Genomic DNA, 104,585 nt, shown 5'->3' with positions numbered 1-104,585 from the left:
CCCACCACCCCCTCGGTTTAGTTGTTGTCGTGGGGGGTCGGGTTTTTGTCATTCCCCACCGGGCGCGGGGCCGGCAGGTGCGCGAGGTGCGCGCCGGCGGACCGCTTTCCCGTTGCCGGGCGGTGCCGATGGACCGGCCACCGTCAGTGGTGGTTCCGGCCCCGGCCGCCGCCGTGTCCGTTGCCTCCGTTGGCGTTGCCGCCGATGAGGTCCGGCGGGATGGAGATGCGGGGGGTCGGCCGGCCGTGGTGGCCGCCGTCGTCGCCCTTGTCCTTGTCTCCGCCCTTGCCCTTGCCCTTGTCCTTCTCGCCGGTGTCGCCGCGGGGCACGTCGATGGGGACGAAGGCCGGCTTCTCGGTGCCGAGGGCGCCGACCATGGCCGTCCGCCAGATGGGACCGGGCAGGCAGCCACCACAGACCTTGTCGTAGAACTGGCCGCCGATGGTGATATTGGACATCGGGATCTTGGTGGAGTCGGAGCCGACCCAGACGGCGGTGGACAGGTTCGGGGTGTAACCGACGAACCAGGCGTCCTTGCGTTCGTCGGTGGTACCGGTCTTGCCCGCGTTGTCGCGGTCGCTGAGCCCGGCCTTGGTACCGGTGCCGTCCTCGACGACGCCCTTCAGCATCTGGTTGACGGTGTCCGCGGTGTTCTGCGACATCGCGGCGCCGCACTTCGCCTTCGGCGCCTGGTACTTGGTGCCGTCGGCGGAGGTCACCGCGTCGATGGCGACGGGGGTGCAGTAGTTGCCGCGGTTGGCGAAGGTGGCGTAGACGGAGGCCATGGCGAGCGGGGTGCTCTCCTGGGATCCGAGGGTGGTGGAGGCCTCTTCGCTGAGCGGCTTGTTGTTGCCGCGGATGTACCCCATCTTCTGCGCCATCCTGATGGTGTCGCAGAGGCCGGCCTGCTGCTCCAGCTTGCCGAAGTAGGTGTTGATGGACTTGCCGAGGGCGCTCGTCATGTCGAACGCGCCCTTCTCCGAGGCGAGTTCGTTCTGCACGCTCCAGGGCGAGCCGGGCGTCGACTTGCCGCCGCAGGTGGAGAAGGAGCCCGGCGGGAAGGTGATCTTCCGGGGGGTCTTGTAGACCTGGTCGGGCTTGATGCCCTTCTCCAGGGCGGCCGCCGCGGTGATCGGCTTGAAGGTGGAGCCGACCTGGAAGCCGGCGTAGGTGCCGCCCATCGCGTTGTCGACGGCGAGGTTGAGCGTGGTCTCGTTGTTCTTCTGGTTGAGGCCGTAGGGGCGGGACTGCGCCATGGAGAGGATGCGGCCGGTGCCGGGCTCGACCTGGACCACCGAGGCGGCGATCTTGTCGGTCTTGTACACCTTGGAGGTGGCCGCCTGGCTCGCCGCGGTCTGCGCCCTCGGGGAGAGCGTGGTGCGGACGGTGAGGCCGCCACGGTTCCAGCGCTTGCCGCGCTCCTTCTTGGTCTTGCCGAAGGCCGGGTCGGAGAGCAGGACCCGCTCCACGTAGTCGCAGAAGAAGCCGGCGTTCTGGGTGGCGGAGATGCAGCCGTGCCGCGGGGTCCTGACCTTGAGGGTGATGGGGCGCTGCTTCGCCTTCTCGGCCTCGTCCCGGGAGACGTCGCCCTTGTCGGCCATCCGCTGGAGGACCGTGTTGCGCCGCTTGGTGGCCTCTTCCTCGTCGTTGACCGGGTCGTACCGGCTGGGTGACTGGACGATGCCGGCCAGCAGGGCGGCCTCGTCCAGGGTGAGGTCCTTGGCGCGCTTGGAGAAGTAGCGCTGGGAGGCGGCCTCGATGCCGTACGCCTGCTCACCGAAGAAGGTGATGTTCAGGTAGTTCTCCAGGATGCGCTTCTTGCCCAGCTCCTTCTCGACCTGGATCGCGTACTTGAGTTCCTTGACCTTGCGGCCGATGGTCTGCTGGGTGGCCTCGGCGACCTTCACCGGGTCGTCGCCGGCCTCCTCCACGAAGACGTTCTTCACATACTGCTGGGTGAGGGTGGAGGCGCCCTGGGAGACGCCGCCGCTCTGCGCGTTCTGGTTGACCGCGCGCAGGATGCCCTTCATGTCGACGGCGCCGTGCTGGTAGAAGCGGGCGTCCTCGATGGCGACGATCGCCTTCTGCATGAACGGCGAGATGTCCTTGAGGGGGACGACGGTGCGGTCGCGCGAGTAGACGGTGGCGATCTGGCCGCCCTCGGAGTCCAGGATGGTGGTGCGCTGGCTGAGCGGGGGCTGCTTCAGATTGGCGGGGATCTCGTCGAATCCCTCGACCGATCCCTTGGCCGCCAGGCCGAGTGCGCCCGCCGCGGGCAGCGCGATTCCCGCCATCACCGCCCCGGCCAGCACGCTGACGCCGAGGAACTTGGCCGCCTGCTGGGCCGGCGACAGCCCACCGCCCGAGCGCTTTTTTCCCATGGGGGGCAGCCTAATCCGTCCCGGCCGGGGTTCCGAGGCGTGGTCCGGCCCGAGCTGGGAGGGCTCCGCGGGGGCGGCTCTGTCCTGGGGCTTCATCGGTTGCCGGCCAAGGGAGTTGCCGCGGTGGGGCTCGGGGAGCGGAGGGCTCGGCGGGGTGGGGGCGCGCGGCCGGGCAGAGCGGGGGCGCGGTAGTCGGCGCGAAGGTTGGCATTCGCCGGACAGGCGTATATGCCTTGGCCTAAGCTGTATCCAACTGTCACAGCAGTGCGGCCGTAGTTCAAGTCCTCGTACCCTTCGCCGTCCCCGAATCCGGTGAGGGCAGCGGGAGTTGGGTCGTCCGAAGGTGACGGTGGGGCGTGGTGGTTATCGCCCTGGATGTCGTGAGTTGTCTGCAATGCGCTAACTGAAGTGCCCTGCTTTGCCAGGGTTGTCTGTGATGTCCGTGGCTCACTCCCTCGGGTGATCTGCCGTGTGCGCATAGTCCGTTCGGGCCATTCAAGATTGGGCCCGTCGGGGGTGTTGCGCTGTGCCCTCCTTCCGTAACGTCCTCAACTGGCGGCGGTGAATATGCCGCTGCCGCCGTGGGGGAGCCTCGATTCGGGAGAGGACGGCGCCGGTATGGGCTGGGTTACCGATTGGAGTGCGCAGGCGGCCTGCCGCACTACTGATCCGGATGAACTGTTCGTACAAGGAGCAGCGCAGAACAGGGCCAAGGCGGTGTGCACCGGGTGTCCGGTGCGGACCGAGTGCCTGGCCGACGCGCTGGACAACCGCGTCGAGTTCGGCGTGTGGGGAGGCATGACCGAGCGGGAGCGCCGTGCGCTGCTGCGACGCCGCCCCACCGTGACCTCGTGGCGCAGACTGCTGGAGACCGCACGGACCGAGTACGAGCGCGGCGCGGGTCTGCTGCCGCTCGACGGGGATGAAGACGCCTTCGAGGAGTACGGCAACTACGCCGCGGTCGGCTGAGGTTGGCCGAGGCCGGCCGAGCGGCCACCGGTGGCGACGCCTGTGGTGTGAACGCCGGCCGGGTCGTGTTCGGGTGCAACTGCCCGCTGGACGCGGTCAGTTGGCGTCGCCCGGCTAGTCGGTGACGTCTGCGGCGTCTGCGGCGTGGGCTGCGGCGGCGAGGCGGGTGCCGATGTCGCGCAGGCCTGCCAGGTCGTGCACATCGCCCGGCAGTGCCGGCACTTCGGCCACCGCCACCTCCGGGTGGCGGGCGGTGAAGCGGTCCCGGGTGCGCTGCTCGCGGGCGAGCAGCCGCATCCGTTCGGCATGGAGCCTCAGCAGGCCGGCGGCCAGCCGGTCGATCGGTGCCGCGGCACCGTCCTGTTCCGGAGCGGTCGGATCCGGTGAAGACGGTGAGGGAACTTCGGGAGATTCCGGGGATTCGGGAGAAACTTCGCCATCGGGGGTTTCGGGAGCGGTACGAGAATCAGCTTTCCCGGCCGTCTGATCGATAATGCCCGGCGCGGCAAGATTTTCCGCCGCGTCCAGGGCGCGCTCCGCGGACAGTTGGGCGGCCCCGCTGCCGTGCACCCGGTTCAGCACCAGCCCGGCCAGCGGCATCGAGTCCGCCGCGAGCCGCTCCACGAAGTACGCCGCCTCCCGCAGCGCGTCCTGCTCCGGCGCCGCCACCACCAGAAACGCCGTACCGGGCGCCTGAAGCAGCCGGTAGGTGGCGTCCGCGCGGGTGCGGAAACCGCCGAAGGTGGTGTCCATGGCGGCGACGAACGTCTGCACATCGCGCAGGAGTTGGGTGCCGATGACCTTGTCCAGGGCGCCCGTCATCATCGACATACCGGCGTTGAGGAACTTCATCCCGGCCCGGCCGCCGACCTTCGCCGGGGCCATCAGCACCCGGATCAGCTTCCCGTCGAGGAAGGAGCCGAGGCGGCTCGGCGCGTCCAGGAAGTCCAGCGCGGAGCGGGACGGCGGGGTGTCCACGACGATCAGGTCCCACTCGTCGCGGGAGCGCAACTGCCCCAGCTTCTCCATCGCCATGTACTCCTGGGTGCCGGCGAAGCCCGCGGAGAGCGACTGGTAGAAGGGGTTCGCCAGGATGGCCCGGGCCCGCTCCGGGTCCGCGTGCCCCTCGACGATCTCGTCGAAGGTGCGCTTCATGTCCAGCATCATGGCGTGCAGTTCGCCGCCGCCGTCCCCCGAACCGCCCCCGCCCTCAAGGCCCTTGACCCGGCGCGGGGTGTTGTCCAGGGAGTCGATGCCCATGGACTGGGCCAGCCGCCTGGCCGGGTCGATGGTGAGGACCACCACCCGCCGGCCCCGCTCGGCCGCCCGCAGTCCGAGTGCCGCGGCCGTGGTCGTCTTGCCGACGCCGCCCGAGCCGCAGCACACCACGATGCGGGTGACCGGGTCGTCGAGCAGCGCGTCGACGTCGAGGGCGGGCACCGCCTCCAGGGCGCCGCCGTTCGCACCAGCTTTCATGAGACCCCTTGTCCGCGCAGTTCCCGGGCCAGTCGGTACAGTCCGGCCACGTCCAACCCCTCCGCGAGCAGCGGCAGTTCATGGGTCGGCAGGCCCAACTCGGCGAGGGCGGCCCGCTGTTCGCGCTCCAGCGTCCCGCGTTCCGCGTACTCCTCGGCCTGTTCGAGCAGGGGGGCGACCAGTTTGTCGGCGCCGCCGCCCCGGCGGGCGGCGCCCAGGCCCGCCCCGGCCAGCGACCTGGCCAGCGCGCCGCGCGCCACCCCGCCGCGCACCAGGGTCAGCGAGTCCTCGTCCAGCAGCCCCGGGCGCACCATGTTCACGATGACGCGGCCGGTGTGCAGACCGGCCGCGCGCAGTTCCGCGATGCCGTCCGCGGTCTCCTGGACGGGCATCTCCTCCAGCAGCGTCACCAGATGCACCGCGGTCTCCGCGGACTTGAGCACCCGCATCACCGCCTGCGCCTGATTGTGTATCGGGCCGATCTTCGCCAGGCCCACCACCTCGTCGTGGACGTTGAGGAAGCGGGTGATGCGGCCGGTGGGCGGGGCGTCCATCACCACGTGGTCGTAGACGTACCGGCCCTGCTTGTCCTTGCGGCGGACGGCCTCGCAGGCCTTGCCGGTGAGGAGGACGTCGCGCAGGCCGGGGGCGATGGTGGTGGCGAAGTCGATGGCGCCGAGCTTCTTCAGGGCGCGGCCCGCGCTGCCCAGCTTGTAGAACATCTGGAGGTAGTCCAGCAGCGCCAGTTCAGGATCGATGGCCAGCGCGAACACCTCCCCGCCCCCGGGCGCCACGGCGATCTTCCGTTCCTCGTACGGAAGCGCCTGCGTCTCGAAGAGCTGCGCGATGCCCTGGCGGCCCTCGACCTCGACCAGCAGGGCACGGCGGCCCTCGGTGGCGAGGGCGAGGGCCAGTGCTGCGGCGACCGTGGTCTTGCCGGTCCCGCCCTTGCCGCTGACGACCTGGAGCCTGCTCACAACTGCGAGCCTAACCAGTGCGACCCGCGGCTACGCACCAGCCCGTCCCCCGCTGTCCCCGCCTCCGCCCACCCGGTGCCGGGCCATGACCCGAGTCCCCGGGGCACGGGCTACAGTCGGCCCATGACCAAGTGGGAATACTCGACTGTGCCGCTGCTCGTCCACGCCACGAAGCAGATCCTGGACACCTGGGGCGAAGACGGCTGGGAGCTCGTACAGGTGGTGCCCGGGCCGAATCCGGAGCAGTTGGTGGCCTACCTCAAGCGGGAGAGGCAGTCATGAGCGGTGCCGTGGAGGCCAGGCTCGCCGAACTCGGCCTGCTGCTGCCCGAGGTGGTCCCGCCGCTCGCCGCCTACCAGCCCGCCGTACACAGCGGCGCCTATGTCTACACCTCGGGCCAACTGCCCATGGTGGACGGCAGGTTGCCGGTCACCGGGAAGGTCGGCGCGGAGGTCACCGCGGAGGAGGCCAAGGAACTGGCGCGGGTCTGCGCGCTGAACGCCCTGGCCGCGGTGAAGTCCGTCACCGGTGACCTGGACCGGATCGCGCGGGTGGTGAAGGTTCTCGGATTCGTCGCCTCCGCCACCGACTTCACCGGGCAGCCCGGCGTCCTCAACGGCGCCAGCGAACTCCTCGGCGAGGTCCTCGGCGAGCGCGGGGTGCACGCCCGCAGCGCCGTCGGTGTGGCCGTACTGCCGCTGGACGCGCCGGTCGAGGTCGAGATCCAGGTCGAGCTGACGAGCTGAGCCGGGCGCGGCCGCCGACGCCGGGTGCCTCTCGAACATCCGGCCGGATGCGGTTAGCCTCCGATCATGGCAAACGGTCAGTGGTACCCCGAGGAGTGGCCGGCCCGGATCCGCGCCCTCGCGTCCGGCGAGCTGACGCCGGTCGAGCCGCGGCGCGCCGCGACGGTCATGCTGCTGCGGGACACCGGCTCCGCCCCGGCCGTGCACCTGCTGCGCCGCCGCGCTGGCATGGCCTTCGCCTCCGGCGCCTACGCCTACCCCGGCGGCGGTGTCGACCCCCGCGACGACGACGCGCGCATCGCCTGGGCCGGACCGGACCGCGCCGCCTGGGCGGACCGACTGGGCCTCCCGGAACCGGCCGCCCAGGCCGTGGTCTGCGCCGCCGTCCGGGAGACGTTCGAGGAGGCCGGAGTGCTGCTCGCCGGGACCGGGCCCGGCGATGTGGTGTCCGACCTCACCGGTGCGGACTGGGAGGCGGACCGGCAGGCGCTCATCGGGCACGAGTTGTCCTTCGCGGAGTTCCTCGCCCGGCGCGGCCTGGTGCTCCGCTCCGACCTGCTGGGCGCCTGGGCCCGCTGGATCACACCCGAGTTCGAGCCCCGCCGCTATGACACCTTCTTCTTCGCGGCGGCCCTCCCCGACGGGCAGCGCACCCGCCGCACCTCCCGCGAGGCCGACCGGACCGTATGGCTCCAGCCCGCCGAGGCCGCCGCCGGATACGACCGCGGCGAGCTGCTGATGATGCCGCCGACCATCGCCACCCTGCGCCAACTCGCCCCCCACCGCACCGTCGCCGACGTCCTCGCCGCGGCCCCGGAGCAGGACCTCGCCCCGGTACTGGCCCGCGCCTCGCTCCGCGACGGCGAGGTGGTGCTGAGCTGGCCGGGGCACGAGGAGTTCACCAAGCGAGTCTCCGCGGAGGGCACCGTATGACCGAGGCGACCTACCCACCCGGCCGCCCGCGGGGCACGGTGCACAGCGGCCCGGCCACCGCCCGCGCCGTCAACGTACTGGCGCCCAACCCGTCCCCGATGACCCTGGACGGCACCAACACCTGGATCGTCTCCGAACCGGGCTCGGGCCTTGCTGTCGTCATCGAACCGGGCCCGCTCGACGAGGGCCATCTGCGCAACGTCGTACGGACCGCGGAGGAGGCCGGGCAGCGCATCGCCCTCACCCTCCTCACCCACGGCCACCCCGACCACGCGGAGGGCGCCGGACGCTTCGCAGAACTCACCGGTACCGAGGTCCGCGCCCTCGATCCGGCGCTGCGGCTCGGCTCGGAGGGCCTGGCCACCGGCGATGTGATCACCGTCGGCGGCCTGGAGATGCGTGTGGTGCCCACCCCCGGGCACACCGCGGACTCCCTCTCCTTCCACCTCCCGGCCGACCGGGCCGTCCTCACCGGTGACACCGTGCTCGGCCGCGGCACCACCATGGTCGCCCACCCCGACGGGCGGCTCGGCGACTACCTGGACTCACTGCGCCGGCTGCGCTCGCTGACCGTGGACGACGGCGTGCGGACGGTGCTGCCGGGACACGGGCCGGTACTGGAGGACGCCCAGGGAGCCGTGGAGTTCTACCTCGCGCACCGCGCCGGCCGGCTCGCCCAGATCGAGACCGCCGTGGAGGCCGGCCACCGCACCGCCCAGGAGGTCGTCGCCCATGTCTACGCGGACGTCGACCGGTCCCTGTGGCCCGCGGCGGAACTCTCGGTCCGCGCCCAGCTCGACTACCTGGACGAACACGGGCTGATCTGACGGGAGTCGGCCCGCGGCGTGCGGACCCGGGCATGGCTGAGGCCCCGCCGCCGGCGGGGCCTCAACGAGCCTTCAGGGGGCCGCGGTCAGCGGGACCGCTTGGCCAGGCGCTCCACGTCGAGCAGGATCACGGCCCGCGCCTCCAGGCGCAGCCAGCCGCGGCCCGCGAAGTCCGCCAGCGCCTTGTTGACCGTCTCCCGGGAGGCGCCGACCAGTTGGGCCAGCTCCTCCTGCGTCAGGTCGTGCACCACATGGATGCCCTCCTCGGACTGCACCCCGAAACGGCGCGACAGATCGAGCAGCGCCCGCGCCACCCGGCCCGGTACGTCCGAGAAGACCAGGTCCGACATCTGGTCGTTGGTCTTGCGCAGCCGCCGGGCCACCGCACGCAGCAGCGCGGAGGCGACCTCGGGGCGGGCGTTCAGCCAGGGCAGCAGGTCACCGTGGCCGAGACCGAGGAGCTTCACCTCGGTGAGCGCGCTGGCGGTCGCCGTACGCGGGCCCGGGTCGAAGAGCGACAGCTCGCCGATCAGCTCGCCGGGGCCGAGCACCGCCAGCATGTTCTCCCGGCCGTCGGGGGAGGTGCGGTGCAGCTTGACCTTGCCCTCGGTGACCACGTAGAGGCGGTCACCCGGGTCGCCCTCGTGGAAGAGCGCGTCGCCGCGCGCGAGGGTCGTCTCGCTCATGGAGGCGCGGAGCTCCGCGGCCTGCTCGTCATCGAGCGCCGCGAAGAGCGGGGCGCGCCGCAGAACGTCGTCCACGAGTTCTCTCCTTGTCGACCAGTCAGAGGTGCAGTGGGACTGCCGTTCCCCATTGTGCTGGACGTGTGCTGGACGGTTTCCAACAGTGTGATCAGTCACAAGTCTGCCGCACCCGCGTGGCGTGCTGTGCGGGAGGGGCCCATTTGGGGGCCGATCCCGGGGGTCCGGGGCGTATGTCGGTGTCGCGCTCTAGGCTGGCCGGGTGTTCGGGGCGCCGATGAGAGCAGGCCAAGGGGGCCGGGCAGGTGGCAGTACGTCGCAATTCCGCTGTGGGCGAACACGGTGGCACATCGCCCCGTAAAGCGACAAATCGAACTAAAGGCGATTCGGTGCGGGGGGTGACCGAGGCGGATTCCCACCCGGCCCCCGCGGAGAACCTCTCGGCCGGGACCCCGGCCGGCACGACTTCGGCGGGGAAGGCGGCGAGCGAGAAGATGGCGGCGAGGAAGACGGCAGCGGTGGGAGCGGCAGCGGCTGGAGCGGCGGAGGCCGCGGAGGCGTCACCCGCGAGAAAGGCTCCGGCGAAGAAGGCTTCGGCGAAGAAGGCACCCGCCAAGAAAGTTTCGGCGAAGAAGGCTTCGGCAGGAAAGGCCTCTGCCAAGAAGACGACGGCAGCCAAGAAAGCCTCCGCCAAGAAAGCCACTCCCGCGAAGGCCACTGCGGCGCAGGCCCCCGCGGCCGCGCCCGGCGGGGAGTCGCGGACCGCGCTGGTGCGGCGGGCGCGGCGGATCAACCGGGAGCTGGCCGAGGTCTACCCGTACGCCCACCCCGAGCTGGACTTCGAGAATCCGTACCAACTGCTGCTGGCCACCGTGCTCTCCGCGCAGACCACCGACCTGCGGGTGAACCAGACGACCCCGCGCCTCTTCGCCCGCTTCCCCACCCCGGAGGACCTGGCCGTGGCGAATCCGGAGGAGGTCGAGGAGCTGATCCGGCCGACCGGCTTCTTCCGCGCCAAGACCAGGTCGATCATGGGGATCGCGGCCGCGCTGCGGGACCGGTTCGACGGCGAGGTGCCCGGCACCCTGGACGAGCTGGTGAAGCTGCCGGGCGTGGGCCGCAAGACCGCCTTCGTCGTCCTCGGCAATGCCTTCGGTGTCCCCGGCATAACTGTGGACACGCACTTCGGGCGGCTGGTGCGCCGCTGGAAGTGGACCGAGGAGACCGACCCGGACAAGGTGGAGCGCGCCGTCGGCGAGTTGTTCCCCAAGAGCGACTGGACGATGCTGTCGCACCGCGTCATCTTCCACGGCCGCCGTATCTGCCACGCCCGCAGACCGGCCTGCGGCGCCTGCCCCATCGCCCCCCTCTGCCCGGCGTACGGCGAGGGCGAGACGGATCCGGTCAAGGCGCGGAAGCTGCTCAAGTACGAGAAGGGCGGGCTGCCGGGGCAGCGGCTGAGCCCGCCGCCCGAGTACCTGGCCGCGGGCGGCATCCCGGCCCCGCCGCTGGGCGCCGCATGACGGGCCCGTGGCCGGTGCGGAACGAATCGGCGCACCACGGGCGTTGTGCGGTCACGGCACCACCGGCGGACGCCGGCCCGCATCCGGCGGCGGTGGCCGCGAGGGACGGGGACGGACCGAGGACGGGGGTGCGATGACCCGCACGCACCAGAGCGGCAACAACACCTGGCACGCCGACGGCCCGGCGCCCCGCACCGAGGGCCTGCCGGGCTGGCTGGAGCCGGTGGTCGAGGCGGTACGGACGGTCCGGCCCGAGCAGTTGAGCCGTTTCCTGCCGCCCGAGGACGGCGCCGGCCGCCAGTCCGCGGTACTGGTCCTCTTCGGCGAGGGCGAGCAGGGGCCCGAGCTGCTGCTGACCGAGCGGGCCGGTTCGCTGCGCTCGCACGCCGGCCAGCCGTCCTTCCCCGGTGGCGCCCTCGACCCGCCGGACGGCGATCCGCACGGCGCCGGTCCGCTGCGGGCCGCACTGCGCGAGGCGGAGGAGGAGACCGGCCTCGACCCCGGCGGCGTACAGCTCTTCGGGGTGCTGCCGAAGCTGTACATCCCGGTGAGCGGCTTCGTCGTCACACCGGTACTGGGCTGGTGGCGCACCCCGACCCCGGTGCGGCCGGTCGATCCGGGGGAGACGGCGCGGGTGTTCACCGTGCCCGTGGCCGATCTCACCGACCCGGGGAACCGCGCCATGGCGGTCCACCCCAGCGGCTACACCGGTCCGGCCTTCCTGGTCGACTCGGCGCTGGTGTGGGGCTTCACCGCGGGCGTGATCGACCGCATCCTGCACCACGCCGGCTGGGAGCGGCCCTGGGACCGGGACCGGCGGGTCCCGCTCGACCGGCGCGCATGACAGGGTGGCGCAGGACCTCCCGCGCCACCGGGCCGGGGGACAGCGGCGGATGGGGCGGCGACTGATGCGAGGCTTCGAACGGTGAACGCACTGGACTACTGCCTGCTGGCGGCCGCCGCGTGGTTCGCGTGGATCGGGTACCGGCAGGGGTTCGTGGTCGGCATCCTGTCGGTCATCGGCTTCCTCGGCGGCGGTCTGGTCGCTGTCTATCTGCTGCCGGTCCTCTGGGACGCCGTCACCAGCGGTGCCGAGGTGACCACGACGATCGCGGTGCTCGCGGTGGTCGTCGTCATCGTCTGCGCCTCCGTGGGCCAGGCCTTCACCACCCACCTCGGCAACAAGCTGCGCCGCCACATCACCTGGTCACCGGCGAGAGCCCTGGACGCCACCGGCGGCGCCCTGGTCAATACGGTGGCGATGCTGCTGGTCGCCTGGCTGATCGGCTCCGCCCTGGCCGGCACCACCCTGCCGGGCCTCGGCAAGGAGGTGCGGGGCTCGCAGGTGCTGCTGGGCGTCTCGCGGGCGCTGCCCACCCAGGCCGACACCTGGTTCGCGGACTTCTCCTCGGTACTGGCGCAGAACGGCTTCCCGCAGGTCTTCAGCCCGTTCGCCAACGAGCCCATCCACGAGGTGCAGCCGCCGGACCCGGCGCTCGCCGGGAGCCCGGTCGCGGCCCGTGCCCGCAAGTCCATCGTGAAGGTGGTCGGCACCGCGCAGAGCTGCGGCAAGGTCCTGGAGGGCACCGGCTTCGTCTTCGGCAACCGCCGGGTCATGACCAACGCCCATGTCGTCGGCGGCGTCGACGAGCCCACCGTGCAGATAGGCGGCCAGGGCCGGCTCTACGACGCCAAGGTCGTCCTCTACGACTGGCGGCGCGACATCGCCGTCCTCGATGTGCCCGAACTGCGGGCGCCCGCCCTCCAGTTCGCGTCCAGGGACGCGGGCAGCGGCAGCAGCGCCATCGTGGCCGGCTTCCCGGAGAACGGCGGCTACGACGTGCGCCCGGCCCGGGTCCGCGGCCGGATCACCGCCAACGGCCCCGACATCTACCACCGCGGCACCGTCCGCCGCGATGTGTACTCGCTCTACGCGATGGTCCGCCAGGGCAACTCCGGCGGCCCGCTCCTCACCCCCGACGGCAAGGTCTACGGCGTGGTCTTCGCCAAGTCCCTGGACGACGCCGACACCGGTTACGCACTGACCGCCGACGAGGTACGCCCGGACGTCACCGCGGGACGCCGTGCCAACCAGCAGGTCGGCAGCGACAACTGCGCCCTGTGACGAGAAGGACCCGCCGGAGCTGGCCCGTCACGGGGCCGCGCTCGGCGGGTCGGGTGTGCAGGGGGAAATGCGGTGTCGGGTACGCCTCAGCCGCCGCCCGGGCACATGTCAGGTGCGGCTCAGGCCCGCGGTGCGGATGAGGTTCAGGTGCGGGGATGCCGTAGTCGTGCGGAGACCCAGCGGGCCCGGCGGCGCAGTATCCGGGGAATGCCCACCGCCTCCGCGGAGGCCGTCTGCCCCTCGTCCTGCCGGGCGCCTCCCGCGAGCGTGTTCATCGCGGTGGCCGAGCGGCGATTTCGTGCTACGTCACTGTAGTCGTGCGTCCAGCCCATACTCGGACCACTGCCCGTCGCCCATGGTCGATAACCGCGGCCCGGACCCTCAATCGGCCCATAGACCAGGCATTCGGCATCTTGACCGAAAGTCACACCGCACCGACCCGGAGACTCCGCCGAGCCTGTGAACACCCGGCCACGGAGTGTGCGGACATCCAGGGCGGGAGGCCCTACGGCAGCTTCTAGCGGTCCGGCTCCGGGTCCTTCAGCCAGTTCACCAGTTCGGCGGAGAAGGCCAGCGGGTCCTCCTCGTGCGGGAAGTGCCCCAGACCGTCGAAGAGCCGCCAGCGGTACGGCGCCTCCACATACTGGCCGGAACCGGCCGCGCTGCGGGTCCGCAGCACCGGGTCGAGGGAGCCGTGCAGATGCAGCGTCGGCACCCGCACTGGCCGCTTCATCCGCCGGTTGAACTGGATCCCGTCCGGCCGCGCCAGCGACCGCACCAGCCACCGGTACGGCTCCACCGAGCAGTGCGCGGTGGACGGGATGCACATGGCGCGCCGGTACACCTCCACCGCGGCGTCCTCCGGCTGTCGGGGACCGGACCACTCGTGCAGCAGCCGGCCCACCAACGCCCCGTCGTCCGCGGTGAGTTGACGCTCCGGCACCCAGGGCCGCTGGAAGCCCCAGATATGCGAACCGGCCGCGCTCTGCCGAGGGTCCGCCAGCATCGCGGAGCGCCAGCGGCGCGGGTGCGGCATGGACGTGACGGCGAGCCGGCGTACCAGCTTGGGCCGCATCACCGCCGCCGTCCACGCCAGATAGCCGCCGAGGTCATGGCCGACGAGGGCGGCGTCCGGCTCGCCGAGGGAGCGCACCACGCCGGTGATGTCGAGCGCCAGATTCGCCGGGTCGTAGCCGCGGGGGGTGCGGTCGCTGCCGCCGACACCGCGCAGGTCCATCGCCACCGCCCGGAAACCGGCCTCGGCGAGAGCCGTCATCTGATGCCGCCAGGCCCACCAGAACTGCGGGAAGCCGTGCAGCAGCATCACCAGCGGCCCGTCACCCGCCTCGGCGATATGGAAGCGGGCGCCGTTCGCCGCGACATCCCGGTGCGTCCAGGGGCCGTCGGGGCGGATCACGGCGGCCGACTGGGCCGAGGGGGTGGCGGGGTCCGTCATGAGGTCGAGCGTGCCACAGTCGCGCCGGGGCCGCCGATCTGCTCCAGGGCCGCGTCCTCCGCCGGGGGGACCGGCCGCGGGTGGGGCTTGGCGTGGCCGAGGACCTCAGCGGTCTCCTTCGCCGCGGCCACCGCCTTCTGCGGGCCCTGCCCCTGCTTCGCCTTCTTCACGAAGTACAGGCCGATCAGCGCCAGCAGCAGGGCCAGCAGCACATTGGCCGCGAACGACAGCAGGAAGCAGACCGACAGATGCCAGTGGCTCCAGGCGCGGATGCCGTAGGCGAGGGCGAAGCTCAGCATCGGCAGCGAGAAGATCAGCACCAGCAGGGCCGCGACGAAGGCGCCGCCGCCGACCGTGCCGCGCTTGACGTCCTGCCGGAGCTGGGCCTTGACCAGCGCGATCTCGTCGTGCACCAGGGCGGACAGCTCGCTGGTCGCCGCGGCGACCAGCTCACCGAGGCTGCGCTCGGCGCCGACGGGCCCGTCGGGTGCGCTCATCGCGTTCTCCTCTTCGTTCTCTGCCGCGGGCTCGCCACGGACACTTGTGCGGATCTGACACCGCGTGGGGACTCGTACCCGGACTCAGATCATGCCGGACGGTCGTCCTCGCCGCTTGCCCCGCCCCGGGCTTCGCCACGCCTGCGGTGCGCAGCGGCCTTGCGCTCCAGGATCTCCGCCATCCTCAAGTGGTAGTCAGGACCGTCCTGTTCGTACACGTCAGGCACCCCGTCACGGTCTTCGTCGCGTTCCTCCTCCTCCCACAGCAGGCGGTAGTGCTTGTTGCGGAACTTCAGCAGCAGGGTGGCGAGTACGGCCGCGATGAGGGAGCCGATCAGTACGGAGGCCTTCACCTCGTCGGTGAGGTGCGGGTCGCCGGTGAAGGCGAGTTCACCGATGAGCAGGGAGACGGTGAAGCCGATGCCGGCGAGGGTGGCGACGGCGAACAGGTCGGGCCAGGTGAGGTCGTCGCCGAGCCGGGCGCGGGTGAAACGCGCCGTCAGCCAGGTGCCGCCGAAGATGCCGAGGGTCTTGCCGACGACCAGGCCGAGCACCACACCGAGGGTCTGGGGCCGGGTGAAGACATCGGTGAGCGCGCTGCCGGAGACCGCAACTCCCGCGCTGAACAAGGCGAAGAGCGGCACCGCGAGCCCCGCGGAGACCGGCCGCACCAGATGCTCCACCCGCTCGCCGGGGGACCGCTCCTCGCCCTCGCGCCGGTGGCAGCGCAGCATCAGCCCCATGGCGACACCCGCGATGGTGGCGTGGACGCCGCTGTTGTACATCAGCCCCCAGATCACCAGCGCCAGCGGAACGTACACATACCAGCCGTGGACGCCGCGGCGCAGCAGCAGCCAGAAGACGAGCAGGCCGAGCAGGGCGCCGCCGAGGGCGAGGAAGTCGAGCCGGTTGGTGAAGAAGACGGCGATGATCAGGATGGCGCCGAGGTCGTCGACGACGGCGAGGGTCAGCAGGAAGGCGCGGAGCGCGGACGGCAGCGAGGTGCCGATGACCGCGAGTACGGCGAGGGCGAACGCGATATCGGTGGCGGTCGGCACCGCCCACCCGGCGAGCGAGCCGCCTCCCACGGAGTTGACCAGGGCGTAGACCAGGGCGGGGGCGGCCATTCCGCATACCGCGGCGATCACCGGGAGTGCGGCGGCCCGCGGGTCGCGCAGGTCCCCGGCGACGAGTTCCCGTTTCAGCTCGACCCCGGCCGCGAAGAAGAACACGGCCAGCAGTCCGTCCGCGGCCCAGTGCTGTACGGACAGGTGCAGGCCGAGGGAGGAGGGCCCGAAGTGGAAGTCGCTCAGTGAGTGATAGGCGTCCCGCAGTGGGGAGTTGGCCCAGATCAGTGCGGCGACCGCGGCCGCCAGCAGGATGATCCCGCCGACCGTCTCGGTGCGCAGGGCGTCGGCCAGATACCGCCGCTCGGGGAGGGAGAGACGGCCGAGGGCACTGCGGCGGTTGGGCGCGGTCACGGGGGAGGCCTCCGGGTCCTGTGCGGCGTCTGGGGTCGCTGACTGCGTTGCCGACCAGACTTCCCGGCGCACCTATGAACTTCCGCGCCTGCGACGGGGACCGCACCAGCGGCCCTGTCCTGTGTGTGGCGCATGAACCAGCGTACCGGCTGAACGGGGTCCGCCGCAGCCGCCGGTACCACCCCGGCGGGAGGGCCCGGGGCGGGGCTTCCTGCACAGGCGAAGGGCACCCGGCAGCGCGCCGGGTGCCCTTCGCCTGTCGTGACGGCCGCCTCGCGGGGGAGGGGCCGTGCGGTCTCAGTCCTCGCTGGCCGCGGCCGGGAGCTTGGACTGGATGAGGTCCATCACCGAGGAGTCGGTGAGGGTGGTGACATCGCCCAGCTCGCGGTTCTCCGCGACGTCCCGGAGCAGCCGGCGCATGATCTTGCCGGAGCGGGTCTTGGGCAGCTCGGCCACCGGCAGGACCCGCTTGGGCTTGGCGATCGGGCCGAGGGTGGCGCCGACGTGGTTGCGCAGCTCGGCGACGAGGTCCTCGTGCTCGCTGGCGCCGCCGCGCAGTATGACGAAGGCCACGATGGCCTGGCCGGTGGTCTCGTCGGCGGCGCCCACCACGGCGGCCTCGGCGACCGAGGGGTGCGAGACCAGGGCGGACTCCACCTCGGTGGTGGAGATGTTGTGCCCCGAGACCAGCATCACGTCGTCGACCCGGCCCAGCAGCCACAGGTCGCCGTCGTCGTCCTTCTTGGCGCCGTCGCCCGCGAAGTAGGTGCCCTCGAAGCGGGCCCAGTAGGTGTCGCGGAAGCGCTGGTCGTCGCCCCAGATGGTGCGCAGCATCGACGGCCACGGCTCGGTCAGGACCAGATAGCCGCCCCCGCCGTTCGGCACCTCGCGTGCCTCGTCGTCGACCACCGTGGCGGAGATGCCGGGCAGCGGGGTCATCGCGGAGCCGGGCTTGGTCTCGGTGACCCCGGGCAGTGGGGAGATCATCATGGCGCCGGTCTCGGTCTGCCACCAGGTGTCCACGACGGGGCAGCGGTCGCCGCCGATGGTCTTCCGGTACCACATCCAGGCCTCGGGGTTGATCGGCTCACCCACCGAACCCAGCAGCCGCAGGCTGCTCAGGTCGAACTTGGCGGGGATGTCGTCACCCCACTTCATGAAGGTGCGGATCGCCGTCGGCGCCGTGTAGAGGATGGTGACGCCGTACTTCTGCACGATCTCCCAGAAGCGGCCCTGGTGCGGGCTGTCCGGAGTGCCCTCGTAGATCACCTGGGTCGCGCCGTTGGAGAGCGGCCCGTAGGTGATGTACGAGTGGCCGGTGACCCAGCCGATGTCGGCGGTGCACCAGTAGACGTCGCTCTCCGGCTTGAGGTCGAAGACGGCGTGGCTGGTGTAGGAGACCTGGGTGAGGTAGCCGCCGGAGGTGTGCAGGATGCCCTTCGGCTTCCCGGTGGTGCCGGAGGTGTAGAGGATGAAGAGCGGGTGCTCCGCCTCGAAGGCCTCCGGGGTGTGCTCGGCGGACTGCCGGCCGGTGATCTCGTGCCACCAGATGTCGCGGCCCTCGTTCCAGGCGATGTCCTGCCCGGTGCGGCGGACGACCAGGACCTTCTGCACCGTGTCGGCCCGGCTCACCGCGTCGTCCACCGCGGGCTTCAGCGCGGAGGCCTTGCCGCGCCGGTAGCCGCCGTCGGCGGTGATGACGACCTTGGCGTCGGCGTCGTCGATGCGGGCGGCGATGGCGTCCGCGGAGAAGCCGCCGAAGACCACCGAGTGCGCGGCGCCGATACGGGCGCAGGCCAGCATCGCCACGACCGCCTCGGGGATCATCGGCAGATAGACGGCGACCCGGTCGCCCTTGGTGACGCCCAGCTCGGTGAGGGCGTTGGCCGCGCGGCAGACCTCGTCCTTCAACTCGGCGTAGGTGATGGCCCGTCCGTCACCGGGCTCCCCCTCGAAGTGGATGGCCACCCGGTCGCCGTTGCCCGCCTCGACATGCCGGTCCACGCAGTTGTACGCCACATTGAGTCGGCCGTCGGCGAACCACTTGGCGAAAGGCGGGTTCGACCAGTCGAGAGTCTCGGTCGGTTCGGTGGCCCAGGTCAGCCGGCGGGCCTGCTCGGCCCAGAAGCCGAGCCTGTCAGCCTTGGCCTGTTCGTACGCCTCAGCCGTGACGTTGGCGTTTGCGGCCAGGTCAGCGGGCGGCGCGAAGCGTCGCTCCTCCTTCAGGAGGTTGGCCAGGCTTTCGTTGCTCACGACATCTCCCTTACCGTGCTGTGCCGGGGCGGCCGTTGTGTCCCAGGCCACAGCTCATCAGACGCATCCCCCCGGTGACAAGAGCCGCCGGGGAATTGGTTTAGACCTGTGTGCGGGCATTGGTGCTGGTGTGCGCTGTGTGGTCTCCCGCTGGGGCCAAACGTTCTCACGTACGGGGCGGGCGTGCGGTTCAGTCGCGACAACGGGGCCGGGGCGGGGTGCCCTGCGATCAGGCCGGTTGGGCCGCCGCCGGGTGGGGCGAATCCCCGTACTGGTTCTCGTGCAGGGCGAAGTCCGGGTCGATCTGGGCTGCGAGATCGGTGCCGGTTCTGGCGTTGCCCCAGCTTTCGGCGTTGCGTAGATGGAAGTGGATCATCTGGCGCAGATTGCGGTCCCAGTCCCGTCGCGCATAAGAGGCGTCCGCCGCGGTGTGCAGTACGGACAGGGCCTCGCGGTCGGCTGGGGCCAGCTCGGCGAAGGGGCGGGGGTGGCCCTTCTCCGTCGCCCGCACCCAGTCGGAGTGCCCGACCGTCACCAGCAGGTCGTCGCCCACCTCGGCCCGCAGGAACTCGATGTCGTCGGGGGCCTGCACCTTGTTCCCGATCACTTTGAGTCCGACGTCAAACTCCCGTGCGTAGTCGCGGTATTGGCGGTAGACGGAGACGCCCTTGCGGGTCGGCTCGGCCACCAGGAACGTCAGGTCGAAGCGGGTGAACATCCCGGAGGCGAAGGAGTCCGCACCGGCGGTCATGTCCACCACCACATACTCCTCGCGCCCGTCCACGAGATGGTTGAGCAGCAACTCCACCGCGCCCGTCTTGGAGTGGTAGCAGGCGACCCCGAGATCGGACTCGGTGAACGGCCCCGTCACCATCAACTGCGCGGTCCCGCCGTCGAGTTCGACCGGCTGGGCACACGCCTGGTACACCGCGTTGTCCTCGCGCACTCTGAGCAGCCGCGAACCCCTGCCCGGCGGGGTCGTCTTGATCATCGCGTCGGCGGAGGCGATCCGCGGATTGCTGCCGCGCAGATACTCCTTGATGAGCGGCAGCCGCGCCCCGAGCGCCGGCAGCCCGGCCGCGGTCTCCTCGGGCAGCCCGAGGGCGGTGCCGAGGTGCTGGTTGATGTCGGCGTCCACGGCGATGACCGGGGCCTGCCGTGCGACGAGATGGCGGATGAAAAGCGAGGACAGCGTGGTCTTCCCACTGCCGCCCTTCCCTACGAATGCAATCTTCATAGTCACTTAGAGTAGTCGAACCATGGCCGTCTGTGGCTACCCTCAGTGAGGAAGACCACTCCTTCGTGGAGTGCCGGGGACGGGTGCGTAGGGTCTTACCCATGAGTACGACAGGTGGCTCCGTCGAGGCCGACCCCTTCCTCCCGCTGGCCTCGCTGCCGGGCGTCGGTGAGTCCGTGGACTCCGTGCGCAAGGCGGTGGACCGGGTCTACGGCCACCGCATCATGCGGCGCCGCAGCACCGAGATCACCGCGGAGGCGGCACTGCGCGGAGCCCGCGGTTCCGCCGCGCTCTCCGGCGCCGACTGGGCGCTCGAAGAGGTCCGCCGCCGCACCGACTTCAGCGGCGACCCGGAAGCCCGCATCCTCGGTGCGGCGCTGCGGCTGACGGCGGAGGCGGGTCAACTCCTGTCCATCTGGCGCCAGTCACCGCTGCGCGTCCTGGCCCGGCTGCATATGGTGGCGGCGGCCGAGCAGGGGGAGCGGGTGGGGCGGCCCCGGCAGGCGGGCGAGGCGGTCGAGGAGCCGCTCATCGAGTTGCCGCTGCCCGGTGCCGAGGAGGTCGCCGGGCGGCTCGACGGGCTGGCCCGGCTGGTCATCGCCGGGAGTTCCGCGCCCGCGCTGGTGACCGCCGCCGTGGTGCACGGCGAGCTGCTGGCGCTGCGCCCCTTCGCCTCGCACAACGGCCTGGTCGCCCGTGCCGCGGCGCGCATCGTGCTGGTCGGCAGCGGCCTCGACCCGAAGTCGATCTGCCCGGCCGAGGCGGGGCACGCGGAGCAGGGCGCGGCGGACTACGCGGCGGCGCTCGGCGGGTACGCGTCCGGGACGCCGGAGGGGATGGCGGCCTGGATCGGCCACTGCGGGCGGGCCGTGGAGCTGGGGGCCCGCGAGTCCACCGCGGTCTGCGAGGCCCTTCAGCGCGGCGCCGCCTGAAGGCCCGCGCGCAGAAAAGTGCGGCGGTACGACTGGGCGTACCGCCGCTGGCATGTTCACCGCGTTACCAAGCGTCCTCGGATATTTGCCCATCAGGTCGGGACTTTGCCCGTCGCCTGGTGCGGCTGGCCCGTAATCGACGGGTCGACGTCGCGTGGGTGCCCGGTGTTCATGCTTCGGTCCGTGGGGCCACTCGTTGCGTTAGGTGTTCCTCTCGGATGTCCCTGGTCTCGCGGGCCGTTGATTCCTTTGTACTCCTGCCCTCCCGGGGGCGAAAGACCTGGGAGCACTTCTTTACTTTCAGGTTCAAAGACGAGTAAAGCGGGCACTCGAAAGGGTTTTCCTGTGCTGATTCGCCAGGGGCTCGAAACGGCCGCCGGCGAATACGGCGGGCCGGGCCGGCGCGATCAGACCGCTTGCGTGCGCCGCCGGCCCGCCAGCCAGACCAGGCCCGCGGTGGCGGCCGCCGCACCCACCGCGGCCGCCGCGACCAGAGCCGGCCGCGGCGGTACCGAGAACGTGGGCAGCCGCTGCTTGAGCCGGACCGGACGGTGGAAGTCCAGTACCGGCCAGCCGCGGGCCTGCGCCTCCCTGCGCAGCGCCCGGTCCGGATTGACCGCGTGTGGATGCCCCACCGCCTCCAGCATCGGCACATCCGTCGCCGAGTCGCTGTAGGCGTGGCAACGGGCCAGGTCGTAGCCCTCCGAGGCGGCCAGCTCCCGGATCGCCTCCGCCTTCGTCGGGCCGTAGGCGTAGTACCCGACCTCGCCGGTGAAGCAGCCGTCCTCGCCGACGACCATGCGGGTGGCGATGACGCGGTCCGCGCCGAGCAGTTCGCCGATCGGCTCCACCACCTCGGCGCCCGAGGTGGAGACGATCACCACGTCGCGCCCGGCCGCGTGGTGCTCCTCGATGAGCGAGGCCGCCTCGTCGTAGATGATCGGGTCGATCAGATCGTGCAGGGTCTCCGCGACGATCTCCTTCACCTGGCTGACGTTCCAGCCGCGGCACAGGGCCGACAGGTAGGCGCGCATCCGTTCTATCTGCTCGTGGTCGGCGCCGCCGGCCATGAAGACGAACTGCGCATAGGCGGTGCGAAGGACCGCCCTGCGGTTGATGAGTCCGCCTTGGTAGAAGGACTTGCTGAAGGTGAGCGTGCTCGACTTCGCAATGACCGTCTTGTCCAGGTCAAAGAAGGCCGCGGTACGGGGCAGTGAGTGGTTTTCCACGAAGTCGAGCATAGGCGCCCGCCATTCGGCGTAAGGTGGGGCGCGTGGGTTTGCCTGAGAAGGCTCTCGGGTACACCATGGAAGTCACGGATCGTTCGCGCGACCGTGCTAACCCCGGTCCGGCTCCTCCCCCCCCCCGAGTCGGCCCGTGGGGACGACCCCCGCTCTCCCCCCCGGCGGGGGTCGTCGCATGTCCGGACGGGTTTCGTCCGTCCTCTCGCCCCCGGATGCACCCCTTGAGCCCCCGTGCCGCGCGGGCGTATCGGCTCTGCCTGTCTGGTCACCCAGTGTGACGATCATGCCGCAGCGGGACGGCTCGATCCGGCCCGGCGGAAGAGGAACGCTCCCCGCCGCTTTTGTCATGGCATCGACTCACCACTTCGAGTGAGCGAGTTATTCACAACCGCAGGGTTGTCCACAGTAATCGACCAAGATCCACATCTTTTCCGCGGCCCCGGCACGGTGATTCCGCGCGCTCTGCTCGTGGAGTTCACCCGCCGTTCCGAGTACCGGTCCCCATGGCCGGTTCCTTTCGGGCGTCAGCGGAAGACGACCGGCCGGTCGGCACTTCGCGCGCGGGCGTTTCGCAGGCCCACACGGGGCCCGCGACCCGAGCGCACCGAAGGGACGGCACACCATGGCCGGAACCACCACCGACCCCACGCCCGGCGCGACCGACCGGCGGCACCCGGGCCCGCTCCTCGTCACCGAGGACCCGGAGCTGCTGGACGACCTGCTGCGGCTCTGCGCCGCGGCCGGGGCCCGCCCCGAGGTCCACCACGGGGTGCCCGCGCGGCGCGGCGGCTGGGAGTCCGCCCCGCTCGTCATCGTCGGCACCGACGCGGCACCCAGACTGCGGGGTGCGCCGCGGCGCCGCGGGGTGGTCCTGGCCGGCCGGGATCCCGACGACCATGCCGTGTGGCGGCGGGCCGTGGAGATCGGTGCCGAGCATGTCCTGGTGCTGCCCGACGGCGAGCAGTGGCTGGTGGACCGTATCGCCGACGTCGCGGAGGGAGCCGGGCGGCCCGCGTTCACCATCGGTGTCCTCGGCGGCTGCGGTGGTGCCGGTGCGTCCACTCTGGCTTGCGCGCTCGCGGTCACCGCCGCCCGCTCCGGCCGCCGCACCCTCCTGGTCGACGCCGATCCACTCGGTGGCGGGCTCGATGTGCTGCTCGGCGGGGAGAGCGTCCGGGGCCTGCGCTGGCCCGATCTCGCGGGCGCCCGCGGCCGGGTCGCCAGCGGAGCCCTGGAGGAGTCGCTGCCCCGAATGCACTCGCTGCGGCTGCTCAGTTGGCATCGCGGCGAGCGCCTCACCGTCGCACCCGAGGCGATGCGTGCCGTCCTGTCCGCGGCCCGCCGCGGCGGCGGAGCCGTCGTACTCGATCTGCCGCGCAGCATGGACGAGGGCACCGCCGAGGCACTCACCCAGATTGACCTCGGACTGGTGGTGGTCCCCGCTCGGCTGCGCGCCGCGGCCGCCGCCCGGCAGGTCGCCTCCGCCGCCGGACTACTTCTGCGCGATCTACGAGTGGTGGTCGCCGCCCCGCACGGGCGGGGCGCCCGCCCCGAGTTGCCCGCCGCCGACGTGGCACGGCTGCTGTCACTGCCACCGGTCGGTGAGGTGCCGACCGATCCCGGTCTCGCCGCCGCCCCGGAGAACGGCCCGCCGCCCGGCGGCGAACCCAAGAGCCCCCTGGCCCGCTTCTGCGGCACCCTCTGGGACCGCCTGCCCGCCGACGGAGACCCCCGATGAACACCAGTCACCCGATGAGCACCGGCCACCCGATGAGCACGCCGCCCGAGACGGGCCTGCTGGACGGGGTGCGGCGCTGGCTCGCCGAGCGGGGAGCCGAGCCGACCCCGGCCCGCGTCGCCGAGGCCCTGCGCGCCCAGGGCCGCGTCCTGGGCGACGCGGAGGTGCTCGCCACCGCGGCCCGGCTCCGCTCCGAACTGGTCGGCACCGGACCGCTGGAGCCCCTCCTCGCCGATCCGACCGTCACCGATGTCCTGGTCTCCGCGCCGGACCGGGTGTGGGTCGACCGGGGCGCCGGACTCGAACTCACCGGCGTCACCTTCCCCGACGCCCGCGCGGTACGCCGCCTCGCCCAGCGCCTGGCCAATATCGCGGGCCGGCGCCTCGACGACGCCCGCCCCTGGGTGGACGCCCGCCTACCTGACGGAACCCGACTCCACGCCGTGCTGTCACCGGTGGCCGTCGGCTCCACCTGCCTCGCACTGCGCGTCGTACGGCCCCGTGCGTTCACCCTCGATGAGCTGGTCACCGCGGGCACCGTGCCACCCGGCGGCGACCGCATCCTGCGCGCCCTGCTCGGCGCCAACCTGTCCTTCCTCATCAGCGGCGGCACCGGCACCGGGAAGACCACCCTGCTCAGCGCCCTGCTCGGGCTCACCCGGCCGAACGAACGCATCGTCCTCGCCGAGGACTCCGCCGAACTGCGCCCCGACCACCCGCATGTGGTGCGCCTGGAGACCCGCCCGGCCAACCAGGAGGGCGCCGGCCAGGTCACCCTGGAGGACCTGGTACGGCAGGCGTTGCGGATGCGCCCGGACCGGCTGGTGGTCGGTGAGGTCCGCGGCCCCGAGGTGGTCCACCTGCTGGCCGCGCTCAACACCGGCCACGAAGGCGCCGGCACTGTCCATGCCAACGCCGCCGCGGACGTCCCCGCCCGCCTGGAAGCCCTGGGCACCGCGGCGGGCCTGGACCGAGCAGCCCTGCACAGCCAACTCGCCGCGGCCCTCTCGGTCGTACTCCACCTGGTACGCGACCGGGACGGGCGGCGGCGTATCGCGGAGGTGCATGTGCTGGAGCGGGACGCGGCAGGTCTGGTGGTCGCCGTGCCCGCACTTCGCTGGGAGCCCGGCGCCTTCGCCTGCGAGACGGGCTGGCCCCGCCTCGCCACCCTCCTGGCCAAAGGCGGTGCCGTATGAACGCGCTGCTCCTGGCGGCCGCCCTGGCCTGCCTCGCCCTCGCGGTACGCCCGGCGGGCGCGCGGCACCGGACCCTGGGCCGCGCCCGACACCTCCTGGCGCCGGCGGCGAGCCACCCCGAAGCGGTGGGGAGTCGACCGGTTCGCCTCTGGGGCTCCGCAGTGCCCGAGTGGCAGCCGGCGCCGTCCATGCTGCGGGGCCGCGTAACTCGGTTGCTGCGGCGGGCAGTTCGGCCGGAGGTGGGCTGTGTGCTGGTGGGGGCCGCTGTCGCTGTCCTCGGTGGTTCGCCACTGCCGCTGCTGCTCGGCGCCGCGGGCTGGCCCCTGGTACGGCGGACGGCCAGGGCCGGTGCCGCCCGCCGTGCACAGGATCGGCGTACGGAGGCGGTGATCGGCCTGTGCGGGGTGCTCGCCGGGGAGGTGCGGGCCGGGCGGCAGCCGGGGCAGGCACTGCTCGCCGCGGGACGTGAGCGGGCGGACGGGCTCGCCGGAGCGCGGGCCGAGGTGCTCGCCGCCGCCCGGTTCGGCGGTGATGTACCGGCCGTGCTGGGGCGGGCCGCCGGTGAGCCGGGCGCGGAGGGACTGGCGGGGATCGGTGCCTGCTGGCGGGTCGCGGTCGACCGGGGCGCCGGTCTCGCCGCCGGCCTGGACCGGCTGGAGGCGGCCCTGCGGGCGGAACGCGATCAACGGGCAGAGCTGCGGGCCCAGTTGGCGGGAGCCCGGTCCACCGCGCTGCTGCTGGCCGCGCTGCCCGTCCTCGGTCTCGCCCTGGGCTCCGCCCTTGGCGCCGACCCGCTGCGGGTCCTGCTGCACAGCGCCGCCGGTCTGGGCTGCCTGGCGGTGGGCGGCGCGCTCGAAGCGCTCGGCCTCTGGTGGGCGCTGCGCATCGTACGGAAGGGGGAGACGGGATGACCGGGGAGATTGTCCACAGGCTGGGGACGGCGGGGTGTGCGGCGGCCGCGGTGTTGTGGCTCGCCTGTGCCTTCGGGGGCTGGCGGTACCGGCGCAGGCACGGCGCCCGGCTCACCGCGGTCCTCGGCACCGTCCCGCCACCATCGCGGCCCGAGGTTCCGGGTGCGTTGCGCGGCCCTGTCGGGCGGGAACGGCTGCGGCGGTGGCTGACCGTGGCGGGGGCTGCCTGCGCCGGATTTCTGGCGGTGGGAGGGGTGCCGGGGCTGGTGGTGGGGGTGCTCGCCGGCGAGCTGGTCCGGCGCCTGCGTCCCCGCCAAGTACCGGCCGACGCTTGCGACTTGGTGCGCGCGGCACGCGAACTCCCGCTCGCCGCCGACCTCCTGGCCGCCTGCATCGCGGCCGGCGCCGATCCGGTGGCGGCGAGCAGAGCGGTAGGGGAGTCGCTCGGCGGGCCGGTGGGTGAACGGCTGGCACGCGGCGCCGCCGAGGTGCGGCTCGGCGGCGAACCGGCTGAAGCCTGGCGGGACTTGGCCGCCCTTCCCGGGGCCGAGCCACTCGCCCGGCTGCTGGCGCGAGCCGGTGATTCCGGTGCTCCGGCCGCAGCTCCGGTGGCCCGGATCGCCACGGCCGCCCGGGAGTCCTGGGGGCGCGCCGCGACCGCCCGCGCCCGGCGGGCCGGGGTGCTGATCACGGTGCCCGTCGGCATCTGCTTCCTCCCGGCCTTCCTCGCCATCGGAGTGCTCCCGGTGGTGATCGGCCTCGCCGGCCGACTCCTCGGCGGAGGCAGCCCCTGACCCCTTTCCCAGGAAACGCAGAGACGACGAGAAGCCGGGGCGAGCGACAGGGACGGCCCCCCGTCCCCGTACCCAACCAAGCGCGCACAGGCGCACATTCGGAACGGAGAACGACATGAGCGACGCGACGAAGACTCAGGCGAAGACCGAGACCAAGACCCAGACGAAGACCGACGTGAGGGACGGTACGGAGACCGATGGGAAGTGTGGATCGGGGACCGGTGTGAGGCGTCGGGAGACCACGGCGCCCGGTCGTGGGCGGGGTGACGTCAGGCCCGGTACGGGTGTCGTGGCGAGGCCCCGTGCGTCGACGGTCCCGGTGATGAGGGCGGCGAAAGCGCCGGCCCGGGAACGTACGCCGAGTAAATGGCTGCGGGACAAGATCGCGTTGGAGGTGGCGAGGGCCGGGGCGGCCGAGGCGGCGGCAGTGGTAGCGGCGTCCGGCCCGGCGGAGGCGCGGACCTGGAGGCGACCCAGGCCGGCGAGGCCCCCGGGTCGGTCCAGGGGTGACGCGGGCATGGTGACCTCGGAGTACGCGATGGGTCTGATCGCCGCGGTCGGATTCGCCGGGCTGCTCTACAAGGTGCTGACCAGCGCCCAGGTACGGCAACTCCTCCAGGGCATCGTGGAGAAGGCCCTCGATGTCCACTTCTGAAAGGGCTGTTGCTCGGCCCACCGCCGGGAACCGGGGCGGCCGATGGCGGCTCCCCATGTGCGTACGGGTGGGGAGGCCGGGGCGGTGTGATGCCGGGTTTGCCACGGCGGAGGCGGCGGTCGTGCTGCCGGTTCTGGTGCTGTTCACGATGGGTCTGGTGTGGATGCTGCTGGCCGCGGCCGCGCAGGTGCAGTGTGTGGACGCGGCCCGCGCCGGGGCCAGGTCCGCGGCGCGGCAGGACCCGGAGGGGGTCGCCGTGGCCGCCGCCCGCCAGGCCGCCCCACCGGGTGCGCAGGTCACCGTACGACGGGCTGGCGACTTGGTTCGGGTACGGGTGGAGGCACCTGCTCCGGGGCCCGGCTTCGCGCTGCGGCTGCGTCAGGAGGCGGTCGCCCTCGCGGAGGAGACGGTGTCCGGAGTCCCGGGTACCGGACCCCGCCCCAGCCCGTATGACCTCAACAGGCCGCCGGGGGAGGGGACATGAGGTGGGCGGGGCGGTGTGGTGAGCGGGGGTCGGCGACGGTGGTCACCGTGGTGGGGGTCGCGGTCCTCTGCCTCGTTTTCGGTGTGCTGCTGGCGATGGCACAGGCCGTGGTCCTCCGGCACCGGGCGGGTGGCGCCGCCGACCTGGCCGCGCTGGCCGCCGCCGGGCACTGGCAGGAGGGCCCCGGCCCGGCCTGCGACCGCGCCCGTACGGTGGCCGCCGCGCAGGGCACCCGCGTCGTGCGATGCCGGTTGAGCGGCCGGGAGTCCGACGTGGTCGCCGCGGCTGGACGCGGGCCGCTGACCTCCGAGGTCAGATCCCGGGCCGGGGCTCCGGAACCACTCCCGTCTCTCCCGAGTCCCCCGACGGAGCCGACGCCGACCGACCAGACACCGCCCCGCCCGCCTCCGCACCCACCCCCGAGGAGCGGCCCGTCCCCTCCTTCGCCTCCGGAGGAGTCGGGGCTCCGCGGAGAAGGGTGGTGAGCAGGCGTACCGCGCCCCGTTTGTGCAGGGGGTCGTTGCCGTTGCCGCACTTGGGGGACTGGATACAGGACGGGCAGCCGGCTTCGCACTCGCAGGACGCGATGGCCTCCCGGGTCGCCGCGAGCCAGGTCCGCGCCGTGTGGAAGGCACGCTCGGCGAATCCGGCGCCCCCCGGGTGGCCGTCGTACACGAAGACGGTCGGGAGCAGGGTGTCCGGGTGCAGGGGGATGGAGACGCCGCCGATGTCCCAGCGGTCGCAGGTGGCGAAGAGCGGCAACATGCCGATGGCGGCGTGCTCCGCGGCGTGCAGGGCGCCGCCCAACTGCTCGGGGCCGATCCGGGCGGCGTCCAACTGGTCCTCGGTGACGGTCCACCAGACGGCCCGGGTGCGCAGGGTGCGGGGCGGCAGGTCGAGTTTGGTCTCGCCCAGCACCTCGCCGGTGATGAGGCGGCGGCGGAGGAAGGAGACGACCTGGTTGGTCACCTCGACCGACCCGTAGCAGAGGCGGCCCTCGCCCCAGGGCACCTCGATATCGGTGTCCAGTACGGAGATGGAGGTGGTGTCGCGGGCGACGGTCGAGTACGGCGGGGTGGCTTCCTCCACCAGCGCCACCGGGTTCCCGGACCCGCCGGACGGGCCTCCGCCCGCCCCGGCGCCGTCCGCCGCCCCGTCCTGCCCGGACCCGTCCTCCGACGCGGCTTCGCCGAGGTCCAGGTGCCGGACGAGATAGGTGCGGCCCTGGTGCAGGTGGACGGCGCCCTCGTGGACGGTGGTGTGCGCGGCTGCGGCGTCCACGGTGCCGAGGAGGCGGCCGGTACCGGCCTCCACCACCTGCACGGGACGGCCGCCGGAACCGCGGATATCGGTGAGGTCGGCGGCCCGTTCGCGGCGCGTCCAGTGCCAGGCGCGGGTGCGGCGGCGCAGCAGCCGGGCCGCCTCCAGTTGCGGCAGCAGCCCGGCGGCGGCAGGTCCGAAGAGTGCCAAGTCGGCTTCGGTGAGCGGGAGTTCGGCGGCCGCGGCGCACAGGTGGGGCGCCAGGACGTACGGGTTGTCCGGGTCGAGGACGGTGCTCTCCACTGGCTGGTCGAAGAGGGCCTCGGGGTGGTGGACGAGATAGGTGTCCAGCGGGTCGTCGCGGGCGACCAGTACCGCCAGGGCGCCCTGTCCGGCCCGTCCCGCGCGCCCGGCCTGCTGCCACAGGGAGGCCCGGGTGCCCGGGTAGCCGGCGATGACGACCGAGTCGAGCCCGGCCACGTCGACACCGAGTTCCAGGGCGGACGTGGCGGCGAGACCGAGCAACTCGCCGGTGTGCAGGGCGCGTTCCAGGGCACGGCGTTCCTCCGGGAGGTAGCCGCCACGGTAGGCGGCGACCCGCTGCGGCAGGGAGCGGTCGACGTCCGCGAGCCGCTCCTTGGCGATCACCGAGACGAGTTCGGCGCCCCGCCGGGAGCGGACGAAGGCGATGCTGCGGCGGCCCTGCACCACCAGGTCGGTCAGCAGATCGGCGGTCTCCGCGATGGCGGTGCGGCGTACGGGGGCGCCCCTCTCGCCGTGCAGTTCGGTCAGGGGCGGCTCCCACAGGGCGAAGACGAGTTCGCCGCGCGGTGAGGCGTCGTCGGCGACCTCCACCACGGGCAGCCCGGTGAGCCGGCCGGCCGACTGCGCGGGGTCGGCGGCGGTGGCGGAGGCCAGCAGGAAGACCGGGTCGGAGCCGTAGCGGGCGCAGAGGCGGCGCAGCCGGCGCAGCACCTGTGCGACATGCGAGCCGAAGACCCCGCGGTAGGTGTGGCACTCGTCGACGACCACGAAGCGCAGCGCACGCAGAAAGGACGACCAGCGGGGGTGGGAGGGGAGTATTCCGCGGTGCAGCATGTCGGGGTTGGTCAGTACGAGGTTGGCGTACTGGCGTACCCATTCGCGTTCCTCGACGGGGGTGTCCCCGTCGTAGACGGCGGGCCGTACGGCGGTGCCGAGGGGGGCCGCCAGGTCCTTGACCGCACGGCGCTGGTCGGCGGCGAGGGCCTTGGTGGGGGCGAGGTACAGCGCGGTGGCGCCGCGGCCGTTCGGTGCCTCGGAGCCGTCGAGGAGGGTGCTCAGCACCGGCACCAGATAGGCGAGCGATTTGCCGGACGCGGTGCCCGTGGCGACCACCACCGAGTCGCCGTCCAGGGCGTGCTCGGCGGCTCGCGCCTGGTGTTCCCACGGATGTGCGATCCCGGCGGTCTGGACGGCCGCGATGATCTCTGGTCGGATACGGTCGGGCCACACGGCATAGCGCCCCTCACGTGGGGGCATGTGCTCCGTATGGGTGATGCGCGTAGCCCGGCCCTGCCCCGGGGCGAGCCGGTCCAGGACCGACTGCGGGGAGGGACGAGCTGCGGTGCCCGCCGGGGAACGATCGGGACGATGATTCTTGGCCATCGGCACCGAGTGTGTCACCGGAGTGACGGACAATGGTCCCAAGGCGTCGTGCGCGACTGCCGGTAAGTGATTGAATGCCAACGCGGCTGGCGATCCGTCCCGGGGTTCAAGCCGAGGTGTCCCCAAGGGGCGCGACCGCTCGATAGCAAGGTGCTGGAGGATCCGTGGACCTGTCCCTGTCGACTCGTACCGTCGGCGATCGTACGGTCGTCGAGGTCGGTGGCGAAATTGATGTGTATACCGCGCCCAAGCTGCGCGAGCAGTTGGTCGAGCTGGTGAACGACGGCAGCTTCCATCTTGTCGTCGACATGGAGGGAGTCGACTTCCTCGACTCCACCGGGCTCGGCGTGCTGGTGGGCGGGCTCAAGCGGGTGCGTGCCCATGAGGGCTCGCTCCGGCTGGTCTGCAACCAGGAGCGCATTCTCAAGATCTTCCGTATCACCGGCCTGACCAAGGTGTTCCCCATCCACACGTCTGTGGACGAAGCGGTCGCCGCCACCGACTGACCGCAGCCCCGGGCCCCGCGGCCCGGACCGTCAGAGCACACGGGGGCCGGGCCGAGGCCCGGCCCCCGACAGCACGCCCGTATGTAGAGGGGGATGCATGGCCACCGTCGAGCTCCGCTTCAGTGCGCAGCCCGAGCATGTCAGGACGGCCCGCCTGGTGGCGGCCGCCGTGGCGCGCCGGGCCGGCGTGGACGAGGCGGTGCTCGACGAGGTGCGGCTCGCCGTGGGCGAGGCGTGCTCCCGCGCGGTGGGGCTCCACCAGAGCAACGGGGTGGCCGCGCCGGTGCAGGTGCTGCTGATCGAGGAGGAGAAGCAGTTCTCCATCGAGGTCGGTGACGAGGCGCCGCACGCGGTCGCCACCGGCGGGGAGCCCGCTCCCGGAGCCGACGAGGACGCGGAGAGCGAGGACGAGATGGGCCTCGCCGTGATCAGCGGTCTGGTCGACGATGTCGAGGTCCGGGCGGACGAGAACGGCGGCCGGATCAGGATGAGTTGGCCCACCGCGCCCGAGCCCGTCCTCGACTGACCGCGCCCCGGGCGGGTCCGGACCGGCCCCCGCCCACACCGCTCCCCCCGCGGCCGTCGCCGCCGACTTCCCGAGCCCCGCCCTCCGAGGCGGGGCCTTTCTGTTTTCGGCCACTCCGCCGCCGCGCGTCCCTCGCCGACCTGCGATCGCCCTCCGGTCGCCGTTCCCCGTTCGGCCTAATCGCTTCGGGCACTGTGCAGATGATCCGGATCATTTCCCCGGCGTCAATGCTTTTGGGCCATTACCTCTTTCGGTGATCGTCCAAGAGCGCGATCATTTGCTGAGGAGCAACGGCGGGTCAATGCGGGCCAATTCCGATCGGGGCCCACTGTTTTGATCGGCTGCCGCTCCCTACAATCCGTCCACATCTTGAGCTCAGCCCAAGCGTCAAGGAGGACGAATGGCGGGGCTTTCTTCCCCTCAGCAGTTCGATCAGCCCACAACCCTCGCAGCCGCGGTACTCACCGACAGCAATAGGATCATCGTCGTCGTCATCGCGGTGGTCGCGCTCGCAGCCCTTGCGGTGGCGGGCGTTCTGGTGCGCCAGGTGCTCGCGGCGGACGAGGGCACCGAGAGTATGAAGAAGATCGCGGCGGCGGTCCAGGAAGGCGCGAAAGCCTATCTGGCCCGGCAGTTGCGCACCCTGGGCGTTTTCGCCGTCGTGGTGTTCTTCCTGCTCATGTTGCTTCCCGCGGACAGTTGGAATCAGCGCGCCGGAAGATCTCTCTTCTTCTTGATCGGTGCCGGGTTCTCCGCGGCCACCGGTTATATCGGCATGTGGCTCGCGGTCCGCAGTAATGTGCGCGTCGCCGCCGCCGCACGCGAGGCGACTCCGGCGCCGGGAGAACCGGAAAAGGATCTCACCACCGTTTCCCACAAAGCCATGAAGATCGCATTCCGTACCGGCGGTGTGGTCGGGATGTTCACCGTGGGACTCGGCCTGCTGGGTGCCTCCTGCGTGGTCCTCGTATACGCGGCGGACGCGCCGAAGGTGCTGGAGGGCTTCGGCCTGGGCGCCGCGCTGATCGCCATGTTCATGCGGGTCGGCGGCGGCATCTTCACCAAGGCCGCCGACGTCGGCGCGGACCTGGTCGGCAAGGTCGAGCAGGGCATCCCGGAGGACGACCCGCGCAACGCCGCCACCATCGCGGACAACGTGGGCGACAACGTCGGCGACTGCGCCGGTATGGCCGCCGACCTCTTCGAGTCCTACGCGGTGACGCTGGTCGCCGCGCTCATCCTGGGCAAGGTCGCCTTCGGTGACGCGGGTCTCGCCTTCCCGCTGCTGGTGCCCGCGATCGGTGTGGTCACCGCCATGATCGGCATCTTCGCGGTGGCGCCCCGGCGGGCCGACCGCAGCGGTATGTCGGCCATCAACCGCGGCTTCTTCATCTCCGCGGTCATCTCCCTGGTCCTGGTGGCGGTCGCCGTCTTCACCTATCTGCCGTCCACCTACGCCGAGTTGAACGGCGTCACCGATGCGGCGATCCAGGGCAAGAGCGGTGATCCGCGGGTGCTCGCGCTGGTCGCGGTGGCCATCGGCATCGTGCTGGCCGCGCTGATCCAGCAGTTGACCGGGTACTTCACGGAGACCACCCGGCGCCCGGTGCGCGACGTCGGCCGGACCTCGCTCACCGGACCGGCGACCGTGATCCTCTCCGGTATCTCTCTCGGCCTCGAATCCGCCGTCTACACCGCGCTGTTGATCGGCCTCGGTGTGTACGGCGCGTTCCTGCTGGGCGGTACCTCGATCATGCTGGCGCTGTTCGCGGTGGCGCTGGCCGGTACCGGTCTGCTCACCACGGTCGGTGTGATCGTCGCCATGGACACCTTCGGTCCGGTCTCCGACAACGCGCAGGGCATCGCCGAGATGTCCGGTGATGTGGAGGGCGCCGGCGCCCAGGTCCTCACCGACCTGGACGCGGTGGGCAACACCACCAAGGCCATCACCAAGGGCATCGCCATCGCCACCGCGGTGCTCGCCGCCTCGGCCCTCTTCGGCTCGTACCGGGACGCGATCACCAGCGCCGCCCATGACGTAGGGGAGACGGTCGGCCAGGGCGGTCCGATGAATCTGGTCATGGACATCTCCCAGCCCAACAACCTGGTGGGCCTGGTCGCGGGTGCCGCCGTCGTCTTCCTCTTCTCCGGGCTGGCCATCAACGCCGTCTCCCGGTCCGCGGGCGCCGTGGTGTACGAGGTGCGGCGCCAGTTCCGCGAGAAGCCGGGGATCATGGACTACACGGAGACCCCGGAGTACGGGCGGGTCGTGGACATCTGCACCAAGGACGCGCTGCGGGAGCTGGCCACACCGGGTCTGCTCGCGGTGATGGCGCCGATCGCCATCGGCTTCACGCTGGGCGTCGGCGCACTCGGCGCCTATCTGGCCGGCGCCATCGGGACCGGCACGCTGATGGCGGTCTTCCTCGCCAACTCGGGCGGCGCCTGGGACAACGCGAAGAAGCTCGTGGAGGACGGCCACCACGGCGGAAAGGGCAGTGAGGCGCACGAGGCCACCGTCATCGGCGACACCGTCGGCGACCCCTTCAAGGACACCGCGGGCCCCGCGATCAACCCGCTGCTGAAGGTGATGAACCTGGTCGCCCTGCTCATCGCGCCCGCCGTCATCAAGTTCAGCTACGGCGGCAACGCCAGCGTCGGAGTGCGGGTGGTGGTCGCGGTGCTCGCCCTCGCGGTGATCATCGGCGCGGTGTACACGTCGAAGCGCCGCGGGATCGTGGTGGGCGACGACGAGGACACCGAGGGCGGCACCGGCGGCGGCGCCAAAGGAGCCGGGAAGGGGGCGGGCAAAGGGGACCAGGTGAGCAGCGACTCCGCGGACGCGACGGTTCCGTCCTAGTCCGCGTCCGCCGCACATCCCCGCGTCCGCGGCGGCTCCCGGCGTCCGGACGTATTCCCGCGTCCGGTACGGGAGTTCACCGGACGGGTTGTCAATCCGCGGGCGGGTGGCGCCACTTGGGCGCCGCCCGCCCGCGCTGTCGTGCGGAGGGCCCAGTACCTGGTCGCATGGCCGCGGTTCCGCACCAGGGGATCTTCGACCGTGACCCTTCTCTCGCCTGGTGCAAACACCCTTAATTGCTTGCATAACGGACTTTGTGTGTGCGGGTGTCGTCCGGATGCCGTGTATGTTCCGGGGCCGAGAGCCATGGAAGGGACCGATCCGGTGAACAAGAAGCTAGCTGCCGCACTGTCCGGCGGTGCGGTACTGGTACTTGCGCTGTCGGGGTGCGCGGACGACAAGAACGAGAAGCTGGACGCCTGGGCCAAGACGGTGTGCGACTCCGTGCAGCCGCAGGCGAAGAAGATCGGTGCGGCCAACGCGGCGATCCAGAAGGAGACCTCCGACAACAGCAAGCCCGAGGACGTCCAGGCGACGGACTCCAAGGCCTTCCAGGACATGTCCGACGCGTACGCCGCCATCGCCAGTTCGGTCGACAAGGCGGGCGCCCCGCCGGTCGACAAGGGCGAGAAGAAGCAGCAGGACGCGGTGAAGGAGCTGAAGAGCATCTCCTCGTCCTACGCGGACCTGCGCAAGCAGGTGGACAAGATCGACACCAAGGACCAGTCGAAGTTCGCCGACGGCCTGAAGGACGTCGCCACCCAGCTCGACAAGCTGGGCAGGAGCGGCAACAACGCCCTCAAGAACCTGGAGCAGGGCGACGTCGGCAAGGCCATGCAGAAGCAGGAGAGCTGCAAGAGCGCCGGCGCGGCCCCCTCCGCCCCCGCGAGCTGACCCACCGCGCCACCCCGGCCGCCCGGCCCCGCCCCCGTCCCACCCCCCCCGTCCCGCTTCCGGAGCCCCGGACGCGGGGCGGGTGGCGAGGGATCACAATGGCGGGGTGAGTACCGAACTGCCCGCCGCCGACCGCCCCGACGTCGCCGCCCGCCTCCGCGGCGGCCTGCTGAAAGCCGCCTTCACCGCCGACGGCCTGCTGGACCTGCTCGGCGCCCCCGCCTACGCGGCCCTGGCCCGCAGCGAGACCGTCCCCGCGCTGCGGGCCACCCGCGGCGACACCCCGCTGGAGACCCTGGTCCGGCTCTTCCTGTTGCAGCAGCCGGTGCCCGGCGCCCGCGCCGCCGCCGTGCTGCCCGTGGAGGAGTGCCTGGACAGCGGCTGGCTGGCCGAGGCCGGCGGCGACGAGGTGACCGCCGCCGTCGACATCCGCCCCTACGGCGGCCCCGCGGGCGAGGACTGGTTCATCGTCTCCGACCTGGGCTGCGCCGTCGGCGGCGCGGCCGGTGCCGGGGGCCGTGGAGGGGAGGCCGAGACCGATGTGGTGCTCGGCGTCGGCGGCGCCTCCACCACGCTCGCCGGACTGACCGTACGCACCCCGGCGGCCGCCGCCCTCGATCTCGGTACCGGCTCCGGCATCCAGGCGCTGCACCTCGCCCAGCACGCCACCCGGGTCACCGCCACCGACCTCAACCCCCGTGCCCTGCACTGCACTCGGCTCACCCTCGCCCTGTCCGGCGCGCCCGAGGCCGAGCTGCTCCAGGGCTCTCTCTTCGAACCGGTCGGCGACACCCGGTACGACCTGATCGTGTCCAACCCGCCGTTCGTCATCTCCCCGGGCGCCCGCCTCACCTACCGGGACGGCGGGATGGGCGGCGACGACCTGTGCCGCACCCTCGTCCAGCAGGCGGGGGCACGGCTCAGCGAGGGCGGGTACGCGCAGTTTCTCGCCAACTGGCAGCACCTGGAAGGAGAGGAGTGGACGGACCGCCTCCGCTCCTGGGTGCCGCGCGGCTGCGACGCCTGGATCGTCCAGCGCGAGGTCCAGGACATCAACCAGTACGCCGAGCTGTGGCTGCGGGACGCCGGTGACCACCAGGGCGACCCGGCCGGATACGCGGCCCGCTACGACGCCTGGCTCGACGAGTTCGAGCGCCGCGGCACCAGGGCCGTCGGGTTTGGCTGGATCACGCTGCGCAGGACCGGCGCCGAGCGGCCCTCGATCGTGGTGGAGGAGTGGCCGCACCCGGTGGAGCAGCCCCTCGGCGAGACCGTGCGGCGGCACTTCGAGCGGGTGGCGTATCTGCGGGCGCACGACGACGCGGCGCTGCTGGCCGGGCGGTTCAAGCTCGCCCCCGAGGTGGTGCAGGAGCAGGTCGGGCTGCCCGGCGCGGAGGACCCGGAGCATGTGGTGCTGCGCCAGAACCGCGGGATGCGGCGCGCCACCCGGGTGGACACCGTCGGCGCCGGTTTCGCCGGAGTCTGCGACGGCACCCTCACCGCCGGCACCATCCTGGACGCCATCGCCCAACTCGTCGGCGAGGACCCGGTGTTGCTCCGGGACCGCACCCCCGCCCAGATCCGGCTGCTGGTCGAGCAGGGCTTCCTGGAGCCGGTCGCCGAGGGGTAGCCGTGCGGCGGACGGCCTCCGTTCACCGCGCATCGGCCCCCGGGTCGGGGCCGAAAGGCTGCGGCACGGCGCACCCGTCGCACAAGGTGTGAACCCGGTCGCATCGGCCGCCTTGGCGGTGCTCGGCGGGGTGGTCGCACTTCTGCCGGGCTGCTGGTGCCTCACCCTGAGCTGACCTGGGCTCCGAGGGCGGTCCCGCTCACCGGACCGAGTGGTACCGGGCAACTAAGAGGAGGGCTTCCGCTTACTCTCCGTTCGCTGGAAGAGGGCAGGTCCCGACTCCGGGCGGCAGGAACCGCGGGACTCGGGTTACCGTTCGAGTGGCCGTTGCGCACTTTTCCCGTTTGACACGGGGGCGGGATGTACCGTCACACTCCGCAGCGTCAGCAGATGTCCACCGAGCGTCCACCGGAGAGAAGAGCGAAGTTGTCCCCGACCAGCGAGACCGCGCAGGGCGGCCGCCGACTCGTCATCGTGGAGTCGCCTGCCAAGGCGAAGACGATCAAGGGTTACCTCGGCCCGGGCTACACCGTCGAGGCGAGCGTCGGGCACATCCGAGATCTTCCCAGCGGCGCCGCGGAGGTCCCCGAGAAGTACACCGGCGAGGTGCGCCGCCTCGGCGTCGACGTCGACCATGACTTCCAGCCCGTCTATGTCGTCAACGCGGACAAGAAGGCCCAGGTCAAAAAGCTCAAGGACCTGCTGCGGGATTCCGACGAGCTCTTCCTCGCCACCGATGAGGACCGCGAGGGCGAGGCCATCGCCTGGCACCTCCAGGAAGTCCTCAAGCCGAAGATCCCCGTCCACCGGATGGTCTTCCACGAGATCACCAAGGACGCCATCCGGGACGCCGTCGCCCACCCGCGCGAGCTGAACAAGAAGCTGGTCGACGCCCAGGAGACCCGCCGCATCCTCGACCGCCTCTACGGCTACGAGGTCTCGCCGGTGCTGTGGAAGAAGGTCATGCCGCGGCTGTCGGCGGGCCGCGTACAGTCCGTGGCCACCCGCCTCGTCGTCGAGCGGGAGCGCGAGCGCATCGCCTTCCGCTCCGCCGAGTACTGGGACCTCACCGGCACCTTCGGCACCGGTCGCCCCGGTGACACTTCGGACCCGTCCGTGCTGACGGCCCGGCTGAGCACGGTCGACGGCAAGCGGGTCGCCCAGGGCCGGGACTTCGACGCCCGCGGGCAGCTCAAGTCCGACGCCCTGCACCTGGACGAGGCCGCCGCGCGCACCCTCGCCGCCGCCCTGGAGCAGACCGACTTCGCGGTCCGCTCCGTCGAGTCCAAGCCCTACCGCCGCTCGCCGTACGCCCCGTTCCGTACGACGACGCTGCAGCAGGAGGCGAGCCGGAAGCTCGGCTACGGCGCCAAGTCCACGATGCAGATCGCGCAGAAGCTGTACGAGAACGGCTTCATCACGTATATGCGTACGGACTCCACGACGCTCAGCGACACCGCCGTGGCCGCCGCCCGCGCCCAGGTCACCCAGCTCTACGGCGCCGGCTACCTGCCCGACAAGCCCCGCACCTACGCGGGCAAGGTGAAGAACGCGCAGGAGGCGCACGAGGCGATCCGCCCCTCCGGCGACCGCTTCCGCACCCCCGCCGAAACCGGCCTGACCGGCGACCAGTTCAGGCTCTACGAACTCATCTGGAAGCGGACCGTCGCCTCCCAGATGAAGGACGCCACGGGCAACTCGGTCACCGTCAGGATCGGCGGCCGGGCGGGCGACGGCCGCGACGCCGAGTTCAGCGCCTCCGGCAAGACCATCACCTTCCACGGCTTCCTCAAGGCCTATGTCGAAGGAGCCGACGACCCCAACGCCGAGCTGGACGACCGCGAGCGGCGCCTGCCGCAGGTCGCCGAGGGCGACGCGCTGACCGCCGAGGAGATCTCCGTCGACGGCCACGCCACCAAGCCCCCGGCCCGCTACACCGAGGCCTCCCTGGTCAAGGAGCTCGAAGAGCGCGAGATCGGCCGCCCCTCGACGTACGCCTCGATCATCGGGACGATCCTCGACCGCGGCTATGTCTTCAAGAAGGGCACCGCGCTCGTCCCCTCCTTCCTGTCCTTCGCCGTGGTCAACCTGCTGGAGAAGCACTTCGGCCGGCTGGTCGACTACGACTTCACCGCCCGGATGGAGGACGACCTCGACCGGATCGCCCGCGGTGAGGCCCAGGCCGTGCCGTGGCTGCGGCGCTTCTACTTCGGCGAGGGCGACAGCGCCGGAGCCGCCGAAGCGGGCAACGGCGACGGCGACCACCTCGGCGGTCTCAAGGAACTCGTCACCGACCTCGGCGCCATCGACGCCCGCGAGGTGTCGTCCTTCCCCGTCGGCGACGGCATCGTGCTCCGCGTCGGCCGCTACGGCCCCTACATCGAGCGCGGCGAACGCGACTCCGACGGCCACCAGCGCGCCGACGTCCCCGAGGACCTCGCCCCCGACGAGCTGAGCATCGAGTACGCCGAGGAGCTGCTCGCCAAGCCCAGCGGCGACTTCGAGCTGGGCACCGACCCGGGCACCGGCCGCCCCGTCATCGCCAAGGACGGCCGCTACGGCCCCTATGTCACCGAGGTGCTGCCCGAGGGCACGCCCAAGACCGGCAAGAACGCGGTCAAGCCGCGCACCGCCTCGCTCTTCAAGTCGATGTCCCTGGACACCGTCACCCTGGCGGACGCGCTGAAGCTGATGTCGCTGCCCCGTGTCGTCGGGACCGACGCCGAGGGTGTGGAGATCACCGCGCAGAACGGCCGCTACGGCCCGTACCTCAAGAAGGGGACGGACTCGCGCTCGCTCCAGAGCGAGGACCAGATCTTCGGCATCACCCTCGAAGAGGCGCTCGCCATCTACGCGCAGCCCAAGCAGCGCGGCCGGGCCGCCGCCAAGCCCCCGCTCAAGGAACTGGGCGAGGACCCGGTCAGCGGCAAGCCCGTCGTCGTCAAGGACGGCCGCTTCGGCCCGTATGTGACCGATGGCGAGACCAACGCCACCCTGCGGTCCGCGGACAGTGTCGAGGAGATCACCGCCGAGCGCGGCTACGAACTGCTCGCCGAGAAGCGTGCCAAGGGCCCCGCCAAGAAGACCGCGAAGAAGGCGGCCAAGAAGGCGCCCGCGAAGAAGACCGCCGCCAAGAAGACGACGGCCAAGAAGACCGCGGCGAAGAAGACCACCGCCACGAAGACCACCACCGCGAAGAAGACCGCGGCGAAGAAGACGGCCGCCAAGTCCGCCACCGCGCCCGCCGCCGAGGACTGACCACCCGTCGGGCCCGCCCCGGCACACCACCGACGCGCCCCGCAGGCCATCCGCCCGCGGGGCGCCGTCCTGCGCACCGGCCGCGGCCTGCTGTTTCGGAACCCTGTTCGGCGAGCTGAGGGGAGGGCGCCCGCCGTGTCAGTGGCTCCCGATAGGCTGGACGGATGACGCCAGCCGAGCAGCCACCAGTCGTCTCCACGGCATCCGACGACGCCCTGGTAGCAGATTCCCGGGAGCGCGCCGTCCGGGCGCTGCTGCGTGTACCACCGCTGAAGCGGCTCTGGAGCGCGCAGTTGACCAGCGGAGTCGGCGACATCCTGGCTCTGCTCGTCCTGGTGGTGCTCACCCTCCAGGCCGCCGTCGCGAAGGACGCCTTCGGCGGGGACTACCGCGGAGTGGCCCTCGCCGTGGCGGCCGTCTTCGGCGCCCGCCTGCTCGCCACCTTCCTCTTCGGCGCCGTCCTGCTGGGCCCGATCGCCTCGCTCACCGCACCCGACGGGCCCCTGGACCGCCGCTGGACGATGCTCGTCACGGACGGTCTGCGCGCCGCCCTCCTGATCGTCGCCCCCCTCTGGATCACCTGGACACCGGACGACGCCTTCCCCATCCTGCTGGTCACCGCCTTCGTCACCGGCGTCGGCGAGCGCTTCTGGACGGTGTGCCGGGCGAGCGGCGCCCCCGCGTTGCTGCCGCCGCCCCCGCCCGAGGGCGCCGCCGTCCGCCCGCTGCCCGACCACCTCGACGCACTGCGCCGCCTCAGCCTGCGCACCTCCTTCCTCGCGCTGCCGCTGGCCGCCGCCGGTCTCGTCGCCGCCACCCTGGTCAGCCGACTGATCGCCTCCTTCGGCATCGAATGGTTCGACCTGCACCAGGCCGCCCTCGCCTCCTATGTGGCGGCGGGGATGTTCGCCGCCTCCGCCTCCATCCTCGGCGCGCTGGAGTTTCCGGGCGGCCGCACCCCGCGCGCCCGCTCTCCGCTCGAAGGCCTGCGCCGCCCCAAGAACGGCACCGCCACCGGCACCGACAAGGGCCGCACCGGCGCCGTCCCGCTGATCGTCCTCGGCTGTGCCGCGGTCGCCGCCGCTATCTCCGCCGCGGTCGCCGTCGCCGTGCTGCACGCGGTCGACCTCGGCGGCGGCCCCGTCACCTTCGGCCTGCTGGTACTCGGCCTCGCCGGCGGCACCGCCCTCGGCGTCCGCGGCGCCCCCGCCGTCCTGCCGTCCCTGTCCCGCCGCCGGCTCCTGTCCTACGCGGTCGCCGTCACCGGAATCGCCCTGCTCGTCGCCGGACTGGTGCCCGACACCACGACGGTCGTACTGCTCGCCCTGATCGCCGGTGTCTTCGCCGGTATCGCCGCCAACACCGGGCACACCGTGCTCGACCAGGAGACCGAGGACGGCCGCCGTTCCCGGCTCACCGACCATCTGCACGCCGTGGTGCGGGTCGCCGTCGGCTTCTCCGCCGTCGCGGCCCCGGTGCTCGCCGCCTTCATCGGCCGGCACCGGCTGGAGAGCGGCGCCTTCGTCTTCGCCCACGGCGGCGCCGCCTTCACCCTGATGCTGGCGGGTGCGCTGCTGCTGCCCGTCGCCGCGCTCCTCCTCGCCAAGGTCGACGACCGCTCCGGCGTCCCCCTGCGGCACGATCTGCGGGACGCGATGCGCGGCGGCGACCCGGACCAGGCCCCGTCCGCCACCGGCTTCTTCATCGCCCTCGAAGGCGGCGACGGCTCGGGCAAGTCCACCCAGGCCGAGGCCCTCGCCGAGTGGATCCGCGAGAAGGGCCACGAAGTGGTCCTCACCCGCGAGCCCGGCGCCACCCCCGTCGGCAAGCGACTGCGCTCCATCCTGCTGGACGTCTCCTCCGCCGGCCTCTCCCACCGCTCCGAGGCCCTCCTCTACGCGGCGGACCGCGCCGAGCACGTCGACACCGTGGTACGCCCCGCCCTGGAGCGCGGCGCCGTCGTCATCTCCGACCGCTACATCGACTCCTCCGTCGCCTACCAGGGCGCCGGCCGCGACCTCTCCCCGACCGAGGTCGCCCGTATCTCCCGCTGGGCCACCGGCGGCCTCGTCCCGCATCTCACCGTGCTGCTCGACGTGTCCCCGGAGTCCGTCCGGGAGCGCTTCACCGAGGCGCCCGACCGGCTGGAGTCCGAGCCCGCCGAGTTCCACGACCGGGTCCGCAGCGGCTTCCTCACCCTGGCCGCCGCCGACCCCGGCCGGTATCTGGTGGTGGACGGCGGCCAGGAGCCCGAAGCCGTCAGCACCGTCATCCGGCACCGCCTCGACACCCTGCTGCCGCTCTCCGAAGCCGAGGTCAGGGCCCAGGAGGAGGCGCGCAGGGCAGCCGAGGAGGAGGCCCGCCGCCGCGCCGAGGAAGAGGCCGCCCGCAAGGCCGAAGAGGAACGTCTCGAACGCGAACGCCAGGAGGAGCTGGCCCGGCTCCGCGCCGAGGAAGAGGAGCGCAAGCAGCGGGAGTTGGAGGAGGCCCAGCGCCGCGAAGCGGAACGGCAGGCCGAGGAGGCCAGGCAGCGCGCCGAGGAGGCCAGGCGCCGTGCCGAGGAGGATCGCGTCCGGCTGCTCGCCGAGGAGGAGGCCCGCGCCGCGGAGGCGGAGCGGCTGCGCGTCCTCCGCGAGGAGCAGGCCCGGCAGCGTGAGGAGGCCGAGGCCCGCCGCCGGGAGGAACAGCGCAAGGCGGAGGAGGCACTGCTGCGCGCGGAGAAGGCCCGCCGGGCCGCCGCCGCGGAGCAGGCCGAGCGCGCGGAGGAGGCGGAGCGCGCCGCCGAAGCCGAGCGGGCGGCCGAGGCGGAGCGTGCGGCCGAGGCGGAGCGGGCGGCCGCCGCCCGCGCGGCCGAGCGGCCCGAGACCCGGGGCACCCCCGGTGATCACCACACCCCCGGCACCGCGGACAACGAGATCACCCAGCCCACCCCGTTCTTCCGCCCGGACACCTCCGGCGAGGACGGCTCCTCCGCGGAGGACACCGCCCAACTGCCCCGGCTCTCCGAATCCGGACTGCCCGTGACGGACGGGTCGGCAGGGTCCGACGGATCGGCCGGACGGTCCGGCGGCAGGCCCGGCGTATCGGGCGTGTCCGAGGCGGAGGAGACCGCGGTACTGCCGCAGCCCCCCGTGCCCGGCCGCGGCGAGCGCCCGTCCGCCGCCGAGGAGACGGCGGTCCTGCCCCCGATCCGGAACGAGGCCCCCGCGGACCGGGTTCCGCCCGGCTTCTTCCGCGACGAGCCCGCCACCCCGGTGGACGGGCCGGACGGAAGCGACAGCACCCGTGAGATGCCCCGGATCGACCCGGCCGCCGAGCCGGACGCCGCCCGCACCTCCCGCCCCCGCCCCGACTGGGCGGAGGAGACCCCCCTGGATGATCTGCCCTCCCTCGCCGACGAGCTCCTCGGCACCCACGACAACGAGCGCCGCCGCGGGAGGAGTTGAGCCCCGAGCCCGGCCGGGACAGGCACCGCTTCGCACGGCCCGGGGGCCGGTGCCTGTCCCGCGTTCGTTGCCGGCACAAGGTGGGTGCGCTCCCGGTTCGGTGCCCGACTCACGCTCGCCGTACGGCACTTGGGCACCGACGCGGCCTCGCTCCCCGCCCCGGACCGCGTTGTCAGTGCCGTGCTCCACAATGGACGGGCACAGCAAGCACATGGGCAGATGCAGGGCGACCCGGCCTGGGCCCAGGCCGGATCCCGGTCCGGCATCCCCGATCGACCGGAGCGGAGGCAGCGGATGCCGGTATGGGACGACGTCGTCGGCCAGGAACGGGTCAGCGCGCAGCTCGCCGCCGCCGCGGCGGACGCGGACGCCCTGGTTACCGCCGCCGCCCAGGACACCCCGCCACCCGGCGCGTCCAAGATGACGCACGCCTGGCTGTTCACCGGCCCCCCCGGCTCCGGCCGCTCCACCGCCGCCCGCGCCTTCGCCGCCGCCCTCCAGTGCGTCAGCCCGGACCGGGCCCTCGGCGGCGCCCCCGGCTGCGGCTTCTGCGACGGCTGCCACACGGCCCTCGTCGGCACCCACGCCGACGTCGAGGTCGTCCGTACCGACCTGCTCTCCATCGGTGTCAAGGAGACCCGGGAGCTGGTGCGCCGCGCCCAGTTGTCCCCGGCCGGCGGCCGCTGGCAGGTCATCGTCCTCGAAGACGCCGACCGCCTCACCGAAGGCGCCGGGAACGTCCTGCTGAAAGCCGTGGAAGAGCCCGCTCCGCGCACCGTCTGGCTGCTCTGCGCCCCCTCCGTGGAGGATGTGCTGCCCACCATCCGCTCCCGCTGCCGCCACCTCAGCCTCCGCACCCCACCGGTGGACGCCGTCGCCGATGTCCTGGTCCGCCGCGACGGCATCGCACCGGAGACCGCCGCGGCCGCCGCCCGCGCCACCCAGGGCCACATCGGCCGCGCCCGCCGCCTCGCCACCGACGAGCGCGCCCGCGAGCGCCGGGCCGCGGTGCTCCGGATGCCGCTGCGGATCGAGGAGGTCGGCGGCTGCCTGCGTGCCGCGCAGGAGCTGATCGACGCGGCCGCCGAGGACGCCAAGCAGGTCGCGGAGGAGACCGACGCCCGGGAGACCGAGGAGCTGCGCGCCGCACTCGGCGCCGTCCAGGGCAGCCGGCTGCCGCGCGGTACGGCCGGTGCGATGAAGGAGCTGGAGGACAAGCAGAAGCGCCGCCGCACCCGCACCCAGCGCGACAGCCTCGACCTGGCGCTGACCGACCTCACCGCCTTCTACCGCGACATCCTCGCCCTCCAGCTCGGCTCCCGGATCGCCCTGGCCAACACCGACCAGCAGGACACCCTGGAACGCCTCGCCCGGTCCGCCGCCCCCGAGTCCACTCTGCGCCGCATAGAGGCCATCGCCGCCTGCCGGGACGCCCTCGACCGCAATGTGGCCCCCCTCCTCGCCGTGGAAGCCATGGCCCTCACCCTCCGCACCGGCTGACCACCGACCGCCGCGGCCCTCACATCCCCCCCGTTATCCACCCGTTCGAGATCACCTCTCCGTGTGTACGCTGCGCGACGGCGGAAATCCGCAGCGTTAGGGTCGTCCGATGGACACACCTCGCCGCAGTGGCAGCCCCCGTCCCGGCCGTTCGACCCGCCCGGGACGCCGGGGTTCCAGTCCCCGACGCGGCCCGGTCCTCGCCGCAGCCCTGCTCGCCGCAGCGGGACTTTTCGCCTCCGCCTGCTCCGCCCCGGCCGCCACCACCCAGGCCGGAATGGCCGCCCTCCCCGCCGAGACCCCCAAAGCCCTGTCCCCTTACTACGGGCAGAAGTTGAAGTGGCACGGGTGCGGTACCGGCGGCTTCCAGTGCGCCACCATGAAGGCCCCGCTCGACTACGACCACCCCGCCGAGGGCGACGTCGACCTGGCCATCGCCCGCAAGAAGGCCACCGGCCACGGCAAGCGCCTCGGCTCCCTCCTGGTGAACCCGGGCGGACCCGGCGGCTCCGCCATCGACTACCTCCAGTCCTACGCGGCGGTCGGCTACCCCGCCGCCGTCCGCGCCCGCTACGACATGGTCGCCGTCGACCCGCGCGGCGTGGCCCGCAGCGAGCCCGTCACCTGTCTCAGCGGCAAGCAGATGGACGCCTTCACCCGGACCGACACCACCCCCGACGACGCCCGCGAGCGACAGGCCCTGGAGACCGCCTACCAGCGCTTCGCCCGCGGCTGCCAGCAGCGGTCGGCGAAGATCCTCCCGCATGTGTCGACGGTGGAATCGGCCCGCGACATGGACGTACTGCGCGCCGCCCTCGGCGACGACCGCCTCCACTACGTCGGCGCCTCCTACGGCACCTTCCTCGGTGCCACCTACGCGGGGCTCTACCCGCAGCGCGTCGGCCGCCTCGTACTCGACGGGGCCATGGACCCCTCGCTCTCCGCCCGGGAGATGAACCTCGGCCAGACCGCCGGCTTCGACACCGCCTTCCAGGCCTTCGCCAAGGACTGCGTCAAGGCCCGCGACTGCCCCCTCGGCGGACGCGGCGCCCGCCCCGCTGCCGTCGGCGACCACCTGAAGTCCTTCTTCCGCCGACTCGACGCGAAGCCGCTGCCCACCCGCGACCACGGCCGCACCCTCGACGAGGCACTCGCCACCACCGGCGTCATCGCTGCCCTCTACGACGAGGGCGCCTGGCCGCAACTCCGCACCGCCCTCACCTCCGCCGTCCAAGAACGCGACGGCACCCAACTCCTGTCCCTGTCCGACAGTTACTACGAACGCGGCCCCAACGGCCGTTACACCAACCTGATGTTCGCCAACGCAGCCGTCAACTGCCTTGATCTGCCACCGGCGTTCACCTCCACCGACGAGGTCCGCAAAGCCGTCCCCGACTTCGAGAAGGCGTCCCCCGTCTTCGGCGAGGGCCTCGCCTGGGCCTCCCTCTCCTGCGCCCACTGGCCCGTCCACCCCACCGGCGAAGCCACCCGCATCACCGCCGAGGGCGCCGCCCCCATCGTCGTCGTCGGCACCACCCGCGACCCGGCCACCCCCTACACCTGGGCCCGCTCCCTCGCCGCCCAACTCGACTCCGGCACCCTCCTCACCTACCAGGGCGACGGCCACACCGCCTACGGCCGCGGCAGCACCTGCATCGACTCCGCCATCAACCGCTACCTCCTCACCGGCACACCCCCCACCCACGGCAAACGCTGCTCCTGACCCCACCCACCCCCGTACGGAGCACCCCCCGAAACTGTGTAGACTTGGCGAGGCCGCCGACCCACCATGGTCCCACCGGCCAAGCCGCCTTAGCTCAGATGGCCAGAGCAACGCACTCGTAATGCGTAGGTCTCGGGTTCGAATCCCGAAGGCGGCTCAGACATAGACCCCCAGGTCGGAAGCGTTCCGGCCTGGGGTTTTTGTTGTTCTGTGGGCGTGGTTCAAGGGTGGGTGGCGAGTACGTCGGTCCGTACTGGTGGTGGGACCATGGGTTGGTGGAGTCAGGGCTTCCCGGTGGGTGGACGGTTGAAGGGGTGCGTGCGGTTTCGGGGGATCCCGGGGCCGTCGTGCTGTCGTGTGATCGGCTTGTGGTTGTCGAGGTGGTCGGTCAGGACGACTACGAGGGGTTGCGGCCCGATGTGGTTCTCGGGTTTCACGAGTTGTGTCTTGTGCGGGATGGCGGCGAGTGGTTCATGGGGCGGCTCGATGATGACGGGTCTGTGATCTGCTGGGGTTGCTACGGATCCGAGCTGGCCGAGGCCATCCGCGGTCTCTGAACGCCGCCCCGCATCGGTTACTGCGGGGGCATCGGGTCGGAGTGCATGGGGTGGATGCGGGCGGTGGCGTTGGACATGCCCTTGATGGCGCCGGAGGGCCAGTGCAGGGTCACGTGGCGGGTGTCGTTCGGGGGCGTCACCTGGATCTCGACCGGGTTGGACTCACCCGGCTCGCCGCCCTTGGAGATCTTGTACGAGATGTTGAAGACGCCGTTCTGACCGGGTTTCAGGTCGGCGATGCGGGGCTGGTTGTCGTCGCGGGTGAGGGGGCTCGTGGTGTGGTCGGCGTCCGTCAGATCGACGCCCGGGAAGCCGGTGACCGAGCAGGTGCGGGAGCTCGTGTTGGTCATGGTGACGATGACGTTGCCGTTCTCCAGGTCGGGCTTGGCGTCCCTGGCGTTCATGTCCAGGTCCTGCACCTTGCAGAACCTGGTCCGCCGCGTCCCCGTGTCCGAGCCGGTCTTCGAGCCGGAGAGGGGCTCGGTGCGGTCTTCGGTACCCGTCTTCGCGCCGCCGGCCTTCCCGCCGCCCGACGACGAGCCGCCACCCGAGTCGGAGCCGCCCGAGTTGGAGCCACCCGTCGTGTCGCCCTTGGCTGTGTCCGAGGTGTCCGAGGAGCCCCCGGACGAGGAGGACGAGGAGGACGCGGAGTCGTTCTTGGCCGAGGTGCCCGTTCCGGAGTCGCTGGTGCCGCAGGCGGTGAGCGAGAGGGCGGTGGCGACGCCGAGGGCGGCGAGTGCGGCGGTGCGGGTGTACTTCACTGGTCCCCCTGGAAAGCGTTTGTGCTCGTGGTCGAAAACCTTTCTACTCAGCGGTAGTTACGGGAACTCGATCACCAGGTCTTGGTTCTGTCACGTGCGGCTGAGGAGGGCCGCCGTGCCTGCCTGATCGTCAACTCGCCCTGTGCGGGCTGCCGTTCGGGCCTGGGGCGCAGCTTCCGGAGGAGTCCGCCACGGCCTACGGTCCCTGGCCGCCGCGGAGTTGGGCGCTGAGTGAACGTCGGGCGAACACCGCGAGGCATCTTGCCCGTGTCAAGTGCCCGCCGTTGCACCGCTTCCTGTCGGGAACGAATGTGTGTGTGATACTGATCGGCACGGAGGGCCATGTATCAGAACGGTTCTCGGTGAGATCGTTCCTACCGAGTGGCTTGTGCCTGCGGGCGCTTGGGGGTGTGAGTCGCCACTCCAGCAACGACCACTGGAGAGCGACGGAGGCTCGCTGAGAAGGCTCGTTGGCGCCTTGCATTTTCCACATGCCAGGGGGGACACATGGGGGACTTTGCTTTCGATCCACCGCCTGTCGAAGTCCCCGGACGGTGCGTGTGCGGGCGGGAGCCCGGCGTCTCCGGCGAGGGGAGCACGGAGGACGGTGGCGGGGTCGTTCGCAGACTGCACGGGGGTGTCGGCGCATCGGGTTCCGGCAAGGCGGACGCGGCAGGGGCCAGCGGTGCCGGGGGCGTGGAGATTCCGGACGCGGCCGAGGTGTCCCTGAGTTCCGAGGACGAAGTCGATGAGGCCCTCCTCGAAATGCGGAAACTGATCGAAACCGTGGTCGCCAAACGGCGGGACCGCAACTCCGAAGGGCAGTTGCTCATGGAGACCGCCAGCGACGTCGGCGTGGCCGAGCAGGCCCTGCGCTCCCTGCTCGGCGACGCGAAGCAGGTCAAGGTGGTCTTTCCGTCCGACGCGGCTTCGGTGGAACTGCTCTGCCGGACTCTGCGGTCCATGAGACCGGAGACGCTCGGCAGTGTCCAGGTGCAGGCGCTCTGCTCGCGGCAGTTCGCGATGTGCCACCAGATGGCGGAGCGCCCCGCGGAGGCCGCCGAGTTCGGCCCTGAGGTCGATGTGCGCATCACCAAGGCGGTCCTGCACGGGGCGGTCCTCATCGACGAGGAGATAGCGCTGACGCAGTCCGACCGAAGCACCGGCGCCCATGCGACGCTCGTGCGGGACCCGGCCGTGGTCAAGACGCTCAACTCGCTCTTCGTCAGCGCCTGGAGGCATGCCGCGACGCCAGCCGGAAGCAGGGTCAGGCAGGAGTTCCCGCAGGAGATACTGCGCTGCCTTCGCCAGGGCTACACCGACGAGGCCGCCGCCCGCGAACTCGGCGTCTCGGTACGGACCTACCGCAGGCACGTGGCCGAGATCATGCGTGAGCTGGGTGCCAACTCCCGCTTCCAGGCGGGGGTTTACGCCTCGGAGCTGGGTCTGCTGCCGGCGGACGGCCGCCCCGGTCCGCAACGAGTCCCGTGACCGCGGCGCGCGGCGGTCCGTGGGACGCCGGTGCGCCCGGTGCGGGCGCCGATGTGGCGGAGCCCGCCCCGGTCGGCACATGGCTGGTGCGCGTGGGCGCGTCCGCGGCGGCGGCGACCGACCTCGCCGGTGTGCTCGACGAGCAGGAGTCCCGGCGGCTGGCCGCGACCCGGCACGAGGCGGGGCGGCTGCGTTATCTCGTCGCACATGTCGGGCTGCGGGTGCTGCTGGGCGCCCGCCTCGGCGAGTCGCCCGGCCGCATCCGGTTCCGCCGAGAGGCCTGTCCGATGTGCGGCGGACCGCACGGCCGTCCCGCGATCGACGGTGAGCCGGGACTGCACTTCTCCCTGTCCCACTCCGGTGACACGGTGCTGTACGGCCTGGCGGCGAGACCGGTGGGCGTGGACATCGAGGCCCCGTCCCGCCGGCACGCCCGCTTCGACCTGTCCTCCCATCTGCACCCGGACGAGCAGCGGGACATCGCCGCGCTGCCGGCGGGCCGGCGCACCGCCGCGATGCTCAACTGCTGGGTGCGCAAGGAGGCTTACCTCAAGGGCACCGGGGCCGGTATCGCCGCGGGCGTGGGCGGTGTGTACACCGGGTTGGGGCCCGAGTTCTCCGGTCCCGGCCCGGCCGTGGCGCCGCCGGGCTGGGCTCTGCTGGACGTGCAGGCGCCCGCCGGCCATCCGGCTGCCGCCGCCGTCGAGAAGGGCTCCGCGGCGGTCGTTCCGGACCCCGGGCCGCTGCGTCCGTGGCCGCTGCATCTGCATGAAGTGGACGGTTGACGGCGGCCGTTCGCGTTCTGGCGTCCCGCCGGGGCATTCCGGCCGGGGCATTCCGGCACCGTCAGTGAGGCTCGAATTACAAGACGTGTCCGGTTTCGCTTTTTCGATGCAGCATCCTGACACTTTGGTGGGGTCCGGGTCCCGGTCCGACGGCTCCCCTGTCCATAAGTGGCCTGTGCGTTGCACGTGCCTCGACGGCGGCTATAGCTTGATTGGGCTAGGGGGAGCTGGACCGGGGGCCTCGTATCTGCCTCCGATGCATTTCGGTGGCAGGTCCGAATTGCGCCTGTGTCGGCCGCGATGATGCGGCTCACGCTGAATTGGCGTTCGGGAGGAAGAACACCTTATTCGTGGATGAGCACCGTGACTTGTGCGTCATCTTCCTGCCCACTCGTTCGCGCGGGGGAAACGAACTATTTGTGATGTGTATCAAAGTGGTCCATCAGCACGGTGAAAAGCGGGCTTCTCAGGTCTTTCAGGGGGCGGTATGTCACAGGTGGTGATCACCGGCGTCGGCGCGGTCAGTTGCCTGGGCGATTCGGCCGCGCAGCTGTGGGAGGGCCTTCTGAAGGCCGATGCCCGGCCCTCCCCGGCGCCCGAGGACTGCGCTCTCGATCCACGCCCGTCCGTCTACCAGGTCCGCGGCGCCGCCCAGGAACGCACCGAACGCGCCGGGCGTCTCCACGGCCGGACCAGCGGCATGGCCTGCCATGCGGTCGGCGAGGCCCTGGCCGACGCGGGTCTCGGACCGGAGCAGCTCGCCGACGCAGGACTGACCGTCGGCACCACACTCGGCGACATCGACCTGGCCGAGTCCGGCGCCGCCGACGACGCGCCCGCCACCGCCTCCTTCCAGGTGGCCTCGGCCGTCGCGGGCACCTACGGCCTGGGCGGGCCCAACCAGACCCTGAGCACAGCCTGTTCCGCCGGCGTCTACGCGGTCAGCTCGGCGGCCGAGCTGATCAGCAGCGGTCAGGCCGATGTCGTGATCGCCTGCGGGGCCGACGGGTACTCCCGGGTCGCACTCGCCTCGCTGGAGCGGTTCGGCCTGCTGGACCGGGTGCTCTGCCGCCCGTTCGACGCCGACCGGCAGGGCATGGTGACCGGTGACGGCGCCGCCGCGGTGGTGCTGGAGTCCGCCGAACACGCGCGCCGCCGGGGGGCCACGCCCTACGCGGTGCTGGAGGGCGACGGCTGGAGCTGCGACGGCCACCATCCGACCGCGCCCGAGCCGGGTGGGGAGCAGTTGAGCCGCGCCGTGGCGGGTGCGCTGGCCGGGGCGTCCGGCCCGCTCGGGGCCGTGGTCCTGCACCGTGCCGGTATCGCGGTCAACGACGTCGTGGAGAGCGACGTGATCGCGGCGGCCCTCGGTGACCGGGTGGACCGTACGCCCGCCTTCGGTATCAAGGCGGTCATCGGCCATACGGCGGGAGCGGCCGGGGCGTTCGGCTGTGTCGCGGCGGCGCTGATGCTGCGTCACCGGACGGTGCCGCCGAACGCGCATGTGGACACGCTCGACCCGGAGTGCTCGCTGGAGGTCCCGCTGGACGGGCCGGTGCCGCTCACGGAGCCGCGGGTCATGGTCAGCGCTACCGGATTCGGCGGCAACAACGCCGCCCTGGTGCTGGGGGCAGCGTCATGAACATCTCCGTCACAGGCATCGGGCTGGTCGCACCGGGCGTGCGGGAGCCGGCCGATCTCACCCGCACCGGGCCTACGGCCGCCGAGACCGCCGAGGACTGGTTCGACCCGATTCCGTATCTGGGCCGGCGCGGCTGGAAGTACCTGACTCCGGCCACCCGTTACCTCCTCGCCGCCGCGAACGAGGCCGCGGGCCGGCGCCACGGCGACGAGCCGCCGGCCGGGCACGACGCGGCCCGCTCCGGCATCGCCACGGGCACCCACCACTCCATCTCCGCGATGCACCAGCGGCTGGACCGCAGCATCCGGGAGGAGGGCTCCGCCGGGCTCAGCCCGGCCGAACTGCCCGGCTTCTCGGTGAACATGCCCGCCAGCCAGCTCGCCATCTCCATGGAGTGCCGGGCCTTCTCCGTCACCCTGATCAATCCCGTCGTGGCGGGCCTGGACGCCGTGCTGTTCGCGGTGGCCGCGCTGCGCCGCGGCCGGGCCGACCGGGTACTCGCCACCGCCACCGAGCACGCCGCCCCGGGCACCGGGGTCCTCGGCGGAGCGGCGGCGCTCCGGCTGGACCGCACGGACGGCCCGGCGGCCGGAGAGGTCACGGGCGGTCTGTCGCGGTTCGTCCCGCGGACCGGCGGCGGCGCCTGGTCGGAAGCGGCGCTGGAGTCCACCGCGCGCAAGACGGCCGCCCTCGCCGCCGGTGAGCCGGTGCTGCGCTACACGTTCTGCGGCCCGGCCGCCGCGGCGCCGATCGACAGTGCCGTGCGCGAGGCGTGCGCCGCTGCCGGAACGGTCCTGAAGGACACCGTGTTCGTCGGCGCCGACGCGCGGTACGGCACCGTCAGCCCGCTGCTGCACCTGGCCGGGCTGGTCCAGGAGTCCGGTCCCGGTCTCGTCGTCGCCGCGTCGGACGACGGACACCTCACCGCGGTGACCGTCCGGGGGGCGGTATAGCGAGCCGCACGAATGTCATCACACACACGGGGGAGCACAGGAATGCATCACGAAACGCTCAGTCCGCGCACGGCCCGGGGCCGTGTCATCCACCACGAGGACACCGCAGAGGCCAGAACCGTCATACCGGGGCAGTGGGCCCCCCGTACGCACGCACGGGCGGCCGCGGGTTCCCGTCTCCGGGGACGCCCGCCGTACGGAAGCCGGATCGCCACCGTCCTCGTCGACGGTGAGCCGCAGCGCCAACTCGTCCCGGACGAGAGCACCGCGCCCGTGGTGTCGCGCATCTTCCGCGAGTACCTGGCGGACAAGGGGCTGCAGGGCATAGCCGAGGGCCTGACGGCCGACGGCATCCTCAGCCCCGGAGCGGCCGGGCGCGCCCCCCGGCACTCCACCGTCGCCTGGTCCAAGAGCGCGGTGCGGGCGATCCTCGTCAACGGCCGTTACGCCGGGCACTCCGAGTGCAGCGACACGAGCGGTGCGGCGCTGGTGTCCCCGCCGATCGTGGCGCCCGAACTCTTCCACGCGGTGCAGGAGATGTTCGACCAGCGCCGGCCCCAGCGGGCCGCGGCCCCCGTCGCGCGGCCCTACAGCCTGCGCGGCCTGGTGCGCTGCGCCCGCTGCAACCGCCTGATGCAGGGCACCTGGAACAACGAGGAGCCCTACTACCGCTGCCGGTTCCCCGCCGAGTACTCCACCGCCAACCGCATCGACCACCCGCGCAATGTGTATCTGCGGGAGCAGACGGTGCTCGGCCCGCTCATCTCCTGGCTGCGCGCGTCCTGTTCGCCGCGTCTCCTGATGAAGCAGCTCAACGCCGAGCGCGCCGGCACCCAGCACGAGCGGACCATCATGGCGACCGCCCGCCACCTGTGGACCCTGCGCGAGGCCGAGGGGGAGGCGCAGGCGGCCGCGTTCCAGGGGCTCGGACTGCGGCTGACCTACTCCGACCGCAACCGGATGCTGCGGGTCAAGGCGGTGCTCGGGCCCACCGAACTCGTCGTCTCGGGCTCGCTCGCCTTGTGAGCGTCCGGTGGCCGTGACGTGTGCCTCGTCCGGTGATCCCAACACCCATCTGTGTGCATGACACGCGGCGTGGTTCGCGTAGCGTCCGAGCCGGGCAGGGCCGCCGTCGAAGACTTCCGGCGGCCGTGTCCTCCCTTCTGTTCTCCGTCGACCGACCTGACCCACCAAGGAGATGTGATGACCACTGACGCCACCCTGAACAAGGACGAGTTGAGGGAGCTCGTCGCCGACGCACTCGACGTCGAACCGGAGTCGCTCACCGACGAGGCCCTGTTCATCGAGGACCTGGACGTCGACTCGCTGGTGGCTCTGGAGCTGGCCGTCACCCTGGAGCGCCGGTACCAGGTGAAGATCGAGGAGGCGGAGATCGTGCAGATCCGCCGGCTGCCGGACGTCCACGACCTGCTGGTCCGGAAGCTGGCCGGCTAGATGAGCGCGGTCACGCTGCTCACCGGGGCGCAGGTGCTGCGCCTGGACGAGGCCGGTGTCGAGGTGCGCGCCGTGGTGGACCCCGCCGCACCGGTCTTCGACGGCCACTACCCGGCGTTCCCGATCTTGCCCGGCGTCTTCACGCTGGACACAGTGCACCAGGCGGTGCTGCGGCACGCGGACGAGCAGCAGGGTGTGGTGCCCGTGCTGGAGGAGGTCCGCTCGATGCGCTTCTTCTCGCCGGTCTTCCCCGGCGACGTGCTGTCCGTCGACTGCGTGATCACCTGCGCCGACGGCGTCCGCGATGTGCGGGCGCGGTGTGGGACCGACCGGGACAAGACCGCGACCCTCCGGTTGCGGTACCGGGACCCGGCCTAGGAGATCCGATGTACGACGCACGGTCCTGGGGGGCCACCGAGCAGGAGTGCACGGCGAGTTACCCGTGTGACGAGTACCCGCCGCAGCCATACGTCAGCTTCCACCGGGCCGTCGACGTCGAGGCGCCGGTCCCGCTGGCGTTCCGCTGGCTGTGCCAGTTGCGGACCGGGGCCTACACCTACGGGCGGCTGCGCAGCAGCAGCACGACGCTCACCCCCGGCGCGGAGGACCTGGCGCCCGGGCAGCGCTTTCTCGCGTTCGAGGTGGTCGACTTTGAGGCCGACCGGCACCTGACCGGCGTGACGCACGCCGCGGCCCGCCGCGCCTACGGCGCGATGGCGGTCACCTACCAGGTCGTCCCCCGGGAGCCCGGGGCGAGCCGGCTGGTGGTCCGGCTCAACGCGGCCCCCTCGACGGGCGTCGCACGGGTCCGGGCAGGGCTGCTCGCGGCCGGCGACACCCTCATGATGCGCAAACAACTACTGACCCTGAAGGCGCTGGCCGAACGCGATGCGGCGGCGCAGCCTTGACCATGAGGGAGATGGACGGTCTGTGGACAATCCGTCACGCTACTTGCTGATCGAAAGTCAGGGGACCTGGGCAGGGCCGAACGCCGCTCGGTTCCTGGGCGACGCCCGGGTCCTCGCCGAGGCGGGGCACCAGGTCTGCGTGTTCCTGGTGCAGGACGGCGTCTTCGCCGCCGCCCCCGGGATACCCGAGTTGGAGAGCCTGACCAAGGCGGGCGCCGAGGTGTGGGTGGACGACTTCTCCGCCGCCCAGCGCGCGCTCGGCGAGCGCGCGCTGTCCCCGCACGTGACCGTGGCGGGCATGGACCGGGCGTCGGAGATGCTGATGTCCGAGGGCTGCAGGACGGTGTGGCACTGATGGCCGCCAAGATCGCCCAGCGCCGCTGGGACCTGCTGCTGGTCGTCACCGCGGCCCCGCACTCCAACGATGTCGTCACCTCCGCGCTGCGGATGGCCCAGGCCGTTCTGGACCAGGGCAAGACGGTGCGGCTGTGGGCCTGCGGCTACGCGAACATGCTCACGCAGACCACGCACGGCGAGACCAAGCTCATCAACACCCGTGATCCGGAAGGGGTCTACCCCTCTCCCTCGCGCATCGTGCGGGACATGCTGGCGGCCAATCCCGGCAAGTTCGCGTGGATCGCCTGCACCGCGTGCAGCGCCGAGCGAGGTGCCACCAGCCATATCGACGAGGTGCGTTTCCGCTCGCCGATGCGATTCGTCTCCACCATCCAGGGTGCCGACAAGACCGTCTTCATCGGAGGTGCCTGATGGCCGGCTACCGAGTGCTCGGCGTGATCGACCGGGCCTACCGGGGCTCCGTCGAGGCGCAGTTCTTCGACGCGCTGTACGGCATCCTCGACTTCAACGCCCAGTTGGACGGGGTCGCACTCGCGCTGCGCGGCGCGGCGGTCACCGTCGCGGTGAACGAGGACGTCTACCAGCCGGCCCTCGACTTCGGGCCGGTGCGGGTGGACACGCTGCCGGACTACCGCAATTCGGTACGGCAGCTCATCGCCGAGGGCATCCCGGTCATGGTCGACGAGCCGGATCTGCGCGCTCTCGGCTTCGGACCGGAGGACGTGGTTCCGGGGGTCGAGTGCCTGGACACCAACGAACTGGCCGCCCGCTGGCCCGAGTACGACGGAGTGTGGTTCGTGTGACCGGCGTCGCGACTCTCAAGACGCTCATCCCGCACCGCTTCCCGATGCTGCTGGTGGACCGGGTGCTGGAGGTGGAGCCGGGCGACCGGATCGTCTGCGTCAAGGCCGTCACCTGCAACGAGCCGTGGTACAGCGAACTGCCCGACACCACACCCGACGACGGCTACGCCTACCCGACCGCGCTGCTGGTCGAGTCGTGGTGCCAGAGCGCCGCGCTGCTCGCCGCGTGGGACCAGCCCCGGGACGTGGTGGCCGACCAGGTCGCCCTGTTCGGCGGGATCTCGGGCCTGAAGGTGTGTGGTCCGGTGCTGCCCGGTGAGCTGCTGCGGCACGAGGTGCGGATCAGCCGGGCGCTGGAGGGCACCTGGTTCTTCGAGGGCGTCACCACCACGCCGGACGGACGTGAAGTGCTGGTGGTGGACAGCGTGATGACCGCGCTGCGTCCCGCCGAGGTACTGAAGCCCCCGGCGCAGGCGGACGGGGCCGAGGCCTCCGCCACGGCGGAGCCGGCCTCCGAATCGGCCGATCCGAAGGCGCTGGCATGAGCGCGGCAACCGTCACCGCGGTGGGGCAGCCACCGTTCGCAGCGCCGCTCCGGGCCGTGGACACCGCCGAACTGAGGGAAGTGGACGGCGGGTTGAGGCTGCGCGCCACCAAGCTCGTCACCGTCGACGACCCCTATATGGCGGGCCACTTCCCTGGTCTGACCATGCTGCCCGCGGTGTTCCTCCTGGAGGGGGTGCGCCAGGCGGTCGCCCATGTCTTTGACCTCTCCGAGCCGCCCGAGCTGCTCGAAGTGCGCTCCGCCCGGCTCCTCGCCCCGATGCTCGGCGGTGACCTGATCACCCTCGACGCGGGGCTGGAGCCGCAGCCGGAGGGCAACCGCTGGGTCGTCGACGCCCGCTGCACCAGCCAGGACGGCACTGCGGTCGCCAAGCTGAAGGTGCTGGTGGGAACGGTCGCCGAGACGGACTTCCTGATCGCGCCCACGCCACCGCCCGAACCGGTCGACGGCGAGCCGCTGTTCGACCACGCCGGCATCCGCGAGCTGCTGCCGGTACGTCACCCCATGCTGCTGGTGGACCGGGTGGTGGAGGTCGAGCCGGGCCGCAGGATCTCCGCGGTCAAGGCGGTCGCGGGCAGCGAACCGTGCTACCAGGAGCTGCCGGACGGACTGCCCGGGGCCAGGTATGACTACCCGCGTTCGCTGGCCTTCGAGTCGTTCGGGCAGAGCGCGGCCATGCTGTGGCTGGCCAGCACCTCGCTGGGGGGACCGGACGGGGTGCTGATGCTGGCCGCCATCCGCGGCTGCCGGTTCGCCGGAGGGGTGCGGCCAGGCGAGAGCATGCGGCATGTGGTCCGCCTGGAGCAGATGGTCTCCGGAAACGCATTTCTCTCCGGTGAGGTCTGGGCGGGGCAGCGGTGTATTGCCGTCGTGGACACACTTATCGCGGTCAACCGTCCACGCTCCGTGGTGCAGGCCGCTCCCTGAGTTCCGGCGCGATAGGCCCCCCTCGGACCTGTCGGTCCTATCCGCCGTCATTCAATTGAACGTTGGATTACGGGCACGGAGACGCCCCTGTCAATTCCGCGTAATAGATCTCACACAAGAGATCGCAGACGCGGAGCGGCGGGGGCGTTTTGCGATTCTCGGGTCATGTGTCCCGGTAGGCCGGTGGTGGTCCGTTAGCCAGGGATTATCGGTGTTAAATCCGGCGGCGACCGGGCGTCCCAGATGCGTACGACAGGTTGAAAAAGGGGCATTCGGTTCCGCTGTTGTCCGCAACCGGGCAGCGTGAATTGTGAACACCCATGCTCGCTGGATACCCCGAACCCCCGCTGCCTAGTCTCAATGGCGAGGGATCGAACTGTGAATCCGTCACGAACGTGCACTGGAAGGTGTTTAGGGATATGACGACTGCCGTCGACAAGCAGGAGAAGCTCGAAGAGATCCGCGAGATCGTCGCGGAGGTTCTTGAGCTTGAGCCGGAGGAGATCACCGAGACCAGTAACTTCGTCGAGGAGCACGAGGCCGACTCGCTGCGCGCCATCGAGATCCTGGCCCGCATCGAGAAGAAGTACAAGGTCGAGATCCCGCAGTCCGAGCTGCCGAAGATGGTCAACCTGACCGAGGTCTACAACACCCTGGCGCAACACGCCGGCTGGCTGGGCTGAGCCGTGCGACGGGTAGTCATCACTGGGCTGGGCCCCGTGTCGAGTATCGGGATCGGAGCGACGGCCTACGAAGCGGCGCTGCGTGAGGGCGTCAACGGAGTCTCCCCCATCGAGTGCTTCGACTCCACCGGATTCCCCTACTTCATGGCCGGCGAAGTACACGCCTTCCGGCCGGAGGACATGGTCCGGCGGCTGTCCGTCGATGAGTGGGGCCGGACAAGCCTCTTCGCGGCGTCCGCGGCCCGGCTCGCGGTCGCGGACGCCGGAATCGACGAGGAGGAACTGGCCTCGGCCAGGGCCGGTTCGAGCATGGGTACCACCGGGGGAGAGTCCCAGGTGCTCGAACGGCTCACCGGCGACAGCCTGACGGCCGGCTTCGACGGCCTCGACGCGGGCCTGGTCCGCCAGGTGTCCAGCGCCCGGCTGTCGCAGGCGGTCAACCGTGAACTCCGCCTGACCGGGGACGCGGTGACACTGTCCACCGCGTGCTCGGCGAGCAACTACGCCCTCGGCTACGCCTACGACCTGATCAGGACCGGCGAAGCCGACTACATGATCGCCGGTGGCGCCGACTCGGTCGGCCGCTGGTCGCACGCCGGTTTCTACCGGCTCGGCGCGCTCACCGAGAAGGCCTGCTCGCCGTTCGACAAGAACCGCTCGGGCATCATCACCGGCGAAGGCGGCGCGGCACTCTTCCTGGAGAGCCTGGAGTCCGCGCAGGCCCGCGGCGCCCGTATCCATGCCGAGGTCCTCGGCTACGGGCTCAACTGCGACGCCAACCACATGGTCGCCCCCAACCGGGACAGCATCGCCGAGTGCATGCGCCTGGCCCACCACAACGCGGGCATCAAGGCGTCCGAGGTGGACTACATCTGCGCCCACGGCACCGGCACCCCGGCCAACGACTACATCGAGGCCGGCGCGGTGACCGACGTCTTCGGGGACGACGCTCCACCGGTCAGCTCGACCAAGTCCATGCTCGGTCACACCATGGGCGCCGCCAGCGGTCTGGGCGCGATCGCGTCCGTCCTCGGCATCGCGGGATCGTTCCTGCCGCCCACCATCAACTACAACACCCCGGACCCCGACATCAAGATCGACCCGGTGGCCAACCAGGCGCGCACCGCCGACGTGCGGATCGCTCAGGTCAACGGATTCGCGTTCGGCGGCAACAACGCCATCGTCATCCTGGGGAGGCCCTCATGACGGTCACAGAGACCTCGGCCGAGGCCGCTCCGGCGCAGTCCGGCCCCCCCACCCTGGCCATCACCGGCTTCGGTGTGCTCTCCGGCGCCGGCATCGGTGCCGGGGCCCTCGCCGCCGCCATCGGCGGGGAGGGTGCCGGGCCCGCGGACGTCAGCGAGATGTTCGAGGAGCCGCTGCCGCGCCAGGACGCCCACGCCCTGGTGGACTTCAAGGTCCGCGACCACCTCGGCCGCAAGGGCACGTCGTTCTTCGACCGCAGCACCGCCCTCTCCATGGTCGCCTGCAAGGAAGCGCTCGCCGACACCGACCTCCAGGTCGATGACGACAACCGCGCCCGTATCGGCATCACCATGGGCACCACCGCGGGCAGCGCCAAGTCGACCAGCGACTACAGCCGCGACACCTTCGTCCAGGACCGCCCCTACCTGGTCAACCCGCTGCTCTTCCCCAACGCGGTGATGAACTGCGCGGCCGGGCAGGCCGGGATCTGGTTCGGCCTCCAGGGCGCCAACTCCACCATCGCGGGCGGCCCGCTGGCCATGCTCAACGTGCTGCGCTACGGCCGCAACCTCATCGGGTGCGGCTACGCGGACGCCCTGCTGGCCGGCTCCGTCGAGGAGTTCAGCCCGCAGTCCGCGTGGGCGGTGCACTACGCGCAGTCCACCGAGGGCGGCAGCCTGCCGCCCGGTGAGGGCGCCGCGGTCTTCGTGGTCGAGAACGCCGAGACGGTGCGCGCCGCCGGCCGGCGGCCGGACGCCGAGGTGCTCGCGGTGGAGGTCGGGGTCTTCGAACCCCCGGCCGCCGACGGCGAGTTCACCCGGGGCCTGGCCCTCTGCCTGACCCGGGCACTGGAGCGGGCCGGCATCACCGCCGACCAGGTCTCCACGGTCGCCACCGCGGCCAACGGGATGACGCGCCTGGACGACGCGGAGGAGAGCGCCATCGCCTCCGTGCTCGGTTCCGAGGTACCGCGGCTGCGGGTCAAGGACGCGACCGGTGAGGCGTTCAGCGCCTCCGGCGCCTTCCAACTGGCCGCGCTGCTCGCCCGGCACCGTGCCGAGCCCGCCCGCGACGGCGAGATCTCGGTGGTCACCACCCGCTCCGCCGAGGGTGCCGCCGGCGCCGCGGTCGTCAGGGGGTGGAGCCGTGTCGGCGGCGATAACCGGTAGCTCGATGCTGAGCTGCCTCGGCAGCGTCGACGAGACCTTCGACGCGCTGCTTGCCGGGCGCAGTGGGGCCTCCCCACTGCGCTGCGGTGACCCGGACAAGCTCAACGTCCGCTACGGGTACGAGATCCGGGACGAGGCGCGTGACGGCGCCGACGACGGTGGTCTGCGGCTGGCCGGCCGGTGGCTGGCGGCCTGTGTGGCCGAGGCCCTGCGGGACGCGGGCGTGGACCCGTCGGAGCGCCGGGTCGCCGTGATCGTCGGCACCGGCCTGCGTGAGCACCGGGCCGTGGAGCAGTGGCACGGTGACGGCACCGAACTGCGCCTGGCCCAGACCCACTTCACCGAGGCGGTCCGCTCGGTGGCCCCCGGTGTGACGGAGGTGCACACGCTCGCCAACGCGTGTGCCGCCTCCGGCTACGCGCTGGCCCTCGCCGCCGACCTGCTCGAACTGGGTGAGGCCGACGCGGTGGTGGCCGCCGGGTGCGACACCCTCACCGAGTCCATGCTCACCATGATCGGCCGGGTGGGCACCACCACGGCCGAGACCGTGCAGCCCTTCGACGCCGACCGCGACGGGGTGCTGCTCGGCGAGGGCGCGGTCGCCGTCGTACTGGAGACCCCGTCGCCCGACAAGCCCGCGATCGGGCTGGTGCGCGGAGTCGGTGTGGGGTGCGACGCCTACCACGAGACCGCACCCGACCGCGCCGGCATCGTCGCCACCATGCGCGACGCGCACCGCAGGGCCGGAGTCGAGCCCGAGGACATCGGCCTGGTCGTGGCGCACGGCACCGCCACCGCGCTCAACGACCCCACCGAGGCAGCCGCCCTGCTGGAGGCCTTCGGTCCGGACGGACCCCCGGTCACCGGCATCAAGGGCGCCATCGGGCACACCTCCGGCGGCGCGGCCCTGATGAGCGTCCTGGTGGCGCTCAAGGCGATGCGCTCCGGAGTGGTGCCGCCGACCGTCGGACTGCGCACCCCGATCGCCGAGGCCGAGAAACTGGCGCTCGTGTACGGGCAGCCCCTGGAGGCCCGCCCCCGGATGGCCCAGGTGAACGCTTTCGGATTCGGCGGAGTCAACGCCGTGACGATCCTGGAGACCGTCGATGCCTGAGCGCACAGAACTGCTCGCCGTGGACGGCTGGGCCGTGCACGCGCCCGGCTGGGCCGCCGCCGACCTGCCCGGGTCGCCGGCCGAGCCGGCCTGTCCTCCCGAGCAGGCCAAGGAGGTCCTGGGCCGCAAGGGACTGCTGGGCAAGGAGCCCGCGACCCGGCTGGCGATGTGCGCGGTCCACCGCGCACTGGGCCTGCCGCCCGGCCGGCCCACGGAGCCCCTGCCCGGCGCGGCCGGCACCGCGGTGATCGTCGCCTCCAACCTCGGCAACGCCGAGACGGTGTGCACCGTGCTGTCCGACATGCGGGAGCGCTCCGGCTCGGTCGTCAGCCCGCTGGACGCTCCCAACGTCTCCAGCAACGTCATCGCCAGCACCCTCGCCATCTGGTACGGCTTCACCGGCCCCAACCTGACCGTGTGCAGCGGTGCGACCGCCGGACTGGACGCCCTGCGCCTGGCGCGGGTGCTGCTGCTGTCCGGGCGCGCTCGCAAGGCGGTCGTGGTGGGCGTCGAGCCCGCGGATCCGATCGCCGTGAAGCTGGCCGCGTTGCGCCCGGACTCGCCGGGCGAACTGACCGCGGCGGCCGGCTGCGTACTGCTCGGGGCTCCGAGCGCGTGGCCGGAGCCGACCGGACTGCGGTGCGGGCCCGTGCTGCGCCACCGCGAGCCCGTCGAGGCGGCAGGCTCCGTCCCGGGCGAGCTGTACGGCGCCGCCGGGGTCGTGCAACTGGCCGCCGCGGCGGCCCGGATGGCCGAGGCCGGACCGGGCACCGCGTCGGTCACCGTGAGCTGCGGTGACACCGAGGACGGCTGGGCGAGCCTGGAGATCGTCCACGCCACCCCCGCCGGAGCAGTGGCATGACCGGGTGGACCCAGGTGGCCGCCGCCGACGGACTGGAGGTCTGGTGCCGTCCCGGCCCGGGCCCGGCGCTGGTCGCCGTCCACGGCATCGAGGATTCCTGGCGCAACTGGAAGGACCTCGCAGAGCGGCTGCCCGGGTTCACCATCTACGCGCTCCAGATGCCTTGGCACAGCGGCAACGCCTACACCTGGCACGAGGGCCGCAGCCCGGCGCAGTGGCTGCGCCGGGCGCTGGAGCTGGTACCCGAGCAGCCCCACGCGCTGCTGGGACACTCCTTCGGCGCCAACTCCATCCTGGAGCATCTGGCGACGCTGGAGGACGGCGAGGATCCGGGCATCGCCGCCGTGGTGCTGGCCGCGCCGTTCTACCGGCCCGCCGGGTACGCCCTGTCCGCGCAACTGCGGGTGCGTTCCAAGGCCGCGTTCCGCCGGGTGCTCGTGGACGGGCTGCGCCTGTCGCTGGGGAGCAAGACGTCGCGGCTGGACCCCGAGATCCTCTTCCGGATGGAACAGAAGCTCCTGGAGCGGGCGGTGCCGCGCGGATTCCCGGTGTTCTTCAAGGAGTTCGCCGCCTCCGGACATCTGGACCTGACCAGGATCACCGTGCCGACGCTGATCATCGCGGGCACAGCCGACGAGGGGCTCACCCCGATGCGCGCCGCCGCCCTGGACGAGGCGATGCCGGCCGCCACCGTGCGGCTGAGCCGGGCGTACGGCCACTTCTGCCACATGGCGCAGGCGGACGAGATGAGCCGGGATGTGACCGGTTTCCTACGGGACGCCGCCGTCCCGCCGACCATTCAGCAAGGAGAACCGAACGTGACCGAGCTACTCGACGGCGAGCCCACCAGCTACGTGGGGATGCCGCGCTACGAAGGCGCGAACATCCGTACCTGGATCGGGTTCAAGCACTTCATGTACCTGGTCGAGGAAGGCATCCTGCAGTACTTCCGCGACCGCGGCGTCGGCGCCCGCTCGCTCTACCACACCTACGGTCTCGGCCTGGAGATCGTGGACTCCTCGGTGCAGCTGCCGGTGGCGCTTGAGGTCGACGAGCAGGTGTACGCGACCGTGGTGTCCGGCACCCCGAAGCCGGGCCAGGGCGCCCCGTTCTCCGTCTCGCTCACCGTGGAGCGCGACGGGCAGACGGTGACCGCCCTCAAGGGCAAGGTCCGGGTCGCGCTCGTCGCCGTCAAGGACGGTTCGGGCACCGAGCCGGTCCCGGCGTTCCTGGAGCCCTATGTGGTTCCCGAGGTCGCTGCGCTGACCAACTCCCAGTCCGCGACGCTGGCCATCGAGGACGGCCAGTCGGTCGCCGACGTCCTCGCGCCCGAGGGTTCCGGCGCGATGCTCTGGGACTGGCGGGCGCCCTACTACTACTGCCACTTCTCCGACCGCCTCCAGCACTCCGCCTACGTGCGCACCCTCGAAGAGGTCGTGGACCGGTACCTGTACCAGCAGGACCTGGCGATCGGCCGGCTCCTGGACGAGCGCGGCTGGATCCCGGTGGTCTCCCGGGCCCGGGTCCAGATGCTGTCCGACATCTACATGGAGGAGACCGTGCACACGGTCTTCAAGGTCGAGGAGATCCTCCGCGACACCATGTACACGGCGCGGATGGACTGCTACGTCCGCCGCGGCGACCGCCTGGAGCGCGCCGCGACCGGCACCATCATGCACGGCTACGCCATCAGCCGCGGTGAGAACGCCGGCACCGTGGCGGTCCTCGACGCGGACGTGCAGGCCGCGCTGCTGGGCGGTGCCAAGTGAGGAAGCCGAAGCCGCCGCGCCTGTACTTCTCCCTGCGCAGCCCCTTCAGCTGGATGGCGGTCCGTCAGCTTGAGGAGCGCCTGCCCAACGCCCAGGAACTCATCGAGTACGTGCCGTTCTCCGAGCCGGACGCGGTCAGCGCGGCCGCGCTGGAGGCGGCGGGCGGCGAGTTCCACTACGTGGCCATGAGCAAGGCCAAGCACCTGTACATCCTCAACGACACCAAGCGCCTCGCCGCCAAGTTCGGCTACGACATGAAGTGGCCGATCGACAAGGGCGACGAGTGGTGGGACCTGCCGCACCTGGCCTGGTTCAAGGCCAGGGAACTCGGCGTCCAGCGCGAGTACTACGCGGCCGTGGTGTCCGCCCGCTGGGAGCGCGGCGAGAACATCTGCGATCCGGAACTGCTGCGCCGCGTCTGCGACGAGGCCGGACTCGACGGGGCGGCGCTGGTCGCGGCCCCCGGCGAGGAGCACATCCGCGAGCTGGGGCTCCAGGCCCTGATGCAGATCTACGAGGACGACATCTTCGGCGTCCCGTACTTCAAGGTCGGCCGGCAGCGCTTCTGGGGGCGGGACCGGCTGGACGACTTCCTGCCCGCGCTGGAAGAAGCGCTGGCGGCCGCTGCCGCCAAGGCCTGATGAGGAGCGCTGTGATGACCACGATGACCACGACGGAGAACGAGACCAAGCCGACGGCCTACCCGCTGGTCGACGCCGAGTGGGGCCCCGACCCGCTGGAAGGCATCCCGACCGAACTGGTGGAGCGACGCGGCTCCATGGATGCCGACACCGCGGGTGGCTGCGGCTGACCGTGGCCGGGTCTCCCCCAACCCGGTCACACCGCCCCGGCCGCGTCCGCGGCCGGGGCACCCCCACATCGCCGTCGCGGCAAGAGCGGCGGCAATCCAGGAAAGGCAAGTGCAGTGACCGAACGCCGTATGGCCATCGTCACCGGTGGATCGCGAGGAATCGGACGGGCCGTGGCGGCGCAGCTTGCCGCGGACGGCTACAACATCGCCTTCTGCTACCACAGCGGCGGTGACGCGGCCGCCGAGACCGAGAAGCTGGTGCGCGAGCACGGCGTGGAGGTCTACCACGCCCCGTGCGACGTCTCCGACTTCGACGCCGTGCAGGAATTCGTGTCGAAGGCCACCAAGGAACTCGGTCCCGTGTACGCCCTCGTCAACTCCGCCGGCATCGTGCGCGACAACCCGATGGTCCTGATGCCGGTCGAGGACTGGCGGGCCGTCATCGACACCAACCTCTCCGGCACCTTCCACTTCTGCCGCACCGTCGCCTTCAACTTCATGAAGCAGAAGGAGGGCGTCATCGTCAACATGTCCTCCATCGCCGGTGTGTACGGCAACCCGACGCAGACCAACTACAGCGCCTCCAAGGCCGGCATCCAGGGCATGAGCGCCGCTCTGGCCAAGGAGGTCGCGTCCTACGGCATCCGCGTCAACGCCGTGGCCCCCGGCTTCATCGAGACCGACATGACCGAGGCGCTGCCGGAGAAGATCCGCGCGAGCGCCCTCAAGTCCATCCCGATGAAGCGGTACGGCGGCGCCGCCGAGGTGGCCGACCTGGTCTCGTTCCTGGTCTCGGACAAGGCCGCCTACATCACCGGCGAGGTCATCCAGATAGACGGCGGGGTAGCGCTGTGACCGGCGCGCCCGTCGCCGCCGTGGCCACGGTCCCGGAGACCTCCGACGGTGCGGGCGCGCCACCGGCCCGCAGGCGTGCCGCCCCCCACGCCCCGATCGACTCGGCCACCGTGCTGTCGCCGACCGAGGTCACCGCCAGCAAACTGGTGCGCGCGGACGACGCCTACCTAGAGGGCCACTACCCGGACATGACTGTCTATCCGGGGGTCTTCCTCATCGAGTCGGTCCACGAAGCGGTGATCCACTTCGTCCGGGAGACCCACGGCGAGAACGTCGTACCGGAGCTCGCCCTGCTGGACTCGGTGCGTTTCACCACCGCGCTGCGCCCCGGCGACCTGCTCGAAGTGCACTGCACCTGCCTCCCGGCGGAGAACGACCTCCTGGCCGTGACCGCGGTGTGCACCAGCGGCAGCGCCCGGGCCGCTCTCATAAAGGCCGAGTTCCGGTTGGTCGCCGGCATACCCGAGGTGGGGACCCATGCATGACTACGCGGCCATCCGCGACCTGATCCCGCACGCCCATCCCATGCTGCTGGTGGACCGGGTCGTGGAGATGGAGCCCTTCCACCGGATCGTCACCGTCAAGACCGTCAGCGGCAGTGAGCCCTGCTACGCGGGGATGGCCAAGGGCCTGGACACCCGGGCGTTCGCCTACCCGTCGTCCCTGCTCATGGAGTCCTGGGGGCAGGGCGGCGCGATCCTGTGGATGGAGCGGATCAAGGCCGAGAACCGGGAGCGCAGCGGTGCGCTGATCCTGGCCGCGACCCGCAAGGTGCGTCTGCACCGCGCCGTACTGCCCGGCGACACCCTGCGCCATGTGGTGCAGGTCGACCAGTACGTCGGCGACAACCTCTTCCTGAGTGGCAAGTCCTACGTCGGCGACGAACTCGTCTCCGAGGTCGGCTCCGCCATCGCCGTCATGCGTCCCGCCGAGCGCGTCTCGTGGGAGGGGTGACGTGATGGCGGACATCGTGATCACCGGGCTGGGTGTGGTCTCCCCGCTCGGAAACGACATCGACAGTTTCTGGAACGGCCTGCTCCGTGGCGAGGTGCCCATCAAGCCCCTCGACTACCCGGGCACCGCCGTGGACCGCTCGCTCACCTACGTCGTCGACGGTGCCCCCGGTGCCGACGGGGAGATCGGGCGGGCCAGCGGGTTCGCCGTGGAGGCGGCCCGCTCCGCGCTCGCGGACGCCGGTATCGACCTGGCCGCGGACGGCGCCGACCTCACGGTGGGCCTGTGCGTCGGCACCGGCAACGGTGACAGCGACCTGCCGGAGGCCGAGCGGGACGGGCGGCGGAAGCTCACCGGACTCCAGTGGTTCCCGTACGGCATCAGTGGTGCCGTCGCCCGTGAACTCGGGCTGGACGGCCCCGCCACGACCGTATCCACGGCCTGCGCGGCGGGCGCCTACGCCGTCTCGCTCGGCGTGGAGATGATCGCCGACGGCGAGGCGGACGTGGTCCTCGTGGGTGGGGCGGAAGCAGTTTCCCGGCCCGCGATGGGCGCGTTCATGCGGCTCGGCGCCGCGGACCCGGTGCACTGCCGGCCGTTCGACGCCGACCGAGCCGGCACCGTCTACGGCGAGGGTGCGGCCTTCCTGGTGCTGGAGTCCGCCGAGCACGCGGCCCGACGCGGGCACACCCCGTACGCGGCGGTGCTCGGGGAGGGCTGGAGTTGTGACGCCTTCCATGTGACGGCTCCCGACCCGTCGGGCGTCCAGGCCGGGCGCGCCGCGCACGAGGCACTGGAGCGCGGCGGCATCGACCCGGAGAGCATCGGCGCGGTGATCAGCCACGGCACCGGCACCCCCGCCAACGACAGTGCGGAGAGCCGGACGACCGCCTCGCTGCTCGGCGAGCGTACGGACTCCGTGCCGGTGGCCGCCGTGAAGTCCGCGCTCGGGCACAGCGGTGGGGCGGCCGGAGCCTTCTCCTGCGTCACCGCGGCGCTGGTCACCCGGCACGGTCTGCTGCCGCCGGTGGGCACCCTCGACAAGGCCGACCCGGAGTGCTCGCTGCGACTGGTGCGGGACGAGCCCGAGAGCCCTCGCGGTACGACCCTGCTGGTCAACGCCTACGCGTTCGGCGGCAACAACATCACCGTCGCCATCGGCGCGGCACAGCATCCCGGAACGACATCGGAGGTGCCGGCATGAACGCAGACGTGAACGGCGCGGCGCCCCTCGCCGCGATCACCGGGATCGGCCCGGTGAGCCGGGTGGCCATCGGCGTCGAGGAACTGGGTGCCTGCACGCTGCCCTACGGCACGGACCCCGAGGACGCGGGCGCCGGCATCCAGGCGATGGACAACTTCGACCCGGCCGAGCACCTCGGTAAGCGCGGCTGGAAGTTCCTGCCGCCGGTCACCCGAGCCGCGCTGGCCGCGGTGCGGCTGGCCACGGCCGACGCGGGCGAGCAGCCGGAACGGCCGCCGGAGCGCACCGGAGTGGTGATCGGCACCAACTTCGGCGTCGACGAGATCGTCGAACGGATCGACCTGGCGCTGCTGAAGGACGGCATCTCCGGGATCAGCGCAGTGGAGTGCCCCAACTTCTCGCTCAACGTTCCCGCGAGCCAGGTCTCCATCGCCCACGGCATGAAGGCCTTCAACATCACCCTGGCCAATCTGCTGACCGCCGGATACGAGGCACTGCTGTCGGGCGGCCGCGCGCTGCGCGCCGGTCGTGCGGACGCCGTGCTCGCCGGTGCCATCGAGGGGCGTCCGCCCCTCGCTCTGCAGACGATCGCCGGGACGCCGCTGGACGCGGCCGGGGCCTGCCTTCTCCACCTGGAGGCCCCCGAGGCCGCCATGGAGCGCGGCGCCCGGGTCTATGGGTGGCTGACCGGCGGCAGGCGCGGCGTGCTGTCGGACGAACCCGGCTCCGCGCAGCGCACGCTGTTCCGCACGCTGGACGCGCTCGGCGGCCCGCCGCCGGCCTCGGTGCACCTGTGCCTGCCCGTCGGCGAGGCCGGTACCGCGGCCCTCCGTACCGAGGAGGACACCCGCCGCTGGGCGGACGGACTCGGTACCACCGTCACCGTGACCCGGGGCGCCCCGCAGGCCACGGTCACCAGTGTGCTCGCGCTCGCCCGCCACCTGGTGCGCTCGACGTCACGGGTGCCGGTCGCGGCCGGGGGCACCGGACCGGAAGGACCGGGTGAGGGCGATGCCGTCTTCGGTGTGCTGGGGCCGCAGGGGCACACGGTGTTCCTCCGTGTGTCGTCGGAGCGGGGCCCGGCATGAGCGCGGGCGGGGCCGACGGCATGTGGGTCTCGGTCAACGAGGCCACCATGCGCGGTGAGGTTCTGGCCGCGCACCGCTACGCGGACCTGCCCGCTCTCGCGTTCGTTCACGGTCTGGAGGACGCCTGGTCGAGCTGCGGACAGCTCAGCCGTCTTCTGGCGGACCGTTTCCGCTGCTATCCCCTGGACATGCCCTGGCGCACCGGCGGCACGTACCAGTGGCGCAGCCGCGGCACCGCGGCCGAGTGGATCGAGGCGGGCCTGAGCCTCATCCCCGAGCCGGTATCGGTGCTCATCGCCCACTCGCTGGGCGCCAACTCCGTGCTCCAGTGGCTCGCCGCGGGGGCAACGCCGAAGTTCGACGCCCTGATCCTGCTCTCACCGTTCTACTGGCCGCCTTCGGTGCCCGTGGACTGGCGGGTCTTCGACGGATTCAGGGAGGACTTCGCCGGCGTGATGACGGCGGGGCTGCGGACCCGGCTGGGGCCTCGCGCGCAGACGATGGACCCGGACGTGTTCGCCGGTATGACGCGCAAGATGCTCGACGGGATGGGACCGCAGGCGTTCCTCGCCCTGTTCGACCAGTACAGCGCGGCCACCCAGCTTCCGCTGGCCCATGTCGACATCCCCACCCTCGTGCTCGGCAGTCCCCAGGACGCCGGGCTCGCGGGGGAGCGGGCCGATGCGCTCAAGGCCGACATGCCGTGCGCCGAGGTGTACCTGGACCCCAGGCTGACGCATTTCTGCCACATGGAACAACCACGTGAAGTGGCCGAACTGATCCTCGGGTTCCTGGACGCCCGAAAGTCGCCTTGAAGGGCACCGAAATCCTCAAACAAAGGAGTTGAGCATCATGTCAACGATGAGCCCCCCACAGACGGGAAGGGCGCCGAAGCCGGGTCTGACGATGCTGGCCGCGCTGCTGGGCCTGTTCATAGCCCTGCTGGACGTCACGGTCGTCACCGTGGCACTACCGACGATGGGGACCGAACTCAAAGCATCCTTCAGCGACCTTGAGTGGGTGGCCAACGCCTACATGCTGGCGCTGGCGGTCTTCATCGTCACCGCGGGACGGCTTGGCGACCGCTTCGGCAAGCGCCCGATCTACATCGGTGGCGTCATCCTGTTCCTCATCGGCTCGCTCGCCTGCGGGGCGGCCGGGGAATTCAGCCTCTTCGGCTGGTCGGACATCACCACCATCCACGCGGGGCGCGTGGTGCAGGGTGTCGGCGGTGCCGTGATCCTGCCGCTGACGCTCGCCATCATCTACTCGTCCTTCGAGGGCAAGATGCGCACGCTCGGCATCATGCTCTGGGGTGCTGTCGGTGGTCTCGCCACCGCGCTCGGCCCGCTCGTCGGCGGTCTGCTCGTGGACCACGCGGGCTGGGAGTGGATCTTCCTGGTCAATCTGCCGATCGGTGTGGTCGTCATCATCGCGGCCATGGCCGGCCTCGGCCACGACGGTCCCGCGCCCCTGCCCACACCCGCCGACTCCGGCCGTCACGCCGCCGCCAGCCGCCAGCCGCTCGATGTGCCGGGCCTGGTCATCATCAGCGCCTCGCTGCTCTGCCTCAACCTCGCCCTGATCAACGGGGCCGACTGGGGCTGGACTTCGACCCGCGAGATAGCCATGTTCGCCGGGGCGGCCGTGCTGCTCGCCGTCTTCCTGGCCGTGGAGTCGCGCTCGGCCGCGCCCATCATGAACCTGAGCTGGTTCAGGCGCCCGTCCTTCGGCGGCAGCGTCGTGGCCGGGTTCCTGCTCGGCGCGGGCATGTTCTCCGCTCTCTTCTACGTCTCGATCTACCTGCAGAGCGGCCTGGGCCTGTCCGCCCTGGACACCGGTCTGCGGCTGCTGCCGATGACGCTGATGCTTCTGCTCGGTGCCCCGCTGGGCGGCCGCCTCGCCGCGAAGGTGGGCGTCCGTAACGCGCTGGTCACCGCCTTCGTCCTGATGGCGATCGGTATCGCCCTCTTCACCCTGATCGACCCTGACGGCGACACCGGTTCCTGGACGCTGCTGCTGCCCGGCATGCTCATCACCGGTCTGACGATGGGTATCGCCATGCCGATCTCCTCCGAGCTGACGGTGGCCGCGGGACCGCAGGACCAGATCGGGATGTCGGCCAGCGCGGGCACCATGTTCCGCCAGGTCGGCAACGCCGTCGGTATCGCCATCATGGGCGCCCTGATGAGCGCCAAGACAGATGCCGCCACCGAGGAGGCGGGCCGGATGAAGATGTCGGGCACCCTCACGCCTGACGCCCTGGCCACCCTGAAGCAGCACGCCGTGACCGAGGCCATGAAGAACGGCGCCTGGTACGCCACGGCCGTGACGGTGGCGGCCGCCGTCCTCGTCCTGATCTTCGTACGCGACATCAAGCCCGCGGTGCCCGCTGCCGAGGAACCGCTCTCCGCGCAGCAGGTGTGACCCGGCAGGGCTGAACCGAACCGACCGTCCGACGCCGCTTCACAGGGGGGCTGCTCCGCAGTGGACAAGACAGCATTCATCTTCCCGGGCCAGGGCTCGCAGCGCGTGGGCATGGGCCTGCACCTGCTCCAGGAGCGGCCCGACCTGGTCGACCGCTACTACCGCCCAGCGGACGAGATCCTCTCCCTCCCGCTGTCCACACTCTGCTGGGAGGGGCCCGCCGAGACCCTTCAGGACACCGCCGTCACCCAGCCGGCGATCTTCCTGACCTCGCTGGCCACCCTCGATGTGCTGCGGGAGCACGGTGCCCGGCCCGATGTCGTCGCGGGCCACAGCCTGGGCGAGTTCTCGGCGCTCGTCGCCGCGGACGTACTGGACTGGACCGACGCGCTGCGACTGGTGCGCCGCCGGGGCGAGTTGATGTCGGCGGTCAACGAGTCGGTGCCCGGGAGCATGGCTGCGGTGATCGGTCTCGACCTGGAACGGGTCGAGAAGATCTGCGCCGAGGTCGCCACCGAGACGGGCCAGATCGTCGAGGTCGCCAACGACAACGAGCCCGCACAGGCCGTCGTCTCAGGGCAGTCCGAAGCGGTGGACCGGGTGCGGGTGGAGGCGGAGCGGCTCGGGGCGACCAAGGCGGTCGCTCTCAACGTGGGCGCCCCCTTCCACTGCAGCCTGATGGCCGGCATCGAGGAGGAGTTCACCGCGGAGCTGTCCAGGATCACCTTCCGCGACCCGCAGGTGCCGTTCGTGTCCGGGGTCACCGGGGACTACGTCACCGACGCGGAGGACATCGTGGAGGGGCTGCGCCGCCAGGTGGCCGATCGGGTGCGGTGGACCGAGACCGTGCAGCGTATGGCCGCGGACGGCGTCGGCCGGTTCGTGGAGGTGGGTCCGGGGCGTGTGCTGGGCGGGCTGTGCCGCCGTATCACCTCGGAGACGGAGGTCCGCGCGACGAACGACGAGCGCCGGCTGACCCAGGCTCTCGCCAGCCTCGCCGAGTCCCCGGCCGCGTAGCCGGTGCCGGTGAAGCCCCTTGCGGTGCCCGGTAGTTGATCTCCGGCTGTCCCATGGCGGATGGCCGGGGATGCCGGCCGGAAGCTCCGCACAGGACGTACGTACCAGAGCTTTCGGCCGGTCCGGCACGCTCCCTCACCGGAAGGTGGGTGGGCGTGCCGGACATCGACCACACCCCGTCCCGGCCGAGGCGGGGACCAGCCCCGCGGCGCGCACCGCTCACGGCGGGACGGCAGGGCTCACCACCGGAGCCGGCACTCCCGGCCCCCGACTGTGAGATCAAGGACTGACAGTTGATCCCGCTCGATCTGGAACAAGAGGCGGAACAGTGGCACGCAGGGCGATGACGCGCAGGGACATCAAGCCGGAACCCGCGGACGCGGTGCTCGTCCTCGGCGGCTGCGACCACATCGACGCGGTGGCCGTCGACGTGGCACCCGGGACCACCGCGATCGGCTTCATCACCGCGATGCTGTCCTCACCACCGCGCTGGCTGCGCGCCCTGCTCGCGGTCCGCGACACCCTCGTCTCCCCCTTCGGCCTCAAGGGTACCGAGACGAAGGAGACCCGGATCGAGCAGGGTGCCCAGGTCGGGCCGCTGCACATGTTCACCGTCTCGGACGAGCAGGTGGTGGCCGGCAAGGACGACAAGCACCTGAGCTACCGCACCACCTTCGTGGTGCGCGAGGGCGTGAACGGTCCCGAGGGTGTGTGCACCACGGTCGTCCTCTACCACCGCACCGCCGGCCGGATCTACTTCACCGCGATCAAGCCCTTCCACGTCGCCATCATGATCGGCCTGGTCCGCCGCGCCGCCGCCCCCCTCCGGGACCGCTGGACCATCTCCTGACCCCGCCGGTCCCGCCCGGGCCGATCCGAGGGCGGATCACCGGGGCGCGTTCGCCGACTCCCTGACGGCGGTGACTTTTTGACGGCGGTCAGCCGGTGGCGACCGCCAAGGCGGCGCGGTGGCCCGGGTGGGTGGCGCTGAGGTCGATTTCGCGGATGGTCCAGCCAGGTGGGTCGCACGTGAGGTCGTCCGCTTCCAGTGGGCGTCCCAGGCCGATGCCCAGGCCCTTCAGGTATGCCTCCTTGCGTACCCAGACCCGGGCGAAGCCCTCGGTCTGCTGCTCGGGGGGCAGGTTTCGTATGGACGCGGTCTCGGCGGGGTGGAACTGGTCGGCCAACTGCTTGACGGTGCGTTCGGCGGGCAGGGTCTCCACGTCGACGCCGACCGGGTGGGCCGCGAGGGCGACCATGGCCAGTTCCCGGGTGTGGCTGAGGGAGAAGTGCAGCCCGTGGTGGGGGGCCACGGCGGGGCGGCCGTGCAGCTTGCCGCAGCCCGGGCAGGGTTCCCGCAGCAGGGTGATCTCCCTTGGCGGCAGGCCGAGTTGGGCGGCCAGCAGCAGGCGTACCGCGAGGTGGCCGGCGACATAGGGGTGCCGGTCGCGGTCGTGGACGAAGCGCGCGGCCTTGGCCGCCTCCTCGTCGCTGAGGATGGACTCCGCGAGTCCGGCGGGGAGTTGGGGGACCGTGGCGGCGGGCGACAGCCATACCGTGCCCGCACCGGGCGGTGGGGGGACCGGCTCTCCGGTGCCCGCGGTGGCGGCCAGGGCGGGTATGTCGATGCTCCGCACCGGGAGTAGGTCGATCTGCGTCACGGGGGGACCTTACCTAACCAACTCTCGGGGAAGGGTGGGCAGTTGGGCTCTCAGGGGGTTCGCCCGGAAGTTCAGGGGCTTCGCCCAGCAGGACCGAGGTGTTGATGCCGCCGAAGCCGAAGGCGTTGCTCAGCACCAGCCGTGGGCGGGCGTCCACCGCGGTGGTGGGGGCCAGGCGCAGCGGTTCGGCCTGTGGGACCGGGTCCTTGAGGTTGGCGTTGGGGTGGATGAAGCCGTGCCGGAGCTGCTGTACGGCGGCGACGGCCTGGATCGCTGCGGCGGCGCCCAGGCAGTGGCCGATGAGCGACTTGGTGGCGTTGACCCAGACCTCGCCGGTGCGCTCGCCGAACACCTCGCGGATCGCCTCGGCTTCGGTCACGTCCCCCAGCGGGGTGGAGGTCGCGTGGGCGCTGATCAGGTCGACCCGGTCGGTGCCGCGGCCCGCGTCGTCCAGGGCGCGGCGCATCACCCGCACCTCGCCGTCCAGGGAGGGGGTTGTGAGCCGGCTGCCGTGCAGGGCCGAGGCGCCGCCCAGCAGGGTGGCGAGTGGTCGGGCGCCGCGGCGGGCGGCGTGCTCGGGGGACTCCAGTACCAGGGCGGCGGCGCCCTCGCCGTAGATGAAGCCGTCGTGCTGGGCGTCGAAGGGGCGGCAGCGTTCCCCGGCGGGTTCGGTCCGGGTCTTCGCGCCGAGGGCGCCGAGGTTGAACAGGGCCATCCGCTCGACCGGGGAGAGTTCGGTGAGGGGGGCGAGGACCAGGCACACATCGGCGTATCCGTCGCGCACCATGCGCAGGCCGGTGAGCAGGCCGACATTGCCCGCGGCGGAGGCTCCGCCGGTGCTCAGGCCCTCGCCGTGGCAGCCGAGCAGTTCGGAGGCGGTGCCCAGCAGATCGGTGTCCCACAGCTCGACGGCGTAGCTGGGCCGCACATAGGACGGCGATTTCCGGAACTTGCGGCCCATGTCCTGGTACAGCTCATGGGCCTGGTTGCCGCCGGCGACGACGATCCCGGTGCGGGTGGTGTCGCGTTCGGCGGGCAGGGCGGCTTGGGACCAGGCCTCGATCGCGGCGAGCAGCGCGTACTGCTTGGAGCGGGTGGCTCGGCGCATCAACGGCCGTGTCCGGTCCCGTAGTTGGGGATCAATTCCGGCCAACTGGGTGTCGAGGGCGTCGCGGGGGGAGTGGCGGGGAAGGGCTGCCACGCCCAGGGCGGGTGGCAGCCCCTCGGCCGGTGGCTCGAAGGTGACGCCGGGGACGCCGTCCCGCAGCGCCGCGGTGAACTCGGCCAGGCCGCTGCCGGCGGCGCACTGCACCCCGAGTCCGGTGATGGTGGCGCTGCGGTCCTGGTTCACGGCAGCAGATCCGCCAACAGGGTCTTGATATGGGCGAGTTCGGTGCCGAAGGGGGTGATGATCGGGTAGGTCCGGTAGCCGCGGTGGCTGGTCTTCATGATGGTGGAGAGGGTCGACGAGGGGGTGAGGTCGACATAGCGGGCCTCGCTCGCACCGGGGACCGCGGCCAGCGACTTGGTGAAGCCGATGGGCCGGCGCAGGGTCTTCCAGCAGTCCTCGGGCGCCCACTTGGTGAGGACGTCGGCGGTGGTGGAGGACACGACCAGGGGTGCCGTGGAGTCGCCGTCCGACAGGTCGAAGGCGAACGACTCGGCGAGCGCGGTGATCTCCTCGCGTACGGAGTCCAGGGCGGAGGAGTGGAACGCCTTGGAGACCGGCAGCGGTACGGCCATCAGGCCGCGCTCCTTGAGGGCGGCCGCGGCCCGCTCCAGGCCCTGGGGCGCGCCGCTGAGGACGAAGTGGCCGTCGTGGTTCACGGACGCCACTTCGGTGTGCTGGTGCAGGATCGGCAGTTCCTCGTAGAGCCGGGGGTCGCCGAGGACCGCCAGCATTCCGCCGCGCGGCAGGGCTTTCTCCAGCAGCAGTGCCATGTCGACGACGAAACGGAGGCCGTCCTCCGGGGCGACATGGCCCGCGACGGCGAGCGCCCCGAATTCCCCGAGGCTGGAACCGACCAGTACATCGGGCTTCAGACCCTCCGCGGCGAGGGCCGCACCGAGGGAGTACTCGACCATGAAGATGGCGGCATTGGACTTCGCCAGGTCATCAAACGCGTCGTTTAGTCCGAGTGACGGATCGTACATAGCGGCCGCGGGTGACCAGCCGTAGCGATCCAGACATACGGCGTCCAACCGGCCCATGTTGTGCCGGAACTCGGAGTTCTGCTCGTAAAGGGATGAAGCCATCCCCATGTACTGCGAACCCTGGCCGCCGAGAAGGTACACCGTACTGCTCACGATAGATCCCCCGGAAAAATTTGTTGTGAACTACTGTCGACGATGTCAATTACTGAAGGGTAACTCCGCCGGTGTTTACCGAGACCTAATGCTTTGTTCATCCCAGAATGGCGGGAAAAGCGTAGGGGAGCGCTCAGTCGCTGGTCAACTCGGCGGGTTTTCGGTCCCGTTGGGCCGTCGCCCGGAGGTCGGGAGGCGGGCTGAGGGCTCGTCAACTACGGCTACTGCGGGCCGATATGACCGATATGCTGGAGAAAACGACAACAAGGTCGGGTGCCCTGATGGGGGTAAGTCGGGATGTGGGGCGACTTTGTCGCGGTGTGGGGATGAGTGGCGTCTATGCTCGTTCTCGCCCGGCTGCGGGGAAACCCTGCGCTTCGTCACAATCCGGTAACCGGACTCTTGGTTGGTTGAGTTTGAGCCAGTCCATGAGGTGCAATGGACTGGCTCAAACTCCTCCTAGTAGGGTTCCAGGGGAGGACGGGACGGTGTAGACCTCACGTTTCGTGATGGAGTGACAGGCAGAGGGGGCGCAGGGAAATTTCTTTCATCCGCATTAATTGCAGGGCGTGCCGTGACAGCGATTTTGCGCCCGCAGTTATCGGTGCACGTTGACTCCACTTGGAACCAGGTAATTCTCCAGGGGGAGGACCGGCGGAATGTCGGATCTGGAGAACGCCTGATTCATCCGCCGCTCTTGATAACGCGAGTGATTGCTGAACAATCCTGACCGTAATGGCGGCAGGTGCTCCGGATTCCGGGGGCGCGCGGAGGGGACTGACTCACGGCCATGGTGGCTTATCTTTTTCCTGGGCAGGGTTCACAGCAACTAGGCATGGGCGCCGACCTGTTCGACGAGTTCAAGAAGCTCACGGACATCGCCGACGAGGTGCTCGGCTACTCCATCCGCTCCCTGTGCCTGGACGAGCCGGAGCGCCTGGGCAACACCGAGTTCACCCAGCCCGCCCTCTATGTCGTCAACGCCCTGAGCTACTACCAGCTCCTGGAGGAGGGCAAGCCGCGCCCCGACTACGTCGCCGGGCACAGCCTGGGCGAGTACAACGCGCTGCTGGCCGCCGACGTCTTCGACTTCATGACCGGGTTGCGGCTGGTCAAGAAGCGCGGCGAGCTGATGGGCCAGGTCAGCGGTGGCGGTATGGCCGCCGTGCTGGGCCTCGGCGAGCAGGAGGTCATGGAGATCCTGCGGGACTCCGGCCTCGACCGCACCATCGATGTGGCCAACCTCAACTCCCTCACCCAGACGGTCATTTCAGGACCGCGTGACGAGGTCGAGCAGGCAAAGGACGTCTTCATGGCGGCCAATGCCCAGTCCTACACCGTGCTCAAGGTCAGCGGCGCCTTCCACTCCCGTCAAATGGCCGATTCACAACGCGAGTTCGCCTCCTATGCGCATCAGTTCGAGCTGCGCACCCCGACCATTCCCGTCATCGCCAACGTCACCGCGCGCCCCTACCGCCGCGACCGCGTCGTGGACACCCTGATATCGCAGATATCCTCCCCCGTCCGATGGTGCGAGAGCGTGCGCTATCTGATGGGCAAGGACGTCGACGAGATGGTGCAGGTCGGCCCCGGCCGGGTGATCACCGGACTGGTGCGCAGTATTCAGCGCAAGGCCGAACCCCTCGTCGTCACCGCCGAGGAGGAGCGCGAGGCGGCGCTGCTCAACGAACCGCCGCAGCGCACCGCCCCCACCGAGCCGGCCCCCACCGCCCCCGCCGCGACCGCGAGCACCACCCCCCGGTCGATTCTGGCCACCGACCTGGGCAGCGCCGGCTTCCGCAAGGACTACGGTCTGCGCTACGCCTGTGTGACGGGCGGCATGTACCGGGGGATCGCCTCCCCCGAGTTGGTCGCCGCCGTGGGACGCGCCGGGATGCTGGGATTCCTCGGCACCGCGGGGCAGACCCCCGAGCAGGCGGAGGCCGGGATCCGGCAACTGAAGCAGACCCTCACCGGCGGCGAGCCGTTCGGCGTCAACCTGGTGCACGACCCCAGCCGCACGGGGTCGGAGGACGCCCTGGTCGACCTGCTGCTGCGGCACGACATCCGGGTCGCCGAGGTCTCCGCGTTCATCTCGCTGACGCCCGCCGTGGTCCGCTACCGGCTGACCGGGCTGCGCCGCGAGCCGGACGGCCGGGTCGTACCGCGGCACCGCGTCATCGCCAAGGTCTCCCGGCCCGAGGTGGCCCGGGCCTTCCTCAACCCGGCCCCCGCCCGCCTGGTGAGCCAGCTCCTGGAGCAGGGCCGGATCACCGCCGAGGAAGCCGAACTGGCCGCGGAACTCCCCGTCGCCGACGACCTCTGCCTGGAGGCCGACTCCGGCGGCCACACCGACCAGGGCGTCGCCTTCGCGCTGCTGCCCGCCATCCGCCGGCTCCGGGACACCGTGACCGCCGAGCACGGCTACCGGCAGCGGGTCCGGCTCGGCGCCGCGGGCGGGATCGGCACCCCGGAGGCCGCCGCGGCCTGCTTCCTGATGGGCGCCGACTTCGTCACCACCGGGTCCATCAACCAGTGCACCGCGGAGGCCGGGACCAGCGAGCAGGTCAAGGACCTGCTCCAGGACATCGACATCCAGGACACCGGCTACGCCCCCGCCGGCGACATGTTCGAGTACGGCGCCCGGGTGCAGGTGCTCCGCAAGGGCGTACTGTTCCCCGCCCGCGCCAACAAGCTGTACGAGCTGTACAAACGCCATGACTCGCTGGACGAGATCGACGACACCACCGCGGGCCAGCTCCAGACCCGGTACTTCGGCCGCAGCTTCGACGAGGTGTACCAGGAGGTGCGCGCGCACCACCCGGCGGCCGAGATCGAGAAGGCGGAGCAGGACCCCAAGCACAAGATGGCGCTGGTCTTCCGCTGGTACTTCGGCTACTCGACGCAGGCCGCGCTCAGCGGTTCCGACGAGGGCCGGGTCGACTACCAGGTGCATGTCGGGCCCGCGCTCGGCGCCTTCAACCAGTGGGTCAAGGGCACCGAACTCCAGGACTGGCGCCGCCGCCGGGTCGCGGAGATCAACCTCCGCCTCCTCCAGGAGGCCGCCGACCTCATGGCCCGACGGCTGCTCGCGGTGGGGACCGACTGAATGGAACCCTCAGCGATCCTGGTGCGGCACCAGGGGCAGGTGTGCCGGGTCCGGTTCAACCGGCCGGAAGCGCAGAACGCGATCAACGACGCGGTGATCCACGAGCTGCACACCCTGTTCGACGCCTGCGAGAAGGACGGCACCACCGTCGTGGTGCTGGAGGGCGACGAGGAGGCGTTCTGCGTCGGCGCCGACTTCACCTCCTTCACCGCACCGGAGCCGGACCCCGGCGCCACCCCCGTCGATACTCCCGCCGAGTACGACCCCTCGCCGCTCTACGACCTGTGGCTGCGGATGGCCACCGGCCCCTGGATCACGCTGTCCCACGTCCGGGGCCAGGTCAACGCCGGCGGGGTCGGCTTCGTCGCCGCCTCCGACATCGTGATCGCCGACACCACCGCCACCTTCGGCCTCTCGGAGCTGCTGTTCGGGCTGTACCCGGCGATGGTCCTGCCGTTCCTGGTGCGGCGGGTCGGCTTCCAGCGCGCCAACTACCTGACCCTGACGACCCGGGCCGTGGACGCCCGGCAGGCCACCGAGTGGGGACTGGTGGACCGCAGCGCCGAGCGCAGCGGCCCGCTCCTCGCCCAGCACCTGGGGCGGCTGAGCAAGCTCTCCGGTGACGGCATCGCCCGCTACAAGCGCTTCGTGAGCGCGGAGATCGCCCCGCTGGGCCGGCACCGCGAGGCCGCGATCGCCGCCAACCGCGAGATCTTCTCCGACGCCGCCAACCTCCGGCGCATCACGGAGTTCGTGGAACACGGCATCCACCCGTGGGAGCGTCGCGGCTCGCACGGTGAGACCCCCTCCGCCCGGGAAGCACCATGACTCCCGGCCCGCCTCGGACCGTACGGTGCCGGGCTCCCCGTTGTCGCCGGCTGACCGCACAGCCGCCGGCGTGACCGGCAGAGACACCCGCCAGCACGTCTCCGCCCGGCCCAACCGCGACGAGGAACCCGAAGACATGTACGTCCCACCGCTTGCCGAACCCGTCCGCCTGTCAGTCCACACCGCACTGCCGCACGCCCCGCTCGGGCTCAGGAGCCCCGGGGGGCGCCTCGGTCCGGGCCGAGGTGCGCCGTGGTGTTCCGTCCTGGAAGAGCGCGCGAACAGCGCCGAGGTGACCCCATGAACACGCCCGCCACCGCCGCCGGTCACGGAGACGAGAACGTCGCCGAGGTCCGCCTCGACAGCAGCGAGGTGGCGCGTTTCGCCCGCGCCAGTGGGGACTCCAACCCCCTGCACACGGACGCGGGTTACGCGCGCCGGACCCCGTTCGGCACGCCCGTCGCGCACGGGGTGCTGGCCGTGCTGCGGACCCTCGCCGTCGTCGACGCCCAGCCGGGGCGCCGGCTGGCGAACCTGGACATCCGCTTCCCCGCGCCGGTCTTCCCCGGGCGTTCCTACCGGTGGACGGTCACGGAGGAGGCGGACGGGGCGGCGGACGGCGGCAACCGGGTCACCGCGAGCCTCCTCGACGGGGACCGGCCGGTGCTGAGCCTGGACGCCGACTTCGTCACCGCGGAGGAACCGGCCACCCAACTCCCCACCGGGGGCGGCGGGGTGTTCAGCCGTACCTCCGCCGAGGTGCGTGCCCTGGCGGACATCCGCACCGGGCTGACCGCGGCGGCCGCCTACGAGCCCGACTGGGCCGAGCTGGCGGAGCTGGTCGCCGACTGGGAACTCGACGAACGGGGCGTGGGCGCCGAGCAGTTGGCGGCCCTGCTCTGGTGCAGCTACGCCGCGGGCATGGAGATCCCCGGCGAGTCCGCCCTGCTCTCCCGGATCTTCCTGATCTTCCCCGAGGCCGAGGCCGAGGCCGGTACCGGGGGGACGGGAGCCGCCGAGGACTCGGCCACCCTGAGCGGTGAGGCCGAAGTGACCGCGTTCCACGCCGACTTCGGTGCCCTCACCGTGGGCGGCACACTGCGCGCCGGGGACGACGCCGACGCCGACGACGGTGCCGGGCGTACCGTCGCCGAGGTCGAGATCCAGGTGCGGGCCCGGCCCGAGGAGACCTCGGCGCAGGTCGAGCGGCTCACCGAACTGCTGCCGCCGTCGGACCGGCTGGCGGGCAAGGTCGCCGTGGTGGCCGGCGGCAGCCGCGGACTGGGTGCCGCGCTGGTGCAGGCCCTCGCCACCCAGGGCTGCACCGTCTACCTCGGGTACCACCGCAGCCGCGAGGCCGCCGAGGAGGTACGCGAGGCGCTCGGGGACGCCGCTGACCGGGTGCTGCTCGCCGGGGGCGACTGCGGCGACCCCGACTGGTGCGGCGAGCTGCGCGAGCGGGTGATCGCCGAACAGGGCCGCTGCGACATCCTGGTGCTCAACGCCTGCCCCCCGCTGCACGACATGGACGCCGGGGCCGACGGCGGCGCGCGCCTGGTGGAGTACGTACGGGAATCGCTCGCCATGGTGCAGGCCCCGACCGCCGCCTTCGTCGCCGATGTGGCGGCGAACGACGGCACCGTCCTCGCCATCTCCTCGGTGGCGGTCACCGCCCCGCCGCCCGGCTGGCCGCACTACGTGGCCGCGAAGACCTCGCTGGAGAGTCTTCAGCGCGCGCTCGCCGCCGAACAGCCCGGTATCCGCTGTGTCGTGGCCCGGCCGCCGCGGCTGCGCACCACCCTCACCCACGCCCCGGCGAGCGGCGAGCAGCCGCTGGAGCCCGAGGCGGCCGCCGCCACCCTGGTCGCCCGGCTGAGCGCGCCCCGTAGCGGGGCCGCGCGGGAGGTGGAGCTGGTCGAGGACTTCCCGGAGTCCCCGGTGCTCACCGAGGACCCGGACGCGGTGGCCCCCGGCGGTGACGCCGAGCAGCCGGTGGACGGCCGGCTGGTGGTCTCCGCGACCTTCACCGCCGAGCCCATCGAGGGCGCCCTGCGCTTCTGGAGCGGTCATCTCGGCCTGCGACTCGGGGTGGACTTCACCGACTACGGCCAGGTCTTCCAGCAACTCCTGGACCAGAACAGCGAATTCGGCATCAACCGGCAGGGCTGCAACCTGGTGCTGCTGCGGCTGGAGGACTGGCCCGCCGACGAACTGGCCCGTATCACCGAGGACTTCGCCTCCGCGGTCGGGGCCTTCGCGGGCCGCAGCCGGGTCCCGCTGGTGGTGCTGCTGTGCCCCGCCTCGCCGGTCGCCCTCGCGGACGAGACCCGCGCCGCCGCCCTCGCCGACGCCGAACGCACCCTGCGCGGCAGCCTGGAGCCGGTGGCCGGGGTCCATCTGCTGGACTGGGACCACTTCGGCCCGCTGTACCGGGTCGAGGACCACCACGACGCGGCACGCGAGGAGTTGGGGCACATCCCCTACACCTCCGAGGCTTACACCGCGCTCGCCACCGTCGTCATGCGCGCGGTGCGGGCGCTGCTGCGGCCCCCGGCCAAGGTGCTGGTGCTGGACTGCGACAACACCCTGTGGCGGGGGGTGTGCGGGGAGGACGGGGCCGAGGGCGTCGTCCTGGAGGAGGGCCATCTGCGGTTGCAGCGCTGGGCGTTGGAGCTGCGGGAGCGCGGTGTGCTGCTGGCGCTGGCGAGCAAGAACGTCGAGCAGGACGTGGAGGCCGTCTTCGAGCGCGAGGACATGGTGCTGCGGCCCGAGCACATCGCCGCGCGGTATGTGAACTGGGAGCCCAAGTCGCTCAACATGGCGGCCCTGGGCGAGGAACTCAGCCTGGGGCTCGACGCGTTCGTCTTCTTCGACGACAACCCGGTGGAGACCGCGGAGATGACCTCCGCGCACCCGCAGGTCCTCACCCTCAACCTGCCCAAGGACGCGGCGGAGTTCCCGGCGCTCATCGACCATCTGTGGGCGTTCGACCAGCTCGGGGTGACCGCCGAGGACCGACGCCGGGCCGACTACTACCGGGCCGGGCAGGAGCGCGACCGGTTCCGCAAGTCGACCATGGACTACTCGGCGTTCATCGAGGGTCTCGGCCTGGACATCGCCATCGCGGAGGCCACCGAGGAGCAGGCCCCCCGGGTCTCCCAACTCACCTACCGCACCAACCAGTTCAACACCACCGCGGTACGGCGCACCGAGGCCGAGATCCGCGGGCTGGCCGCGGAGGGCAGCACCTGCTGGGCCACCTCGGTCAGCGACCGCTTCGGGGACTACGGGCTGGTCAGCATCGCGTTCACCCGCGGTGAGGGCGACGCGCTGGTGGTCGACGGGCTGATGATGAGCTGCCGGGTGCTGGGGCGCGGTGTGGAGCACCGGGTCCTCGCCCACCTCGGCGAGCAGGCGGTACGCGGTGGCTTCGAGCGGCTCGACGTGCCGTTCCGGCCGACCGAGCGGAACGCGCCGGTACGCCGCTTCCTGGACTCGGTCGCCGGTGACCACGCCGAACCGGAGACCGCCGGATCAGGCGACGCCGCGGACGGCGCACTGGTGTACCGGATGCCCGCCGAGTTCGCCGCCGCGGTGGCGTTCCGGCCGATGGATCCGACCGAGCAGGAGGACCCGGCCGCGGACGCCGGGGCGAAGGACAAGGACAAGGACAAGAAGAAGTCCGCCGCGGTGGCCGTACGCCCCGAGGCCCTGGTGGCCATCGCCACCGAACTGGCCGGCCTCGACCGGGTGCACGCGAAGGTCACCGCCGAGGAGCGCCCGGCCCCCGCCGCCCCCGTGGCCCCGGCCACCCCGGCCGCCCGGCCGCGCCGCGCCGCCGACACCGCGGACCTGATCGCCGGGCTGCGGGAGGTGTTCCAGGACGTCCTGCGGGTGCGGCTGGACGACCGGTTCGGGGAGGACACCACGCTGGAGGAGCTCCAGCTCAGCTCCTTCACCATCGTCGACCTCACGGTGCACCTGGAGCGGCGGTTCGGCTCCCTGCCCCGGACGCTGCTCTTCGAGCACCGCACGCTCGGCGGCGTCGTGGACGCCATCGCCGAACGCCTCGGCCGCACCACCGACACGGCAAGCCCCGCGTACCAGGTGCGGTACCCGGCCCACACCTCCGCCCCCGCGGCGGTCAGCGGTTACGGCGACGGGCCGGAGCCGATCGCCGTGGTGGGTGTCGCCGGACGCTACCCGGGCGCCCGCGACCTGGACGAACTGGCGCGCCGCCTGCTGCGCGGGCAGAGCAGCGTCAGCGAGATCCCCGGGGAACGCTGGGACCACACCCCGTACTTTGACCCCTCGGGCACCGACCCGGCGCGCTCGTACTCCAAGTGGGCCTGCCTGCTGGACGACATCGGGCGGTTCGACTCGCTCTTCTTTGGCATCTCCCCGCGGGAGGCCGAACTCATGGACCCGCAGCAGCGGTTGTTCCTCGAAGTCGCCTACGAGGCCCTCCAGGACGCCGGCCACACGCCCGACAGCCTCGGCAGCGATGTCGGGGTGTACGTCGGGGCGATGGGCTCGGACTACGCCCTGTTCAGCGCGGAGGCGGCGCTCGAAGGCCGCGCCACCCTGCCGTACTCGGTGCAGTACCAGATCGCCAACCGGGTGTCGTACACCTTCGACTTCTCCGGCCCCAGCATGTCGGTGGACACCGCCTGCTCCAGCTCGGGAGTGGCGCTGCACCTGGCCTGCCAGGACCTCCGGCTGGGACGGGTGAACGCGGCCATCGCGGGCGGCGTGAACCTGATCATGCACCCCTCGCGCCATGTGCAGTACGCGCACATGGGGATCCTCTCGCGCACCGGCCGCTGCCGGTCGTTCGGCGAGGGGGCCGACGGCATGGTGATGGGTGAGGGCGCGGGCGCGGTGCTGCTGAAGCCGCTCTCGCAGGCGCTGCGGGACGGCGACCGGGTGCACGCCCTGATCCGGGGCACCGCCACCAACTCCGGTGGCCGCACCCAGGGTTTCACCGTGCCCAGCCCCACCGCGCAGGCCGCACTGGTCACCGCCGCACTGCGTGACGCGCACGTCGACCCGGCGACGGTCAGTGTGGTCGAGGCGCACGGCACCGGCACCCCGCTGGGCGACCCGATCGAGGTCCGGGGCCTGACCAAGGCGTTCGGGCCGCGGCCGGCGGACGTGCCGCGCTGCGCGGTGGGCAGCGTCAAGACCACCATCGGGCATCTGGAACCGGCGGCGGCGATCGCCGGACTCACCAAGGTGCTGCTCCAGTTGCGGCACCGCACGATCATGCCGTCGCCGGGCGCCGAGACCGTCAACCCGGACATCGAGTTCGAGACCACCCCGTTCTTCGTGCCGGACCGGCCGATGCCCTGGGACGCGGTCGACGGGACCCGGCGGGCCGGCCTCAGCTCCTTCGGCGCGGGCGGTGTCAACGCCCATCTGGTGATCGAGGAGTACACCGGGCCGCAGCCGCCGCGCGGGCCCGCCGACGGGGCGCACCTGGTGGTGGTCTCCGCCAAGGACGTCGACCAACTCCGCGAGCACTGCGCCGACTTGGCCGTCGCCGTGAAGAACAGCGCCAGCGATCTGAGGCTGTCGGAGGTCGCCTATCAGACGCAGCTCAGGCGGCAGCCGATGCAGTTCCGCGTCGCGGTCCTCGCCACCGACGTGCACCAACTCGCCGATGCACTGACCGCCGTGGCCGGTGGCGGTACGCCCGCCGAGGGCTGCTGGATCGGCAGCCTGGACCCGGACGCGCCGCGACCCGCGCCCGGGACCTTCGGCGCCGCCGTGGCCGAGGCGCTGGAGCGCCGCGACCTGCCCGCACTGGCGGAGAGTTGGGCCGCGGGCGCCGAGGTGGACTGGGCCGCCCTGCACGACGGCCCGCTGCGCCACACCGACCTGCCCACCTACCCGTTCGCCCGGGTACGGCACTGGCTGCGCGAGGCCCGCCCGACGGGCGGCCAGACCCCGCCCTCCACGGACCCGCAGCCCGTCGCCGACGACCAACTGCGCGGCGTCGTGGACGAGTTGACGGCGGCCGGCGCGCAGGCGAGGGCACTCCTCGACCAGCTCGCTACGGCCACCCCCGGGTCGGCTCCGGCCGCGCCGCCGGGCATCCTCGCCCCGCACCCGCTGGTGCACCGCAACATCTCGGACTTCACCGAGGAGCGCTTCCGCTCCGACTGGGCCGAGGACGACACCCTGCTCGCCCACTACCGGCTGCACGGCCGCGCCACCCTGCCCGCCGCCGCCTGGATCGAGGCGGCCCGCGCCGCGGTCGCCCTCGGCCACGGCCGCGGCGCCGGCGAGTCCGGGGTGCGCCTCGCGGAACTCGCCTGGTACGAGTCCCACACCCCCGGCACCGGCTCCCCCCGCCCCGCCGACATCCTGCTCGCGCAGAACGCCGACGGCTCGGTGGACTTCGACTGCTTCGAGCCCGACGGCGACGCCACCGACGACGAGGCACGGGTCCTCTGCCAGGGGCAGGCCACCCTCACCGCGCCCCCCGCCGCACCCCGCGTCGACCTGCGCCGCCTGCTCGACCGCAGCACCCCGCACGCCACGCCCGCCGCGCACCACGCCGGCCTCGCCCGCGCCGGCCTCCAACTGGGGCCCCGCTACCAGGCGTTGACGGAACTCCGGCAGGGCGAGGGCTGTCTCCTCGCCGAACTCCGGCTGCCGCGGACGGCGGCGGACGCGGGCGAGGACGGCGTCGTCGCCCCCGTCGCCCTGCTGACCGCGGCCCTCCTGGTCGCCGCGGTACGGGACGGCGGCGGGACACCCGCCGCGCTGGAGCCCTCCGACATCGCCGAGGTCATCTTCCACGCCCCGTGCGGGGACGGCGCCCATGCGATCGCCACCGCGGGCACCGCCCCCGGGACCACCGACCTTGACCTGTGTGACCGCGACGGCCACCTGCTGATCCGTCTGTCCGGCATTCGATTCGCCCGAGGAGATGAGGGGACATGCTGACCACCCACCCGGACCCGTCCATGCCGGATGACCTGCATGTGTTCACTCAGGCGTGGGAGGAGGCGCCGCCGGCGCCCCAGGACTCGCCGGTCTGGCTCGGGTGCGTCCTCGTCCTGCTGCCCGAGTGGGGGCCGCGGGAGGACATCCGGCGCCGGCTGTCCGCCGAACACCCGGGTCTCGCCGTGGTGTTCGCCGCTCCCGGCGCCGTGTTCCAGCGGACCGGCAAGGACAGCTTCGACGTCGGCGGCGACCTCGAACCGGGCTACCGCGAACTCCTCAGCAGCGTCGTCGCCGACCACGGCCCGATCGACGTGGTCGCCCATCTGTGGGCCACCGAGCGCACGGCGGACGGCTCGCACGCCGACCCCGAGGCGCTGCGCGCGTTCCTGAAGGTCGTCGCGCAGGAGGCGCAGCAGGGCGCGGCCACCGTCCCGGGGCGGATCCTGCTCGGCGGCTCCTTCGTCGACGACCTCCAGCGCTGCGGTGTCGAGTCCTGGCTGGGCTTCGAACGGTCCGTCGGACTCGTCATGCCGAACACCTCGGTGACGATCCTGGGCCTGGACGGCGAGGCCACCAGCCGGCTGCCCGGCATCCTGGCCGAGGAGGTCAGGGCCCGGCCCGTCAGCGCGCTGCACACCAACGGGCAGCGCCTGGTGCAGCAGGTGCGCCCCGCCGGGCTGCAACCGGTGGACATCGCGGGCGACCGGCTGCGCAGCGGCGGCACCTATCTGATCACCGGTGGCGCGGGCGGTCTCGGCACCATCTTCGGGACCTGGCTGGCCCGCGAGTACGGGGCGCGGCTGGTGCTCGTGGGGCGCCGCCCGGCCGAGGACGCGGGGGTGCGCGCGCGGGTGGCCGAGCTGGACGCCGCCGGGTCCGCCGGTGTCCTGTACCAGCAGGCCGATGTGTGTGACGCGGCGGCGCTGGCCGGCGTGGTGCGTACCGCGGTGGGCCGCTTCGGGCGGATCGACGGGGTGCTGCACGCCGCCGGTGTGGAGCAGCACGGCAGCATCGCCGAGGGTGACCGGGAGACCTTCGCCCGGGTGCGTTCGCCGAAGCTCGCCGGGACCTTCGCGGTGGAGGGCGCGCTGCGCGAGGCCGTCGCCGCACAGGGCAGCGCACCGGACTTCGTCTGCTACTTCTCCTCCAGCGCGGCCGTGCTGGGCGACTTCGGCAGCGGCGACTACGCCAGCGCCAACCGGTTCCAGGTCGCCTACGCCGAGTTGCTGACGCGGAGCGATCCCGCGGGGATTCGGCGGCTGGCGGTCTGCTGGCCGTGGTGGCGCAGCGACGGGATGAACTTCTCCGACGACACCGTGGGGGACTTCTTCCTGAAGTCCAGCGGGCAGCGCCATCTGGAGGCGGCCGAGGGGACCGCGCTGTTCCGGGTGCTGCTGGCCCAGCAGGGCGCCTCGTACCTCGCCGTGCCCGGGTCGCGGGACCGGATCCGGGCCACCCTCCGCGTCCCCGAGTCCGCGACGCCACCGGCTGTCGCCGCCCCCGCCACCGGGAACGTGGCTCCGCGGAGCGCCGTGGCCCAACCCGCCGCGCCTGCCGCCGAGTTGGGAGGCGAGGATGTGGCTGACCGTTTGCGGCGTGAGTTGAGTGAGGCTGCCGGTCAGGTGCTGTTGCTGCCGGTGGAGAAGTTGGTGGTGGATGCGAATCTGCGGGATTTCGGGTTTGATTCGATTACTTTGGTGGAGTTTGCGGGGGTGTTGACGGAGCGTCTGGGTGTGGAGGTGACTCCGCATGTGTTCTTCAGTTATCCGACGTTGCGTGATCTGCATGAGTGGTTGTTGGCGGAGCATTTCGGTCAGCCGGTGGGTGGTGGGCAGTCGGCCCCGGCGCCGGTCGCTCCCGAACCGGTTGCTTCCGCGCCGGTCGCTCCCGAGCCCGTTGCCCCCGCCTCGGCCGCCCCTCCCGAACCGGCCCCGCCTGCCGCTGAGTTGGGGGCCGAGGATGTGGCTGACCGTTTGCGGCGTGAATTGGGTGAGGCTGCCGGTCAGGTGCTGTTGCTGCCGGTGGAGAAGTTGGTGGTGGATGCGAATCTGCGGGATTTCGGGTTTGATTCGATTACTTTGGTGGAGTTTGCGGGGGTGTTGACGGAGCGTCTGGGTGTGGAGGTGACTCCGCATGTGTTCTTCAGTTATCCGACGTTGCGTGATCTGCATGAGTGGTTGTTGAGGGAGCATTTCGGTCAGCCGGCGGGCGGTGGGCAGTCGGCACCGGTCACGCCCGAACCGGCCGCGCCCGCCGAGCCCGTGGGCGACCCCGCCGCACAGGCGCCGCGTCGCCGGGCCACTCTGCGGAGCCGTCGCGGTGACGGCAACCGGTTCGCACCCCGGCAGTCCCCGGCGACCGAGCCCCCCGCGGCACAACCCGCCACCGCGCCGCCGCCCGTCACCACGCCCCAGCCCGTCACCACCCCGGAGCCCGTCGCGGCCCAACCCGCCGCCACCGCGGCGCCCGTGGCCACCCCGGTCACCACCAGACCCGTGCCGCGGACCGCGCCGCGGGACGAGCCGGTGTCGATCATCGGGATGAGTGGGCGCTTCTCCTCGGCCCGTACCGTCGAGGAGCTGTGGCAGCACCTCGCGGAGGGGCGCAACACCGTCGGCACCATGCCGCCCGAGCGGCGCGAGTGGGCCGACGGGACGCCGCGCTATGTCGGGTGGGTGCCCGGTATCGCCGAGTTCGATCCGCTGTTCTTCGAGATCGCGCCCACCGAGGCCGAGACCATCGACCCCCGGCAGCGGCTGCTGCTGGAGGAGATGTGGAAGGCGCTGGAGGACGCCGGCTGCGGACGGCAGCAGCTCGCCTCGGAGCGGGTCGGGGTGTTCGTCGGTGTGGAGGAGGGCGACTACCGTCTGCTGGCCGCCTCCGAGGAGGGCATCACCTCCAACCACAACGCGGTGCTCGCCTCCCGCCTCTCGTACTTCCTCAACCTGACCGGGCCCACCCTCGCCATCAACACGGCCTGCTCGTCCGGTCTCGTCGCGGTGCACGAGGCATGTCTGAGCCTGCTGCACGGGGACTGCGACACCGCCGTGGTGGCCAGCGCCAACCTCATGGCGACGCCGCGTGACTACGACGGCATGGTGGGCGCCGGGATGCTCTCCCCCGAGGGGGTGTGCCGGGCCTTCGGCAGCGGGGCGGACGGCATGGTGCCCGGCGAGGCCGTCGCCGCGATCGTGCTGAAGCGACGCGACAACGCGGTACGCCACGGCCACCGCGGCTACGCCACCATCCTCGCCAGCGGCGTCAACAACGACGGCCGCACCAACGGCATCACCGCCCCCAACGGGCGTGCCCAGACAAGCCTGTTGAAGGAGGTGCACGAGCGCGCCGGTGTCTCGCCCGAGGCCCTGGGCCATGTCGTCACACACGGCACCGGCACCCGGCTCGGCGACCCCGTCGAGATCCACGCCCTCACCGAGGCGTTCCGCTCGCACACCGACCGCACCGGCTTCGCGGCGCTGACCTCCACCAAGCCCAACATCGGGCACAGCCTGGCGGCGGCCGGCCTGGTCAGCCTGATCAGCCTGGTCGCCGGGATGCAGCGGGAGACCATCCCGCCGAGCATCAACTGCGAGGAGATCAGCGACTTCGTCGACTGGAAGACCACCCCCTTCTACGTCAACCGGGAGCGGCGGGCCTGGCCCGAGCAGGAGGACCTGCCGCGGCACGGAGCGGTCAGCGCGTTCGGCTTCAGCGGCACCAACGCCCATGTGGTGCTGGAGAGCGACGGCTCCGCCCGCCGTGAACTGGCCCGGCTGGGTGCCCAACCCGCCGCGCCCTGGCACCTGTTGGTGCTCTCCGCCAAGACCGACACCGCTCTCACCCGGCAGTTGGTGCGCCTCGCCGACCACCTCGCCGGGCTCCCGGACGACACCGGCCCCGGCCTGATGTCCTCGGTGAGCCACACCCTGGTCGCCGGGCGCCACCACTTCGCCAAGCGCTGCGCGCTCGTGGTCCGCGACCGTGCGGACGCGGTCGCCGCACTGCGCCGGGCCGCCGCCGGGCAGGACGCGGACGGCATCGCGCGGGGCGCCGTGCCGCGCGAGTACACCCCCACCTCGGCCGACACCCGCGCCTTCACCGCGCTGGTCGCCGCGGCCGCCGGCGGCCGCGAGCGGGACGGCATGACGGAGCTGGCGCGCTCCTACTGCCGCGGCCAGGAGCCCGCCCCGCTGCTGGACCTGTGGGGCGCCGAGCCGCCGCGCCGGGTGAGCCTGCCGACGTACGCGTTCGACAACGCGGACTACTGGGTGACGCCCTCGGCCTCCGCGGCGTCCGCGGCGGCCCTGCCCGCCGCGGGTGCCGCCCCGGCGCTCGCCGTCGCCCAGCTCCATCCGCTGGTGCACCGCAACGTCTCCGACATGGCCTGCCAGCGGTTCGCCTCCACCTTCACCGGCGGGGAGAGCTGGTTCGAGGGCGCCGAGGAGGGCGCGGGCGGCGTCCTCACCCCCGGCGCCGTGCTGGAACAGGCCCGCGCCGCCGTGGTCCTGGGACTCGGCGGCCAGGAGCAGGACATCACTCTGAGCGAGGTGGTCTGGTACGAGCAGGCCACCGCGCCGGCCGGCGGCGCCCCCACCACCGAGCTCCGCATCGATCTGCGGCAGTCCGGCGCGGGCACCGTCGACTGGGCGGTCTACGGCGAGGACGCGACGGACGAGACCGGCGAGATGTACCTCGTCTGCGACGGCTCCGCCACCGTCACCGGTCCCACCGAGGGTGACCTGGTGCTGCCGCTCGCCACCTTGCGGAACGCGCCGGGCGCCGGCCGGGTACTGCTCGAACTGCCGCCCGCCGCACCGCAGTCGGGCGAGGAAGCGCTGGGGCTGCGGCCGGAGCACGTGCAGTTCTGTGTGGCCTCGGTCCGCCGCGCGTTCGGCTGGGGCACAGGGCAGGGCACCGCCACCGCGGTCGCCGAGGCCCGCCTCACCGGTGCCGCCCGCTCGGCCCGCTGGGCGCTGGTCACCCTGGGCGCCGCGGAGGGCGACGGCACCCGCTCCCTCACCGTGGAACTCGCCGCCGAGGACGGCACCGTGGTCGCCGACGTACGCGAGCTGGTGCTGGACCGGGAGGCGGAGGAGACCGGCGCGCAGTCCGCCGGAGAGGCCGCGGGCGCGGGGCGGCAGGCGCATATGCGCGGCTGGACCGTGGCGCAGTGCCTGGCGTGGGAGCTGGCCGACACCGCCAGCCAGGTCCTGGGCATCCCCGCGGACCAGTTGGACCCCGAGGAGAACCTCGCCAACTACGGCCTGGACTCGCTCAACATCGCCAAGTTCACCGGCCAGTTGAGCAACCGGCTCAGCCTGGTCTTCACCCCCGACCGCTTCTTCAGCCACCCCACACTCGGCCGGCTCCAGACCCATCTGCTCAGCGCCCAGCCCGAGCAGATGAACGCCCACTACCGCCAGGGCGCACCCGCCTCCGCCGCCCGCCACGCCGCACCCCGGGAACGCAAGCGGCTCTCCGACCGCTTCGCCGGGACCACCGCCCGCGCCGCACTGAGTGTGGCGGCGGCCCCGAAGGACGAGCCGATCGCGGTGGTCGGGCTCAGCGGCCGCTTCCCGGACGCGCGGAACGTGGACGAGCTGTGGTCGATCGTGTCCGAAGGCCGCAGCGTCGTCCGGGACGTACCCGAGGACCGCCTCAGTGGCTGGGGCGGCGACGGTGAGCAGGGCGAGGACGGCCAGGAGGAGACGCGGTACGCCTTCGGCGGGATGCCGGGCATCGCCGAGTTCGATCCGCTGTTCTTCGAGATATCCCCGCGCGAGGCCCAACTCATGGACCCGCGGCAGCGGTTGCTGCTCCAGGAGATGTGGCACGCGCTGGAGGACGCCGGCTACGGCGAGCAGACCGTCGCCGAGGAGAGCATCGGGATCTTCGTCGGCGCGGAGGAGGGCGACTACCGCTACCTGGTCGAGGGCCAGGCCGGTGTCACCGCCAACAACACCTCCATCCTCGCCGCCCGGCTGGCGTACTTCCTCAACCTGTCCGGGCCGAGCCTGACCATCAACACGGCCTGCTCCTCCGGCCTGGTCGCGCTGCACGAGGCCTGTCTGAGCCTGCGGCACGGCGACTGCGACACCGCGATCGTGGCCGGCGTCAGCCTGATGTCCTCCGCCCACGACTACCAGGTGATGGACAAGGCCAACATGCTGTCCCCGGACGGCACTTGCTACGCCTTCGACAAGCGGGCCAACGGCATGGTGCCGGGCGAGGCGGTCGCCGTACTGGTGCTGAAGAAGCAGCAGGCGGCCGAGCGCGGCGGGCAGCGCATCCACGCCACCGTGCTGGGCAGCGGGATCAACTACGACGGCCGCACCAGCGGGATCACCGCCCCCAGCGGCGCCGCCCAGTCCAAGCTGCTGGGCTCGGTCTACGACCGGTACCGCGTCCCGCCGGAGTCGCTGGACTACGTCGTCAGCCACGGCACCGGCACCCGGCTCGGCGACCCGGTCGAGATCAACGCGCTGGCGGAGGCCTTCGCCGAGCGCACCGACCGCACCGGCTACTGCGCGCTCACCTCGGTGAAGCCCAACATCGGCCACAGCATGGCCGCTTCGGGCCTGGTCAGCATGATCTGCCTGATCAAGTCGATGCGGCACGAGGTCATCCCGCCGAGCATCAACTCCGAGGAACCCAGCGACTACATCGAGTGGGAGAAGAGCCCCTTCTACGTCAACCGGCAGTCGACACCGTGGCCCGATCTGCCCGGCCGGCCCCGCCGGGGCGCGGTCAGCTCGTTCGGGATGAGCGGCACCAACGCCCATGTCGTACTGGAGGCCCCGAAGGCCGCCGCGGCCGGGCGGACCACGCCGGAGGAGCTCCAACTCCCGCAGCACCACCTGCTGTTGGTCTCCGCCAAGACGGAGGAGGCGCTCACCGCCCGGCTGACCGAACTGGCCGCCCACCTGGAGAGCCGGCCGCCCGAGGACGGCTATCTGGCCTCGGTCAGCCATACGCTGATCTCCGGCCGCTTCCACTTCTCCCACCGCTGCGCGGTGATCGCCCAGGACGAGGAGGACGCCGCGCGCCTGCTGCGGGAAGCCGCGGCCGGCGCCAAGATCCCCAACCTGGTCCGGGGCGTCGTCAACCGCGAGTTCCGGCCCAACGGCACCGTGGGCAAGCTCATCAGCGGCCTGGTGCGGGCCAGCCGGACGGTGTGGCACGACACCGAACGGCACCAGGACCATCTGGCGGCGCTCGCGGAGTTCTACAGCCAGGGCTACTCGGGGTTCGCCGGCATCTGGGAGAACCAGCCGCCGCTGGCGAGCCTGCCCGGCTACCCCTTCGCCGCCGAGCACTACTGGGCCCCGTCCGAGGCGGGCACCGAGCTGGAGCCCCGTGGCGAGGTCCCCAACCCGGTGGTCACCGGCGACGGCACCGTCATCCACCGGTTCAGCTCCCAGTTCACCGGCCGTGAGGCCTTCCTGAACGACCTGCTGATCCCCATCGAGAACACCTCAAGCTGAGCAGCGGCACCTTACGCAGAAGGAAGAGATCCACATGTTCAACGCCATGGACACCTCGCGTGCCAAAGTTCTGCCCGGTGCCGCTCAGTTGGAGATGGTGCGTGCCGCGGTGATCCTCGCGGCCGAGGAACAGGGGGAGTTCACCGGCGACGCCGGGCCCGTCGTCCGGATCACGAACGTGGTGTGGGGCGAGCCGGTGGTGGTCGGCCCCGGGCAGCAGGTCCATGTCGACCTGTACCCCGGTGGGGACGGCGACGAGTGGGCGGTGATCGCCGACGCCAACGACGAGGCGGGCAGCGGCGGCGGTGTCGCCGTACTGCCCAAGGCCAAGCCCGACCGGGTGGACGTCCGCGCCTACGGGACCGCCGACCGGCCCGGCTCGCTGCTGGTGGATCTCGGCGAGGCGGACCGCTCCAACGACGCCGTGGTGGTCCCCGGCCAGTTCGCCCGCTGCCTCAACGCCGTCGCCCGGGACCGTGGTTGGGGTGAACGCGAGGTGGCGCTGCTCAGCGCCGACGAGGTGACCTACGCGGGACTCGCCCGGTATGCGGCGGTCCGGGGCGCCGTGGAGATCGTGCCCGACCCGTCGGGGCGCCGGGAGGCCACCCTCACCGTCGACCTGGTGGACGAGCAGGGCATCAGCCTGGTCGCCTTCCGCGGGCTGCGGGTGTCCGCCGAGGAGCAGGCCACCTCGCCGCAGCCCCGGGGCGGCGCCTCGGGCACGGACACCGCCTCTGGTGGTACCGCGGCCGTGGAGCCCGGACCGGGACGCCGGGTCGAGATGGCGGGCTGGTCCGTGGCGGAGTGCCTGGAGTGGGAACTGAAGGACGCCGTCTCGCAGTTGCTGAAGCTCCCGGTGTCCAAGCTGGACGAGGGCGCCAACCTCCAGGACTACGGCTTCGACTCCATCAGCCTGGTCGAGTTCGCCGGTGTGCTCGGTGAGCGGATGGACATCGAGCTGACCCCCGACGTCTTCTTCAGCCACCCGACGCTGGAGAGCCTCAGCGGTCATCTGCTGGGCGCCCACCGGGAGTTGCTGGACGCCTTCTACCAGGAGGGCAAGGCGGCCGTACCGCCGCGCGCCGCCGCCCGCCCCGTCCCGAGCCCCGGGCAGCGCGCCACCTCCCGCGCCGGGCAGGACGGCACCGGCCCCCGCCGACGCCTGCTGCGGATGAGCGCCCCCGCGAAGGCCGAGCCGGCCGGTACCGAGGAGGAGACCGGCAACGCCGCCGAGCCGGTGGCGATCATCGGCATGAGCGGCCGCTTCCCCGGCGCCCGTACCGTGGACGAGCTGTGGCACCTGCTGGCCGAGGGCGAGTGCGTGGTCGGCGAGGTACCGGCCGACCGCGGCCCCGCCTGGGGCGGCGACCGGCGGATGGGCGCCCTGCCCGGACTGGCCGAGTTCGACCCGCTGTTCTTCGAGATCTCCGGCCGCGAGGCCGAGACCATGGACCCCCGCCAGCGCCTCCTGCTCCAGGAGATGTGGCACGCCCTGGAGGACGCCGGGATCGGCTCCCGCCGCCTCACCGACAGCCGCGTCGGCATCTTCGTCGGCGTGGAGGAGGGCGACTTCCGCGACCTGGTGGGCGACGACGCCGGAGTCACCGCCAACAGCAACGCGATCCTCGCCTCCCGCCTGGCCTACTTCCTCAACCTGGCCGGGCCCAGCATGGCCATCAACACCACCTGCTCCTCCGGCCTGGTCGCCCTCCACGAGGCCTGCCTCAGCCTGCGCTACGGCGACTGCGACACCGCGATCGTCGCCGGCGCCAACATCCTTGCCGACCCCCGCAGTTACGACGCGATGCTCACCGCCGGGATGCTCTCCCCGGAGGGCGTCTGCCGCGCCTTCGACGAGCGCGCCGGCGGCATGGTGCCCGGCGAGGCCGTCGCCGTCCTGGTCCTGCGCAAGCGCGGCGCCGCCGAACGCGACGGCCAGCGGATCTACGCCACCGTCCTCGGCAGCGGTGTCAACTACGACGGCAAGACCAACGGCATCACCGCCCCCAGCGGCGCCGCCCAGAGCCGCCTGCTGCGGCAGGTCTACGAGCGCGCCGGAGTCTCCCCGGAGACCCTGGAGTACATCGTCACCCACGGCACCGGCACCCGGCTCGGCGACCCGATCGAGATCAACGCCCTCGCGGAGGCGTTCGGTTCGGCGACCGAACGCCGCGAGTTCTGCGCCCTGACCTCCGTGAAGCCCAACATCGGGCACACCCAGGCCGCCTCCGGGCTGGTCAGTGTGATGACGCTGGCGATGGCCATGCGGCACGAGACGATCCCGCCGAGCATCAACTGCGAACGCCCCAGCGACTACATCCGCTGGCAGGACAGCCCGTTCTTCGTCAACCGGCAGCGGCGCGCCTGGCCGCAGGGCCCGCAGCCCGCGCGGGGCGCCGTCAGCGCGTTCGGCATGTCCGGCACCAACGCCCATGTGGTGCTGGAGGCCGGCACCACCGCCCGCGCCGAGCGGGAGCAGTTGGACCGGCAGCCCGCCGCCCTCTCCTACCTGCTGCCGATCTCCGCCAAGACCGCCAAGGCCCTCACCGAGGCCCTGACCGCGCTGGCCGACCACCTGGAGGCGGCGGACGACGCCGGCGCCGGATACCTGGCCTCGGTCAGCCACACCCTGATGGCCGGACGGCACCACTTCGCCCACCGCTGCGCCGTGGTCGCGCGGGACCTCGGCGACGCGGTACGGCTGCTGCGGGAGGCGGCGCGCGGCGAGAAGCCCCGCAAGGTCTACCAGGGCACCGTGACCCGGGACTTCACCCCGCACAGCCTCGTCGGCGACCTGCTGGAGGACGCCCCGCGCCGCCGCCAGGACGACCAGCGCTACCAGGAACTGCTGCTGGCGCTGGCCGACTTCTACTGCCAGGGCTACGACCTGCGCGGCGAGGCCCTGTTCGAGCAGGTGCCCGCCCTGGTCGCCCTCCCCTCGTACCCGTTCGCCCGGCAGCGGCACTGGCCCTCGGCCCCGGTGGCGTCCCGCGGACGCGGCACCGGCGCGGGCACCGAGCCGACGCACCCCCTGGTGCAGCGGAACACCTCCAGCCTGACCGAGCAGCGCTACAGCTCCGTACTGCTGCCCGCGGACGAACTCCTCGTCGGTGCGGACGGCGACCGGCGGCTGCCCGCCGCGGCGCACCTGGAGATGGCCCGCGAGGCCGTGCACCAGGCGACCCGGGAGAACGAGTCCGACACCGCCGGAGTGCGGCTGCACACCGTGCGCTGGCTGCGCCCGGTCCGCGCCACCGGCCGCACCATCGATCTGCATGTGGCCGTCCTGCCGGAACGCGGCGGCGACATCGGCTTCGAGATCTTCTCCGGTGACGGCACCGCCGACCCCAGCCACACCACCGTCCACTGCCAGGGCGACGCGACCCGGCTGGTGCCCGCCCCGGAGGCACCCCAGGCCGATCTGGCGGCGCTGCGCGAGCAGGCCCGCCAGGACCCCGCACTGGTGGTGGCGCGCCTGCCGCAGCCCGCGGAGCACGACCAAGTGGTGCTGCCCTTCGGGGCGTTGGACGACGCGCTGCGCGCCGCCGCCGAGAGCGACCCGTCGATCGGGACCGCCGCCGGGGTGCCGGCCGAGCTGGCCCAGGCGGAGATCTTCGGCGCCGCGCCCGCCACCTGGGCCGTGGTACGGCGCACCTCCGCGCCCGGCGGCGAGGAGCACCGCTTCGACCTGGACCTCTGCGAGGAGTCCGGCCGGGTCGCCGCCCGCTTCACCGGTCTCGCCCTGGGCCCCGACGCCCCCGCCGAAACCCCCGCCACGGCCGGGCTGCTGGGGCAGGAGTGGGCCGAGCGCGCACTGCCCGACGGGGCCGCCCCCCGCGACTGGCCCACCCGCGAGGTGGTCCTCTGCGACACCGGCACCGCCCCCGCCGCCGGGACCTTCGCCGGTACCCCGGACGTCACCGTCATCGCCACCACCGGCGAGGGCGCCGCGGAGCGCTTCACCGCCGCCGCCGAGCAGCTCTTCACCGAGGTGCGGCGCATCCTGCGCGGCAAGCCCGCCCACGAGGTCCTGCTCCAGGTCCTCGTCCCCGGCGGCACCGACCGCCATGTGTACGCCGGGCTCAGCGGCCTGCTCAAGAGCGCCCACCGCGAGAACCCGCAGCTCGTCGCCCAACTCATCGCCGTCGACGAGCAGTTCACCGCGGACGAGCCGCTGCCCGCACCGGTCGCCGCCCTGCTCGACGCCGAGGCGGACTCCCCGCACCCGGCCGCCGAGGTCCGCTACGCCGGGGACCGCCGGCTGCTCCCGGAGTGGCGGCCGCTGCCGCACACCCCCCTCGCCGACCGGGCCGCCGGCACCCTGCCGTGGCGGGCCGACGGCACCTATCTGATCACCGGTGGCGCGGGCGGCCTCGGGCTGCTCTTCGCCCAGGAGATCGTCCGCCACGCCCCGGACGCCCGACTCGTCCTCACCGGCCGCAGCGCCCGCGACGCCCGGGTGGACGCCGCCCTGGCCGGCCTCACCGGGGACGGCGCCGGATCCCGCGTCGCCTACCGCCAGCTCGACGTCACCGACGCGGACGCCGTGACCGAGCTGGTGAACGACCTCACCGGCGCCGGGGACGGCCCGCTCGGCATCCTGCACTGCGCCGGGGTTCTCCGCGACGACTACATCATCCGCAAGAGCGCCGAGGACATCCGCGAGGTCCTGGCGCCCAAGGCCGACGGACTGGTCCACCTCGACCGGGCCACCGCCGCGCTGGAGCTCGACTTCCTGGTGTGCTTCGCGTCCACCTCGGGCAGCCTCGGCAACGCGGGCCAGGCCGACTACGCCCTGGCCAACTCCTTCATGGACCACTTCGCCGTGCACCGCCAGGAGCAGGTGCGGGCCGGGGACCGGCACGGCCGCACCCTCTCCGTGGACTGGTCCCTGTGGAGCGACGGCGGGATGACCGTCGACCCGCAGGCCGTGGCCCGGATGGAGGCCGACTCCGGCCTGGTGCCGATCCCGCGCGCCGAAGGGCTCGCCGCGTTCTACGACGCCCTCGACGCCGGCACCCCGCACACCCTGTGCCTGGCGCTGCGCGACCCGGCGCGGCTCACCGACACCGTGGACCGCCTCACCGGCGCCACCGCCCCCGACCCCGCGCCCGCAGCAGAGGAGCAGCCGGCGGCCCCGGCGCTCGACCAGGACGCCGTCCACACCTATCTGATCGAGCTGATGGCGCGGGAGATGCGGATCCCGGCCGAGAGCATCGACCGTGACGCGCCCCTGGAGCAGTACGGGATCGACTCCATCACGGTGCTGGCGCTCACCGATGTGCTGGAGGAGGACCTGGGCACCCTGCCCAAGACTCTGTTCTTTGAATACCAGACGGTCGGCGAACTCGGCGGATACCTGCGGACATCGCACTCCGCGGCCCTGGCCCGGATACTCGGTGCCACCGCGGCGCCCGTGGAGCGGAAGCAGGCCCCCGCGCCCGCCGCCCCCGTCCTGGTGGAGCAGGCCGTCAGCCGCCGCGGGCGCAACCGCCACCCGGCGCCGTCCACCGGCGGCCCCCTGGACATCGCCGTCGTGGGTGTGGCGGGCCGCTACCCGCAGGCCGCCGACCTGGACGCCTTCTGGCGGAACCTCGTCCAGGGCCGGGACTGCGTCACCGAGACCCCGGCCGGACGGTGGGACAGGAGCACCTTCGCCGAGGCCATCACCTGCGGCTGGGGCGGCTGGCTGGACGGGGTGGACCGCTTCGACCCGATGTTCTTCAACATCGCGCCCCGTGAGGCCGAGTTGATGGACCCGCAGGAGCGCCTGTTCCTCCAGTGCGCCTACGCGGCCATCGAGGACGCCGGATACACCCCCAGGGATCTGGAGCGCGGTGAAGGGGCGCGGGACGGCGCCCTCGGCTCGGCGGGTGTCTTCGTCGGAGTGATGACCGCCGACTACCAGTTGCTCGGTGTGGACCAGCAGGCGGCCGGTGTTCCGCTGGCCACCGCGGGCAACTTCTCGTCCATGGCGAACCGGGTGTCGTACCACCTGAATCTGCACGGCCCGTCGATCGCCGTCGACACCATGTGCTCGTCCTCGCTGACCGCGGTCAAGCAGGCCTGTGAGAGCATCCGGCGCGGGGAGAGCGAGGTGGCCGTCGCGGGCGGCGTCAACCTCTCCCTGCACCCCAACAAGTATCTGCTGCTCTCCCAGGGGCAGTTCATCTCCCCGACCGGCCGCTGTGTGTCCTTCGGTGAGGACGGCGAGGGCTATGTGCCGGCCGAGGGCGTCGGCGCGGTCCTGCTGAAGTCCCTGGACCGGGCGGTGCGCGACGGCGACCACATCTACGGGGTGATCCGCGGCGCGGCCGTCAACCACGGGGGCCGCACCAACGGGTACACGGTGCCCAACCCCAACGCGCAGGGCGGTGTCATCGAGGCGGCCCTGCGGCAGGCCGAGACCGACCCGCAGACCGTGACCTACGTCGAGGCGCACGGCACCGGCACCAAGCTCGGCGACCCCATCGAGATCCGCGGACTCAGCCAGGCCTTCGACGGGGTGACCGGCGAGCAGCCGTGTGCCATCGGCTCGGTGAAGTCCAACATCGGGCACGCGGAGGCCGCCGCCGGTATCGCGGGCCTGACGAAGATCCTGCTCCAGATGCGGCACGGCACCCTGGTGCCGTCCCTGCACTCCGAGGTGCTCAACCCGTACATCGACTTCGAGTCCACCCCGTTCCGGGTGCAGCGGACCACGGCCGAGTGGCGCCGGCCGGTGGTGGAGACCGACGGCCGGACCAGGGAACTGCCGCTGGTCGCGGGGCTCTCCTCGTTCGGGGCGGGCGGCTCCAACGCGCATCTGATCGTGGCGGAGCACCTCCCCAGCGGCCCCGCGCGGAACGTGCCCGCCGGGCCGACCGCGATCCTGCTCTCGGCGAAGACCGGTGAACGGCTGTGGGTCGCCGCCGAGCGCCTGCTGACCGCCCTGGGCTCGGGCCGGTACCAGGAGGCCGACCTGGCGTCCATCGGCTACACCCTCCAGGTGGGCCGCGAGTCGATGCCGCACCGGATGGCGTTCGTCGCGTCCAGTCTGGCGGAGGTCGAGCAGGGGCTGAACTCGTTCCTGGAGGGCTCCGGCGCGGACCACGGGGTGGCCGTGGGCCGGGTCGACGCCACCGCGGTCCGTACCGGGGACGCCGCGTCGGACGGGCGGCGGGACCTGGGTGAGCTGGTGGCCGCCTGGGTCGCCGGGACCGCGGTCGACTGGCGGAGTCTGTACCGCGACGGGGACACCCCGGGGCGGATCAGCCTGCCGGGCTACCCGTTCGCGGAGGAGTCCTACTGGCTCCCGGCCCTCGACAGCACGCCCGCGGCCCCCACCGGAGCGGGCCGGCTGCACCCGTTGCTGCATGAGAACACCTCCGACCTGGCGAACCAGCGCTTCACCTCCCGCCTGGCCCAAACTCCGTCCCCCGCAGCACAGTTGGAGATGGCGCGGGCCGCGGCGCTGCGGGCCGTACCGGGGGCGGAGGAGGGTGCGCAGTTGGTGCGGCTCTCCGATGTCGCCTGGCATGACGGGCCCCCGTCGGGCCAGGACGGGCAGGTGGTGCATGTGTCGCTGCGGCCTGCCAGGACCGGCGACGCCGAGTGGACCGTGCATATCGAGCAGTCCGGCACCGCCGAGGGTGAACCGGCGGCCGCGGACGACGCGGAGTTGGTCACCGCCGAGGGCACCGTCGCCCTGATCGCCGCCACCGGCGAGCCGGAGCGGCTGGACCGGGACGCCCAGAGCGGCGTGGTCGAGCTGGACATCACCGGGGACCCGCTGCTGGCACTGGTGTCGGCCCTGGAGAGCTGTGTGGCACCGGAGTTGAGGCTGACCACGGCCCGCGAGGTGGTGTTCGCGCCCTCCGGTGCCGGTGCGCCCGCCTGGGCCGTGGTGGAGGGCCGGGACTCCGAGCAGGACGTGGTGGTCTGCGCCGAGGACGGCACCGTACTGCTGCGGGTGCGGGGCCTCATGTGGGAGTCCGCCGCCGAGGAGGAGGAGAGCTCTGCCCCGGTACCGGCGGAGGGCGCGGCCGAGGTGGCCGCGGGGCCGGGCCGGCGGGCCGAGATGGCCGGCTGGTCGATCGCGGAGTGCCTGGAGTGGGAACTGAAGGACGCCGTCTCGCAGTTGCTGAAGCTGCCCCTGGACCGGGTCGAGGACGGCGTCAACCTCCAGGACTACGGCTTCGACTCGATCAGCCTGGTCGAGTACGCGGGCGTGCTGGGCGAGCGGCTGGGCATCGAGCTGACCCCCGACGTGTTCTTCAGCCACCCCACGCTGGTGGGCCTGAACGCCCATCTGCTGGACGCCTACGGGGAGTTGCTGGCCGCGTTCTACCAGGAGGGCGGCTCCGCCGGAGCGGTGGCCGTACCGAAGGCGCCGTCCAAGCGGCGCCGGGTGAAGCGCGCCGCGCCCCTCACCCGTCAGCCCCTGGCCGCTGCGACGGCTTCGGAGCCGATCGGCATCGTGGGGATGAGCGGCCGCTTCCCCGGCGCCCGCACTGTCGGTGAGCTGTGGGACATCCTGGCCGAGGGCCGCAGTGTGGTGGGCGAGGTGTCCGCCGAGCGTTCCCCGGCCTGGGGCCCGCAGCGCCCGATGGGGGAGATGCCGGGGGTGGCGGAGTTCGACCCGCTGTTCTTCGAGATCTCGCCGCGCGAGGCCGAACTGATGGACCCGCGGCAGCGGTTGCTGCTCCAGGAGATGTGGCACGCCCTGGAGGACGCCGGATACGGCGACCCCGCCGTGGCGGGCGACCGGGTCGGTGTCTTCGTCGGAGTGGAGGAGAGCGACTACCGCTTCCTGGTCGACGAATCAGAGAGCATCACCGCGAACACCACCTCGATTCTGGCGTCGAGGCTGGCGTATTTCCTGAACCTGTCCGGTCCGAGTATGGCGATCAACACCTCGTGCTCTTCGGGCCTGGTGGCCCTGCACGAGGCCTGCCTGAGTCTCCGCTACGGGGACTGCGACACGGCCATTGTCGCGGGCGCCAACATCCTCTCCTTCCCCGGTAGTTATGACGCGATGGTGGGTGCGGGGATGTTGTCGGCGGAGGGGGTGACGCGGGCGTTTGATCGGCGTGCGGATGGGATGGTGCCGGG

The 104,585-nt window shown here is 71.9% G+C and carries 76 protein-coding genes, 1 tRNA gene and 1 pseudogene; 62 read left to right on the top strand and 16 right to left on the bottom strand.

The genetic code is table 11. The features are described 5' to 3' along the window. Window positions 1-143: 143 nt before the first annotated feature. Complete coding sequence (locus ACFVST_RS05315; protein ID WP_390147075.1) at window positions 144-2,381, bottom strand: transglycosylase domain-containing protein; 2,238 nt, start codon at window positions 2,379-2,381, stop codon at window positions 144-146. A 618-nt stretch (window positions 2,382-2,999) separates the two neighbouring features. Here ACFVST_RS05315 and ACFVST_RS05310 point away from each other — a divergent pair. Beyond that, window positions 3,000-3,350 carry a WhiB family transcriptional regulator gene (locus ACFVST_RS05310; protein WP_390147073.1) on the top strand — a complete coding sequence of 117 codons (351 nt, stop codon included), beginning with the start codon at window positions 3,000-3,002 and terminating at the stop codon, window positions 3,348-3,350. Between the two features lie 114 nt (window positions 3,351-3,464). On the opposite strand, the gene ACFVST_RS05305 is transcribed toward ACFVST_RS05310, so the two are convergent. Continuing rightward, window positions 3,465-4,826 carry an ArsA family ATPase gene (locus ACFVST_RS05305; protein ID WP_390147071.1) on the bottom strand — a complete coding sequence of 454 codons (1,362 nt, stop codon included), beginning with the start codon at window positions 4,824-4,826 and terminating at the stop codon, window positions 3,465-3,467. Further along, the gene (locus ACFVST_RS05300) at window positions 4,823-5,803 is read right to left on the bottom strand and encodes an ArsA-related P-loop ATPase (RefSeq protein WP_390147069.1); all 981 of its coding nucleotides are present in this window, start codon (window positions 5,801-5,803) and stop codon (window positions 4,823-4,825) included. The genes ACFVST_RS05305 and ACFVST_RS05300 overlap by 4 nt, the downstream gene beginning before the upstream one ends. A 123-nt stretch (window positions 5,804-5,926) precedes the next feature. On the opposite strand from ACFVST_RS05300, the gene ACFVST_RS05295 reads away from it, so the two are divergent. From ACFVST_RS05295 to ACFVST_RS05280, 4 genes are all read left to right on the top strand, one after another. After that, window positions 5,927-6,085 carry a DUF4177 domain-containing protein gene (locus ACFVST_RS05295; protein ID WP_390147067.1) on the top strand — a complete coding sequence of 53 codons (159 nt, stop codon included), beginning with the start codon at window positions 5,927-5,929 and terminating at the stop codon, window positions 6,083-6,085. Further along, complete coding sequence (locus tag ACFVST_RS05290; protein ID WP_390147065.1) at window positions 6,082-6,549, top strand: RidA family protein; 468 nt, start codon at window positions 6,082-6,084, stop codon at window positions 6,547-6,549. The genes ACFVST_RS05295 and ACFVST_RS05290 overlap by 4 nt, the downstream gene beginning before the upstream one ends. Window positions 6,550-6,615: 66 nt before the next feature. Then, a complete protein-coding gene (locus ACFVST_RS05285; protein ID WP_390147063.1) occupies window positions 6,616-7,482 on the top strand; it encodes an NUDIX hydrolase in 867 nt (288 codons plus the stop codon). Next, complete coding sequence (locus ACFVST_RS05280) at window positions 7,479-8,309, top strand: MBL fold metallo-hydrolase (protein WP_390147062.1); 831 nt, start codon at window positions 7,479-7,481, stop codon at window positions 8,307-8,309. The genes ACFVST_RS05285 and ACFVST_RS05280 overlap by 4 nt, the downstream gene beginning before the upstream one ends. An 86-nt stretch (window positions 8,310-8,395) precedes the next feature. On the opposite strand, the gene ACFVST_RS05275 is transcribed toward ACFVST_RS05280, so the two are convergent. After that, window positions 8,396-9,070 (bottom strand): Crp/Fnr family transcriptional regulator, encoded by a 675-nt coding sequence (locus ACFVST_RS05275; protein WP_390147060.1) that lies wholly within the window; start codon window positions 9,068-9,070, stop codon window positions 8,396-8,398. A 434-nt stretch (window positions 9,071-9,504) separates the two neighbouring features. On the opposite strand from ACFVST_RS05275, the gene nth reads away from it, so the two are divergent. The 3 genes from nth (at window position 9,505) to ACFVST_RS05260 (ending at window position 12,658) form a co-directional block, all read left to right on the top strand. Continuing rightward, entirely contained in the window at window positions 9,505-10,533 is a 1,029-nt protein-coding gene (gene nth / locus ACFVST_RS05270; protein ID WP_390147175.1) for an endonuclease III, read from the top strand. Window positions 10,534-10,666: 133 nt separating this feature from the next. Further along, a complete protein-coding gene (locus ACFVST_RS05265) occupies window positions 10,667-11,377 on the top strand; it encodes an NUDIX hydrolase (protein ID WP_390147058.1) in 711 nt (236 codons plus the stop codon). Between the two features lie 81 nt (window positions 11,378-11,458). After that, a complete protein-coding gene (locus ACFVST_RS05260; protein WP_390147056.1) occupies window positions 11,459-12,658 on the top strand; it encodes a MarP family serine protease in 1,200 nt (399 codons plus the stop codon). Between the two features lie 143 nt (window positions 12,659-12,801). Here the strand turns inward: ACFVST_RS05260 and ACFVST_RS05255 are convergent, their stop codons facing one another. The 6 genes from ACFVST_RS05255 to ACFVST_RS05230 all read right to left on the bottom strand — a co-directional run bounded on the left by ACFVST_RS05255 (window position 12,802) and on the right by ACFVST_RS05230 (window position 19,582). After that, the gene (locus ACFVST_RS05255; RefSeq protein ID WP_390147054.1) at window positions 12,802-12,990 is read right to left on the bottom strand and encodes a hypothetical protein; all 189 of its coding nucleotides are present in this window, start codon (window positions 12,988-12,990) and stop codon (window positions 12,802-12,804) included. Window positions 12,991-13,175: 185 nt separating this feature from the next. Further along, complete coding sequence (locus ACFVST_RS05250; RefSeq protein WP_390147052.1) at window positions 13,176-14,114, bottom strand: alpha/beta fold hydrolase; 939 nt, start codon at window positions 14,112-14,114, stop codon at window positions 13,176-13,178. After that, window positions 14,111-14,611, bottom strand: coding sequence for a phage holin family protein (locus ACFVST_RS05245; RefSeq protein WP_390147050.1), 501 nt, complete (start codon window positions 14,609-14,611; stop codon window positions 14,111-14,113). Before ACFVST_RS05245 ends, ACFVST_RS05250 begins: the two co-directional genes overlap by 4 nt. A gap of 89 nt (window positions 14,612-14,700) precedes the next feature. Beyond that, window positions 14,701-16,092 carry a Na+/H+ antiporter NhaA gene (gene nhaA, locus ACFVST_RS05240; protein WP_390147048.1) on the bottom strand — a complete coding sequence of 464 codons (1,392 nt, stop codon included), beginning with the start codon at window positions 16,090-16,092 and terminating at the stop codon, window positions 14,701-14,703. A 297-nt stretch (window positions 16,093-16,389) separates the two neighbouring features. Beyond that, entirely contained in the window at window positions 16,390-18,345 is a 1,956-nt protein-coding gene (gene acs, locus ACFVST_RS05235) for an acetate--CoA ligase (protein ID WP_390147046.1), read from the bottom strand. A 229-nt stretch (window positions 18,346-18,574) separates the two neighbouring features. Next, on the bottom strand, window positions 18,575-19,582 hold the full coding sequence (locus ACFVST_RS05230; RefSeq protein WP_390147044.1) for an ATP-binding protein: 1,008 nt from the start codon (window positions 19,580-19,582) through the stop codon (window positions 18,575-18,577). 101 nt (window positions 19,583-19,683) lie between these two features. On the opposite strand from ACFVST_RS05230, the gene ACFVST_RS05225 reads away from it, so the two are divergent. Next, the gene (locus ACFVST_RS05225) at window positions 19,684-20,514 is read left to right on the top strand and encodes an oxidoreductase (protein WP_390147042.1); all 831 of its coding nucleotides are present in this window, start codon (window positions 19,684-19,686) and stop codon (window positions 20,512-20,514) included. A 407-nt stretch (window positions 20,515-20,921) separates the two neighbouring features. On the opposite strand, the gene ACFVST_RS05220 is transcribed toward ACFVST_RS05225, so the two are convergent. Further along, window positions 20,922-21,755, bottom strand: a complete 834-nt coding sequence (locus tag ACFVST_RS05220) for an HAD family hydrolase (protein ID WP_390147040.1) — start codon at window positions 21,753-21,755, stop codon at window positions 20,922-20,924. 625 nt (window positions 21,756-22,380) lie between these two features. Between ACFVST_RS05220 and ssd the strand changes: the two genes are divergently transcribed. From ssd to ACFVST_RS05185, 7 genes and pseudogenes are all read left to right on the top strand, one after another. After that, entirely contained in the window at window positions 22,381-23,496 is a 1,116-nt protein-coding gene (gene ssd / locus ACFVST_RS05215) for a septum site-determining protein Ssd (RefSeq protein WP_390147038.1), read from the top strand. Continuing rightward, window positions 23,493-24,692 carry a TadA family conjugal transfer-associated ATPase gene (locus tag ACFVST_RS05210; protein WP_390147036.1) on the top strand — a complete coding sequence of 400 codons (1,200 nt, stop codon included), beginning with the start codon at window positions 23,493-23,495 and terminating at the stop codon, window positions 24,690-24,692. Before ssd ends, ACFVST_RS05210 begins: the two co-directional genes overlap by 4 nt. Then, entirely contained in the window at window positions 24,689-25,603 is a 915-nt protein-coding gene (locus ACFVST_RS05205; protein WP_390147034.1) for a type II secretion system F family protein, read from the top strand. The genes ACFVST_RS05210 and ACFVST_RS05205 overlap by 4 nt, the downstream gene beginning before the upstream one ends. Further along, complete coding sequence (locus ACFVST_RS05200) at window positions 25,600-26,397, top strand: type II secretion system F family protein (protein WP_390147032.1); 798 nt, start codon at window positions 25,600-25,602, stop codon at window positions 26,395-26,397. Before ACFVST_RS05205 ends, ACFVST_RS05200 begins: the two co-directional genes overlap by 4 nt. Before the next feature lie 517 nt (window positions 26,398-26,914). Continuing rightward, window positions 26,915-27,052: a DUF4244 domain-containing protein gene (locus ACFVST_RS05195; protein ID WP_390147030.1), complete on the top strand. Its 138-nt coding sequence runs from the start codon at window positions 26,915-26,917 to the stop codon at window positions 27,050-27,052. A gap of 55 nt (window positions 27,053-27,107) precedes the next feature. Then, window positions 27,108-27,536, top strand: coding sequence for a TadE family type IV pilus minor pilin (locus ACFVST_RS05190; protein ID WP_390147173.1), 429 nt, complete (start codon window positions 27,108-27,110; stop codon window positions 27,534-27,536). Then, window positions 27,533-27,793: pseudogene (locus tag ACFVST_RS05185) on the top strand (Rv3654c family TadE-like protein); the annotation flags it as partial. The gene ACFVST_RS05190 and the pseudogene ACFVST_RS05185, both read left to right, overlap by 4 nt. A 55-nt stretch (window positions 27,794-27,848) precedes the next feature. Here ACFVST_RS05185 and ACFVST_RS05180 read toward each other — a convergent pair. Continuing rightward, window positions 27,849-30,524: a DEAD/DEAH box helicase gene (locus tag ACFVST_RS05180; RefSeq protein ID WP_390147028.1), complete on the bottom strand. Its 2,676-nt coding sequence runs from the start codon at window positions 30,522-30,524 to the stop codon at window positions 27,849-27,851. 83 nt (window positions 30,525-30,607) lie between these two features. Between ACFVST_RS05180 and bldG the strand changes: the two genes are divergently transcribed. The 11 genes from bldG (at window position 30,608) to ACFVST_RS05125 (ending at window position 47,343) form a co-directional block, all read left to right on the top strand. Further along, the gene (gene bldG, locus ACFVST_RS05175; protein WP_005475923.1) at window positions 30,608-30,949 is read left to right on the top strand and encodes an anti-sigma factor antagonist BldG; all 342 of its coding nucleotides are present in this window, start codon (window positions 30,608-30,610) and stop codon (window positions 30,947-30,949) included. A 97-nt stretch (window positions 30,950-31,046) separates the two neighbouring features. Then, a complete protein-coding gene (locus ACFVST_RS05170) occupies window positions 31,047-31,475 on the top strand; it encodes an ATP-binding protein (RefSeq protein ID WP_390147026.1) in 429 nt (142 codons plus the stop codon). 400 nt (window positions 31,476-31,875) lie between these two features. Next, entirely contained in the window at window positions 31,876-34,335 is a 2,460-nt protein-coding gene (locus tag ACFVST_RS05165) for a sodium-translocating pyrophosphatase (RefSeq protein ID WP_390147025.1), read from the top strand. A 306-nt stretch (window positions 34,336-34,641) separates the two neighbouring features. Continuing rightward, window positions 34,642-35,229 carry a small secreted protein gene (locus ACFVST_RS05160; protein WP_390147023.1) on the top strand — a complete coding sequence of 196 codons (588 nt, stop codon included), beginning with the start codon at window positions 34,642-34,644 and terminating at the stop codon, window positions 35,227-35,229. Between the two features lie 106 nt (window positions 35,230-35,335). Further along, window positions 35,336-36,859, top strand: coding sequence for a methyltransferase (locus ACFVST_RS05155; RefSeq protein WP_390147022.1), 1,524 nt, complete (start codon window positions 35,336-35,338; stop codon window positions 36,857-36,859). A 426-nt stretch (window positions 36,860-37,285) separates the two neighbouring features. Continuing rightward, window positions 37,286-40,117 (top strand): type I DNA topoisomerase, encoded by a 2,832-nt coding sequence (topA, locus tag ACFVST_RS05150; RefSeq protein ID WP_390147020.1) that lies wholly within the window; start codon window positions 37,286-37,288, stop codon window positions 40,115-40,117. 164 nt (window positions 40,118-40,281) lie between these two features. Then, window positions 40,282-43,563 carry a dTMP kinase gene (tmk, locus tag ACFVST_RS05145; RefSeq protein ID WP_390147018.1) on the top strand — a complete coding sequence of 1,094 codons (3,282 nt, stop codon included), beginning with the start codon at window positions 40,282-40,284 and terminating at the stop codon, window positions 43,561-43,563. A gap of 294 nt (window positions 43,564-43,857) precedes the next feature. Beyond that, window positions 43,858-45,063 carry a DNA polymerase III subunit delta' gene (locus tag ACFVST_RS05140; RefSeq protein ID WP_390147017.1) on the top strand — a complete coding sequence of 402 codons (1,206 nt, stop codon included), beginning with the start codon at window positions 43,858-43,860 and terminating at the stop codon, window positions 45,061-45,063. 109 nt (window positions 45,064-45,172) lie between these two features. Continuing rightward, the gene (locus ACFVST_RS05135; RefSeq protein WP_390147015.1) at window positions 45,173-46,786 is read left to right on the top strand and encodes an alpha/beta hydrolase; all 1,614 of its coding nucleotides are present in this window, start codon (window positions 45,173-45,175) and stop codon (window positions 46,784-46,786) included. An 83-nt stretch (window positions 46,787-46,869) separates the two neighbouring features. Continuing rightward, window positions 46,870-46,943, top strand: a tRNA-Thr gene (locus ACFVST_RS05130). A 211-nt stretch (window positions 46,944-47,154) separates the two neighbouring features. Next, a complete protein-coding gene (locus ACFVST_RS05125) occupies window positions 47,155-47,343 on the top strand; it encodes a hypothetical protein (protein WP_390147013.1) in 189 nt (62 codons plus the stop codon). Between the two features lie 17 nt (window positions 47,344-47,360). On the opposite strand, the gene ACFVST_RS05120 is transcribed toward ACFVST_RS05125, so the two are convergent. Further along, window positions 47,361-48,104 carry a DUF4232 domain-containing protein gene (locus tag ACFVST_RS05120; protein ID WP_390147011.1) on the bottom strand — a complete coding sequence of 248 codons (744 nt, stop codon included), beginning with the start codon at window positions 48,102-48,104 and terminating at the stop codon, window positions 47,361-47,363. Between the two features lie 696 nt (window positions 48,105-48,800). Between ACFVST_RS05120 and ACFVST_RS05115 the strand changes: the two genes are divergently transcribed. From ACFVST_RS05115 to ACFVST_RS04970, 30 genes are all read left to right on the top strand, one after another. Continuing rightward, window positions 48,801-49,595: a response regulator transcription factor gene (locus ACFVST_RS05115; RefSeq protein WP_390147009.1), complete on the top strand. Its 795-nt coding sequence runs from the start codon at window positions 48,801-48,803 to the stop codon at window positions 49,593-49,595. Then, window positions 49,592-50,380 carry a 4'-phosphopantetheinyl transferase family protein gene (locus ACFVST_RS05110; protein WP_390147007.1) on the top strand — a complete coding sequence of 263 codons (789 nt, stop codon included), beginning with the start codon at window positions 49,592-49,594 and terminating at the stop codon, window positions 50,378-50,380. Before ACFVST_RS05115 ends, ACFVST_RS05110 begins: the two co-directional genes overlap by 4 nt. Before the next feature lie 487 nt (window positions 50,381-50,867). Further along, window positions 50,868-52,022, top strand: a complete 1,155-nt coding sequence (locus tag ACFVST_RS05105) for a beta-ketoacyl-[acyl-carrier-protein] synthase family protein (RefSeq protein WP_390147005.1) — start codon at window positions 50,868-50,870, stop codon at window positions 52,020-52,022. Beyond that, window positions 52,019-52,975, top strand: coding sequence for a beta-ketoacyl synthase N-terminal-like domain-containing protein (locus ACFVST_RS05100; protein WP_390147003.1), 957 nt, complete (start codon window positions 52,019-52,021; stop codon window positions 52,973-52,975). The genes ACFVST_RS05105 and ACFVST_RS05100 overlap by 4 nt, the downstream gene beginning before the upstream one ends. A gap of 42 nt (window positions 52,976-53,017) precedes the next feature. Continuing rightward, entirely contained in the window at window positions 53,018-54,001 is a 984-nt protein-coding gene (locus ACFVST_RS05095; RefSeq protein ID WP_390147001.1) for a recombinase family protein, read from the top strand. 177 nt (window positions 54,002-54,178) lie between these two features. Next, window positions 54,179-54,430, top strand: a complete 252-nt coding sequence (locus tag ACFVST_RS05090) for an acyl carrier protein (protein WP_390147000.1) — start codon at window positions 54,179-54,181, stop codon at window positions 54,428-54,430. Then, window positions 54,431-54,808, top strand: a complete 378-nt coding sequence (locus ACFVST_RS05085) for a hypothetical protein (protein WP_390146998.1) — start codon at window positions 54,431-54,433, stop codon at window positions 54,806-54,808. An 8-nt stretch (window positions 54,809-54,816) separates the two neighbouring features. After that, window positions 54,817-55,338 (top strand): hypothetical protein, encoded by a 522-nt coding sequence (locus ACFVST_RS05080; RefSeq protein WP_390146996.1) that lies wholly within the window; start codon window positions 54,817-54,819, stop codon window positions 55,336-55,338. Window positions 55,339-55,360: 22 nt separating this feature from the next. Continuing rightward, window positions 55,361-55,693 (top strand): DsrE family protein, encoded by a 333-nt coding sequence (locus ACFVST_RS05075; RefSeq protein ID WP_390146994.1) that lies wholly within the window; start codon window positions 55,361-55,363, stop codon window positions 55,691-55,693. Then, the gene (locus ACFVST_RS05070) at window positions 55,693-56,106 is read left to right on the top strand and encodes a hypothetical protein (RefSeq protein WP_390146992.1); all 414 of its coding nucleotides are present in this window, start codon (window positions 55,693-55,695) and stop codon (window positions 56,104-56,106) included. Before ACFVST_RS05075 ends, ACFVST_RS05070 begins: the two co-directional genes overlap by 1 nt. Beyond that, window positions 56,106-56,498, top strand: a complete 393-nt coding sequence (locus ACFVST_RS05065; RefSeq protein WP_390146990.1) for a hypothetical protein — start codon at window positions 56,106-56,108, stop codon at window positions 56,496-56,498. Before ACFVST_RS05070 ends, ACFVST_RS05065 begins: the two co-directional genes overlap by 1 nt. Then, window positions 56,495-57,043, top strand: a complete 549-nt coding sequence (locus ACFVST_RS05060) for a 3-hydroxyacyl-ACP dehydratase FabZ family protein (protein ID WP_390146989.1) — start codon at window positions 56,495-56,497, stop codon at window positions 57,041-57,043. Before ACFVST_RS05065 ends, ACFVST_RS05060 begins: the two co-directional genes overlap by 4 nt. Beyond that, a complete protein-coding gene (locus ACFVST_RS05055) occupies window positions 57,040-57,990 on the top strand; it encodes a hypothetical protein (RefSeq protein WP_390146987.1) in 951 nt (316 codons plus the stop codon). The genes ACFVST_RS05060 and ACFVST_RS05055 overlap by 4 nt, the downstream gene beginning before the upstream one ends. Before the next feature lie 419 nt (window positions 57,991-58,409). Then, window positions 58,410-58,673, top strand: coding sequence for an acyl carrier protein (locus ACFVST_RS05050; protein ID WP_390146986.1), 264 nt, complete (start codon window positions 58,410-58,412; stop codon window positions 58,671-58,673). Window positions 58,674-58,676: 3 nt separating this feature from the next. Continuing rightward, window positions 58,677-59,879, top strand: coding sequence for a beta-ketoacyl-[acyl-carrier-protein] synthase family protein (locus tag ACFVST_RS05045; protein ID WP_390146985.1), 1,203 nt, complete (start codon window positions 58,677-58,679; stop codon window positions 59,877-59,879). Further along, on the top strand, window positions 59,876-61,048 hold the full coding sequence (locus tag ACFVST_RS05040; protein ID WP_390146984.1) for a beta-ketoacyl synthase N-terminal-like domain-containing protein: 1,173 nt from the start codon (window positions 59,876-59,878) through the stop codon (window positions 61,046-61,048). The genes ACFVST_RS05045 and ACFVST_RS05040 overlap by 4 nt, the downstream gene beginning before the upstream one ends. Next, a complete protein-coding gene (locus tag ACFVST_RS05035) occupies window positions 61,026-62,162 on the top strand; it encodes a beta-ketoacyl-[acyl-carrier-protein] synthase family protein (RefSeq protein ID WP_390146983.1) in 1,137 nt (378 codons plus the stop codon). The genes ACFVST_RS05040 and ACFVST_RS05035 overlap by 23 nt, the downstream gene beginning before the upstream one ends. Further along, on the top strand, window positions 62,155-63,024 hold the full coding sequence (locus ACFVST_RS05030; RefSeq protein WP_390146982.1) for a beta-ketoacyl synthase N-terminal-like domain-containing protein: 870 nt from the start codon (window positions 62,155-62,157) through the stop codon (window positions 63,022-63,024). Before ACFVST_RS05035 ends, ACFVST_RS05030 begins: the two co-directional genes overlap by 8 nt. Further along, window positions 63,021-64,793 (top strand): serine aminopeptidase domain-containing protein, encoded by a 1,773-nt coding sequence (locus ACFVST_RS05025; protein ID WP_390146981.1) that lies wholly within the window; start codon window positions 63,021-63,023, stop codon window positions 64,791-64,793. Before ACFVST_RS05030 ends, ACFVST_RS05025 begins: the two co-directional genes overlap by 4 nt. Continuing rightward, window positions 64,790-65,434, top strand: a complete 645-nt coding sequence (locus ACFVST_RS05020; protein WP_390146980.1) for a DsbA family protein — start codon at window positions 64,790-64,792, stop codon at window positions 65,432-65,434. The genes ACFVST_RS05025 and ACFVST_RS05020 overlap by 4 nt, the downstream gene beginning before the upstream one ends. Before the next feature lie 14 nt (window positions 65,435-65,448). Beyond that, window positions 65,449-65,604 carry a hypothetical protein gene (locus ACFVST_RS05015; RefSeq protein ID WP_390146979.1) on the top strand — a complete coding sequence of 52 codons (156 nt, stop codon included), beginning with the start codon at window positions 65,449-65,451 and terminating at the stop codon, window positions 65,602-65,604. Window positions 65,605-65,733: 129 nt separating this feature from the next. Continuing rightward, on the top strand, window positions 65,734-66,459 hold the full coding sequence (gene fabG, locus ACFVST_RS05010; RefSeq protein WP_390147171.1) for a 3-oxoacyl-[acyl-carrier-protein] reductase: 726 nt from the start codon (window positions 65,734-65,736) through the stop codon (window positions 66,457-66,459). Continuing rightward, window positions 66,456-66,944: a 3-hydroxyacyl-ACP dehydratase FabZ family protein gene (locus ACFVST_RS05005; RefSeq protein ID WP_390146978.1), complete on the top strand. Its 489-nt coding sequence runs from the start codon at window positions 66,456-66,458 to the stop codon at window positions 66,942-66,944. Before fabG ends, ACFVST_RS05005 begins: the two co-directional genes overlap by 4 nt. Further along, complete coding sequence (locus ACFVST_RS05000; RefSeq protein WP_390146976.1) at window positions 66,937-67,413, top strand: 3-hydroxyacyl-ACP dehydratase FabZ family protein; 477 nt, start codon at window positions 66,937-66,939, stop codon at window positions 67,411-67,413. The genes ACFVST_RS05005 and ACFVST_RS05000 overlap by 8 nt, the downstream gene beginning before the upstream one ends. A gap of 4 nt (window positions 67,414-67,417) precedes the next feature. Beyond that, window positions 67,418-68,617, top strand: coding sequence for a beta-ketoacyl-[acyl-carrier-protein] synthase family protein (locus ACFVST_RS04995; RefSeq protein WP_390146975.1), 1,200 nt, complete (start codon window positions 67,418-67,420; stop codon window positions 68,615-68,617). Then, window positions 68,614-69,705, top strand: a complete 1,092-nt coding sequence (locus ACFVST_RS04990) for a beta-ketoacyl synthase N-terminal-like domain-containing protein (RefSeq protein ID WP_390146974.1) — start codon at window positions 68,614-68,616, stop codon at window positions 69,703-69,705. The genes ACFVST_RS04995 and ACFVST_RS04990 overlap by 4 nt, the downstream gene beginning before the upstream one ends. Further along, window positions 69,702-70,520 carry an alpha/beta fold hydrolase gene (locus ACFVST_RS04985; protein ID WP_390146972.1) on the top strand — a complete coding sequence of 273 codons (819 nt, stop codon included), beginning with the start codon at window positions 69,702-69,704 and terminating at the stop codon, window positions 70,518-70,520. Before ACFVST_RS04990 ends, ACFVST_RS04985 begins: the two co-directional genes overlap by 4 nt. A 46-nt stretch (window positions 70,521-70,566) precedes the next feature. Next, a complete protein-coding gene (locus ACFVST_RS04980) occupies window positions 70,567-72,132 on the top strand; it encodes an MFS transporter (RefSeq protein ID WP_390146970.1) in 1,566 nt (521 codons plus the stop codon). A gap of 60 nt (window positions 72,133-72,192) precedes the next feature. After that, window positions 72,193-73,149: an ACP S-malonyltransferase gene (gene fabD, locus ACFVST_RS04975; protein WP_390146968.1), complete on the top strand. Its 957-nt coding sequence runs from the start codon at window positions 72,193-72,195 to the stop codon at window positions 73,147-73,149. 343 nt (window positions 73,150-73,492) lie between these two features. Then, window positions 73,493-73,999 (top strand): DUF2867 domain-containing protein, encoded by a 507-nt coding sequence (locus ACFVST_RS04970; protein WP_390146966.1) that lies wholly within the window; start codon window positions 73,493-73,495, stop codon window positions 73,997-73,999. 88 nt (window positions 74,000-74,087) lie between these two features. Here ACFVST_RS04970 and ACFVST_RS04965 read toward each other — a convergent pair whose 3' ends face one another. From ACFVST_RS04965 to ACFVST_RS04955, 3 genes are read right to left on the bottom strand one after another with little or no spacing between them, the layout of a single operon-like run. Further along, entirely contained in the window at window positions 74,088-74,810 is a 723-nt protein-coding gene (locus ACFVST_RS04965; protein ID WP_390146964.1) for a 4'-phosphopantetheinyl transferase family protein, read from the bottom strand. A 13-nt stretch (window positions 74,811-74,823) separates the two neighbouring features. Next, on the bottom strand, window positions 74,824-76,161 hold the full coding sequence (locus tag ACFVST_RS04960) for a beta-ketoacyl synthase N-terminal-like domain-containing protein (RefSeq protein ID WP_390146963.1): 1,338 nt from the start codon (window positions 76,159-76,161) through the stop codon (window positions 74,824-74,826). After that, the gene (locus ACFVST_RS04955; RefSeq protein ID WP_390146961.1) at window positions 76,158-77,117 is read right to left on the bottom strand and encodes an acyltransferase domain-containing protein; all 960 of its coding nucleotides are present in this window, start codon (window positions 77,115-77,117) and stop codon (window positions 76,158-76,160) included. Before ACFVST_RS04955 ends, ACFVST_RS04960 begins: the two co-directional genes overlap by 4 nt. A 790-nt stretch (window positions 77,118-77,907) precedes the next feature. On the opposite strand from ACFVST_RS04955, the gene fabD (ACFVST_RS04950) reads away from it, so the two are divergent. The 5 genes from fabD (ACFVST_RS04950) to ACFVST_RS04930 all read left to right on the top strand — a co-directional run. Next, the gene (gene fabD, locus ACFVST_RS04950) at window positions 77,908-80,226 is read left to right on the top strand and encodes an ACP S-malonyltransferase (RefSeq protein ID WP_390146959.1); all 2,319 of its coding nucleotides are present in this window, start codon (window positions 77,908-77,910) and stop codon (window positions 80,224-80,226) included. Then, a complete protein-coding gene (locus ACFVST_RS04945) occupies window positions 80,227-81,054 on the top strand; it encodes an enoyl-CoA hydratase/isomerase (RefSeq protein ID WP_390146957.1) in 828 nt (275 codons plus the stop codon). A 300-nt stretch (window positions 81,055-81,354) separates the two neighbouring features. Next, window positions 81,355-88,008: an SDR family NAD(P)-dependent oxidoreductase gene (locus ACFVST_RS04940; protein WP_390146955.1), complete on the top strand. Its 6,654-nt coding sequence runs from the start codon at window positions 81,355-81,357 to the stop codon at window positions 88,006-88,008. Continuing rightward, a complete protein-coding gene (locus ACFVST_RS04935) occupies window positions 88,002-95,492 on the top strand; it encodes an SDR family NAD(P)-dependent oxidoreductase (protein WP_390146953.1) in 7,491 nt (2,496 codons plus the stop codon). The genes ACFVST_RS04940 and ACFVST_RS04935 overlap by 7 nt, the downstream gene beginning before the upstream one ends. 34 nt (window positions 95,493-95,526) lie before the next feature. Next, window positions 95,527-104,585, top strand: a 9,059-nt coding sequence (locus tag ACFVST_RS04930) for an SDR family NAD(P)-dependent oxidoreductase (RefSeq protein ID WP_390146951.1), incomplete at its 3' end; no start/stop codon positions are given.

Source organism: Streptomyces sp. NPDC058045 (assembly GCF_042885635.1).
In the GTDB taxonomy this organism is placed as follows: domain Bacteria; phylum Actinomycetota; class Actinomycetes; order Streptomycetales; family Streptomycetaceae; genus Streptomyces.
Note: the sequence above shows the minus strand (reverse complement) of the source record. Positions and strands in the feature narration are given on the sequence as shown.

Coding starts and splice junctions, on each gene's coding strand:
- ACFVST_RS05025 (WP_390146981.1), top strand. CDS start 63,021: ATGACCGGGTGGACCCAGGTGGCCGCCGCCGACGGACTGGAGGTCTGG.
- ACFVST_RS05205 (WP_390147034.1), top strand. CDS start 24,689: ATGAACGCGCTGCTCCTGGCGGCCGCCCTGGCCTGCCTCGCCCTCGCG.
- ACFVST_RS05245 (WP_390147050.1), bottom strand. CDS start 14,611: ATGAGCGCACCCGACGGGCCCGTCGGCGCCGAGCGCAGCCTCGGTGAG.
- ACFVST_RS05280 (WP_390147062.1), top strand. CDS start 7,479: ATGACCGAGGCGACCTACCCACCCGGCCGCCCGCGGGGCACGGTGCAC.
- ACFVST_RS05230 (WP_390147044.1), bottom strand. CDS start 19,582: ATGAAGATTGCATTCGTAGGGAAGGGCGGCAGTGGGAAGACCACGCTG.
- ACFVST_RS05140 (WP_390147017.1), top strand. CDS start 43,858: ATGCCGGTATGGGACGACGTCGTCGGCCAGGAACGGGTCAGCGCGCAG.
- ACFVST_RS05065 (WP_390146990.1), top strand. CDS start 56,106: ATGGCCGGCTACCGAGTGCTCGGCGTGATCGACCGGGCCTACCGGGGC.
- ACFVST_RS05305 (WP_390147071.1), bottom strand. CDS start 4,826: ATGAAAGCTGGTGCGAACGGCGGCGCCCTGGAGGCGGTGCCCGCCCTC.
- ACFVST_RS05165 (WP_390147025.1), top strand. CDS start 31,876: ATGGCGGGGCTTTCTTCCCCTCAGCAGTTCGATCAGCCCACAACCCTC.
- ACFVST_RS05310 (WP_390147073.1), top strand. CDS start 3,000: ATGGGCTGGGTTACCGATTGGAGTGCGCAGGCGGCCTGCCGCACTACT.
- ACFVST_RS05135 (WP_390147015.1), top strand. CDS start 45,173: ATGGACACACCTCGCCGCAGTGGCAGCCCCCGTCCCGGCCGTTCGACC.
- ACFVST_RS05170 (WP_390147026.1), top strand. CDS start 31,047: ATGGCCACCGTCGAGCTCCGCTTCAGTGCGCAGCCCGAGCATGTCAGG.
- fabD (WP_390146959.1), top strand. CDS start 77,908: ATGGTGGCTTATCTTTTTCCTGGGCAGGGTTCACAGCAACTAGGCATG.
- ACFVST_RS05290 (WP_390147065.1), top strand. CDS start 6,082: ATGAGCGGTGCCGTGGAGGCCAGGCTCGCCGAACTCGGCCTGCTGCTG.
- ACFVST_RS05210 (WP_390147036.1), top strand. CDS start 23,493: ATGAACACCAGTCACCCGATGAGCACCGGCCACCCGATGAGCACGCCG.
- ACFVST_RS05285 (WP_390147063.1), top strand. CDS start 6,616: ATGGCAAACGGTCAGTGGTACCCCGAGGAGTGGCCGGCCCGGATCCGC.
- ACFVST_RS05195 (WP_390147030.1), top strand. CDS start 26,915: ATGGTGACCTCGGAGTACGCGATGGGTCTGATCGCCGCGGTCGGATTC.
- ACFVST_RS04985 (WP_390146972.1), top strand. CDS start 69,702: ATGAGCGCGGGCGGGGCCGACGGCATGTGGGTCTCGGTCAACGAGGCC.
- ACFVST_RS05265 (WP_390147058.1), top strand. CDS start 10,667: ATGACCCGCACGCACCAGAGCGGCAACAACACCTGGCACGCCGACGGC.
- ACFVST_RS05200 (WP_390147032.1), top strand. CDS start 25,600: ATGACCGGGGAGATTGTCCACAGGCTGGGGACGGCGGGGTGTGCGGCG.
- ACFVST_RS05220 (WP_390147040.1), bottom strand. CDS start 21,755: ATGCTCGACTTCGTGGAAAACCACTCACTGCCCCGTACCGCGGCCTTC.
- ACFVST_RS05040 (WP_390146984.1), top strand. CDS start 59,876: ATGACGGTCACAGAGACCTCGGCCGAGGCCGCTCCGGCGCAGTCCGGC.
- ACFVST_RS05105 (WP_390147005.1), top strand. CDS start 50,868: ATGTCACAGGTGGTGATCACCGGCGTCGGCGCGGTCAGTTGCCTGGGC.
- ACFVST_RS05015 (WP_390146979.1), top strand. CDS start 65,449: ATGACCACGATGACCACGACGGAGAACGAGACCAAGCCGACGGCCTAC.
- ACFVST_RS04940 (WP_390146955.1), top strand. CDS start 81,355: ATGAACACGCCCGCCACCGCCGCCGGTCACGGAGACGAGAACGTCGCC.
- ACFVST_RS04935 (WP_390146953.1), top strand. CDS start 88,002: ATGCTGACCACCCACCCGGACCCGTCCATGCCGGATGACCTGCATGTG.
- ACFVST_RS04995 (WP_390146975.1), top strand. CDS start 67,418: ATGGCGGACATCGTGATCACCGGGCTGGGTGTGGTCTCCCCGCTCGGA.
- fabG (WP_390147171.1), top strand. CDS start 65,734: ATGGCCATCGTCACCGGTGGATCGCGAGGAATCGGACGGGCCGTGGCG.
- ACFVST_RS05160 (WP_390147023.1), top strand. CDS start 34,642: ATGGAAGGGACCGATCCGGTGAACAAGAAGCTAGCTGCCGCACTGTCC.
- ACFVST_RS05055 (WP_390146987.1), top strand. CDS start 57,040: ATGAGCGCGGCAACCGTCACCGCGGTGGGGCAGCCACCGTTCGCAGCG.
- ACFVST_RS05225 (WP_390147042.1), top strand. CDS start 19,684: ATGAGTACGACAGGTGGCTCCGTCGAGGCCGACCCCTTCCTCCCGCTG.
- ACFVST_RS04970 (WP_390146966.1), top strand. CDS start 73,493: ATGACGCGCAGGGACATCAAGCCGGAACCCGCGGACGCGGTGCTCGTC.
- ACFVST_RS05080 (WP_390146996.1), top strand. CDS start 54,817: ATGTACGACGCACGGTCCTGGGGGGCCACCGAGCAGGAGTGCACGGCG.
- ACFVST_RS05250 (WP_390147052.1), bottom strand. CDS start 14,114: ATGACGGACCCCGCCACCCCCTCGGCCCAGTCGGCCGCCGTGATCCGC.
- tmk (WP_390147018.1), top strand. CDS start 40,282: ATGACGCCAGCCGAGCAGCCACCAGTCGTCTCCACGGCATCCGACGAC.
- ACFVST_RS04980 (WP_390146970.1), top strand. CDS start 70,567: ATGAGCCCCCCACAGACGGGAAGGGCGCCGAAGCCGGGTCTGACGATG.
- ACFVST_RS04990 (WP_390146974.1), top strand. CDS start 68,614: ATGAACGCAGACGTGAACGGCGCGGCGCCCCTCGCCGCGATCACCGGG.
- ACFVST_RS05050 (WP_390146986.1), top strand. CDS start 58,410: ATGACGACTGCCGTCGACAAGCAGGAGAAGCTCGAAGAGATCCGCGAG.
- nth (WP_390147175.1), top strand. CDS start 9,505: ATGGCGGCGAGGAAGACGGCAGCGGTGGGAGCGGCAGCGGCTGGAGCG.
- ACFVST_RS05000 (WP_390146976.1), top strand. CDS start 66,937: ATGCATGACTACGCGGCCATCCGCGACCTGATCCCGCACGCCCATCCC.
- ACFVST_RS05190 (WP_390147173.1), top strand. CDS start 27,108: ATGTGCGTACGGGTGGGGAGGCCGGGGCGGTGTGATGCCGGGTTTGCC.
- ACFVST_RS05090 (WP_390147000.1), top strand. CDS start 54,179: ATGACCACTGACGCCACCCTGAACAAGGACGAGTTGAGGGAGCTCGTC.
- ACFVST_RS05085 (WP_390146998.1), top strand. CDS start 54,431: ATGAGCGCGGTCACGCTGCTCACCGGGGCGCAGGTGCTGCGCCTGGAC.
- ACFVST_RS05315 (WP_390147075.1), bottom strand. CDS start 2,381: ATGGGAAAAAAGCGCTCGGGCGGTGGGCTGTCGCCGGCCCAGCAGGCG.
- ACFVST_RS05070 (WP_390146992.1), top strand. CDS start 55,693: ATGGCCGCCAAGATCGCCCAGCGCCGCTGGGACCTGCTGCTGGTCGTC.
- ACFVST_RS05100 (WP_390147003.1), top strand. CDS start 52,019: ATGAACATCTCCGTCACAGGCATCGGGCTGGTCGCACCGGGCGTGCGG.
- ACFVST_RS05030 (WP_390146982.1), top strand. CDS start 62,155: ATGCCTGAGCGCACAGAACTGCTCGCCGTGGACGGCTGGGCCGTGCAC.
- ACFVST_RS04945 (WP_390146957.1), top strand. CDS start 80,227: ATGGAACCCTCAGCGATCCTGGTGCGGCACCAGGGGCAGGTGTGCCGG.
- ACFVST_RS05295 (WP_390147067.1), top strand. CDS start 5,927: ATGACCAAGTGGGAATACTCGACTGTGCCGCTGCTCGTCCACGCCACG.
- ACFVST_RS05255 (WP_390147054.1), bottom strand. CDS start 12,990: ATGGGCTGGACGCACGACTACAGTGACGTAGCACGAAATCGCCGCTCG.
- ssd (WP_390147038.1), top strand. CDS start 22,381: ATGGCCGGAACCACCACCGACCCCACGCCCGGCGCGACCGACCGGCGG.
- ACFVST_RS05095 (WP_390147001.1), top strand. CDS start 53,018: ATGCATCACGAAACGCTCAGTCCGCGCACGGCCCGGGGCCGTGTCATC.